The organism is Symbiobacterium ostreiconchae (assembly GCF_055396975.1).
Genome location: NZ_AP042454.1, coordinates 624438 through 735711, shown reverse-complemented (window position 1 = coordinate 735711; position 111274 = coordinate 624438). Strand labels below are relative to the sequence as shown.

The window sequence follows — 111274 nt, the reverse complement described above, 5'->3', positions numbered from 1 at the left end:
GGACTCGACCGCCAGCTTCTGCTGGTTCAGCCCCTTGGCCATGTCGATGCCGTGGGCGATGCAGTGGCTGTAGGCGATGATGATCGACGGGCCGTCGTACGACTCGGCCTCGCGGAAGGCCCGGATCACCTGGGCGTCGTTGAAGCCCATGGCCACCTGGGCGACGTAGACGTTGCCGTACTGCATGGCGATCATGCCCAGGTCCTTCTTGCCCACCGGCTTGCCGCCGGCCGCGAACTTGGCCACCGCACCCAGCGGCGTGGACTTGGAGGCCTGACCGCCGGTGTTGGAGTAGACCTCGGTGTCGAGCACGAGGATGTTGACGTTCCGGCCGGAGGCAAGGACGTGGTCCAGGCCGCCGAAGCCGATGTCGTAGGCCCAGCCGTCGCCGCCGACGATCCAGACCGACTTCTTCACCAGGTAGTCGGCGATGGCCAGCAGCTGCTCGGCCCGCGGGTCGACGATGCCCGGAAGCCGCTTCTTCAGCTCGGCCACCCGCTCCCGCTGCGCCTCGATGCCGGCGTAGTCGGACTGGTCGGCGCTGAGCAGGGCGTCGGCCAGGTCGGCTCCGATCTGGTCGCGCAGGGCGCTGACCAGCTCCGCGGCCATGGTGGCCTGCTTGTCGACGGCGAGCCGCATGCCCAGGCCGAACTCGGCGTTGTCCTCGAACAGCGAGTTGGACCAGGCGGGACCGCGGCCCTCGCTGTTCTTGGCCCACGGGGTGGTGGGCAGGTTGCCGCCGTAGATGGAGGAGCAGCCGGTGGCGTTGGCGATCAGCGCACGGTCGCCGAACAGCTGCGAGATCAGCTTCAGGTACGGCGTCTCGCCGCAGCCCGCGCAGGCGCCGGAGAACTCGAACAGCGGCCGGGCCAGCTGCACGTTGCGGACGTTGCTGAACGGCAGCTGCTTCTCGGTGATGTCAGGCAGCGAGAGGAAGAAGTCCCAGTGCCCCTGGGTCTGCTCCCGGGCCGCCTGGATGTCGGCCATGTTGATGGCCTTGTGGTTCGGATCCTGCTTGCTCTTGGCCGGGCAGGCCTCGACGCACAGCGCGCAGCCCGTGCAGTCTTCGGTGGACACCTGAATGGTGTACCGCTTGCCCGGCAGCTCCCGGAACCGGGCCGGCATGTGCTTGAAGCCGGCAGGGGCCGCCGCGAGGTCCGCCTCGTCGAGGACCTTCGCCCGGATGACCGCGTGCGGGCAGACCAGGACGCACTTGCCGCACTGGATGCAGATGTCCGGATCCCAGACGGGCACCTCAAGGCCGATGGACCGCTTCTCCCACTGCGTCGTGCCGGTCGGGTAGGTGCCGTCGGCGGGCAGCAGCGAGGTGGGCAGGTTGTCGCCGCGGTTGGCGATCATCTCGGCCGTCACCTTCTGCACGAACTCCGGGGCCCCGGCCGGCACCGGCGGGCGCAGGTCGAAGGTGCTGGTGACCTCGCCAATCTTGACCGGGTGCAGGTGGGCGATCGCGGCGTCGACCGCTGCGAAGTTCTTCTGCACCACGGCTTCGCCCTTGGCGGCGTAGGTCTTCTCGATGGCCTTCTTGATCTTGGCGATCGCCTCATCCCTGGGCAGCACGCCGGAGATCGCGAAGAAGCAGGTCTGCATGATGGTGTTGATGCGCCGCCCCATGCCCGTCGCGCGGGCGACGTGGTCGGCGTCGATGACCCAGAGCTTCAGGCCCTTGTCAACGACCTGCTGCTGGAAGGACCGCGGCAGGTGGTCCCAGACCTCCTCCGCCGGATACGGCGAGTTCAGCAGCACGGTCGCACCGGGCATCGCGGCATCCAGCACCGGGTACTTTTCGACGAACACGAACTGGTGGATCGCGACGAAGTTCGCCTTCTGGATCTGGTAGGTGGACTGGATCGGCCGCGGGCCGAAGCGCAGGTGGGATACGGTGATGCCGCCCGACTTCTTCGAGTCGTACACGAAGTAGCCCTGGGCGTAGAAGTCCGTCTCCTCGCCGATGATCTTGATGGAGTTCTTGTTTGCGCCCACCGTGCCGTCGGAGCCCAGGCCCCAGAACATGGCCCGGAACACGTCGTCGGCCTCGGTGGAGAACTCGGGATCGTACTCGATGTGGGTATTGGTCAGGTCGTCGATGATGCCGACGGTGAAGCGGTTCTTGGGCCGCTCCTTCTTCAGCTCGTCGAAGACGCCCTTGATCATCGCCGGCGTGAACTCCTTCGAGCCCAGGCCGTAGCGGCCGCCGACCACGATGGGCAGGCTGGCGCGCTCGCCGTTCATCACCGCGGTGGAGAGCGCGGTCAGCACGTCCTGGTAGAGAGGCTCACCGGCCGAACCGGGCTCCTTGGTCCGGTCGAGGACGGCGATCGCCCTGACGCTCTCGGGGATGGCCTTGAGGAAGGCTTCGGCGGCAAACGGCCGGAACAGCCGGACCTTGATGAGGCCGACCTTCTCGCCGCGGGCGTTGAGGTAGTGGACGGTCTCCTCCACCGCCTCGGCGCCGGAGCCCATGAGTACGATGATCCGGTCGGCGTCGGGCGCGCCGACGTAGTCGAACAGGTGGTACCGGCGGCCGGTCAGCTCGGCCAGCTGGTCCATGCACGCCTGCACGATGCCGGGCGTGGCCAGGTAGTACGGGTTCGAGACCTCCCGGGCCTGGAAGTAGACGTCCGGGTTCTGGGCGGTGCCGCGCATGACCGGACGGTCCGGCGTCAAAGCGCGCGCCCGGTGGGCCTTGACCAGTTCCTCGTCGATCATCGCCCGGATGGTCTCCTCGGGCAGCAGCTCGATCTTCTGGACCTCGTGGGAGGTGCGGAAGCCGTCGAAGGCGTGCACGAAGGGCACCCGGGCCTTCAGCGTGGCAGCCTGCGCGATCAGCGCGAAGTCCATGACCTCCTGGACGTTGTTGCTGAACAGCATGGCCCAGCCGGTCTGGCGGGCCGCCATCACGTCGGAGTGGTCGCCGAAAATCGAGAGGCCCTGCGTGGCGATGGCCCGTGCCGCGATGTGGAAGACCGTGGGGGTCAGTTCACCGGCGATCTTGTACATGTTCGGGATCATGAGGAGCAGGCCCTGAGACGCGGTGAAGGTGGTCGCCAGGGCGCCCGCCTGCAGCGCACCGTGAATCGCGCCGGCCGCGCCGCCTTCGGACTGCATCTCCTGAACCTGCGGCACCGTGCCCCACAGATTCTTAACGCCCGCCGCAGCCCATGCGTCGGCGAACTCGCCCATCGGGGAGGACGGCGTGATGGGATAGATGGCGATGACTTCGTTGGTGCGGTACGCAACGTAAGCTGCAGCCTCATTGCCGTCGATGGTCACTTTCCTGGGCATCGTCTCACACTCCTATCTGCAGGCTGCAACGCTTGCAGCCGTCATGCTGCCTAACCTTAGATTATTGTAACGTGAGCGGACTTTGGTCTAACAGGGCAACAAAGTCTCCATTTCGGGCAGGGGGCATGGGCCAAAGTACGGAGGCATTGCCGGCAGGGCACTAGGGCAATCGCTGTAGGACCCCCTACCAGGCCGCCACCTGACCATCGGTGCGGGGCTCGGTCGCACCGACCAGGACGCCGTCCGGCATCCGCCAGATGATCTGGCCGCGTCCGAATCCGCCGGCGTCCAGGGCCCAGCGCACGTCGTGCCCCCGGCGCGCCAGTGCGTCTGCGATATGCGCGGGGACCGCATGCTCCAGCTCCACCGTGCGCCCTTCGGTCCACCGCCAGCGCGGGGCATCCAGCGCGGCCTGGGGGTTCATCGCGAAGTCGATCGCGTTGGTGACCACCTGCACGTGGCCCTGCGGCTGCATGAACCCGCCCATGACGCCAAACGGGCCCACAGCCTGGCCGTCCCGGGTCAGGAAGCCGGGGATGATGGTGTTGTACGGCCGCTTGCCGGGTTCGAGGCGATTGGGATGATCGCGGTCGAGCCGGAAGGTGTGGCCCCGGTTGTTCAGGGCGATGCCGGTGCCGGGAATGACGATGCCGCAGCCGAAGCCCATGTAGTTGGACTGGATGTAGGAGACCATGTTGCCCTCCCCGTCCGCGGCGGCAAGGTACACCGTGCCGCCGCGCGGCGGCCGGCCGGGGGCGGGTTCCAGCGCGGTGCGGCCGATCAGGCGGCGCCGCTCCTCGGCGTACGCATCGGAAAGCAGCGCCTCGGCGGTGATGTCCATCGACCGCGGATCGGCGATGTACCGCAGGCCGTCTGCAAAGGCGAGCTTGATGGCCTCGATCTGCAGGTGGTACGTCTCCACCTCCTCGCGGGCGCCGAATGAGAATCCTTTCAGGATGTTCAGGGCGAGCAGGGCCACCAGTCCCTGCCCGTTGGGCGGCAGCTCCCACACGTCGTAGCCACGGTAATGGACGTGCAGGGGCTCGACCCATTCGGGGCGGAACGAGGCGAGATCCTCAAGCGTGATGTAGCCGCCGTGGCGGCTGACGAAGGCGGCGATGCGCTCGGCCAGCTCGCCCCGGTAGAAGGCCTCACCGGCCGTCTCGCCGATCAGGCGCAGGGTACGCGCGTGGTCAGGCGAGCGCCAGATCTCGCCGATCGCAGGCGCCCGGCCCTCCGGGGCGAAGGTGTCGAACCAGGGACGGAACACCTCACCGGTCAGCTGTCTCCGGTAGCTCTCGAAAGCGGCCTGCCAGTACCGGCCCAGCGTGGGAGAGACGGGGTAGCCGCGCTCCGCGTACTCCGCCGCCGGTGCGAGCACCTGCGACAGAGGCAGCCGGCCGAAACGGCGGTTCAGCTCCACCCACGCGGCCGGCGCGCCCGGAACCATGGCCGGCGCGAGCCCGTGGCGGGGCATTTCGTCCAGCCCGGCGCGCTTCAGCGCTTCGATGCTCAGGGATCGGGGGGCGGGGCCGCTGCTGTTGAGGCCGTGGAGCTTTCCCTGGGTCCAGATGAGCGCGAACGCATCGGAACCGAGGCCGTTGGAGGTGGGCTCGAGCACGGTGAGCGCCGCGGCGGTGGCGATCGCCGCGTCGATGGCGTTTCCGCCCTGCTGGAGGATGGAAAGCCCCGCCTGCGCGGCCAGCGGTTGCGAGGTCGCCACCATGCCGCGCGCCGCGTACACGCAGTTGCGCCGGGAAGGATACGGATACGCGAGCGGATCGAAGCGCATACCCCATCACCTACATACCTGAGGATGTCAAGTATCAGCGTATCAACCGGGTCCGCCGCCTGTCAAAGGCAAGGCAGACCATTGGATCCAGCCTGCTGTCCGGCCGCGCCGCCCGGCCCTTCAGCCGCGCGGCGGCGCCGCCTGCGCGGCCACGACGTGGGCGTAGGCCCGCAGGGCGTCCTCGCCCTCCGGGGAAAGCCGGTACACGCCGCGGGCGACGCGCGCAAACCAGCCGTAATAGTTGCGCTGCAGGACGGGGCCGGCCGCCTGCAGGCCGGTCGCCGCGCGGATCGCCCGGACGGGGGACGGTCCGTGCGCCTGCAGATAGGCGGCGATGCGGAGGGCGTCTTCCCGGTAGGCGGTGATCAGCGGGGCGCGGGTGGTTCCGCCGACGTTGAAGTCCCCGGAGCGGCGCTGAAACTCACGCAGAAGCGCCGCCCGCTGACCGGCTTTCGGGCGGGGGCGCCAGGGCTCAGGGTCAAACTGCACGGCGGCGGTGGGCCCGCCGCCGGTGAAGTGCACGGTGATCAGGCCGAGACCCAGCCGGCGGCAGAGGTGGCGCACCTGCGTCCAGCGGCGGCTGCCGCGTGCGCGCCGCGGGGCTTCCACCGCCAGGTACACGGCATCGGTGAGGCGGAGGCGGTCGACTGCCTGGAGCAAGAGTTCCAGGTTGACCGCCCGCTTCAGCTCGACGATGACCAGGTCGTCGCCGCGCACCGCCACGACGTCGCATCCGTTCACCTCGCCCCGCACGGTGAAGCCCAGGGACTCCAGCAGGGCCTTCACAGGCGGGTACAGATCGCGTTCGGTGCGGCGGGTCATCGGCAAAGCGCCTCCTTCGGGGCCATGGTCTTCCTGCCAGGATTCCTTCCGGGATGGCGCAAATCCTGCAGCGATCCGCCAGGCGCTGTCCGCCCGGCGGCCGGGGGACCGGACGCGGCGGCGGGGCATACCATAAAGGGAGTTACGTCATCAGCCGTGTCACCGTGCAGGAGGTATGCTCGTGTTCTTCGGAGGCTTTCCGATTCCCGGGATCACCTGCCCCTCGCCGCCGGTGCTGACCAAGACCTGGAGCCCGGTCGGCAAGGGCATTCCCCTCCCTGCCCCGGCCACCTTCGGCAAGCCGCTGGGAACGCCGGTGGCGAAGCCGTTCACGGCGCCCGTCCCGGTGCCGCTCCCCACCCCGACCGCGCCCACCGTCTTCCCCGGTACGTACCCGTTCGGCGTACCCGCCATCGGCGCGGTCTTCCCCTTCCCGGCCGCCCCGGTGGTGAGCCCCTTCGGCAAGCCCTTCGTGACGGGAGTTCCCGGGATCTTCGGCGTTCCGTTCTGTCTGTAGCGCGCCGAGGCGCGGCGGGGGCAGGTCGGCCCGGCCGACCTGCCCCCATTGCCGCGGGGGCGGCCCGCACAGGACGGTCCGCCCCCGTTGGAAAGGGATGTGTTACCTACTGTTCGCTCGCCAGACGGCGCAGCACCGTCTGCAGGACCCCGCCGTTCTTGTAGTACTCGATCTCGACGGCCGTGTCGAGGCGGGAGGTGACGGTGAAGCGGATCTCCCGGCCGTCGGCCTTGCGGGCGACGACCTCGAAGGTCTGCCGCGGGGTCAGCTCGCCGCTGATGCCCGAGATCGTGATCTCCTCCGTGCCGTCGAGGCCCAGGGAGGCGGCGTTCTGGCCCTCCTGGAACTGGAGCGGCAGCACGCCCATGCCGATCAGGTTCGAGCGGTGGATGCGCTCGAAGCTCTCGGCGATGACGGCCTTCACGCCCTGGAGCATGACGCCCTTCGCGGCCCAGTCGCGGGAGGAGCCCATGCCGTAATCCTTGCCGGCCAGCACGACCAGCGGGGTGCCCGCCTCCATGTACTTGACGGCGGCGTCCCAGATGGGCATGATCTCGCCGGTGGGCAGGTACTTGGTGTAGCCGCCCTCCTTGCCGTCGGCCAGGGCGTTGCGCAGCCGGATGTTGGCGAAGGTGCCCCGCTGCATGACCTCGTGGTTGCCCCGGCGGGAGCCGTAAGAGTTGAAGTCCACCGGGTCGACACCCCGCTCCATCAGGTACCTGGCAGCCGGGCTGTCGATGGCGATGGCGCCGGCCGGCGAGATGTGGTCGGTGGTGATGGAGTCGCCCAGCAGGGCCAGCACCCGGGCGCCCACGATGTCCTTCACCGGCGGCGGGGTGAGCTCCATGTCCTTGAAGTACGGCGGCTGCTGGATGTAGGTGGAGTCGGGATCCCACGCAAACAGCTCGCCGCTGGGCGCCTCCAGCTGCTGCCAGTTCTCGTCGCCGTCGAAGACCTTGGCATACTGTGCCTTGAACATCTCGGGCGTGATGGCCCTGGCGATGGCGGACTGGATCTCCTTGTTGGTCGGCCAGATGTCCTTCAGGTAGACCGGGTTGCCCTCCGGGTCGTGGCCGATGGGCTCGGTCTTCAGGTCGATGTCCACGGTGCCGGCCAGGGCGTAGGCGACGACCAGCATGGGCGAGGCCAGGAAGTTGGCCTTGACCAGCGGGTTGACGCGGCCCTCGAAGTTGCGGTTGCCCGAGATGACGGCCGAGACGACGAGGTCATTGGCCGTGATGTCGGCCGCCACGTCCTCCGGCAGGCTGCCCGAGTTGCCGATGCAGGTGGTGCAGCCGTAGCCGACCACGTGGAAGCCCAGCGCCTCCAGGGGCTCCAGGAGGCCGGCCGCCTTCAGGTAGTCGGTGACCACGCGGGAGCCCGGAGCCAGCGAGGTCTTCACCCAGGGCTTGCGGGTGAGGCCGCGGGCGGCGGCCTTCTGGGCGACCAGGCCCGCGCCGATCATCACCGCGGGGTTGGAGGTGTTGGTGCAGGAGGTGATGGCGGCGATCGCCACCGAGCCGTGCTGGACGCCGGTCTTGGTGGCCACGGCCACGGAACCGCCCTTGTTGATCTGCTCGGCGAAGCTCTGGCGGAAGGCGTTCTTCACGCCGCTGAGCAGCACCCGGTCCTGCGGACGCCGGGGCCCGGCCAGCGAGGGCTCCACCGTGGAGAGGTCCAGCTCCAAAGTGTCGGTGAACTCGGGGTCCGGCGTGGCGTCGGTCCGGAACAGCCCCTGCTCCTGCAGGTAGCGGCGGACCATCTCGATGTGCTTCTCGTCGCGGCCGGTCTGGCGCAGGTAGTCGAGGGTGATCTCGTCCACGGGGAAGAAGCCCATGGTCGCGCCGTACTCCGGCGCCATGTTGGCGATGGTCGCGCGGTCAGCCAGCGACAGGGTGGAGAGCCCGGGGCCGTAGAACTCGACGAACTTCTCGACCACGCCCTTCTGGCGCAGCATCTGGGTCACCGTGAGCACCAGGTCGGTGGCCGTGGCGCCCTCGGGCAGGCGGCCGGTCAGCTTGAAGCCGATCACCTCGGGGACGAGCATGTAGGAGGGCTGGCCCAGCATGGCCGCCTCGGCCTCGATGCCGCCCACGCCCCAGCCCAGCACCCCCAGGCCGTTGATCATGGTGGTGTGGGAGTCGGTCCCGACGACCGTGTCGGGCAGGGCGACCTGCTCGCCGTCGATCTCCCGCAGGGCGACGCACGGCGACAGGTACTCCAGGTTCACCTGGTGCACGATGCCCATGCCGGGCGGCACGGCGCGGAAGTTGCGGAAGGCCTTCTGCGCCCACTTCAGGAAGACATACCGCTCCCGGTTCCGCTTGAACTCCAGCTCGACGTTGAACTTGTAGGCCCAGTCCACGGCGAAGGCATCGACCTGGACGGAGTGGTCGATCACCAGATCCACCGGGACCAGCGGGTTGATCTTGTCGGCGCGGCCGCCCAGCTTCACCATGGCGTCGCGCATCGCGGCGAGGTCAGCCACCACAGGCACGCCGGTGAAGTCCTGCAGCACGACCCGGGAGGGGATGAACGGGATCTCCTTCCGGGGCAGCTCGCGGGGGTTCCAGGAGGCCAGCGTCCGCACGTCTTCCTCGGTGACGAGGAAACCGTCGAGGTTGCGCAGCAGGTTCTCCAGCAGAATGCGCACCGAGAAGGGCAGCCGGTCCAGCTTCACCAGCCCGGCCTTCTCCAGCGCCGACAGCCGGTAGATGACAGCCGTCCCCGAACCGGTGTCGAAGGTCGACTTCGCCTTGAACGTATCGATGCGAGACATTTCGGCACCTCTTTTCTCTTATGACCATATTGGGGCACGGCGGATCCGCCTCCCGGCGCCGCCGTTGGTACCACGGGCGTATGGATATTCGGTCGTATGCGGGCGGAAATCGAATCGCCTTCGGTCCTATTCTAGAACAATCTTTCGGAGCAGTAAATCGACAGGCCTATGATGGATGGTTATGGGGTATGCTTGTGAAGTTATAAGGCGGCCGCGCGGGCCGTGTGCAACCGCCCAACAGGGTATACAATAGAGGCATGGAAGCTGTTCAGGGGCGAATCGTACGCGGGCTGGACCGACTGTTCCGCACCGGCTATCCGCATCCGATGAACCTGTTTGCGGCCCTCATGCTGGCCTTCCTTCCCGCCCTTTCGTGGCTCTCCGGGGAGGCGGCGGAGAGGGCGGTGTGGGCGCGGCTGGCCGGCGTCCTGCTCGGCCTCGCCTACCTCGCCGTCTGGTCCCGCATCCGCCCCCTGGCGTCCGCCTGGCGCCGGGGCGTGCGGCACGAGCTCTACCTGCTGGCGCAGGCCGTGCTCGTCGCCGCCATCTACGCGCTGGACGGCGGACTGACGCGGTTCCTCTTCGCGGTCGTCGCCGTGCAGGCGGTCTACCTGATCCCCGTCAGACGCTGGGCTCCCTTCGTGGGCACCCTGGCCGCCCTCTGGCTGGCCCTCTACCTGGCCATCACGCCCCCCGGCGAGCCGGGGGCGAACATGGTCGTCAGCATCGGCATGTACCTGCTCTACCTGGTGTTTGCCGCACTGGTCACCCTGACCATGCTGCAGCAGGAGCGGGAAGGCCGCCTGGCGCGGCAGCTCCTGGACGGCGTGAATCAGCGCCACCAGGTGCTCAGGGAGTACGACCAGACGGTGGAGCACCGGGCGGAGAGCGAGGAACGGGAACGGCTGGCCCGGACCATTCACGCGCGCCTGGTGGGCCGCCTCTCGGCCTTGGAGGCCCGCCTGCAGGAGATGGCCGGGGCCGGGCCGCCGGGGCGCGAGGCGGTCAGGGCGGCGCGCCTGGAGGCGAAGGACGTCCTGGGGGAGGTGCGGGCGGCCGTCCGCACACTGCGCCCCGGTGAGGAGGGGGCGGACCTGGACGATGCCGACGCGCCCGGACGCTTCGCCGGCCCCCCGGAGCCGCAGATCGCGCTGAAGCTCACCGACCCCATACGGGTCTACCACATCTGGAACACCGCCGTGCTGGCCGTGACGGCCGGCGTCATGCTGGCCGCGCGGCTGGTGGACGGGGATCCCCGGTGGTGGCGGGTGCTCGTGCTGACGCTGCTGCTGCTGGCGGCCTATGCCGGCGCCTCTGTGAGCCGCGTCCCGTACGCATGGCGGGCCCTGTTCGTGGTGGCGCAGGCCGTGCTGATCCTCCTGCTGGTCTGGACGACCCGGGAGCCGCTGATGAACCAGCTCTTCCTCTTGGTCTCCGCCCAGATGGTGTTCCTGATGCCGGGGGGGTCCCGGGGAGTCGTGGCGGCAGTGGCATTTCCGACGCTGCTCACCGGCGCTGCGCTCCTGCTCTTCGGCAGCGGCGGCGCCGTCTCTCCGCTTTCGCTGACCGTGGCCTTCGGCGTGACCTACTTCTTTGCCGCGGTGATGGCGTACATGACCCGGCTCCAGCTGGAGGCCCGCACCCGGGCCATCCATTACGCCCAGCAGCTCAGGGAGGTCAACCGGCAGCTGGAGGCCCGGCTGGCGGAGGCCCGGCGGATGGCCATCGCCCGGGAACGGGTGCGGATGGCCCGCGAGATCCACGACGGGCTGGGCCATCACCTCACGACGGTGATCGTGGACCTGCAGAACGCCGAGGCGCTGGCCGACGAGGAGCCCGCAGCGGCCCTGGCGCATGTGCGCGGCGCGCTGGAGGTCATCCGTGCGGCCATGCGCGCCAGCCAGGAGATGGTGGAGACGCTGGACCGCTTCGACCGCCCGCTGCCGAAGGCCATTCAGGAACTGGTGACCCGGTGGATGCAGACCACGGGCATCCCGGTGATTTTCCGGGTAGACGGCGGCGGCAGCGACCTGTCCACCGCCGCGCGCATGACGGTGTTCCGCACGGTGCAGGAGAGCCTGACCAACATCCAGAAGCACGCGCGGGCCACCCGCGTGGAAATCCTCCTCACCCAGCACCCCGACCGGGTGACGCTCCGGATCGTCAATGACGACCTCGGTCGGAGCGACCACGAGGAGTCCGTCCGGTCCGGCTTCGGCCTGGTGGGGCTCCGGGAGCGGGCCCAGTCGCTGAGCGGCGAATTTGAGGCCGGGCCGCGCAGCGAGGGCGGTTTTCAGGTATCATTGAGCCTGCCGATCGGTCTCTGAGGGGGGAGCCGCATGGACGGAGGAAAGATCCGCATCCTGATCGTGGACGACCAGTCTCTGCTCAGGCGGGGGCTTGCCGCGCTGCTGAACCGCAACCCCGACATGGAGGTGGTCGGCGAGGCATCGAACGGCGAGGAGGCCCTGCGGGTGGCCGCCGAGGTCAACCCGGACGTCATCCTGATGGACGTGCGCATGCCTGTGATGGACGGGGTCGCCGCGACCCGGGAACTCACCCGTCGGGGCAGCGGAGCCGGGGTCATCATCCTGACCACGTTCGACGACGACGAGTACATCTTCGAAGGCATTGCCGCCGGCGCGCGGGGGTACCTGCTGAAGGACGCCGAGTACGAAGAGCTTTCGCAGGCCATCCGCACCGTGGCGCAGGGAGAGTCGCTGCTGCAGCCGCAGATCACGACCCGGGTGCTGAAGGAGTTCAGCCGGCTCTCCTCGATGGCCGCCGCCCGGCCGAAGCCGCAGCCTCTGGCCGAGCCCCTCACCGAGCGGGAGACGGAAGTGCTGCGGCTGATGGCTTCGGGCGCCTCCAACCAGGACATCGCCGAGAAGCTGTTCATCGGGCAGGGCACGGTGAAGCACCACGTGCGCGCGATCTTCGCCAAACTGGGGGCGCGCGACCGTGTGCACGCGATCTTGCTGGCGCAGGAACTCAACTTGGTCTAGCTTTGCCTGGACCGTGGGCTATACCTCAGGGCAGAGGCGCCGCACAGCGCGGCGCCAAAATTATGCCCTGCGATCGGACCTGCAGGCAGATGCGCCGCCGCCTCCGCCCAGGTACGCTGGGTGGAGAGCGCGGGCACGCCGTCATCCAGGCGGCGGACGCCCGGTGAGGAGGCACCTTCATGACGAATAACCGCTCCTGCACCCTGGTGGTGGACGGGGGAGTCGATCTGCCGGAACCGCTGATCGCGCAGTACGGCCTGCATATTGTTCCGTTGACGGTCCATTTCGGGGACGAGAGCTACCAGAGCGGCGTCACCATCACCCCCGCCGCCTTCTACCAGCGGCTGCGGGAGCGGGGGGAGTTTCCGACCACCTCCCAGCCGGGCGTCGGCGACTACGTGGCCGCTTACCGGCGGGCGGCGGAGGCGGGGCTGCCCATCCTGTCGCTCCATCTCTCCAGCGGGCTCTCGGGCTCGTTCAACGCGGCGAGCGCGGCGCGGGCGCTGGTGCCCGAACTCGACATCACCCTGGTGGACACCCGCACCCTCACGGGCGAAATGGCCCTGCAGGTGGTCGTGGCCGCTGAGATGGCCGAACAGGGGCTGCCCGTCGCGGAGATCCGGGAGATGCTGCGCACCGTGAACGAGCGGTCGCACCTGTACTTCACGATCGACAAACTGGACTACCTGCGCAAGGGCGGCCGGCTCGGCCGCGTGGCCGGGGCCGTGGGCAGCTTGCTGGGCATCCGGCCCATCGTCACCGTGGACAAGTCCACCGGCACGTACATCGCCGCCGGCAAAGCCCGGTCGTTCCGGAGGGCGGTCGAGATGGTCGCCCACCGCATCATCGAGGAGGTGGGCGAGGGGGGCGAGGTCAGCGTCATGGTGCTCGAGGGTTACTGCCCCGACCAGGTCGCCCACCTGGTCTCCCTGCTCCGGAGCCGCCTTGAGGTGGTCTGGTTCCACCACGTGCACGCCAATCCCAGCCTGGGCGCCCACGTAGGCCCGGACGCCATCGGCGTGGCCTACTTCCCCGGGGAGCTGCCCTTTGTGGGGCGCGACGCCGCCGCCGCCGACTGACCCGCGGCGCCCACGGACCGCCGAATCCGACAGACAGAGGCTGGGAAGCAGACGGCCGCCCCGCACCGGGGCGGCCGTTTCTGGCACTGCAGCTTACAGGGTGTAGCTCTCGCCGGGCCGAAGGACGACAGGCTCCGACACGCCGGACTCCCGGACCCGCGCCGCGAACTCGGACGGATCCTGCAGCAGCACGGGGAAGGTGCCCCAGTGCATCGGGATGACCACCTTGGGCTGGATCCACTGCACCGCGGTGAACGCGTCTTCCGGACCCATGGTGTAGTTGTCGCCGACGGGCAGCATGGCTACGTCGATGCCGGGGGCCTCGATGACGCCGTTGAGCAGCTTCATGTCGCTGAACAGCGCGGTGTCGCCCGCGTGGTAGATGCGCTTGCCGCCCAGGTGGATGACGAAGCCGCAGGCGTGGCCGCCGTCTGCGCCAAAGCCGTGGAAGGCGAGGGTGACCCGGACCAGGCCGAAGTCAAACTGCCGCTTGCCGCCCAGGGCCATGTCGGCGGTCTTCACGCCCTCGGCGGCGAGGGCCTGTGCGGCCTCGAAGGTGGTGATGACCGTCGCACCGGTCCGCTTCGCGATCGCGACCGTGTCGCCCACGTGGTCGCCGTGCATGTGCGTGACCAGGATGTACTGCGGGTTCAGTTCCTCCGGCTTCACCGGGCACACCGGGTTGCCCGTGATGAACGGGTCGATCAGCAGGTTCCACTTCCCGTCGGTGATCTCGAACGCCGCGTGTCCCAGGTAACGGATCTGCATACGATCGCCTCCTTGGAAAGAGCATGCTCTTAAGAGTGACCTGCCTGCCGCGCGGCCGCGGCGCAAGCAGGGGATAGGCGGGGATATATGGAAGGAAGAATTACGAATATACCCTTATACTTGTGTAATGGAAATATCGCAAGCTGGGGGAGCAGATCATGACGCGCAGGGCCTGGTGGGTGGTGCTGACACTGGCCATCGTGCTCGCCGCACAGTGGATGATGGCGCGCAGTCACGCGGATCTGGCCGCGGAGGAGGTGCGGGTGGCGGGATATCCCACACTGCACGTGGCCCCGGCCGGGGCGTCCCGGGGAACGGTCCTCGTGCTGCACGGCTTCGGCGGCAGCAAGGAGCTGATGCAGCACTGGGGCTACGCGCTGGCGCGCCGCGGGTTCGACGTCTATATCCCCGATCTGCCCGGTCACGGGGCGCAGACGGCGCCGCTGGCGGACCCCGGTGCGGCCGCAGCGCGCGTGCTGGAGGAGCTGATCGCCACCGGGAAGGCCGAACCGGACCGCACGGGGCTGATCGGCCAGGTGTCCCCGGGCATGCCCTCCGCCTCAGGCTACCCCCTGCCCGCTGATCACCCGGCCAATCTGCTGGGCGCCGCCGCGGCGCAGAACCCCCTGGCCCCGCTGTACGATGAAGGGGCGGTTGACGGGGTGGCTGAACGGCTCGCCGCCGCGTTCGGTGCCGAACCGCCGGCGGCCGGCCCGCCGTCCCGGGCCCTGGTCTGGCTCCTCCTCGGGTGCACAGGCGGCCTGGGCGCAGTCCTGGCCGTGGCCGCGCTCGTGCGGCCGAACCCCCGCCAGGGCGGACGGTGGCACAGCCCCGTCGGCTTCGTTACCGGACTGGCCGCGGTGGCGGTCTCGCTGCTCAGCGCCGTGCTGGCCGCGGTCTACCTGCGGGTGCCCCGGCTGGGCGTCGCGGTCCTGGACTACATGGTACCCTATTTCCTGGTCGCGGCGGCCGTTCTCCTGCTGCTTCGGGTGCTTTGGCCGCGGGAATTCGGCGCGCTTCCCTGGGCCGGCGGCGATGGAATTCCGGCCGCCCTGCTGCGCGCCCTGGCCGTGGTCCTGGCGTTTCTCGGCGCGCTGGTGCCGGCGATTCATCAGAATGTCACCTATTTTGTACCGACGGTGCCCAGAATCCTGCCGCTGGTGGCCTCTGGTCTGGTCTTCTGGCTCTATGCCGTCCAGGAAGAGGCCCTGAAGCGGGCGGCCGCCGGCGGGCCGTCGGCGGCAGGCTTTGCGCTGGGGCTGGCGGCGAAGCTCCTGATGGCCGCCACCTGGGTGGGAGCCGGGGTACTGCCCAACGCGCCGGCGTTTCTGCCGGACGTGGTGCCCGTTGCCCTGGCGGTGCTGAGCGGGCTGGAGGTCGTGAGCGCTGCGCTGGCGGCCCTGCGCTTTCCGGCTGTCAGCTCCGCGCTGGTGCAGGCGGTGGTGTTCGGCTGGGCGGCCGCCGTGATGCTCCCCCTGGTCTGATCGCGACATGGACCAGTCAGCGTGGCGTGGGTATAATAAACCCCGCCACCGATCGTTTCCGGGGGGTGAAAGGGTTGTCTGAGCCGCTGCTGAAGCCGATCCGTCTGGGCGCGCTGACCATCGAGCGCCCGCTGGCGCTGGCGCCCATGGCCGGTGTCACGAACTGGCCCTTTCGCCGCCTCTGCAAGGAGCACGGCTGCGGCCTCGTCGTGACCGAGTTCGTCAGCGATAAGGCGCTCCTGTACGACAGCAAGCGCACCCGCGAGATGATCCAGCTCATGCCGGATGAGCGGCCGGCGGGGGTGCAGCTGTTCGGGGCGGATCCCGACACGATGGCGCGCGCCGCGGTGCGGGTGGCCGAGCTGGAGCAGCCGGATTTGATCGACATCAATATGGGCTGCCCGGCGCCGAAGGTGACGAAGGGCCGGGGCGGCTCCTCCCTGCTGAAGGAGCCGGAAGTCGCCCAGGAGATCGTGCGCGCGGTGGTGCGGGCCGTCGCGCCGCTGCCGGTGACCGTGAAGATGCGCATCGGCTGGGATGCGCGGTCGATCAACGCCGTGGAGGTGGCCAGGCGCGTCGAAGAGGCCGGCGCCCGGATGATCACGGTGCACGGCCGCACGCGGGAGCAGCACTACTCGGGCCGTGCGGACTGGGATGTGATCGCAGCGGTGGCCCGGGCCGTGTCGGTTCCGGTGCTGGGCAACGGCGACGTGGCGGACCCGGTGGATGCTGCGGAGCGGCTGCGCACGGCCGGCGTGGCCGGCCTGGCGGTCGGGCGCGGTGCGCTGGGGAACCCGTGGATTTTCAGCCGCACGCTGCACTACCTGGAGACGGGCGAACTCCTGCCGGAACCGGGGCCGCGGGAGCGGGTCGAGACCGCGCTCCGCCACCTGGACATGATGATCGCGTACAAGGGCGAGTTCCTGGCGGTGCGGGAGATGCGCAAGCACGCTGCCTGGTACCTGAAGGGGCTTCACGGTTCGGCGGGCGTCCGGGCGGCGGTCAACCAGGCGGAACGGCCGGAGGAGCTGCGCGCGCTGCTTCTGGAGTACGTCGACAGGCTGGAGGCCTGCCAGTCTGAAAACGTCAGACTGTTAAGTTGACAATTCCGTGAAAGGCACGTATAATTAGTTGTCCACTGAAGCGGAGCACGGCGAGCCGGGGGCAGGCCTCCGGCGTCGCGGTGTCTCCTGGCATCATAGGGTACAGGATGCCGGCGCATATTGCGGCCGCCCGGAGTCGTATACATCCCTACCACAACGACGGTCCCACCGCTACGGCCTCGTAGTGCAGTTGCCTGGTGAAAAGGGGAGAACCGCATGGCCGAGAAAGAGGTACTCCTTTCCCTGGACGGACTGAAGCAGCTTGAGCAGGAGCTGCTCTACCTCCGCACCGTGAAGCGCCTGGAGGTGGCGGAACGCATCAAGCAGGCCCGCGAGTACGGCGACATCACCGAGAACTCGGAGTACGAGGACGCCAAGAACGAGCAGGCCTTCATCGAAGGGCGCATCCTGGAGCTGGAGAAGATGCTGCGGAACGCCCGGGTGATCGACGAACCCGTCGGTCAGCAAGAGGTGGTTGTGATCGGCAGCACGGTTGTGCTGAAGGACCTGGAGTACGGCGACGAGCATACGTACACGATCGTGGGCACGACGGAGGCCGATCCTGCGCAGAACCGGATTTCCAACGAATCTCCGGTCGGCCAGGCGATCATGGGGCAGCGGGTGGGCACCGTGGTGGCCGTGGATGCGCCCGACGGCGTCATCCGCTACGAAATCGTCGCGATCAAATAAATTTACGGGGGGCGTACTGCCCCCCGTTCAGTCTCTGACCTCGCTGCCCAGCCCAAGCGCCGGGTTCGGCCTGCGTTTCTGCCCCGGCGGCGGGTTCAGCGGCTCGGGCGCCTCCCAGGGCCGCACCGTGGTTCTGCCCTGCGGACCGGCTTCCGGCCTGGCGCTGTTCTGCACACTGGCCGCGTAGGCCGACCGGCCGAGGTCGCCGGCGCTGGGGCCGATCTGCGGCTGTTTCAGATCATGGAGCGGTCTCGGCATCGCCATCGCCTCCCGCGCTTAGTCTGCCCCGGGTCGGAGCAGTGCGGCGGCGGTAAGATCCGCGCCGTCTGGAAGGGGATATGCGTTGACAATAGCCGAGCGGGACGGGTACAATAGCTAAGCGGCAAAACGGGGCTGTAGCTCAGCTGGGAGAGCAGCGCCTTTGCAAGGCGAAGGTCGAGGGTTCGAGTCCCTTCAGCTCCACCAAAGAAAAGGATCGAGCGCGGCGCTCGATCCTTCTTTGTTTTGCCCATGCCGGGCCCTGTTGTGGATCGGTTCCGTCAAGCATGGTGCAAGAACATGCAGAGCCCGGCGCATGGCGCGCCGGGCTCTGCTCCTGCTTGTGTTACTCCACAATCAGCTTGCCGACCATGCCGGCCTCCCGGTGCCCCGGCACGTCGCAGATGATGTCGTGCTCGCCGGACTGGGTGACCTTGACCTCCACCGTGGAGGTCTGGCCGGGCGGGATCTGGCCGGAGTTGATGTTGAAGGACGGAATCAGGAAGTTGTGGGCGACGTTGGGGTCCTTGTTGACCAGGGTGATCTTCAGCGTGTCGCCCTTCTTGGCGTGAAGGACGTCGGGCGTGAACTTCATCTCGCCGTTGATGCCCATCTCGACGGTCAACTCGACCGCGTCGCCGCTGCCGCCACCGCCGCAGCCGGCCAGAACGGCCATGGACAGCAGTGCAGCCACAAGAAGCATGGTGAGCTTACGCATAGTTGAAGTTTCACATCCTTTCCTGGCCAATATGATGCCAAAGGCGCCGACTGCGGCCAATCGGACGCGCAATGTACCAGCGCCATAAGGCGAAGAAATCAGTTAGGGTGTAGACCCTAAGCACTACCCCGCATGCGCCTTTGGTGCCAGACGTGGTACAATAACGGCCGAAAACCCTGTAGGTGCAGTGTTTTCGGACGAGTCGCACAGTCCGGTGGGAATCATAGCACGGCCGGGCCGCCGTGGCAAGGCCCTCTCATGGCCACATTCAGCACATTTGTGTTCAAATTCTGTATGTACATTAATAGAACGAGGACCGAAATATTGGGGGCGGTCTCGTGGTGAGATGGGCTCGGTCTCCGGGCACGGCCCTGCTGGCGGCGGCGCTGGCGCTGTTTCTCCTGCCAGGGCAGGCGGCGGCGTCGCACCTGAGCGGCGGGGAAAGCGACCTGATGGGCATCTACGGCGGCATCGCCCTGGTGCTGGGATTCGCCGGGCTGCTCGGCATCCTGGGGCTGGTGCCGGCGCGCTGGCGCTGGCGGGGGTACCGCTGGGGGCGGTGGCTGGTCGCGGCCGGCCTGCTGGTCCTGGTCGGCGGAGGGTTCCATGCTGCGATCGTCGGCACGGTGGAACGGGGAGCCGGCGACGAGGCGTTCGGCCGGCTGGCGACGCAGCAGCTGCTCGGCACCCTGGTGGTCTTCCTCGCGTTCTGGGGCGGCGTGTACGCGCTGGCCCGCCGGTCCGGGGTGCTGAACATGGGGGAGTCCGTCAAGTACACGGTGCTGCGCAACGGCGATCCGCCGGAGTGGACGGCCTCCCGGGTCGAGCGGCCGGGTGAGCACAGGCTGATGTGGATTCCCGTTGCGGCCATGGGCGTCTTGGCGCTTTTCTTCACCGCCGGGATCCTCATCGCCATCCTGCGGCTGCCGTCCGGCGCACGTCTGTAGGGTTTCCGTGTCCCAGTCTGCAAAGGGGAGGAGAGAGAGGATGTTCAGCAACGTAGAAGGATCCGCCAGTCGGAATTTCTTCTACACAGCCGTCATCTGGATGGCCATCGGCATGAGTTTCGGACTGTTCGCTGCTGTGCTCCTGATCTTCCCGGACCTGGTGAAGAACGTGCCCGTGCTCGAGTACTTCACCTTCGGCCGGGTGCGGCCTGTGCACACCAACCTGGTGCTGTTTGGCTGGCTCAGCGGTGCCTACTTCGCGACGCTCTTTTACATGGTTCCTCGCCTCTGTGGCACCTCGCTGTGGAGCGAGCGGCTCGGCAACTTCGCCGTGGTCTTCTACAACCTCCTGATGACCGCCTACGCCGTCACGCTGCTCATGGGGATGAACGCGGGCCGGGAGTACGCCGAGTCGACGTGGGTCCTCAAGATCCTTACGGTGGTCCTCTTCGCCCTGGTCTTCTTTAACGTGCTCATGACCTTCGCCAACCGCAAAGAGAAGGAGCTCTACGTCACCGCCTGGTACATGCTGGGCGCCGTGGTGACCGCGCCGGTGATCTACATCGTCGGCAACCAGTTCCTCCTGCCCACCAACCCCATCACCGGCGTGAACGACGCGGTGGTGAACTGGTTCTACGGCCACAACATCCTGGGCTACTGGTTCACGCCCATCGGCGTCGGTGCGGTGTACTACCTGCTGCCGAAGCTGACCGGCAACCCCATCTGGAGCCACAAGCTCTCCATGATCGGCTTCTGGATGCTCATGTTCGTCTACGGTCCCACGGGGGCCCACCACCTGGTCAACGGCCCGGTGCCGTACTGGCTGCAGACGGTCGCCATCGCCTTCTCGGTCTGCCTGATCATCCCGGTCTGGACCGTGCTCACCAACTTCTACGGCACGATGAACGGCCGCTGGGGCGCCCTGAAGGAGTCCGTGCCCCTGAAGTTCACCGTCAGCGCGATGGTCTTCTACTTCATCACCTGCTTCCAGGGGCCCATGCAGTCCCTGCGCTCGGTGAGCTCCATCGTGCACTTCACCAACTGGGTCGTGGGCCACGCGCACCTGGCCCTGGTGGGCACCTTCTCGTTCATCATGTTCGCCACCATCTATTATGCCCTGCCGCGGCTGGTGGGCCGGGAGATCTGGTCGGCCAAGCTCATGGACTGGCACTTCTGGCTCTCCCTCATCGGCTTCACCCTCTTCTTCGTCTCCCTGACCATCGGCGGGCTGGTGCAGGGGTCTGACTGGGCGGCCAACCAGTCGGCCAACTTCATCGCCTCCGTCATCAACCAGCGGCCCTTCAACATCGCACGGGCCATCGGCGGGGCCATGATCCTCGGTGCCCAGGTCCTGTTCATCTTCAACATCTTCAAGACGGCGACCGCCGGCAGGCAGTTCAGCGCCGAGTCCGCTGAGGCCGGCTCCATCGTCGCCGGTGTATAGGGAGGGGGTGCGCTGCAATGGGCAACAAGTTCGAGCGGAACGCTGCACTGCTGGGTCTCGGCGCCTTCCTTCTGCTCGCCTTCGCCGTGGTGATCACTGTCGCGGTGCCGCTCATGCAGGAGGACCTGTACGCCGCATCGCCCTCGTCGCCCCGCTATGCGGGTATGTTCCCCGACGGCAAGCCGATCAGCCCGCAGGTGGCGCGGGGGCGGGAGATCTACATCCGTGAAGGCTGCTTCTACTGCCACACGCAGCAGGTCCGTACGCTTCCCAACGACGCCGCCTTCCAGGCGCCGGCCGTCACGCTGGATGACGGCAGGACCGTCGGCGGCCGGCCGACCCGTCCCGAGGACTACGGCAACGACAATCCGGCCCTGCTGGGTTCACAGCGGACCGGTCCTGATCTGAAGTACGTCGGCCACCGGCTCCCCTCCAAGGAGTGGCACATCGCCCACCTGATCGACCCGCGTTCGACGGAGCCCAACTCGATCATGCCTTCGTACGCCCACCTGCCGCCGGATGAGCTGGACGCGCTGGCCGAGTATCTGCTGGTCCTGCGCGACTGGGCGGTGCCGATCCAGACCCTGGCCAAGTACCCCGGGCCGAACATCCTGGAGGCCACCGACGACATCCTGCCTGACGAGTACCGTGACCTGCAGAACCCGTACTCCGTCGACGACGCGGCCGTGCTGGCCCGGGCCGAGGAACTCATCGAGGCCAACGGCTGCCTGCAGTGCCACGGCGCCGACATGCGGGGCATGACCGCGGAAGACGGCTGGGGCTCCCCGCCCTACCCCACCAACTGGTTTGAGGCCGGCAAGGTCCACTCCGACCAGTTCATCTTCTGGGTCATCTCGGAAGGCACGCTGAAGGAGGACGGTTCTGGCTCCGGCATGCCCGCCTGGCGGCTGAACGGCCTCTCGGACGAGGACCGCTGGGCCCTGACCACCTACATCAAGTGGCTGGGGACCCAGGAGTAGGCGCCCTGAAAGGGGGACTCCGCCGTGGATATCGAGTGGACCCGATTCAGCGATCTGAACGTTTCCAGCGGGTTCCTGCTGATCATCGTGCTGGCGCTGTGGGCCGTGGTCGCCGTGGTGATGTACTGGGCGTTCCTGTCGGGCAGCACCAGCATGGACGAGGACGTGAAGTACAAGTACGTCGAGGACGATAAGCCCGTCACGCGCTGAGGGAGGTAGGAGCATGTCTGAGGAGACTCGGCCGCAGATGGAGCCGGAACAGGGCCACGCCTCGCCCCCGGTGCCCAAGTTCCTGCTGCTCGTCTACGCCGTGATCGCGATCTTCTTCGTGTACTACCTGGCCGCCAACCTGCGCTTCGGGCCCAGCAGTCCCACGGGCTTCTAGCGCAGCGACGCCACCCCCTCGCCGCGTGGCGGGGGGGTCTGGCTCACCTTCGGAGGGGGATGGAGATGAAGAGCCGCCTCGGCAAGGTGCAGACGGTCATCCGCCGCTACCGGCGCGCGTCTCAGCTGACCGTGCTGGCTTTGCTGATCCTCTCACCTTTCGTGAACCTCTTCCGGTTTGACGTGCCCAGCATGTCGCTTTACCTGTTCGGCACCCGACTGTGGGTGAAGCACACCTTTGTCTTCTTCATGCTGCTGGTGACGGTGATCTACACCATCATCGCCGCCAGCCTGCTGTTCGGCCGGGTGTTCTGCGGGTGGGTCTGTCCCCAGAACCTGTTCAACGAGCTCACCCGGACCTGGGACCGGCGCCTGGGGCGCGCGGGCAGCACCCTGCTTTCCCTGGGCATCAGCCTGTTCGGGGCTTTCGTGGTCTGGAGCTACTTCAGCGACGGGCGGGCGCTGCTGGCCCGGTACCTGGCCGGACAGGTGCCCGCAGGTCCCACCCTGTTCATCCTCGGGTTCGGCCTCTTCTTCACGCTGGCGATGGCCTGGTGGCGCACCGCCGTCTGCCGTGTCGTCTGCCCGTACGGCCACCTGCAGTCCATCATCTCCAACGCCGACACGATGCACCTGCAGGTGATCAACCTGCCCGGCAACCGGGACATCTGCGCCACCTGCGGCCTCTGCGCGGAGATCTGCCATATGGGGGTGGACCCGCGCACCGCAGAGCAGAAGCACTGCGTGGTCTGCGGCGACTGCCTGGACGCCTGTGCGCTGGTCTCCCGGGCCCGGAAGGTGCCTCGGGTGCTCAACTTCGTGATCGGATCGGGGGAGCGGGCGGTGGCCCTCAGCGACCGGAGCCGGCTGTGGCAGAACATCCGGCTGCTGGCCCCGCGCCTGGTGCTGCCGCTGACGCTGACCGTGGTTCTTGGGGGGCTCTCGGCCTATATGCTGGCCAACCGGCCGCTGGTCGACCTGATCGTCGCGAAGAACCACAGTCAGGTGCTGGCTGCCGGGGGACCGGTCAGCAGCGGCAGCGTGATGTCCGTTTCGGTGATCAACCTGGGCGACAAGGGCGACCTGTTCCACCTGTACGTGGACGGGTTGCCGGAGAACTGGGCTGCCCTTGAGCGGTCTGACATTCACCTGGCCCCCGGCGAGCGGGCCTCAGTGCGTCTCACGGTGCACCCCACCGAGCGGGTTGTCGGCACGCACCGCTTCACCGTGCGCGTCGTTGGCGAGCAGAGCGGGGCGGAGGCCAGCTTCGACACGGTCCATGTGGTCTATTGATCCTTTTGTGCCGTAAAGACGCGAACGTAGTCCTTCGGACTAGACAAAAAGGACAGTCACTTTGCCCGAGCCGGCACCGGGGGGGTATATACAGCACATGTTTTCTGACACTCAATAACAGCACTTACGATGGTTTTATGTTGCCTGTAAAGCCGAATTGCGGCTATAATGTATGCTGTTGCGCAGTGTGGCTGGCTGGATTCCGGGTCGCTGGCTTCCGATAATGGGGAGGTGCTGGTTCGGTGAGTCTGTGGGCCAGATTCAAGAACACGACGCTCTACAAGTCGATCTACCGGAATGAATACCCGGACACCCCGCGCAATCAGGTCCTGGTCATCCTCAACAGCGTTGTGCTGCACCTGCACCCGGTCAAGGTGCCGCGGCGCGCCGTGCGAATGAGCTACACCTGGGGCCTGGGCGGGCTGTCGTTGCTCATGTTCCTGATGCTGACGGTGACGGGCGTCTGGCTGATGTTCTACTACGTTCCGGCCGTGCCCGGCGCCTACGAGTCGATGAAGGCGCTGGACACCGAGGTCATCTTCGGTCCGTTCGCCCGCAATCTGCACCGGTGGGCGGCCCACGGCATGGTGATCGCCGTCTGGCTGCACATGACGCGGGTGTTCTACACCGGTTCGTACAAGCCGCCCCGGGAGTTCAACTGGGTGATCGGCGTCGTCCTCTTCCTCATCACCGTGCTGCTTTCGTTCACGGGCTACCTGCTGCCCTGGGACCAGCTGGCGTACTGGGCCATTCAGGTCGGATCCAACATGGCCAAGGTGACGCCGGTCATCGGCACGTACGTCCAGCGGGCGCTGCTGGACGGCTTCGACATCGGCCCGTCCACGCTGGTGCGCTGGTACACACTGCACGTGATCCTGCTGCCGCTCGCCTGTATCTCGCTGATGGCGGTGCACTTCTGGCGCATCCGCAAGGACGGCGGCATCTCCACCCCCATCCCGTACGACGAGGATGAGGAGGAGCAGGAGGAGCTGGCGCTGGCCGCCGGCGAGACGAATGAGTAGGGAGGGAGCTCGGATGGCTGAGGCGCCGGAGAAATATCAGCAGACGGGCCCCAAGGTGAAGCCCGGTCAGAAGGAAGAGATGGTCTACACCTGGCCCTTCCTCGTCTCGATCGAGGCGATCATGGCCATCACCGCGATCCTCGCGTTTGCGCTCATGGCCACCTTCATCGACGCGCCGCTGATGGACATGGCCAATCCCGACCATACCCCCAACCCGGCCAAGGCGCCGTGGTACTTCCTGGGGCTGCAGGAGCTGCTCCTGCACATGGACCCCGCGCTGGCAGGTGTGATCGTGCCGGGGGCCGCGCTGGTGCTGCTGGCCATGATCCCGTACATCGACCGGGACCGGCGGGGCAGCGGCATCTGGTTCTCCACGAAGAAGGGGGTGCCCATCACCATCTTCGCCGCCATCTACACCGCGGTCATCGAGATCGCGCTGGTGCTGGTGGACGAGGTGGTGCGCGTGCCGGGCATGCCCGAGGGATCCTACCGGATCTCCGCCACCGTCACCTATCTGCTGGAGCAGACGGGGCTGCCGACCGAGGCGGTCTCGTGGGTCGGGTCGATCTTCATCCCGCTGGTGCTGATGATCGGCATCCCCTGGGTGCTGGCGGTCATCGTCAAGCGGCGCTGGCAGGCCAACACCCGCGAGGTGATGATCGCGCTGTACACCTTCTTCTTCACTTCGTTTATCGTACTGTCTGCGATCGGCACCTTCTTCCGGGGCGAGTCCATGCACCTGGTCTGGCCGTGGGAGCTGCAGCCCCCGCACTAGGCCGGTCTCGCCGCCGAACGACAAACCTCTGGGAAAGGGTGATCTTCCATGGCCGCTGAGAATCAGGTCCGTGCGGCTGCGGCGGCTCCGCCCGCCCCGGGTCCTTCGGCAGACGGCATGACCCGCCGCCAGCTTCTGCGCAGCACCATGTTCGCCACCATCGGTGCGATGTTCGGCCTGGCGGCTGCCGGCGCCGGCGGCATGTTCTGGCCGATCAAGCTGACCGGTTTTGGCGGCATCGTGCCCGCCCCGGTGAAGGCCCACGAGATGGAGGTCGGCGACGTGGTGGTGGTGCGGGACGGCAAGTACTACCTGACCCGCACCGAGGACGGCCTGATGGCCCTGTACTGGAAGTGCGTCCACCTGGGCTGCACCGTTCCCTGGAACGCCACCCAGAAGAAGTTCATGTGCCCGTGCCACGCCTCGGTGTACGAGATCACCGGGCAGAACATCGCCGGCCCGGCTCCCCGCCCGCTGGACATGATGGAGATCATCGTGCAGCCCGATGGCACGGTGCTCGTCAACACGGGCAACATCATGGAACGGCAGCGGCACGAGCCCGAGCACGCCGTCAAGATCTAGGGTGAGGAGGGCAGTCCGATGTTCAACTTCACCAGCCTCCTGGGCTACGCCTCGCCGATCCCGACCCCGTGGTACCACGGGGTGAAGGTCTCGGAAGCGACTGAACTCCTGATCGTCCTGACCCTGTTCCTCGGCGTACTGGCTGCTGTCTACTTCATCCAGCGCTGGATCGGCGATTACTAGAACGGTGACCGGAAAGGAGCTCACCGCTTGTGCGTAACGAGAGGAAGTATAAGGTCATCACGCTGCTCTCTCTGGCTCTTGCGATCCTGCTGCTGGGCACGGGCATCCGGGAGCCTTTCCGGATGGCAACCGCGGAGTACCGGCAGCATGAGGAGTACGTGCTGAAGGGCGCCAAGCTGTACGCCGAGAACTGCGTGCAGTGCCACGGCCCCTACGGCGAGGGCGTCGTGGGCATGCCGCTCAACCGCGCCGAGTTCCGGGTGGATGCCAATTCTCCGGCCGGCAAGGAGATCTACAACTACCTCTACGACACGATCGCCAGGGGCCGCCCCGGGAACGCGGACCACTACCAGTGGGTCCGGGTGAAGACGCCTGAGGGCAAGGACGCCTGGATGTCCTACACGGAGATGCCCCCCTGGCTCAAGCAGCACGGCGGCCCGATGGATGAGGAGGCCGTCAAGGCGCTGACGCTGTTCATCATGTACGATGATCCGACGGGGTCCCAGTGGTACATGGTCGGCGACTCCACCAAGGCGCCGATTCCGGAGGCGGACCTGACCCCCGATGAGACCGGCGTCATCCCGCTGCCCGACGCCGACGTCGCCGAGGAGGTCAACGTCGCCGCCAAGGCGCTGCTCCGGGACCTCGCCAAGACCCAGTGCCTCACCTGCCACATCATTGGCACCAAGGGCGCCTACATCGGCCCTGACCTGAGCCGCCTGGGCGCCTGGGGTATCGATCAGGAGTTCCTGGAGGAGTGGATCAAGCGGGCCAGCGGGCCCAACGCCATGCCCCACGATGAGCGGATGCCCATCTACTGGAGCCAGAACCGGGCCATCACGAGCACCGAGATCGACCTGAGCGAGCGGGTCGTCTCCGAGGGGCCGTACTACATGCCTGCCTTTGAGGGGCGGCTGACCGACGAGGAGATCTCCATCATCGCGCAGTACCTGCTGGGACTGAAGTAGTGCCGCAGAAGCGCGCCGGGAGAGGGGGGGTGGTCCCGTGCGGGGGTACCTGATCACGCTGCTGCTCATCGCCTTCCTGGTCGGGAGCCTCTTCCGGGCCTCCGAGGTGACGGGCATGCGGATCTGGAACATGTTCGCCACCTTCGGCATCTTCCTGTTCGGCGTCGTGGGCTCCCTGGCCCTCACCCGGCTGCAGCAGCGCTCGGGGCAGCGGGGGATCGAGGAAGCCCTCAAGGCCCTGGAGCCCGATTGGATCATCACCGACTGGTCATCCGCCCCCGGGGAGCGGCCGGACTACCTCCTGGTCGGGCCGGCGGGTCTGCTGGCTGTGTGCGCGGAGCACTCGCCGGGGCCGGCGCGCTCGGCCCGGGCCAGGCGGCGGATCCAGGCGGCAGCGGCCCGGGCCGTGCGGAGCGCCGGGTGGGTGCAGGCCGAACTCCGCGGCTGGCCGGACGCAGCCGAACTTCAGGTCATCCCCCTGGTGCTCCTCTCCCGGATGCGCGCCCCGGAGGACCAGCCGGACGGCGGGGTTCCCGTGCTCAACCCCGAAGCGCTGTCCGGGTTCGTCGAGACCCTGAGCCCCGGTCCTGGGGTCAGCAGGTCGCTGCGATACCGCATCACGCGCCTTCTCCGTGAAGGCCGCCTGCCCGAGACCGGCTAGTGGCCCCCAAGAGGAGGGAGAACCGTGCCGCACTATATCGACGAGAAGTGCATCGGGTGTACCGCCTGCGTCGCCGTGTGCCCGACCGAGGCCATCAGCGGCGAGCGCAAGCAGCTGCACTACATCGACCCGAAGCTCTGCATCGACTGCGACGCCTGCGTGCGCAGCTGCCCGGTGATGGCGATTGCGGACGAGTTCGGCGTGTACAAGCCGCGCATCGCGAAGCGGGCAGACTGGCCGAAGCCGGTCATCGACCCCGTTTCCTGCTCCGGGTGCGACTTCTGTGTGGACATCTGCCCGTTTGACTGCCTGGAGCTGGCAGGGGACGGCCCGTTCTTCGGCACGGCTGTGCTGGTGAGGCCCAACGCCTGCGTCGGCTGCAAGGAGTGCGAGGAGGTCTGCGCCAAGGGCGCGATCATCGTCGTTCCGCCGGGCGAACTCCATCCCATCGCAGCGGCGGAGGGAAGGGCCTAGGTTCGGGAAGGAGCCCTCGGTGTCGAGGGCTCCTTCTGCCATTGTCGAATCGCGCGCAGGTATCGCCGAGCCGCGAGTCGAACCCCGTCTCAGGGAGGGAGACCGTTTTGCTGAAGTTTGACGCCGTCCTCTTCGACCTCGATGGCACCTTGATCGACAGCAACCACCTGATTGTGACATCGTTTCAGCACGTGCTCCGGACCTGGCTGGGGCGGGAAGTGGCCCCGGAGGAGATCTACCCGCACTTCGGCGTGCCCCTGCGCGCGGCCCTGGCTTCGTTCGATCCGGAGCGGGCGGACGCCCTCCTTGAGGCCTACCGGACGTTCAACCACAGCCACCACGACCGGCTGGTGCGCCGTTTTGCCGGGGTGGACGAGGCCGTCGCGGCGCTGCACGCGGCGGGGGTCCAGCTGGGCGTGGTGACGTCCAAAGTGACCTCCCTGGCCCGCCGGGGGCTCTCCCTTTGCGGGCTGGAACCGCACTTCCCTGTGGTGGTCGGGGTGGACCAGACGCAGCGGCACAAGCCGGAGCCGGACCCCGCCCTGCTGGCCCTGGAGCGGCTGGGGGTGGCCCCGGGGCCGCGGGTCCTGATGGTGGGCGACTCCCCGCTGGACCTGCGCTGCGGGCGGGCCGCCGGATGCCGCACCGCGGCCGTGGGCTGGGCGATGGACAGGGCCGCCCTGGCGGAGGCGGAGCCGGACTTCTGGGTGGAGCATCCGTCCGACCTGGTGCCGCTGGTGCTTTCGGAAGGCGAGCCGGTCTGACCGGGCCGACACCCGAGGGCGGACGTGTATGGCTGAAAGGGTGGTGGCACAGTATCTACGGAGGAGGCTAGCGCTTTCGGATAAGATTGGGACTGCCAGAAGGAGACACCTTCGGACAGGTCGAAGTTGCAACTCTATCGGGCTTGTTTTCGAGTTCGCGAGGTCTAACAGGCGCCCAGCCATCGGGAAGCGCACCGCCCCGCGGTGCGCACTTCGCCCCTGTGTCACCGCCTGCCCATCTGTATGTTCTTGCTGGGGCCCCCCGGCTGAGCGCAGGTCCATCAACCGTTGAGGAGGAGATGGGGTTGAGAAGATTTGCTGTCGAAAAGGTGCGGAACGTTGCCCTCATTGCCCATGGCGGGGCCGGGAAGACCTCCCTGGCTGAAGCCATGCTCTTCTCGGCCGGGGCGACCGATCGGCTTGGGCGCGTCGATGAGGGAAATAGTGTAATGGATTTTGATCCCGAGGAGATCCGGCGGCAGGTCTCTATCTCCATGGGCATCGCGCCTCTGGAGTGGAAGGGCCACAAGTTTAACCTGCTGGACACCCCCGGGTATTTTGATTTTGTCGGCGAGGTCAAGGCGGCCCTTCGGGTCGTCGAGACGGCCATTCTCCTGGTGGACGCCGTGGCGGGCATCGAGGTGGGCGCAGAGCTGACCTACGAGCACGCGCTCCGTGCCGGGGTCTCCCGCTTTATCGTCGTGAACAAGATGGACCGGGAGAACGCCAACTTCCAGAGGACGCTGAGCGCCCTGGAGGAGGCCTGGGGTCGGGGCGTCGTCCCCTTCCAGTTGCCCATCGGCGCCGAGGCCAGCTTCAGCGGTGTCGTGGATGTGGTGCAGCAGAAGGCCTACATCTTCTCCGGCAAGCAGGTCAAGGAAGAGGCCGTGCCCGCCGAGTTCGAGGGGCAGGTCGCGGAGATCCGCGAGAAGCTGATGGAGCTGGCCGCGGAGGCCGATGACGAGCTGACCATGAAGTTCCTGGAGGAGGGGGAGCTCTCCCAGGAGGAGCTGGAGCGGGGCCTGCGGCTGGGCGTGGTGAAGGGCGACATCGTCCCGGTCCTGGTCGCCTCTGCCGCGAAGAACATCGGCGTCAGCACCCTGCTGGATGCCGTCGTCGCCTACGCGCCGTCGCCGGCCGACCGCGGCGAAGTGCTCGGCGAGACGCCCGACGGCGAGCCGGTGAGCCGGCCCGCGAGCGACGACCAGCCCTTCAGCGCGCTGGTCTTCAAGACCACCGCGGACCCCTTCGTCGGCCGGATGACCGTCATGCGGGTCTTCACCGGCAAGCTCACCGGCGATTCGACGGTGTACAACCACACGCGCGGCCGCAGTGAGCGCATCGGCAACATCTTCATCCCCAAGGGCAAGGGGCAGGAGCCGGTGACCGAGGCGGGCCCGGGCGACATCGTGGCCGTGGCGAAGCTGGCCGTTACCCAGACCAACGACACCCTGGGCGAAGAGGGCAAGCCCTTCATCCTGCCGCCCGTCGACTTCCCCTCGCCGGTGTACTCGGTCGCCGTGGCGCCCAAGTCCAAGGGCGATGAGGACAAGATCGGCTCCGGCCTGCAGCGCCTCGCAGAGGAGGACGCCACCTTCACGGTGCGGCGCGACCCGGTCACGAACGAGACGATCCTCTCCGGCCTGGGCGAGACCCACGTGGACGTGATGATCGAGCGGCTGAAGCGGAAGTTCGGCGTGGAAGCCGTCCTGAGCGAGCCGAAGGTGGCCTACAAGGAGACCATCCGCGGCAAGGCCGAGGGCGAGTACAAGCACAAGAAGCAGACCGGCGGCCGGGGGCAGTACGGCCACTGCAAGATCGAGATCGAGCCCCTGCCCGAGGGCGAGTACGAGTTCGTCGACAAGATCTTCGCCGGCGCCATTCCGCTCAACTTCCGTCCGGCGGTCGACAAGGGCGTCCAGGAGACCATGGCGGAGGGCGTGCTGGCCGGCTACCCGGTGACCGGCGTCCGCTGCACCCTGCTGGACGGCTCGTACCACGACGTCGACTCCTCGGAAATGGCCTTCAAGATCGCCGCCCGCAATGCGTTCCGGCAGGCCTTCATGAACGCGAAGCCGATCCTGTTGGAGCCGATCATGCGGGTTGAGGTGGTCGTGCCCGAGTCCTACATGGGCGACATCATGGGCGACCTCAACAAGAAGCGGGGCCGGATCTCGGGCATGGAGCCGACCGGCGACGGCAAGCAGGTCATCCGGGCGATGGTGCCGCTCGCGGAGATGCACCGCTATGCGATCGATCTCCGGTCGATGACCCAGGGCCGCGGCCAGTTCACCATGGAGTTCGACCACTACGAGGAGGCCCCGGCGCAGGTGGCCAAGGCCGTCATCGAGGCCGCGGCGGCCAGCCGGAAGGAGGACTCGGAGTAGGCCGGGGGCAGCCCGCTACTCCAGCGCCTCCTGCTGGACCAGGCGCAGCACCTCCCCGGTGCGGGCGTCCAGGACCAGCCGGATGCGCTGGCCGGCCGGCAGTGCGGCCTCAAGGAGCCATGCCGGCCTCACCTCGGTCCCCCCGGGCCGTTCAACGGGATATTCCGCGACGAAGCTCGCCTGCCAGTCTGGCAGGCGGCTTTGTTCTCGGGCCAGGGCGATGGCGCCGGCACGGTCCAGCAGCCGGGGCTCGCCGGCAGGGAGGTGCGCGCGCCAGCCCCCCTGAAGCCAGGCGGCCATCCACGGGTTGTGCAGCCGCAGGTGCAGGCCGTCTCCCCGGCGCAGGATCACCTCCGCAGGAGAAGGCGGGCAGACGTAGCCCCTGCCGGCCTCCCCGGGGGGCTCGGCGCAGTTCCCCGCCGGATGCACGGCCAGCACCGGGCCGGTGCGCAGGGTGATGAGGAGCACGCCGCCTCCCGCAGACGGCGTGGCGGCGCCGGCCGCGAGGCGCGAGTCCGTCAGCCGGTCGAGGATCAGGGCGATCACCGGCCGGTGGTCGAGGTGCGCGGCGTACAGCGGCAGCGGCGCGGCGCCGGGTTCGACGGGCACGCTGAGGCTGAGCCTGAGGCCGGCCACCTGGGGCAGGGGCGGGATCCAGTCCCGGGGGATGGGCAGGCCGTCCGCCGGGGGCGGTGCCGCCGCGGAAGCTGTGTGCAGAACGGCCGCGAGCGCGGCGGCGAGGGCGGAAGCTCTCAGCCGCAGCCTCCGCCCCCTTCCCGTCTTAGTGCCGGCCACCGGTCTCCGGCCTCCCGGTCGGATGGGGCCGGTCAGGCGCAGCGGTGGCGCTGCGCAGATCCCCCTTCCGGGCCCTGCCCTGCTTGGCCTGGTCCTCCTGCTCGATCCAGACCAGCCCCTCCGCCGGGACTTCTGCCCTGCGGCCTCGCTCGGCTGCCTCGTTCAGATGGTGACCCGTCGCGTGGGTGCCGGTCACCGACGTACGCACCGCTTCGGGTTCCTGTCTGCGCCCCATATCCATCGCCCCCTCGCCCGGTAGTCTGCCCGGGCGGGCCTCCTTCCATGTCGCGCCGGCCGCGCGGCCGGCCCCGCTCCGTGCTGGCGCGCCGGGAAGGCTAACGGTACCATAGTGCTGAATCTGAATACGGAGGGAGAAAAAGCCATGGCAGTGGTGCAGCTGGCCAGGGGGCGCCACCGGCGCGTGCAGGCGGGGCACCCCTGGGTGTTCCAGGGCGATGTGGAGGAGGTCCGGGGCGAGTTTGCCCCGGGGGACGTGGTGACGGTGGTGGATTTTCGCGGCCGGCTGCTCGGCAAGGGCTACATCAACCCCGCCTCGCAGATCCTGGTGCGGATGCTGACCGCGCAGGACGAGCCGGTGGACCGGGCGTTCTTCCGTCGCCGGCTGGAACGGGCGTGGGCTTACCGGCAGCGGCTGCTGCCGGACACCGGCGCCTGCCGGGTGGTCTTCGGCGAGGCCGACTTCCTGCCGGGGCTCATCGTGGACAAGTTCGGCGACATCCTGGTGGTGCAGACCCTGGCGCTCGGGATCGACAGGTGGCTGCCGGATATTGTCGACATCCTGGACGAACTGCTGCGCCCCCGCGGGATCTACGAGCGGAACGACGTGCCCGTGCGCCGGCTGGAAGGGCTGGAGGAGCGGAAGGGCTTCCTGCGGGGCGAGTTCGACCCGAGGCTCACGATTGTCGAGAACGGGTTGGAGATTGAGGTGGATGTCGCGACGGGGCAGAAGACCGGCTACTTCCTGGACCAGCGGGAGAACCGGTTCGCGGTGCGCCGCTACGCGGCCGGCGGGCGCGTGCTCGACTGCTTCTGCAACGTCGGCGGCTTTGCCCTTAACGCCGCGGCCGCCGGGGCCCGTGAGGTCATCGCCATCGACGCGTCCGCCGAGGCGATCGCTGCGGCGGAGCAGAACGCCGCCCGCAACGGCCTGCGCGACCGGATCCGCTTCCAGGTCGGCAACGCCTTCGACATCCTCCGCCAGATGGAGGCGCAGAAGGCGCGGTTCGACGTGATCGTGCTGGACCCGCCCGCCTTCGCCAAGAGCAAGGCGGCCCTGGAGGGGGCGGTGCGGGGCTACAAGGAGATCAACCTGCGGGCCCTGCGGATGCTGGAGGAAGGCGGCTTCCTCGTGACCTGCTCCTGCTCCTACCACATGACGCCGGACCTGTTCCGGGCCGTGGTGGCCGATGCGGCCCTGGACGCGCGCCGCCGCCTGCGGCTGGTGGAGGAGCGGGCCCAGGCCGTCGATCACCCCATCGTGGTCGGCTACGACGAGAGCCACTACCTGAAGTGCCACATTTACGAAGTGATCTGATCTCCGGGCCGGCCGTTCCCGCGGCGGCTTCGCGAACGTCAAACAAGGTCAGAAGAGGTCTCCGAAAGGGCATCCCTGGGAAAACTGCGTAGAGGCTCGCATTTCGTGACAAGTGGCACTTGCCCGGCCGCCGGCCATTGGGTAGAGTGGAAGGTGGAAAGGTCAAACAAGGTCAGGGGGTGTGCGCCCGATGGCCAACTTGGCCGACAAGATCGAACGCTACCTGAAGGAGCACCTGAGCAGGACGGAGATCCTGGAGGTGCGGCGGGCCATGCTGGCCGCCCTGTTTGACTGCGCGCCTTCGCAGATCAACTACGTGCTGACCACCCGGTTCACCCCGGAGCGGGGGTACCTGGTGGAGAGCCGCCGCGGAGGCGGGGGGTACATCCGTATCATCCGCCTGAACATCAAGAACCTCGAGGACCTGCAGGATCTCATTGAGCGGCAGATCGGCGATGCGGTGAGCCAGAATGAGGCCCTTCACATCATCGGGCGGCTGCAGGAGGAGGGGCTGATCGATAACCGCGAGGCGGCCATGATGGAGGCGGCCATGCGGCGGGAGGTCCTGGGGCTGGAGCTGCCGTACCGGGATGCGTTGCGGGCCAGTCTGCTGAAGGCGATGCTCACGGCAATCCTGCGCTTCTGAGGAGGTCAGGGCCCATGCGGTGCGAGCGATGCGGCCAGCGGGAGGCCACGGTCCACCAGACCGTGGTCACCAACGGCCAGAAACAGGAGTCCCACCTGTGCGTGGAGTGCGCCCGCGAAGTGGGCGCCATACCGGGGTTCTCCTTTCCGAATCTCTCCATGCAGCAGCTGCTCAGCTCCTTCCTGGGGCAGACGCTGCCCGGCGGGGGCGGCAAGCCGCAGCTGAAAGCCGAGCCGACGTGCCGGCACTGCGGCATGACGTACAGCCAGTTCGCCCAGAGCGGCCTGCTGGGCTGCCCCCGGTGCTATCAGGAGATGGAGCAGCAGCTGATGCCGCTGATCAAACGCATTCAGGGCAACGCAGCACACAGCGGCAAGGTGCCCAAGCGCACCGGCGGCCTGGCCCGGAAGCGGCGCGACCTGAAGATGCTGCGGGCGCAGCTGGCCACCGCCGTGCAGAGTGAGCGCTACGAAGAGGCCGCCCGGATCCGCGACCAGATCCGGGCCCTGGAAGCGGAGCTCGCGGCAGGGGGTGAAAGCGGTGGGGTGGAATGAGCTGGTTTCCCGCCCGTCGAGCCGGTGGATGGAAGGGACGGGACCGCATGCTGACGTGGTGCTCTCCTCCCGGATCCGGCTGGCCCGCAACCTGGACGACCTGCCCTTCCCGCAGCGGATGAGCGAGGCCGACACGGAGCGGCTGCTCCAGGCGGCGGAGGCCGGCGTCCGCGAGATCAACCTGGTGGGCTTCCCGTCCAAGGTCGAGCTGTACCGGCTGGCCGACACCACGCCGCTGGACCGGCAGATCCTGGTCGAGAAGCACCTGATCAGCCCGCAGCAGTCCAAGGAGGTCATGGCCAAGGCCGTGGCCATCTCGGACGATGAATCCATCTCCATCATGGTGAACGAGGAGGACCACCTGCGGATTCAGGTGCTCGCCCCCGGGCTGCAGCTGCAGGAGGCCTGGCGGGTGGCGTCGCAGGTGGACGACGCGCTGGAGCAGCGCCTGCAGTATGCGTTCGACGAGCAGCTGGGGTACCTGACGGCCTGCCCGACCAACGTGGGCACGGGCCTCCGGGCCTCGGTGATGATGCACCTGCCGGCGCTGGTGCTGACGCAGCAGGCCGGGCGGCTGTTCCACAACCTCTCGCAGCTGGGGCTGGTGGTCCGGGGCCTCTACGGCGAGGGGACCGAGGCGGCCGGGCAGATCTTCCAGATCTCGAACCAGACCTCGCTCGGCAAGGCCGAGGAGGAGATCATCGCCAACCTGGAAGCCATCGCGCGGACGGTCATCAGCACGGAGGAGCAGGCCCGGCGGCATCTCTTCGGTGAGATGCGGCTGCAGATCGAGGACCGGGTCTCCCGGGCGTACGGCATCCTCACCAACGCCCGCATGATCACCTCGGAGGAGGCGATGCGGCTGCTGTCGGACGTGCGCCTGGGCATCGCCCTGGGGGTCGTCCCGCCGATCGACTACCGCATCCTGAACGAACTGCTGGTGGCGATGCAGCCGGCCTTCCTGCAGCGTCAGGCCGGCCGGGAGCTGAACCCGCTGGAGCGCGACGTGAAGCGGGCGGCGCTCATCCGGGCCCGGCTGGCGCGCTGACCACGTTCAGATTCCGGCGAGGCCGACGCCTCGCCTGTGGCTCCGGAATACACAGAGGATAGGGGGTAAGTCGAGCATGTTCAGCCGCTATACGGAACGGGCGCAGCGGGTGATTGTGCTGGCCCAGGACGAGGCTCGGCGTTTGAACTACGATTATGTCGGCACGGAACATCTGCTGCTCGGATTGATCCGCGAGGGCGAGGGCATCGCCGCGAAGGCGCTCCAGTCGCTGGGGATTCAGCTGGAGCAGGTGCGGGCCGAGGTCGAGAAGATGATCGGCAAGGGCTCCGCCTCCTCCCGGGGCGAGATCGGCTTCACGCCCCGGGCCAAGAAGGTGATGGTGGAGCTGGCCATTGAGGAGGCGCGGCTGCTGGGGCACAACTACGTGGGCACGGAGCACATCCTGCTCGGCCTCATCCGGGAGGGCGAGGGCGTCGCCGCCCAGGTGCTCCAGAACCTGGGCGCGGACCTGGAGCGGGTGCGCAACCAGGTGATCCACCTGCTCGGCGGGGTGCCCCATCCGCCCTCGGGTTCGGCCGCGCCCGGATCGGCGAAGGTGAAGGGGCCCAAGACCAACACCTCGACGCTGGACCAGTTCGGCCGCGACCTGAACCAGATGGCGCGCGACGGCAAATTGGATCCGGTGATCGGCCGGGAGAAGGAGATCGAGCGGGTCATCCAGATCCTCTCCCGCCGCACCAAGAACAACCCGGTGCTGATCGGCGAGCCCGGCGTGGGCAAGACCGCCATCGCCGAGGGCCTGGCCCAGCGCATCGCGGACGGCCGGGTGCCCGAGATCCTGAAGGACAAGCGGGTCGTGGCGCTGGACCTTGCGTCCCTGGTCGCCGGTTCCAAGTACCGGGGTGAGTTTGAGGAGCGGCTGAAGAAGGTGATGGAGGAGATCCGCAACGCCGGCAACGTCATCCTCTTCATCGACGAGCTGCACACCATCATCGGCGCCGGCGCCGCGGAGGGCGCGATCGACGCATCCAACATCCTGAAGCCGGCCCTGGCGCGCGGCGAGCTGCAGGCCATCGGCGCGACGACCATCGACGAGTACCGCAAGCACGTGGAGAAGGACGCGGCCCTGGAGCGCCGGTTCCAGCCGGTCATGGTCGAGGAGCCCAGCCCGGAGGACGCCATCCTGATCCTCAAGGGGCTGCGGGACCGGTACGAGGCCCATCACCGGGTCGAGATCACCGACGCCGCGATCGAGGCCGCGGTGCGGCTCTCCGACCGGTACGTCACCGACCGCTATCTGCCGGACAAGGCCGTCGACCTGATCGACGAGGCCGCCTCCCGGGTGCGGCTCTCTACCTTCGTGGCGCCGCCGGACCTGAAGGAGCTGGAGGATAAGCTGGAGGAGGTCCGCAAGGAGAAGGAGGCCGCCGTCCAGGGGCAGGAGTTCGAGAAGGCGGCCCGCCTGCGGGACAAGGAGACCAAGCTGAAGGAAGAGCTGGAGCGGCAGAAGAACGAGTGGCAGCAGAAGAAGGTCACCGCCAAGTCGGTCGTGACGGAGGACGACATCGCCCACATCGTCTCCCAGTGGACGGGCATCCCCGCCACGAAGCTGACCATGGACGAGTCGCAGCGGCTGCTCAACCTGGAGAAGCTGCTGCACGAGAAGGTGGTGGGCCAGGACGAGGCGGTCGCGGCCGTGGCCCGGGCCATCCGCCGTGCCCGTTCCGGCCTGAAGGATCCCAAGCGGCCCATCGGCTCCTTTATCTTCCTGGGTCCCACCGGCACCGGCAAGACCCACCTGGCCAGGGCCCTGGCCGAGGCGCTGTTCGGCGACGAGGACGCGATGATCCGCATCGACATGTCGGAGTATATGGAGCGGCACACCACCTCCCGACTGGTGGGCGCCCCGCCCGGATACGTGGGGTACGAGGAGGGCGGCCAGCTGACCGAGGCCGTGCGGCGCCGGCCCTACTCCGTGGTGCTGCTGGATGAGATCGAGAAGGCCCACCCCGAGGTCTTCAACATCCTGCTGCAGGTGCTGGAGGACGGCCGGCTGACCGAGGCCAAGGGCCGCACCGTGGACTTCCGCAACACGGTGATCATCATGACCTCCAACGCCGGCGCACAGGTCATCCGCGGCGACAAGCAGCTGGGCTTCACCGTCCAGGAGGACGAGAAGGAGCAGTACGAGCGGATGAAGAGCCGGGTGATGGACGAGGTGAAGCGGCTCTTTCGGCCGGAGTTCCTCAACCGGCTGGACGAGATCATCATCTTCCACAGCCTGAACAAGGATCACCTGAAGCAGATCGTCCACCTGGAGGTCAGGAAGGTCGCCGACCGGCTGAAGGAGCAGGGCGTCGACCTGACGATCTCGGATGCCGCCCTGCAGGTGCTGGTCACCGAGGGATACGACGAGAAGTACGGCGCCCGTCCGCTCCGCCGGGCCATCCAGCGGCTGCTGGAGGATCCGCTCTCCGAGGAGATGCTCCGCAAGCCTTTCAAGTACGGCGAGCAGGTACACGTGGACACGGACGAAAACGGCAAGATCGTCTTCCGGCGCACCGAGCCCTCCGCCGAGTCGGTGGGCGCGGGCAGCGGCCAGGCGACGCAGGGATAGCACAGGCGCAGGCCCGTCACAGGGACCGGCCACCCCGCAGCGGGCGGCCGATCCCTGAATTTTCTCACGAAGGGGATCTGGCGCTCAATGGCCAAGTAACTAGCAACTATCCTTAAAGGAGGCGTATCCGTTGTGTCGTTGAATCGTCTTCTGGCAGGGAGGTGGGGCGTGATCCTCACCGGCATCGTGGTCGGAATCCTTGCGCCCGTCTTGGTGAAGCTGGGCAACCCCGGCAACATGGGGGTCTGCGTCGCCTGCTTCACCCGCGACATCGCGGGGGCTCTGGGGCTGCACCGGGCTGCGGCCGTGCAGTACATCCGGCCGGAGATCATCGGCATGGTGCTGGGTGCGACCATCGCCGCGCTGAGCGGCGGCGAGTGGCGCGCCCGGGGCGGTTCCTCGCCGCTGGTGCGGTACATCATGGGCATCATCGCCGCCATCGGCGCCCTGGTCTTCCTGGGCTGTCCGTGGCGGGCCTTCCTGCGCATCGGCGGCGGCGACTGGAACGCCATCGTGGGCGTTCTCGGCTTCGCCGCGGGCATCTGGGCGGCCACCTTCTTCCTGCGCCGGGGCTACAGCCTGGGCAAGAGCAGGCCCATGGCGCCGGTGGTCGGCTGGATCATGCCGGCGGCCATGGTTGGGCTGCTGGTGCTCCTGCTGGCGGCGCCGCTGTTCGGGCGGGACGCAGAGGGCAACCCGGTCGGTCCGATCTTCTTCAGCGCCAGCGGCCCGGGTTCGCAGCACGCCGCCTGGTGGATCTCCCTCCTGGCCGCGCTGGTCATCGGCTTCCTGGGCCAGCGGAGCCGCTTCTGCTCGGTGGGGGCATTTCGAAATCTGTTCATGATCCGTGACACGAAGCTGTTCATGGGCGTCGTCGCCCTGATCGTTACCGCCGCCGTGACCAACCTGGCGCTCGGGCAGTTCAACCCCGGGTTTGCGGGCCAGCCCATCGCGCACACCGACGGGCTCTGGAACTTCATGGGCATGCTGCTCTCCGGCCTGGCCTTCGCGCTGGGCGGCGGCTGCCCGGGCCGGCAGCTCTTCCTCTCGGGCGAGGGTGACACGGACGCGGCGGTCTTCACCTTCGGCCTGCTGACCGGCGCCGCCATGGCGCACAACTTCAACCTGGCCAGCTCAGCCTCGGGTCCTTCGCCGTACGGGCCGGCGGCCGTGATCATCGGGCTGGTGGTCGTGGTCATCCTGGGCTTCACCATGCGGGACGTCGCGGCGGGTGAAGACCAGTCCCGGTCGGCGGCATGATGGCCGACCTGATCTACCTGGACAACGCCGCCACCTCGTGGCCGAAGCCGGAGGCGGTGGCCCGGGCGATGGCCGCGTGCCTGGAGGAGGAGGCCGGCAACCCCGGCCGCTCCGGGCACCGGCTCTCGCTCGCCGCCGGCCGGCGGGTCTTTGCGGTGCGGGAAGCGGTGGCGGAGCTCTTCGGGGCGCCCGATCCCCTGCGGGTGATCTTCACCCACAACGGCACCATGGCCGTCAACCTGGCCCTGGGCGGTCTGCTCTCCCCCGGCGACCGGGTGGTCTGCACGGGCATGGAGCACAACGCGGTCATGCGTCCGCTGCGGGACCTGGAAGAGCTGGGAATCGAGGTGGTGGTCGCCCCGTGCGATCCGGAGGGCCTGCTGGACCTGGAGGCCTTCTCCCGGCTGGTGGAAGCCGCCCCGACCCGGATGGTGGCCCTGAACCACGCCAGCAACGTGACCGGCACGCTCTGCCCGGTGGTCGAGGCCGCTGAGATCGCGCACCGTGCCGGCGCGCTGGTGCTGGTGGACGCGGCCCAGAGCGCGGGCAGCGTGCCCATCGACATGGCGGCCCTGGGCATCGACCTGCTGGCCTTCACTGGCCACAAGGGGCTCCTGGGCCCCACCGGAACCGGCGGCCTCATCCTCGGCGAACGGGTGAACGCGGCGGAGATGAAGCCCCTGGTGCGCGGCGGCACGGGCTCCCGCTCGGCCTCGGAACGGCAGCCGCCGGATCTGCCCGACCGGTTCGAGGCCGGCACCGTCAACTTCGTCGGGATCGCCGGGCTGGGGGCCGGGCTGGAGGCCCTGGCGGCGATGGGCGGCCCCGCCGGGGTCGGCCGGCACGAGCGGGACCTGGCCCGGCGGCTGTGGGAAGGGCTGTCAGAGATACCGGGGGTGCGGCTCTACGGCCCGGCTGACTTCACCCAGCGGGTCGGGGTGGTCTCGTTCACCATCGAAGGGCGGACGGTGTCGGAGGTGGGCGGACGGCTGGACGACGAGTTCGGCATTCTCGCCCGCGTCGGCCTGCACTGCGCCCCAACGGCCCACCGGACCATCGGCACGTTCCCCGGGGGAACGGTGCGGCTGTCGCCCGGCCCGTTCAACACGCCGGAGCAGATCGACCGCACGATCGCCGCCGTCCGGCGGATCGCCGAAGGGGCGTGACGGGCGTGGAATATGGCGTGGTGCTTTTCCACACGACCTCGATGGCCCTGAAGGCCGAAAAGCAGCTGAAGGCGGTGGGGATGGCCGTGAGGCTCATCCCCACCCCTCGCCAGTTCTCCAGCGACTGCGGCTTCGCCCTGCGTTTTCCGTGGACGGAGCGCGAGCGGGTGGAGGCGCTGCTCCGGGAGGGCGGCGTGGAGACGGCCGGGCTGCATCCGCTTTGAGCGCTTCCGGTCAGCGGTGGCCGGTAACCGGACAAGCGTGAAGTTTCCTCTTGACGAGCGCGCCGGGAGCGGCTAGAATGAGCTTCAATCAGAAACAGCGATGAAAGAGTAAAGTAGGCGGATGGAAGGCCATGCAGGGAGGCGGCGCCGCAGACTGGAAGCGCCGCTATGGCGGTCCCCGCTGAAGTTCACTCTGGAGCTGCCAGCTGAACGGCCGCAGCGCCCTGCGGCCCAGTAGGCCCGGCCGGTTCTCCCCCCGTTACGAGGGAGCGGTGTCGAAGAGGCGTGCTCTTCCGCACCTGGCAACGAGCGGGCCGCCGCCTGGCGGCTCAGAAGGGTGGTACCACGGGAGCGGTGCTCTCGTCCCTTACCGGGGCGGGAGCCTTTTTCATTACGGTGAAGGAGGCGGATGAGCGTGGTCGAAGGTCTGACTGCTGAGACGAAGCGGGAGGTGGCCGGTCGGTTTGCAGGCCTGCGGCTGGGCTCAGGCCGCCCGGTGATCATCGCGGGGCCGTGCAGCGTGGAGAGCGAGGAACAGATTGTGGCCGCCGCCAGGGCGGTGAAGGCCGCGGGCGCCACGGCCCTCCGGGGAGGCGCGTTCAAGCCCCGCACATCCCCGCGCTCGTTCCAGGGGCTGGGGGAGGAAGGGCTGCGGCTGCTGGCCGTCGCCCGCGCGGAGACCGGGCTTCCGGTGGTGACTGAGGTCATGGACACCGCCCACATCGACCTGGTGGCCGAGTACGCCGACGTGCTGCAGGTCGGCTCGCGCAATATGCAGAACTTCGCTCTGCTGAAGCAGGTGGGGCGCGCAGGCAAGCCCGTGATGCTGAAGCGGGGGCTCAGCGCCACGCTGGAGGAGTGGCTGTCCGCGGCGGAATACATCCTGGAATCGGGCAACGACCAGGTGATCCTCTGCGAGCGGGGCATCCGGACGTTTGAGACGTCCACCCGCAACACCCTGGACCTGAGCACGGCGATTCTGGCCAAGCAGCGTTCGGGGCTGCCGGTGATCGTCGACCCCAGCCACGCGGCGGGCCGGCGGGACCTGATCCCCGCGCTTTCCCGCGCCGCCCTCGCAGCCGGGGCGGACGGGCTGATGATCGAGGTGCACCCGGATCCCGACCGGGCGCTGTCGGACGCCCAGCAGCAGCTGACCTTCGAGGCGTTCCGCAGGCTGATGGCGGAACTGGAGCTGCTCCCGCCCGCGGCCCTGGAGGACATCGGAGACTGCCGGGCGGAGATCGACCGGCTGGACCGGCGCATCCTGGAGCTCCTGCTGCGCCGCATGGCGATGGTGCGGCAGGTGGGCCGGCTGAAGCGGGCCGCGGGGCTGCCCGTCCTGCAGGAGGACCGGGAGCAGGCGCTCATCGACCGGCTGGTCGGCCTGGCCGGGGGCGAGCTGTCCGGCGCCGACGTCGAGGAGATCTGGCAGGCGATCCTCGCCGTCTCCCGGCGGGAGCAGCAGGCCCTGCAGGCCTGAGCTGCGCAGGGCGGGGGCGGCGGGCCCCATGCAGGAGGGCGCGGCCTCCTTCCAGAAAGAAGACCGGACTGAGGAAGACGAGGAGGACCCGTACAGTGGCCAAGTCCAGGAGCGCCTTCTTCTGCCAGGAGTGCGGCTATGAGGCGCCGCGGTGGATGGGGCGGTGCCCCGGTTGCGGCACGTGGAACAGCATGGTGGAGGAGCCGGCCGCCCGTTCGGGCGGCCGCGGCCTGCTCTCCCCCGAGGCCGGGGCCGGAGGGCCGCCCGTGGCGATCGGCGACGTGGAGACGGCGGACGCGCCCCGGCTGGCGACGGGGATCGACGAGCTGGACCGGGTGCTCGGCGGCGGCATCGTGCCCGGTTCCTTTGTCCTGGTGGGCGGCGACCCGGGCATCGGAAAGTCGACGATCCTGCTGCAGCTGGCCGCCCGGGTGGCCGGGCAGCACGGCCCCGTGCTCTACGTCTCGGGCGAGGAGTCCGCCCGGCAGATCCGCCTGCGGGCCGACCGTCTGGGCACGCTGCACCCGCGCCTTCTGGTCCTGGCCGAGACCAACCTGGAGGCCATCGCGCACCACGCCGCGCAGCTGGCCCCCCGGCTGCTCATCGTCGACTCCATCCAGACGGTCTTCCGGCCCGACCTGCCTTCCGCGCCGGGTTCCGTCAGCCAGGTGCGGGAATGCGCCGCCCAGCTGCTCCGGGTGGCGAAGGGGCAGAACATCGCGGTCTTCACCGTCGGCCACGTCACGAAGGAGGGGGCCCTGGCCGGCCCGCGGGTGCTGGAGCACATCGTCGACACCGTCCTCTACTTCGAGGGGGACCGGCACGCCAGCTTCCGCATCCTGAGGGCGGTGAAGAACCGCTTCGGGTCGACCAACGAGATCGGCATCTTCGAGATGCGGGACACGGGGCTGGCGCCCGTGGACAACGCCTCGCAGCTCTTCCTCTCGGAGCGGCCGCTGGGGGTGGCGGGCTCGGTGGTGCTCCCGGCGATGGAAGGAACCCGGCCGCTCCTGGTGGAGGTGCAGGCCCTGGTCAGTTCGTCCACTTTCGTGACGCCGCGCCGGACCGCGGAGGGCATCGACCTGAACCGGCTGCAGCTGATCATCGCCGTCCTGGAGAAGCGGGTGGGCCTGCTCCTGGGCAGCCATGACGCTTACGTCAAGGTGGCCGGCGGGGTGCGGCTGGCGGAGCCGGCCATCGACCTGGCGCTGGCCGTGGCCCTGGCCTCCAGCTTCCGCGACCAGCCCCCCGACCCGCGCACGGTCGTCGTGGGCGAGGTGGGGCTGGCCGGGGAGGTGCGCGCCGTGTCCCGCATCGATCAGCGGATCCGGGAGGCCGAGAAGATGGGTTTCGACCGCATGGTATTACCGCAGGCCAACCTCCGTAGCCTAAGCATGAAGACCGATCTGGAACTGGTTGGGGTGGAGACGGTCATGGAAGGGCTTGAGGCGGCGCTGAGCCGCTGATCCGGGCCCGGAGGAGGGTGCGGGTCATGGAGGACAGAAGCGGCTTCTGCCACGTGCTGCAGCAGCTCGCACCCGGCACCGCGCTGCGGGAGGGGCTGGAGTCCATCCTGCTGGCCCGGACCGGATCGCTGATCGTCGTAGGCGACTCCCCGGAGGTTCTGGCGCTGGTGGACGGCGGGTTCCGGCTGGAATGCGAGTTCACGCCCACACGGCTGTACGAGCTGGCCAAGATGGACGGGGCGATCATCCTCACCCGGGACGCGCGGCGCATCCTCTACGCCAACGCCATGCTGGTGCCCGACCCGTCCATTCCCACCAGCGAAACCGGTACCCGCCACCGCACGGCGGAGCGGGTGGCCCGGCAGACCGGCGAGCTGGTGATCTCCATCTCCCAGCGGCGGGATCTGATCACGCTCTACAAGGGGCCGGTGAAGTACATCCTGCGGGACTTCCCGGTGATTCTGGCCAAGGCGAACCAGGCCCTTCAAACCCTCGAAAAGTACAAGCTGGTCCGTGACCAGGCCGTGGCCCGGCTCTCCGCCCTGGAGCTGGATGACATGGTCAGCGTGCTGGACGTGGCGCTGGTGGTGCAGCGCACGGAGATGCTGCTGCGGATCGGGGCGGAGATCGAGCGCTACATCGTCGAACTGGGCACCGAGGGCCGGCTGGTGGCGATGCAGCTGGAGGAGCTGCTCGCCGGGGTCGAGGCGGAGGGGATCCTCATCCTCCGCGACTACGCCAGCACCGACGATGCGGGCCACGCGGCGGCGCTGCACCAGCAGATGGCCGCCTGGTCCTTTGACGAACTGCAGGATCTGACGGCCATCGCCCGCCTCCTGGGGATCGGTGCCCTGGACGGCCCGGTCGCGGCCCGGGGCTACCGGATGCTCCGGCGCATTCCCCGACTGCCGGCGGCCGTCATCGAGAACCTGGTCGCCCGGTTCGGGAAGCTGCAGCGGGTGCTCAGCGCCTCACTGGAGGAGCTGGACGACGTGGAGGGCATCGGCGAGGTGCGGGCGCGCGCGATTCAGGAAGGGCTGCGCCGGCTGCGGGCGCAGTATGCCCTGGAGCGGCAGCCCTGAGGACGAAAAAAGCCCGAGCCGCTTCGGCTCGGGTCTCTTTTCCTCATCCCGGGTTCCTGCCGGATCAGTCGGCGAAGTGGTAAAGCCCCAGGGCGGTGAGCTTCTTGTGCTCTTTCAGCAGGACGTCGTACAGGTTCAGGTCGAGCACGTTGCACAGTGCGGCGAGGTAGAAGAGGTTGTTGCCGATCTCCGCTTCGATGACCTCGCGGCAGTGGTCGCAGAGCTTGCCGGTCAGATGCTCCATGGCATGATCCCGCATCTGTTCCAGCGTCGCATCGGCGGGGTACCGCTGCTTGGTCCCGTGAATCTCCACACAGCCGCAGGACGTCACCGACTTCGTGAGCGCCCGGTTCACCCGGGCGTTGGACTCCTGGTATTTGGCCATGATGTCCAGCACGCTGCGGTGGCGGATAAGGGACTCGCTCACCGTTTCCTGAAACTGATCGCACAGCAGGTCTTTCATCCAAGACTCACCTCTCAGTCCCGTCGCGGGTCAGGGGTGCGCAGAAAGAGCGAAGCCGGTGGATGGTTCCTGACTTGGTTCTATTGTAGCAGAGGGGCACGACAGGGACAAACGGCACCATCTGGAAAACTGTGGAATACCCGGTGGGCAACAATGCATGAGGGCGGAGGGGCTGGCCTCCGCCCTCGCTTTGGTGGAGCTAAGGGGACTCGAACCCCCGACCTCGTGAGTGCGATTCACGCGCTCTCCCAACTGAGCTATAGCCCCGTTGCACACTTCTCATTGTAGGTTCGATGCACGGGGGCGTCAAGCCACATCCGCACATCTCCGCGCCGGAGATCGCTGTCTGACAATTCCTGTGTGTGTCGACATATGCAAACTACTTATCATATAATTAAACTTTTCTTGACAAAGGTTGTGCGCGTCTGGTAAGCTCAGCACAGGCGGAGGTTTCCCTCACGTGCGGGGTGCGGGAGCTGGCGGGGGTGATGCGGTGTTTCGGGTGGGCGACAAGGTGGTCTACCCCATGCACGGCGCCGGCATTATCGAGGCGATTGAGGAGCGCGAAGTGCTGGGGGAGCGCAAGCGCTATTATGTCGTGCGCCTGCCGGTTTCCGACATGCAGGTGCTGGTGCCCTGCGACAGCCCGCAGAGCACAGGGCTGCGCCAGGTCATGTCCGAGCAGGTCTTCCAGCAGGTGCTGGAGGTGCTGAGGTCCCGCACCACTCAGACGGTGAAAAACTGGAACCACCGCTACCGCATGAACCTGGAGAAGATCCGCAGCGGCGACATCTTCGCCCTGGCCGAGGTCGTTCGCACGCTCACGCAGAGGGACCGGGAGAAGGGTCTCTCCACCGGGGAGCGCAAGATGCTGGACAACGCCCGGCAGATCCTGCTGTCCGAGATCGTGTTGATCAGAGGTCTTGAGCTGGAACAGGCCAGCTCGCTCCTGGATCGCGTTCTCGCCCAGTGAGGTGGCGCCGGACGTCCGGCGCCCCTTTCTTGACGTGCGCAGGGCAGCCGGCGAACCTGCGCCCTTTCTCGTTCGTCACATAATCAGGGGGGCGGCGCTGTCGGGACTCACGCCCTCCCAATCTGCAGAAGGGGGTGAATGGTGTTGAGAAAGAACCTGCGGATCGTGCTGACCGTTGCAGGCGTCCTGAGCGGTTTCGGTTCCACGTTTCTCTGGAGAGAGAGCGTCGCCCTGCTGCTCTCGGTTCCGGAGCACTGGGGGTTCACGCTGCTCTTCTTCGCCGTCGGCAGTGTGGTTGGCGGTCTGGTGGGCTTCGGACTCTATCCATTCGTGACCTGGCTCGAAGGACGGTTGGCCCGTACTGCATTCATAGACATCATTCTTGGTTTTGTTGGACTCATAAGCGGGCTGTTGATTGCGGCCCTCCTCAGCGTCTTCACGGGCAAGATTCCGCTGTTCGGCGGCGTGATCTCGGTTCTGAGCGCGGTGATCTTCGGCTACCTGGGGATGACGGTGACCACGCGCAAGCGGGATGAGGTCGGCGAGGCCCTGGCCTCGGTCTTCACCCGCTCCGGAAAAAAGGAGCAGGCGGCCTCCGCCCAGGCGGGCAAGACCCAGGAGTACCGGGGGATCAGCCGGCCCAAGATCCTCGACACCTCGGTCATCATCGACGGCCGCATTGCGGACATCGTCGCGGCCGGCTTCCTGGAGGGGCCGCTCATCGTCCCCGCCGTCGTGCTGGAGGAGCTGCGCCACATCGCGGACTCGCCGGACATGCTCAAGCGCAACCGCGGCCGCCGCGGCCTCGACATCCTGAACGAGATCCAGAAGCAGCCGGGCTCCGACGTGCGCATCTACGAGGGCGAGATCGACGCGGCCGAGGTGGACATCAAGCTGCTGAAGCTGGCCAAGATGCTGGGCGGCGTGGTGGTCACCAACGACTTCAACCTGAACAAGGTCGCGGGGCTGCAGGGCGTCCGGGTGCTCAACATCAACGAGCTGGCCAATGCGCTGAAGCCGATCGTCCTGCCGGGGGAGGACATGACCGTGTCCGTGGTGAAGGACGGCAAGGAGCCGGGCCAGGGCGTGGGCTACCTGGACGACGGCACGATGATCGTGGTGGACGGCGGCAAGCGCTACATCGGGGAGACGATCGACGTCCTGGTGACGTCCGTCATCCAGACCGCGGCCGGCCGCATGATCTTCGCCAAGCCCAAGATGAGCGTGGAGAAGGTGGCGCCGTGAGCATTCAGTCAGGCGGGCTGCAGGTCCCCGTCAGCGTCATCATCCCTGCAGCCGGCTCGGGCAGGCGGATGGGGGGAGGAACTGCCAAGCAGTTCCTCCCCCTGCGCGGCGAGCCGGTGCTGGTGCGCACCGTCGGGCTGTTCAGCCGGTGCCCGCTGGTGGATGAGATCATCATCGCCGCCCGGGACGTCGACGGGACCCGGGAGCTGGTGGGCCGCATGCCCAAGGTGACCCGCATCGTACAGGGCGGCGCGGAGCGGCAGGACTCGGTGTGGGCCGCGCTTCAGGCGGTGCACTCCCGCCCCCGCATCGTGGCGGTGCACGACGCCGCCCGCCCCCTGCTCAGCCCGGATGTGCTGGAGGGCGTCCTGCAGGCCGCCGCCGTCCATCCGGCGCAGGTGGTGGCGGTTCCCGTCCAGGACACCATCAAGCAGGTGGGGCCGGACGGCGTGGTGGCGGCCACCCCCGACCGGTCGACGCTCTGGGCGGTGCAGACCCCGCAGGTCTTCTGGGCCGACGTGCTGGTGCGGGCCTTCCGCCAGGCAGCGGCGGACGGCTTCGTCGGCACGGACGACGCGTCCCTGGTGGAGCGCATCGGCGTGCCCGTCCGGGTCCACCGGGGTGACCCGACCAACATCAAGCTGACCACACCCGCAGACTTCCGGGTGGCGGAGGCGCTCCTGGAGGGGGAGGGCTGAACATGCTGATCGGTTTTGGCTACGACGTGCACCGGCTGGTTCCCGGCAGGCCGCTGATCCTGGGCGGCGTGGAGATCCCCAGCAAGCGGGGGCTGGAGGGCCACTCCGATGCAGACGTGGTGCTGCACGCGCTGATGGACGCGCTGCTGGGCGCCGCGGGCCTGGGCGACATCGGCCAGCACTTCCCCCCGACCGACCCCCGCTACGAGGGCGCGGATTCCCTGGAGCTGCTCCGCCGGGTCGTGGAGCTGCTGGCCGGGGAGGGGTACCGGCCTGTGAACTGCGACATCACGGTGGTGGCCGAGCGGCCGAAGATCGGTCCATACGTGGACGGGATGCGGGCGCGCATCAGCGCGGTGCTCGGGGTGGCACCGCGCCGGGTCAGCATCAAGGCCACCACCAACGAGCAGATGGGGTTCGTCGGCCGGGAGGAGGGGATCGCCGCCTACGCGGTGGCCCTCATCGCCGAACGGTGATGTGCGCGCCCGGCTTGACATCCGGGACGCTCGCCCGTAAAATCAGAGAAAATGTAAAGGCAGCGAACGGGAGAAGTACCTGCGGGAGCCTGTACAGAGAGCCACCGCCCAGGCTGCAAGCGGAGGTCAGGTGAACGCAGCGAAAATGCGCCCGGGAGCCGGGGTCCGAACGGGCGCGGCCTGGTGCCGCGACCGCTAGGCGCCCACGGAAGGCCACCGTTATCCGGCACAGGGTGTGCTGGCACCCGATCGAGCGGGGCGCGCGTTCTTCTGGCGCCCAATCAGAGTGGAACCGCGGGTCATGCCCGCCTCTGGCCGACAGAGGCGGGCATTTCCGTTGCGGAGGGGGAGGGAGCGAGATGTTCAGGCGGCTTCGTCGGGATATCCAGGTAGTCTTCGAGCGGGATCCGGCTGCGCGTTCGGTGCTGGAGGTCCTGCTCTGCTATCCGGGTCTGAAGGCGATCTGGGCCCACCGGGTGGCGCACTGGCTGTGGCAGCGGAACTTCAAGCTCCTGGCCCGTGTGATCTCCCAGATTGCCCGGTTCTTCACCCAGATCGAGATTCACCCCGGCGCCAAGATCGGGGAGGGGGTCTTCATCGACCACGGCTGCGGCGTCGTGATCGGCGAGACCGCGGAGGTCGGCAACAACGTGACCATCTACCAGGGCGTCACCCTGGGCGGCACCGGGAAGGAGAAGGGGAAGCGGCACCCGACCATCGAAGACAACGTGGTGATCGGCACCGGCGCCCGGATCCTGGGTTCGTTCCGGGTGGGGGCGAACAGCCGCATCGGCGCCGGCGCCGTGGTGCTGCGGGAGGTTCCCCCCAACTCCACCGTGGTCGGCAACCCGGGCCGGGTCGTGGTCCAGAACGGCGTGCGCACCGACCAGCTGGACATGATCCACATGCCCGACCCGGTGGCGAACATGTTCGACCAGCTGCAGCGGCAGATCGACAAGCTGAGCCAGCGCATCGAGCGGCTGGAGGAAGAGAACCGTGCGCTGCGCAGACTACAGGAGGGTTTGGCCCATGGGCATCCGCATCTACAATGACCTGACCAGGAGGAAGGAGGACTTCGTCCCCCTCGAACCGGGCAAGGTCCGCTTCTACAACTGCGGCCCGACCGTCTACGACTACTTCCACATCGGCAACGCCCGTAACTTCGTCGTGTTCGACACCGTCCGGCGGTATCTGGAATACCGGGGGTATGAGGTCACCTTTGTCCAGAACTTCACCGACATCGACGACCGCATGATCAAGCGGGCCCGGGAACGGGGCATCAGCGTGGCGGAGCTGGCCGAGGAGATGATCCAGGCCTATTTTGCGGATGCGGGGGCCTTGGGTGTGCGTCGGGCGGACGTCCACCCCCGGGCCACCGAGCTCATCGAGGACCAGATCGCCATGATTCAGCAACTGATCGACAAGGGCCACGCCTACGTGGTCGACGGCGGCGACGTGTATTTTCGGGTTACGTCAAAATCCGACTATGGCAAGCTGTCGCACAAGAATCTGGAGGAACTTGTCGCGGGGGCGTCGGAGCGGGTCGATCCGGACGACCGCAAGGAGCACCCCTTCGACTTTGCGCTCTGGAAGGGCCAGAAGCCCGGGGAACCCGCCTGGCCGGCTCCGTGGGGCGCAGGCCGCCCCGGCTGGCACATCGAGTGCTCGGCGATGGCCCGGAAGTACCTGGGCGACACGATCGACATCCACGCCGGCGGGGAGGACCTGACCTTTCCGCACCACGAGAACGAGATCGCCCAGTCGGAGTCGGTCACGGGCAAGCCGTTTGCGCGGTACTGGATGCACAACGCCCACCTGATGATCGACGGCGCCAAGATGTCCAAGTCGCTGGGCAACTTCTTCACCGTGCGGGACATCCTGAAGCGCTACGACGGCGAGGTCATCCGCATGTTCCTGCTGTCGGCCCACTACCGGACCCAGCTCTCCTTCAGCGACCAGCTGGTGGAGGAGACCAAGCGCGCCCTGGAGCGGCTCTACAACACGGTCACGAACCTGGAGCACCTGGCCCGCACCGCGCCCCGCGCGACGTTGACCCCGGAGGAGGAGGCGCTGCTGGGCGAGCTCTCCCAGGCACGAGACCGCTTCATCGAGGCCATGGATGACGACTTCAACACGGCGGAGGGGCTGGCCGTCATCTTTGAGCTGAGCCGGGAGCTCAACAGCAAGGTCCGGCCGGGCGCTTCTGCGGCCCTGGCCGAGGGCGGTCTGGCCTTGCTCCGGGAACTGGCCGGGGTGCTGGGGCTCCTGCAGCGGCAGGCCGCGCCGGATGAGCTGGATGCCGAGATCGAGGCCCTGATTGCCGCCCGGCAGGAGGCCCGCAAGGCGCGCAACTTCGCCGAGGCCGACCGGATCCGCGACCAGCTCAAGGCCATGGGCATCATCCTCGAGGACACCCCGCAGGGCGTGCGGTGGCGGCGCGCATGAGGCTGGCCAACCCGCTCACCCTTCCGCCGCTGACCCTGGCCTATCTCGGCGACGCCCTGTACGAGGCCTTCGTGCGGGAGCGGCTGCTGGAGCTGGGGTACGTGAAGGTCAACGACCTGCACCGGCACGCCCTGCGCTACGTGCAGGCGACCGCCCAGGCAGCCATCCTGAACCACCTGATGCCGGCGCTCAGCGAGCAGGAGCAGGACGTGGTGCGCCGGGGGCGCAACGCCAAGGGGCACGCGGCCCCCAAGTCCGCGGATCCGGCGGCGTACGCCGCCTCCACCGGCTTCGAGGCGCTGCTGGGCTACCTGCACCTGGCCGGGCACGAGCAGCGGCTGGCCGAGCTGCTCCGGGCGGCCGCCGCCTTCGTGGAGAGCGGCCTGTAATCCCGAACCGCGCCGGAGAGGAACCGGGCGCCCCGGGGCGGAACTACTAGGGAAGACTTTTCGACCGCAGGGGGGTTCGGGGCTTGAACATCGAGGTCCAGTACCTGAATCTCTGCCGGGAGATCCTGGCGGAGAACGAGCAGCAGATCGCCGAGGGGCGCTGGACGCCCAACCGGACCGGCATGGGCACGGTGGGCGTCTTCGGCCGCATGCTGAAGCACGACCTCTCGGAGGGATTTCCGGCCCTGACCACCAAGAAGCTGTTCTTCAACTCCGTGAAGGCGGAGCTGCTCTGGTTCCTGGCGGGCCGGACGGATCTGGAGTTCCTCCACGAGCGGGGCTGCCACATCTGGGACAAGGACGCCGCCCGCAACGGCGGAAAGCTGGGCCCGATCTACGGCAAGCAGTGGCGGGCATGGGAGGGCGCGAACGGTAAGACCTACGACCAGATCGCGTGGGTCATCGAGCAGATCCGGGAGATCGCCGCGGATCCGGAGCGGCCCCACCCCAACTCCCGCCGGCTGGTGGTGAGCCCCTGGAACGTGGCCGACCTGGAGGAGATGGCCCTGCCGCCCTGCCACGGGCCCTTCCAGTTCCACGTGAAGGACGGCCGGCTGCACCTGGCCGTGTGGCAGCGCAGCGCCGACCTGTTCCTGGGGGTTCCGTTCAACATCGCCAGCTACTCCCTGCTGCTCCACATGGTGGCGCAGGTCACGGGCCTGGAGGCCGGCACCTTCACGCACTATCTCAACGACGTACACATCTACCGGAACCTGCTGGACCAGGTGCGGCTGCAGATCGAGCGCGAGCCGTACCCGCTGCCCAAGCTCTGGCTGAACCCCGAGGTCAGGGAGATCGACCAGTTCACGATGGAGGATATCAAGCTGGTGGATTACAAGCACCACCCGCCGATCCGCGGGGAGCTGTCCACATGATCACGCTCGTCGCGGCGATGGGCCGCAACCGCGTCATTGGACGGGAAGGCCGCCTGCCCTGGCGGCTCCCGGCGGAGATGCGCCACTTCCGCCGAACCACCATGGGGAAAACCGTGGTGATGGGGCGGAAGACCTACGAGTCGATCGGCGGCCCCCTGAAGGGCCGGACCAACATCGTGCTGACCCGGGACCCGGACTTCCGGGCCCCGGGCTGCGAGGTGCGCCACAGCGTCGAGGAGCTGCTGGCGGATCCGCGCCCGCTGTACGTCATCGGCGGCGCAGAGCTGTACCGCCAGCTGCTGCCGCATGCGGATGAGATGATCCTCACCCGCGTCGACGGCGACTTCCCGGGCGACGCGTTCTTCCCGGCCTGGCCCGAGACCGAATGGGAGCTCGTCGCCCGCACGCCCTATCCGCGGGACGAGGCGAATCCGTACGACTTCGTGGTCGAACACTACAGGCGGGCGGCACATCCGCGCGGGCCGGGGCGGGCAGACTGAAGGCGGAGGAGACGGAGCCCGTGTCTGGACAGATCGAAGGAAGGAACCCCGTGCTGGAGGCGCTGCGTTCCGGACGCACCATCAACCGGATCCTGGTGGCGAAGGGCGCCCGTGAGGGCTCGATCCGGGAGATCGTCGCGCTGGCGCGACAGCAGGGGGTCATCGTGCAGGAAGTGGCCCGGGAGCGGCTGGACGCCATGGCCCGCGGCCGGAATCACCAGGGGGTCATCGCGCTGGCCGCCGCACACCGCTACTGGGACCTGGACGAGGTGCTGGAACGGGCGGCCGCCTCGGGGGAAGACGGTCTCCTGCTGGTGCTGGACGGCATCGAGGACCCGCAGAACCTGGGCTCGCTGCTGCGCACGGCGGACGCCGCGGGCGTGCACGGGGTGATCATCCCCGAACGGCGGGCCGTGGGGCTGACCGAGACGGTGGCCAAGGTATCGGCCGGCGCGGTGGAGTACGTGCCGGTGGCCCGCGTCACCAACATCGCCCGCACGCTGGATCTGCTGAAGGAGCAGGGGTACTGGGTCGTCGGCACCCACCAGCAGGCGGAACAGCTGTACTACGAAGCGGGCCTCACCGGGCCGCTGGCGGTGGTCATCGGCAGCGAGGGCCGGGGGATGAGCCGGCTGGTGGGCGAGAAGTGCGACTTCACGGTGCGCCTGCCGATGCTGGGCCATGTGACGTCGCTGAACGCCGCCGTGGCCGGCGCCATTCTGCTCTACGAGATCCGCCGGCAGCGGAGCGTACGGACCTGAGCAGAGGAGGTCAGACCATCCGACTGTGGACGACGGGCCGCCGCAACGGGGCGGCCCTGCTTTTGCTCGCGGCGCTGTGGGCCGCTGGCCCGGGGTTTTCGGGCAGGGCGGCGGCCGGAGAGGCGCCGGGCGCGCCTGCGCCCGCACAGGAGACGGAGCGCGTCATCGCGCGTTTTTCGACGCCCGTTGTGAACGTCGAACCGGGCCGCATGCGGAACGTCGCCCTGGCCGCGGCCAGGATCGACGGTCGCGTGCTGCAGCCCGGCGAGGTCTTCTCGTTCAATGCGGTGGTGGGCCCGCGGGACGCCGAGCACGGCTGGGCGCTCGCCAGCGAGATCTACCAGGGCGAGTACGTATTGGGCTACGGCGGGGGCATCTGCCAGGTGACGTCCACCCTGTACAACGCCGCCCTGCTCGGCGGACTGGAGATCGTGGAGCGGTACCACCACGACCGGCCGCTGCAGTACGTGGGCCCCGGGCGCGACGCGACCGTGGTGTGGGACCAGCTGGACTTCCGCTTCCGCAACAGCCTGGACGGCCCGGTCCGCATCCGCGCCCGGGTGGCGCCGGGCGATCCGCCGCAGGTGGAGGTGACGCTGCACGGCGCCCGTCCGCCCGTGCCGGCGCCGATCCGGCTGGAGGAGGAGTACGTGCGCTTCTTTCCGCCGGACCTGGTGGAGGTGGAAGACCCGTCCCTGCCCCGGGGCCGGCGGGTGGTGGAGGATGAGGGGTATTTCGGGGTGGAGGTGCGCATATACCGGGTGAGGGGCCTCGGCCCGGACGCCCGGAGGGAACTGGTTTCGCACGACGTGTACCCGCCGAAGCCGGGGCGGGTGCGGGTGGGCACCGGCGAACAATAAGCGGGTGGCCGCGGTGCGGCCACCCGCCTGTGAGCGGAGATGGTTAGCCGTCGCAAAGATAAAGACGTTAACAATCGATATTCGACATCGCCGGGAAAAACCCTTCTGCCGTACGTCGAAATGTGGGCCCGACAGGGCGGTTTGCCGGTCGCCTTGCCTTGACGTTATGTCGCGCCAGCGAGTATAATCCAGGATAGGAGTGCCACGGACAAGGGGTGAAAAGGGCCGCTCTTCCAATTCGGAACAAGGGTACAGCGACAGCCGCAGGTTGGGTAGTCGCCGTAACCAAACGTAGTCTTCAGTTGCGTTAGGATTGAATTGAGAGGGGGACGGCTCAGTGACGGCGACACCGCAGCGCGTGTATCACGACTATGACTCCATGATGGACGAAGACATCGTGGAGTTTGCTCGTGAGGGGTCAACGGAAGCGCTGGAGTATCTTATTAATAAGTACAAGAACTTCGTGCGGGCCAAGGCTCGCTCCTACTTTCTGATCGGTGCCGACCGGGATGACATCACGCAGGAAGGCATGATCGGCCTGTACAAGGCGATCCGGGACTTTCGGGCGGACAAGCTGTCCTCTTTCCGTGCTTTTGCAGAACTCTGCATTACCCGACAGATTATTACGGCGATCAAGACGGCGACTCGTCAGAAGCACATCCCCCTGAACTCCTACGTGTCGTTGAACAAGCCCATTTACGACGACGACTCCGACCGGACCCTGCTGGATGTGATCTCGGGATCCAAGGTCACGGACCCGGAGGAGCTGATCATCAGCCGCGAGGAGTTCGGCGACATCGAGGGGAAGATGGAGGAGATCCTCAGCGACCTCGAGTGGAAGGTGCTGATGAGCTACCTCGACGGGAAGTCGTACCACGAAATCGCCGTGGAGCTACATAGGCACGTGAAGTCGATCGACAACGCTCTGCAGCGGGTCAAGCGGAAGCTGGAGCGGTACCTGGAGAACCGGAACCAGGGGTTGGAGAGAGGTCACGACTAGGCCGCGCGGCGGCCTTTTTCTTTTTTATGTCAAGGCCGGGGAAACGGTCATACGCTGGGAAGGAGGGAAGGAGGGGAGAGGATGAGTTGGGAGGACGACCGCGACCGGCGCTCCGACCTGTGTGCCGACCTGGAGGATGACCGGGACTGCGGATGTGGCAGCCACCACGATCACCACGATCACCACGACCACCACGATCATCATCACCACCATCACCACCGCGGCCATCGCCGGCGCCGCCTGATCCCGATCGGCAACGTGACCGTGGACTGCACGCCCGTCACGTTCCGCACGCCCGGCCAGGCCGTCAACGTCGTCAGCTGTCCGGTGTCCTGGATCATCCCCGGCACGGGGTGCGTCGCCACGATCCACACGCCGCCGATCCAGACACCCGTGCTACCCATCTTCCGGCGCCGCAAGCCCTGCGGCTGCCACTAGCCAGCCAGGAGGGCTCCCGCCCTCCGTACATTGCAAGCGGGCGCGAAATGTGTTATGATAAGCGCTGCGTTATCCCGCTGGCGTAGCTCAACTGGCAGAGCACCTGATTTGTAATCAGGCGGTTGCAGGTTCGATTCCTGTCGCCAGCTCCAGACATAGTCGCAGAGAAGGCGCAACCGGGTCGACACGGTTGCGTCTTCTTCCTTTTCTCTGACCCGGCGACGGCGTAGTTAGGGCTGCCGCGCGCACCGTGCGCATGGCGAATCTGTCCTTGCCCTCGTGAACGGATGTGCGATCATTGGAGAGGGGCAGTTGCACAGGCAGGCTCGCCCGGGGTCTCCGTGACATAGCCGGTCCAAGTCGCTGCACAGGAGGAGCTGGACATCCATGGAAGTCACCCGCATGCTCGCCCGGTACGTGGTCAACGCGACCTACGAGTCCCTCCCCGCCGACGTCGTTCGTGAAGCTAGGCGCTCCCTGCTCAACTGGCTGGGCGTGGCCATCGGGGGATGCCGCCACGAAGCCGTGGAGATCGCCCTGGCGACCGTGGCCGAGTTCAGCGGTCCGGCACGGGCCTCCGTGCTGGGGCGAACCGAACGGCTGGACATGCTCCACGCCGCGCTGATCAATGGCATCAGCTCCCACGTCCTCGACTTCGACGACACCCACCTCCGGACGGTGATCCACCCCAGCGGCCCCGTTGCGCCGGCGCTGCTCGCACTGGCCGAAACCCGGCCGGTTCCGGGAAAGGACCTGCTGCTCGCCTTCGTCCTGGGGGTGGAGGTGGAGTGCCGCATCGGCAACGGCGTCTGCCCGTCGCACTACGACCAGGGCTGGCACGTCACCGCCACGGCGGGCGTATTCGGCGCAGCCGCGGCGGCGGGCAAGCTGCTGCACCTCTCCGAAACGCAGATGGTCCATGCCCTGGGGATCGCGGCCACGCAGGCGGCAGGCCTCCGGGAGATGTTCGGCACGCACTGCAAGCCGTTCCACCCCGGCCGCGCGGCCCAGAACGGGCTGTTCGCCGCCCTGCTGGCGGCCCGGGGCTTCACCAGTTCGGCCGAGGCCATCGAGGGGCGCCGGGGGTTCGCCCGCGTGATGGCGCCGGAGTACGACCTGGCGGAGATGGTCAACGGGCTTGGCGAGCGGTTCGAGATCCGGCACAACACGTACAAGCCTTTTGCCTGCGGCATCGTCATCCACCCGGCCATCGACGGGTGCATCCAGCTGCGCAATGCGTACGGCCTCTCCGCCGACCAGATCGAGCGCATCGACCTGCGGGTAAACCCCCTGGTCCTGGAGCTGACCGGCAAGCGGGCGCCCCGCACCGGGCTGGAGGGCAAGTTCTCCGTATATCACTCGGCGGCGGTGGCCATCGTCGACGGCGCGGCTGGTGAGGCCCAGTACAGCGACGCCCGGGTGACGGATCCCGCCGTCGTCGCGCTGCGGGAGCGGGTGCACGCCCTGGCCGATGCCACGGTGGCCAGGGACGAGTGCCGCGTGACCGTCACGCTGCGGGACGGCAGGGTGCTCGCGCGGCACGTGCAGCATGCCGTTGGCAGCCTTGCACGGCCGATGAGCGACGACGAACTCGACGCCAAGTTCCGGGACCTGGTGACGCCGATCCTGCCGGCTGATCAGGCGGAAGAGTTGATCCGGCTGTGCCGGAGCCTGGAGGATCTCCCCGACAGCGCGGCGCTGGCGCGCACGGCTGTGCCGCGAATCGGGAAGGAACGAATGTGAAAGCCGGGTGCGGCACCGCCGCACCCGGTCTTGCCCATGGATACGGTCTAACGGCCCACGGTGGTTACGCGAACACCCCCGCCAACACCGCCACGACGACCAGGCCCGGCAGCAGGTTGCCGATGCGGATCTCCGCCGCGCCCATGAGGTTGAACCCGATCGCCGCCACCATCAGGCCGCCGGCGGCGCTGATCTCCCGAATCATCGCCTCGGTCAGGAACCCGCTGATGGCCGAGGCGCCCAGGGTGATCAACCCCTGGTAGACCAGCACGGGGATCGCCGCGAACATCACGCCGACGCCCATCACGGAGCCGAACATGATCGAGGCCACGCCGTCGAGGATCGACTTCGCGTAGAGGATGGAGGGGTCGCCCCGCAGGCCGTCCTCCAGGGCGCCGGTGATGGCCATCGCCCCCGTGCAGAACAGCAGCGAGGCCTGCACGAAGCCCTTCGCAAAGCTGCCGCGCCGGGCAAAGGGCCAGCGCTCCAGCCGGCCTGCCCAGGCCTGGAGCCGGTCCTCGATCCGCAGCCACTCCCCCAGCATCGTGCCCAGCGCCAGCGAGACCACCAGAAGCAGGATGCTCTCGGTCTCCCACGCCATCTTCAGGCCGATGAGCACCACGGCCAGGCCCAGGGCCTTCATGGTGCTCGCGCGCATCGCTTCCGGTACCTGCGGGATCACCAGGCTCCCCAGTGCCCCGCCCACGAGAACTGCCCCCACGTTGGCAAGGGTGCCGAGACCGATCACCATCACTGCCTCCCGTTATCACTTTAGCAAAGTACAGTTTCGGCCTCAGCCTTCCGGATCCTGCTCGGACCGGCGGACGCAGCCCTCATCGGTCCGGACGCAGTTGCGCCCGGCGTTCTTCGCCTTGTACAGCGCGCAGTCGGCCCGCTGGAGCAGGTCCTCCACCGTCTGGAAGTGGGGCTGCCACTCGGCCACGCCGCAGCTCACCGTGAACCGCACAGTTCCGCTGCGGGCGGGGACTTTCAGCTGCTCGTAGGTCGACCGGAGCCGCTCGGCCACCCTGGCAGCCTGCTCCAGCGTGGTGCCGGGCAGGAGGACGGCGAACTCGTCGCCGCCGAGGCGGCCCAGCACGTCCTCCGAGCGGAGCGTCTTTCGACCGGTTTCGACAAGCTGGCGGAGCACCTCGTCGCCGGCGGTGTGGCCGAAACGGTCGTTGACGCGCTTGAAGTGATCGATGTCCATGAGCACGATGGCGATGGGCCGGAGGCGGCGTTCTGCGCGCAGGATCTCCTGGTGGCAGATCTCGACAAAGAAGCGCCGGTTATACGCGCCGGTCAGGCCGTCGGTCGTGGCCATCTGCTTCAGGTCCGACTCCAGCCGTTTTCGCTCCGAAATATCGCGGAAGACACAGACCCGGACCGCCCCGTCGCCGGCGTCCTCCGGCAGCGCCGCGGTGCTGACCTCCACCCACCGGGTGGAGCCGTCGTGACACCGGATGGTGAGTTCGACCACCGTGCCCGGGACGGGGCATCCTTCCATCGGGGTGATCTCCGACAGGGGGCGGCCGGTCAGCTGGTCCGGCGTGTACCCGAGCAGGCTGAAGACCGAGGGGCTGACGTACACGAACCGTCCCTCACGGTCCAGCGTGACGATGACGTCGGCCGCGTACTCAGCCAGCAGGCGGTAACGCGCCTCGCTCCGTTCCAGTTCTGCCTTGGTCCTGGCCAGCGCCTCGGTCATTTCGTTGAACGCCTGGGAGAACTCCCCCAGGAACTCCACGCGCTGGGAGAAGTCGCCCGCTGCGACCATCTGTACCTGCCACGTCAGGTGGCGCAGCCTCGCCTGAAGCGACTTGAGGCAGCCGGAGAGCGGTCCCCGCTCGTGGATGGGATGGCGCAGGTCGCCCCGGCAGATGTGCGTGAGGTGGGTGCGCAGGGCGCTCAGCTCCTGGTACAGGGCGGTGAAGCCCGCATGGCCGCGCAGTTCAGCCGGCGGCAGCGGGCTCGCCTGGGGATCGCGCAGCAGCTTCTGCAGGGCCTCCACGGCCTGATCGAGCGATGGCGCTCTGGTTTCCGGCCCGGCGGTCCTGGGTGTGTCGGTCATGCGCCGCTCACCGCCTCGGCGACGAACCGGCAGACGCGCGCACCCGTACACCAGCAGTCGACCTCGGCGACCCGGAACGACCGGCCCGTGGAAGACTCCAGGATGCCGGCGATGAACCCTTCGTCGAACTTGCAGATCTCCATGTCCGTCTCGGGCAGGCCGGAGCAGTCCATGTCCTCCTCGACGGTGAACACGAACCGCCCCTTCTCCAGGTCGGCCTCCTCGATGCGCAGGATGCCGATGCCGTATTCCCGGAAGGCGGCCTGCAGCCGGCGCGCGTAGTCCGGGAGCGACGTGAGGGGCCCCAGCAGCCGGCCCGCAAACGCCAGACCCGCCACCTTCCCGGCCTCCCGCAGCAGCCGGTCGGCCGCCTCCGCGCCCAGCTCCTCCTCGAGCACGTGGCGCAGGCTGAACTGCATGAGCCGGTAGATCTCCAGCCGGGCGGCGGGACCGAGATTGGGTCGTCCCATCGCGAGGTCTCCGAGCATGTCCCAGGAAAAGCTGCGTCTGCTCTGCTGCATGGTCACCCTCCTCCCTGTCTGGGGCCGGGTGAAAAGAGGTCAATGTCTTAGTTTTACAAAAGCCGCATAATCCCTGCTGTGAAGCAAGGGGCAGCGGGCCGGAAGAAAGGGACGGCCGGGCCCGGGCTCTCATGCCCGGGCCCGGTGCACTCATGCCCTTTCCCCAGCGGGCTTGTTCAGCGCCGCGTGCAGGACTTCCAGCAGCTCATCCGTCACCCCGTGCGGCATCACCCGGTCGTAGGCCTCGGAGAGAACCGCCACGAACCGCTCGAAGGCCGCAGGCCGGGCCGGATCCCCCTGGGGCGGCAGCGGCTGCAGCGGCCGCACGGCCTCCTTGACAGCCCGCGGGCGGCTGCCCCAGTGCACGACGTACTCACCGTCGCGGGTCATGAAGATGAAACACGGGATGGCCCTCGACTTGCCGTTTTCCAGGTACTGGTCCATGATGTCCAGGTTCTGGTCGCGGAAGAACCAGCGCGCCTCCATGCCCGCCTCCTCCGCGATCCGGGCCAGCAGCGGGCCCGTGCGGGCGGCATCGCCGCACCAGTACTCCTCCAGCACCAGTACCTTCAGCCCCAGGGGCCGCAGCGCCTCCAGCGCCGCTTGCTGCTCAGGCGTGAAGGTGACGGTGTCGTACACCTGCTGCCGCCGCTCCTTGTGCTCCGTCGCCCCCGCCAGGTACTCGGCCCATGTCAGTCCCGTCGCAAACCGCTCCGGTGATACGACCGGCATCAGAACCCCTCCCCGTCGATATGGCTCGGTATTACGACGTGGCCGGCGGCCGGGGTGGTGCGGGCGTATACCGCGACCGGCGGAGGCGCATAGTAAGGCCGAACCTTGTGGCGAAAGGAGCACAGTCATGGCAGAAGATCGGAAGGCGAACCAGCGCAACCAGACCGGCACCGGAACCGGGGCGAACGCCCGGAGCGCGGGCGGCGGTCCTTCCGTGGCTGAGGGAGCCGCAGGCGTGACCGGCGCCGTGGCCGGCGCGGCACTGGGTTCTGCCGCGGGGCCGCTGGGGACGGTGGTCGGCGCCGTGGCCGGCGGCCTGGGGGGCGCGGCGATGGCCGAGGGCGCCCAGAATGAGACGGGCAGCCAGTCGAACCGCAGCCGCAACCAGGACGGCGGCCTGCAGGGCGGCCGCAATCAGACCGGGCCGAACCAGAACGAGTCGTGAGGGGCGTCAAGGGAAAGACCCCGGGGCTGTGGCTTCAGCCCCGGGGTCTCGCTGCTTCCGTCACTGACCAGCCCGCGAGGACGGGCCTCCCTGCCTCAGACCGTCAGGTAGACCCAGACCAGGTAGATCAGGGAGCCCACCAGGAAGGCAGGCACAACCGCCAGGTAGATCAGGTTCAACCGGGCGAGCCAGGTGCAGCTTAGGAACGCGCTGAGGTACTCGCGGTGCGTCTGCCTGAGCATGATCCTCCCTCCGCTCTCCGATATCCGGGGTGCTGGTCATCCATTTTCAGCTTACCCGCGGACAAGGGGCGGAAGTAGTCACACTCCGGCTCAATCGCGCGTGTCTGCTGGCATCATATCCGGCCGGGACTTCCGTACTGCCGGGCCGCCGGAACCGGAGGGTCCGCGTGCTTCCCGCGCGGTAGCCGCGCGCGTAGACCCCCTGCGCGATGGCACTAGTGCCAGGCGCCCTCCGGATACGCCTGCAGCGCCCGCAGCGCAAAGCGGGCCGTGCCCGTGGGGAGCGCGCAGTTGCCCCGCCCGTAGAGCAGGACCTCCGCCCTCCGGCGGGCCTCGGCCAGATCGCCCGTCTGCAGCGCGCGGAGGAGCCCTTCATGCCCCTCCTTGCAGCCGCGGCACTGGCCGCAGGAGCCCCGGGCCAGCAGCGCCACGTTCTCCCGCACCAGGGCGGGCAGCGCCGCGTCCGCCTTGCGGAACACGATTACCGCCGAGTTCCCCATGGTGGTGCCCAGGGCCGCCAGGTCCTCGTAAGTGAGCGGCACGTCCAGCTCGTCGGGCCTGAGCGGCCCGGAGCCTAGGCCGCCGGGCAGCACGGCCAGGATCTCCTCCCGGGGCGGCGCTCCGGCCAGGGCCAGCAGTTCCGCCAGCGGCGTGCCGTGGGCCACCTCGTACACCCCCGGCCGGTCCACGGCGCCGGTGACGGTGAAGAGGGCCGTGCCGGGGCAGGTGCGGGTGCCGGCGGCGCGAATGCGGTCAGGACCCAGCCGGAAGAGCGCCGCGACCGCGGCCAGGCTCTCCACGTTCTGCACCAGGGTCGGCCGGCCCCGGAGGCCGATCTCCTCCGGCCGGGGCGGCTTGGGCTGCGGGTAGCCCTCCAGCCCCTCCAGGGCGTCGAGGATGGCGGTCTCCTCGCCGGAGACCGCTGTGGGCGCCGAGGGCTGCACCCTCACCGTCACCCCGGCCAGCAGGCCGGCTGCGCCGGCCTCTGCCACGGCTTCCTGGGCGGCGGAAAGGGCCTCCGGCGAGTCGCCCCGCACGTAGAAGTACGCTTCCCGGGCGCCGAGGGCGTGCGCGGCGAGCAGCAGCCCTTCCAGCACGCGGTGGGGGAAGCGGGCGAGCAGGTGCCGGTCCTTCTGGCTGACGGCCTGGGACTCGGCGCCGTTGGCCACCACAAACCGCTCGCGCGCGGCGGCCGCCGCCACCCGGCCCCACTTCTGGCCGATCGGCCGTCCATCGCCGCTGCCGCCGCGGCCCCGAAGGCCCGCCTGCGCCACCTGCTCCAGGATCCAGCCGCTTCCCAGCGCCCGGGCCGCGGTGAGCCCCCTGTACCCGCCGCGGGCCTGGTAGGCGGCCAGGTCCTCCCGTCCCTGCTGCGCCGGTTCGATGAGCAGGTGCGTCATTGGGCGCGCCCTCCCCGCCGGTATCCCTCCTGCTCGGCCAGCAGGTCCAGCTGCAGGGTGCGGGCGTCCTCCAGGTAGAGGTCGATGCGGGGCATGGCCAGGTGGCCGCCGTGCCGCTGGTCCAGGGTCTTGATGTAGCCGCCGCACCGGTCGCATACCTCCACCCGCCAGGGCTCCAGCTCGGCCAGGGTGAGGATGCTGACCTGGCGCACATCGTCGGTCCCGCAGACGGCGCAGGTCAGCCGGTGGTGCTCCCACTGCGTGTCGCACCGCGGGCAGTGCAGGTGGCGGATGTTGTCGGGGTCGATGCGGCAGAGGTCGGGCGCGGCGCCGCACACCGGGCACTGGATCTGCCGCCACCCGTGCAGGGGCGCGATCTCCCGCACTGCCCGGGCGAAGCGGGCCATGAACGGCTGCAGCGCGAGGCCGCCCAGGGTGAGGAGCAGGTCCTCGGAGCCCCCCAGGCGGGCGGCCCAGGCTGCGGTGTCGCCGCCGCTCAGCAGGGCCTCCGCCAGCTCCTGCCGCTCAGCCGGCGGCAGGGCCGCCAGCCGCTCGGCCAGCGGACGGGCCTCCGCACGGCTTTCGGCGTACAGGGCGGCCAGGTCGGCCAGCAGGGCCGCGAAGCGCCCGGGGTCGACGGGCGGCTCGGCGAGGGTGACCAGCGGCTCGCCGCGGCGGAGGGCCGCCGCGGCCTCCTCCGGGGCGGGAAGCCGCTCGGGTTCGGGCAGCTGCTCCTCCCAGGCGCGCGCCCGCTCGCGCCAGGCGCGCAGGAACTCCAGCGACTGCATCATCTACTCCCTCCTGATCGGGTGCAGCTCTTTCGGTGCAGGGAAAACCGCCCCCGGCAGGCGCCGGGGGCGGAATCAGGGTCAGCGGGCCGCGGCCGCCTGCCCGCCGTCCCGGATCTGGGCGGTGCCGTTCCGGATCTCCCGCTCGACCCACTCGCTGTGATCCAGCCGGGCGTACTGGAGCTCCATCCAGCCGTCCACCATGGCCGAGAGCGAGCGGCGGGTGAACGGGTGAATGGCGGTGAGGTAGAAGTGGAGGAGGAAGAGCCCCGACCCCAGCCAGAAGCTGAGCGAATGGACGAACTGGGCGGCGTGGAAGGCCTGGTCGCTCACGGCGCCCCGGCCGAACCACATCACCAGGCCGGAGCCGATGAAGCTGAAGTAGGTCAGGAAGACCACGTAGAAGTTGACCTTGTGGCCGCCGTTGAACTTGCCCTGCGGCGGCAGCTGGCCCCGGCCGGTCGTGTAGTACAGCGGCGCGATGAGCATGTACTTCAGGTCATTCTTGCCGAAGGTGAAGAGCTCCTTCAGGTCGGGCCAGACGGACCGGGGATCCCCCAGCAGCCAGATCAGCGGGGAGGTCATGAGCCCGATGGCGGCGATCCGGTGGATGAGCCGGAGCGTCTGCCCGACGCTGCCGTGCAGGAAGGGGCCCAGCCCCCCGGCCGGCGCCGCGGGGTCGCCGCGCCACAGGAAGATCGACCCCGTTACGGCGAGGACGATCCAGGAGGCGGCGTAGAGCCAGTGGAAGAGCACCTGGGTCCGGGAAAACTTCTTGATGCTTCCGCCTGCGCGCACCACGTGCCATCCCCCCCTAGTCGTGCATGGATTCGGCGGCCTCGTGCGGCGACAGGCCGTCCTTGAAGACCCGCCTGGCGGCGAGCCAGTTGACGAGGAGGCCGAACAGGCCGACGCCCAGCACCGCCTTGCCGACGGGCTGCAGGCCGTACTTCCACACCTTGAGAATCGGCGACAGTTCGGGCTTCACCGGCAGGCCGTAGGTCTCGGGCGGCTCCAGCAGCACGTAGAGGTGGTGCAGCCCGCCCATCTCGTCGGCGCCGTAGAGGTTGGCGTTCTTGTAGCCCATGGCCTGAAGCTGGGCCACCCGTTCCTTCCCCCAGGCGATGAGGGCGTCGCGGTCGCCGTACTTGATGCAGTCGGTGGGGCAGGTGGCGACGCAGGCCGGCTGCATGCCGTGGGCGATGCGGTCGTAGCAGAAGGTGCACTTGCCCGCCTTCTGCGCCCGCTGGTCCCAGGCCGTCCGGTCGACGTGGATGGCGTCGAACGGGCAGGCCGGCTCGCAGTAGCCGCAGCCGATGCAGGCCTCGCGGTTGAGCGTCACCACGCCGTAGTCACCGTACTGGAGGGCGTCGGTGGGGCAGGCGGTGACGCAGCCCGCGTCGGTGCAGTGCATGCAGCTGTGCTTCTGCATGAGCCACTTGGCCATGCCGTTTTCTTCCTCGGTCTCAAAGAACCGGATGACGGTCCAGGTCTCCGCGTCCAGGGCCGGGTGGCTCTGGTACGTGCCGGGATCCTGGTTGATGCGGACCTCGTTCTGGTTCCACTGCTTGCAGGCGACCTCGCAGCCCTTGCAGCCGATGCACTCGGAGGTGTCGACCAGCATGGCGACGTGCTGCAGGGTGTTGGTCGGATCTGGCCGCCACGCATCCCAGGTTGCTGCGCGACCCATCTGGCATTACCCCCCTACCGTCACCTTGCGCAGGTTTGCCAGGAACACCTTGGACTCCTGGATCTGGACGTTGACGTCCACGGCCTGGGGCGTGAGGGTGTTGGTGATGTCGCCCTGCACGTGGCCGGAGTTGGTGCCCCAGTGGATGGGCAGGCCGATCAGGAAGGTCTCCCGGCCGCCGATGCGGAGCGGCCGGAGCCGGTTGGTGACCATGGCCTGTACCCGCACCTTGCCGCGGGCGCTCTCCACCTCCACCCAATCGCCGTTCCGGATGCCCTCCCGCTGCGCCAGCTCCCGGGGGATCTCGCAGAAGTGGCGGGGGAAGGCCTCGGCCAGGTAGGGCAGGGTGCGGGTCATGACGCCGGAGGTCAGGTGCTCGGTGAGCCGGTAGGTGGTCGCGACGTACGGGAACCGATCGGGGTCGCCCCAGACGTCGAACTCGGAGTCGTAGATCTTCATCGTGGGGATGGTGCCCTGCTTCCGGTAGAGCAGGTTGGGCGTGGGCGACTCCCTGGGCTCGTAGTGGACCGGGACGGGGCCGTCGGGCAGCGGCCCCCAGATGGCGCCGGCGCCCCAGGGCTTCATGATGAACGGCGTGTCGCCGGGGACGCCCAGGGCATGCACCGCACCGGGCGCGACGGGCAGCATGTCGGGCACGTCCACGCCGACCCACTTCTGCTCGGCCTCGTCCCACCAGACGAGCGGCACCTTCGACCAGGGCCGGCCTTCGGGGTCCGCGGAGGCCCGGTTGTAGATGACCCGCCGGTTCGCCGGCCAGGCGAAAGCCCAGCCCAGGTGCAGGTAGTCCGCGGAACCGTCGGCCTTCGCCTCGGTCCAGCCGTCGGGCCGGTTGGGGGCCGCCCGCAGCCGGGCGTCGGCCTTGTTGACGCCCTCCTCGGGGTAGATGCCCGAGTAAATCCAGCAGCCGCAGGCCGTGGTGCCGTCGTCCTTCAGGGCCCCGAAGCCGGAGACCGGCGCGCCGGTGGTCACGTCGTAGCCGTTGATCTCCTTCAGCACCTTGATGTGGTCGAACTCGTCCGGGTTGTTGGGGTCGTCGTAGTCCCAGACCAGGTGCTGGATGGGCAGGTCCTTCGCCTCGGTGGAGCCCTCGTACAGCTTCTTCAGCCGCTTGCCGATCTGCACCATGTACCAGCCGTCGGAGTGGGCGTCGCCCATCGGCTCGATCATCTTGTGCTTCCACTGGATCAGCCGGTGGGTGTTGGTGAAGGAGCCTTCCTTCTCCAGCGGGCCGGCGGCGGGCAGCAGGATCACCTCGGTCTGGATCTCGGCCGGGTTCATGCCCTCCAGCTTCCAGAACTCCGAGGTCTCATTGAGGAAGAGGTCCGAGACCACCAGCCAGTCCAGCTTGGCCAGGGCGGCCTGCACCTTGCGGGCGTTGGCCGAGCCCACTGCCGGGTTCTGGCCCACGACGATGAGCCCCTTCACCCGGCCGTCGAGGATGGACTGGAAGATGTCGTAGTGGCTGTAGGTCTCGCCGGCGGCCATCTTCGGCAGGTAGTCGTAGCAGTAGTCGTTGGCGGCCGTCGCGTGCTGGCCCCACCAGGCCTTCAGCAGCGAGACCATGAACTTGGGCTTGTTCTCCCAGTAGCTGTTCTTCGCCGTGGTCTTGTCCAGGAACTCCTGCAGCGTCCGGTGGCTTTCAGTGGGCTGGCCGAGGTAGCCGGGCAGGTCGTGGTAGAGCACCGCCAGGTCGGTGGCGCCCTGCACGTTGGCATGGCCGCGCAGGGCCGCGATGCCGCCGCCGGCCACGCCGATGTTGCCCAGCAGCATCTGCAGGATGGTGTTGGTCCGGATGTTCTGCACGCCCTTGGTGTGCTGGGTCCAGCCCATGGCGTAGACGAACACGGCGGACTTGCCCGGGACGCCGGTGGAGCAGACGATCTCGGCGAACTTGATGAAGTCCTCCACCGGAATGCCGCTGATCTCCGAGACCTTCTCGGGCGTGTACTCGGAATAGATCCGCTTGATGTGCTGGAAGACGCACTGCGGGTGCTCCAGCGTCGGGTCCTGAAGGGGCTTGCCGTCAGGGCCCGTCTGGAAGGCCCAGGTGGACTGGTCGTACTTGCCGGTCTCGGGATCCCAGCCGGAGAAGAGGCCGTCGTCGAACCGGAAGTCGGGGTGGACCAGGAAGGACGCGTTGGTGTACTTCACCACGTATTCCCGGTGGATCTTGCCGTGGGTGATCGCGTAGTTGATCAGGCCGCCCAGCACGGCGGTGTCCGTGCCCGAGCGGAAGGGGATCCACCAGTCGGCCTTGGAGGCCGTGCGGTTGTAGCGGGGGTCGACGCAGATGACGGTCGCCCCCTTCTGCTTGGCCCGCAGGAACCACTTGAAGGCGATGGGGTGGTTCTCGGCGGCGTTGGAGCCCATGAAGACGACGACGTCAGCGTTGGCGACGTCCCACAGCGCCGTGGTCATGGCGCCGCGGCCGAATGAAGTGCCCAGACCGGGCACGGTGGAGGAGTGTCATATCCGCGCGTGGTGCTCGAGGTACACCACGCCCAGGGCCCGCATCAGCTTGGTGATGAGGTAGCACTCCTCGTTGTCGATACAGGCCGAACCGATGTGGGCGATGGACTCCGCCCGGTTGACCACCACGCCGTCGGCGTTCTTGTGGACGAAGCCCTCGTCCCGGGTCTCCTTGATGCGCTGGGCGATGCGGTCGAGGGCCTCCTCGATGCCGATCTCCTCCCAGCGGTCGGAGCCGGGGCGGCGGATCTTGGCGGTGAGCTGCCGGAGCGGGTTGGGCCGGCCCACGCCGTCGTACGCGAACTGCATGCTGGCCGCGCCCTTGGGGCAGAGGGAGCCTTCGCTGATGGGGCTGTCGGGGTTGCCCTCCAGCTGGAGCAGCTGTCCCTCCCGCACGTAGCCGATCATGCCGCACCCCACGGAGCAGTGGGGGCAGACGCTGGGAACCTCCTTGGCCCTGGCGATGCGGGACGCTTTGAGGTCCTGCGCCAGGGCGTCCCGCTCCTCGGCGAAGAGCAGCACGGCGGCGCTGGCCGCCGACACGCCGGTGAGCTTCAGGAACGCTCGGCGGTTCAGGTTCATGCCTCGATCCTCCTTGCCACGCGGTTGCCGGTTGTGTACACAATGAGACTGGCGGCTGTCCTTACGTAACCCACGAGGTCCATGCCCAGCGCGGTGGCCAGGGCCCAGGCCTGGTCGGTGGCCGCGGTGCGGGATGCGCAGACCGGTGCGCCGAAGCGGGCCGCGCGGGCGCACATCTCGGCGGAGATACGGCCCGAGGTGAGCACCACCACCTGCTCCGGCGGCCAGCCGGCCAGCCGGGCCGCGCCGAGGACCTTGTCCACGGCCTGGTGGCGGCCGATGTCCTCCCGCACGATCTGCTGGTGCGTGTCGGCCCGCACGGCCATGGCCACGTGCATGCCGCCCGTGGCCCGGTACAGCGGTGCCTGCCGGAGCATGTCCTCCATCCAGCGCACCAGCTGCGCCGCGGTGACCCGCGGGCCGGGCGCAACCGGCGTGAGCGGCGCCGGGTCCCGTGCGCACACGAGCTCGGCGTGCACGCGCGCCCCCGCCTCGTCGACGGTGAGGCGGGCGATCTCTTCCGGCCCGGCCACCAGCCCCTCGCCGCAGAGCCGGCCCACGGCCCAGTCGGCGAGGTCCTGCGGCGTGGTCTGCGCGGTGAGCCAGGCCTCCCCGTTGACGAAGAGCGTGGTCCGCCGTTCAGCGGGCGCCTGTACGGCGACAGGTGCGGAGACGGTGGCGGAGATGTCAGTTCCCCCCTTTCCGGCCGGCCTCGGGGTTGAAGCGCGTCGGACAGCAATACGATATCGGAATACATGTTATACGCATTGTACATAAAAGTGAACGAGCCGCCTGGCGGCACTTTCCTGTCTGTTCGGTCCCGTGTGAAGAACCGTTCGGCCCGCGTTCGTAAGCGGTCCGCCTCAGCGGGGGATGCGCATTTGAGCCTACAGGGGGTGGGGTGGGTGCAGATGGAGCGGCTGGCCGCGGCGGTGGAGGCCCTTCCCGCCACCGGCTCGGAGCAGGAGCTGGCCGCCGCCGCCGCCCGGGCGGCCGTGGAGGCGCTGGGGTTCAGCGGCGCGGGGGTGAAGCGGCCCGACCGGCCGGAATGGCTGGCCCGGTTTCCCGGCGGCGCCGGCCTGCGGGGCGAGGTCCGCCTGCCCCTGGCCTGCGGTCTGGAACTGGCGGCCGACGGACGCGGCGACACGGAAGGGCTGAAGGTCCTTGCCGCCGCGGCCGGCCGGCTGCTGCAGGCGGCGCAGGAGCGGGCGCGCATCGGCCAGAAGGCGGAACGGGCGGCGAGGCGGGCGCGGGAGGCCCTGGAGCGGTACCGCAGCCAGACCGAGCGGCTTGCGGCGCTGCGGAGCGAGCTGGACGAAGCGCAGGAGCGCCACCTGCTGCTCACGGAACGGAATCGGATCGCGCAGGACCTGCACGACCGCGCCGCGCAGACCAGCTACCTGCTGGCCCTGAAGCTGGACTGGCTCATCGGCGATCTGGAGCCCGCCGACCCGCTGCGGGAGGAACTGGAGCGGCTGAAGGGGCTCGCAGCGGAGGCCGCCGCGCAGACCCGGGAGGCGATCTTTGCCCTGCGCGCCCCGGAGCTCAGCGAGGGCGGGCTGCAGGGCGGCCTGCGCCGGCTGCTCGGGGATGCGGGGCGCGACGGCTTCACGACCAAGCTCACCGTCGCGGGCACCCCGCGGCCCCTGCCGGGGGAAGTGGAGGACACCCTGTTCAAGGTGGGGCAGGAGGCGCTGACCAACGCCCGCAAGCACAGCCGGGGCAGCGCCATCATCGTCGCGCTCCGGTACGAACCCGCAGGCGTGACGCTGGTGGTGCAGGATAACGGCGTGGGGATAAAGAATAGCACTGATATTGAGAAACCAGGAAGGTTCGGGATCAAGGGTATGCGCGAGCGGCTGGCCAGGCTGGGGGGCCGACTGGAACTGATGGAAGGCGACGAAGGCGGCCTGCTGGTCAGGGCCTCGATCCCGCTGGAGGGGGTGAGCACGCATGTCCATACGTGTTCTGATCGTCGATGACCATGAACTGCTGCGCGAGGGCCTGAAATCACTGCTCTCCCGCGAGGAGGACATGGAGGTGGTCGGCGAGGCGGCGCGCGGGCATGAGGCGATCGCGCTGGCCAGGGAGCTGCGCCCCGACGTGGTGGTGCTGGACGCCCGCCTGCCCGACGTGGACGGCGTCGAGGTGTGCCGGCAGCTCCAGGAGGAGATGCCCGAGGTGGCCGTGATCTTCCTGACGACGTTCAGCGAGGCGGATCTGGTGCTGTCGGCGGTGCGGGCGGGGGCGCGCGGGTACGTGGTGAAGGACGTGCTGGGCATGGACCTGAAGCGGTCGATCCGGGCCGTCGCGCGGGGCGAGGTGGCCATGGACCCGAAGGTGGTCGGCCACCTGATGCAGCAGATGCGGTCGCCCTCGCAGGCGAGGGAGGAGGACCGGATCCCGCTGAACCGGCAGCAGCTGGCCATCATCCGGCTGGTGGCGCAGGGGTACACCAACCGGGAGATCGCAGAGCGGATGTTCCTCAGCGAGAAGACCGTGAAGGGATACCTCGCGGAGGCGCTCCGGCGCATGGGCGTGAAGAACCGGGTGGAGGCGGCGATGGTCGCCTCCCGGAACGGCTGGATCTGACGGCGCGGCAGACAGCAAACAGCAAGAGCCCGGCGGAATGCCGGGCTCTTGCTGTGCGGATGGCTCCTGGCTGTGGACGGGGCCGTCACTCCGGGATCCGGCCGACGGCGTCGGCGAGCTGCCGCGCCAGCGCCTGCACGCGCTGGGCCAGCGCGTCGAGCCGCTGGTGGGCCTCGGCGGCCGCGTCCACGCGGGCCCGGGCGCGGCGGGCGAGGCTGACGCCGGAGCCGATGCCCTCGGCCACCTCTTCCACGGCGGTGATGACCTGGCGGGTGGCGTCGGTGGTCGCCCGCAGCCGCTCGGCGGTCTCCTCGGCCACTTGCGTCAGGTCGGCCATCTGCTGGCTCACCGCGCCGGCCCGGGCCCCGCTCTCGTTCATGATCGCCGCCAGCGCCCACAGCCGCTCGGTCGCCTCGTCTATGCGGGCGACGATCTCCTCCAGCGCGGCATCGCAGTCGGCCACCGCCCGCTGCGCCTGCTCCAGGTCGCCGGTCAGCCGGTCGAAGCGGGCCGCGCCGTCGGCGGACTCGGCGGGTTCGGCTTCCAGCCGCAGCAGCTCCAGGGCAGCGCCGGCGCGCAGGACGTCCTGCCGGCCCTGCTGGGCCGCCGCCATCACCGAGCGCAGCGCGTCCAGACGGCGTTGAAGGAGGAGCGGGACTCCTGCACCGCCTGGCTGACCAGGGCGACGATGCGGCCGGCGTGGCGGAGCGTGCGGGTCTGCTCGTCCGCCCCCGCGTTCACCCGCGCCAGCGTCACCTCCAGGTCCCGCATGCGGCCGCGCGCCTCGCCCGTGCGCTCGCCCGCCTGTTCCGCGGACCGGAGGACGTCCTCCGCCGCGCTCCGGGCGTCCGCCATGGCGGCTGCGGCCCTCTGGCCGTCGAGCGCGACGGATTCACCGACAGCCCGGACCTCCCCCGCCAGGCCCGCCAGCCCCTCGTCGCGCTGGCGCATGCGGTCGGCGAAGCGGTGGGCCACCAGCAGCGGCCCCGCGACCGACATGACCGCGAGCGCCAGCGCCACGCCCGTGGCGAGGGAGGTGGTGCGCGCCAGCTCAGCAAAGGCGGCCTCAGGGATGCCGACGAAGGGCGCGGCGATCACCTGGCCCGAGGGATCCCGGAGGGGCACGTAGATGGTGCGCTGCCACTGCCAGCCGCCGACCAGGGCCCGCCCCCTGTACTCCTGTCCGGCGCGAAGCCTGTCCATGACCACGTCGGAGTAGAGGGTGCCCACGGCCCGCCGGCTGCCGCCCACGGCCGGCACCGTCGTCGTGACCCGGATGCCGTCGAGGGCGATGGAGGCGTCCACCCGGAGGCCGTGGGTGGAGCGCTGATACACCTCATCGACGATGGCGTGGTCGTTGTTGAGCACATCGCTGACCAGGACGGCGCCGAGCACCCGGCCGCCCTCCCCCCGCACGGGGGCCGCCCCCACCAGGGCGAGCGCTTCCTCCAGCATCCCGCCCGTACGGGGGTCTTCGGAGCCGGGGGTCTCGATGACCGGCATGCGCACCTGCGCCTGCACCCCCACCGGTTCGCCGGCCAGCTCCTCGGCGGTGATCACCACCGCCGAATGGACCGGCGCTCCGGAGGAGAGCACCAGGTCCACCAGGCCGCCGTAGCGGATGCGCTCGCCCGCCGCCTCCGCGCCTGCGCGGGCGATTACCCGGCCGTCGGGGCCGACCACCGAGATCAGGTCCGATCCGGGGAGCGCGCGCTGGAAGTCGTCGAGGATGGGGCCGAGATCCGCCCCGGCGGTCAGGGCGTCCACGACGCCCGGGTGCGCCGCCAGGGCGACGGCCCGGTCGCGCATGCGCGCCAGGCTGGCGTCAATGAGCGCCTGCTCCAGGTTGATCGCCAGGTTCAGCGCCTCGTCGATCTCGCGCTCCATCTGCCGCTGCACCAGGCCGTTCAGGTAGAGGCTGACGCCCAGCAGGAGGGCGGCGGGCACCAGCGAGGCAGCGGTGACGAGGAGCAGTATGCGGCTGCGAAACGGGCCGGGCCAGCGCACCGGCATAATGCGCACCTCCTTCCACTTAGCGGATGCGCCCGCCTGCGGTGTAGACCACCAGCCGGTCAGGGCTCTTCGCGTATCCGGCCAGGTCGATCGCCAGCGCATCGGCCAGGCGGATCGCCTCGTCTGTGGCGGCGGAAAGCGAGGCCGCGACGCCGATGCGGGCGCGGGCGACCTTGCAGCACATCTCGTGGGAGATGCGGCCGGTCGCCAGCAGCACGACTTCCTCGGCCGGCCAGCCCGCGCGCAGCCACGCGCCCAGGACCTTGTCGACGGCGTTGTGCCGCCCGATGTCCTCCCGGACCAGCAGACCGCCCGTGGCAACGTGCACGACGGCGGCCGCGTGCATGCCGCCGGTGGCGGCGTACAGGGGCGTCGCGGCCTGCATCCGGCGCATCCAGCCGGCCAGCTGGCCGCGGGTGACGGTGAGCCGGTGCGTGACCGGGAGAAGGCGGCGGGGGCGGGCAGCGGCATCGAAGGTGGCCCCCGGACCCGGGCCGCGCGGGCGGTAGCGGGCCGCGAGCGCGGGGACGTCGGGCGCGCGCGCCGGATCGACGGCGGCGTGCACGGCGGGAACAGCCGCATCCACGCGCGCGGCCTGCAGGTCGGCGGGACCGTCGATCAGGGCCTCGCTGAACAGAAAGCCCAGCGCCCAGTCTTCGAGGTCGACCGGGGTGGTCTGAATGCGGAGCAGTTCGATTCCGTTGAGCCAGAGCGCCGTCTGGCGCTCGGCCGGCATGGGATGGGGCGGGCGCATCGCGACGCCGTTCTCCCTTCGTGTGGGGTGGAAGACCGGTTGTGCGGTCTTTAGAGATATGTTCGCATCTTGCGCGGCAGTGGACAAGTCCCGATCCCGAGGGCCGGCGATCGGGCGGGTGATCGCCGGCGGACGGGGTGGATGATAATGGCAAACGGTCGTTGGCTTGACAGTGCCGTGCGCATCAGATAGAATAACAGGTGTTACAGCCCAGCACACCGCGGGGTGGAGCAGCCAGGTAGCTCGTCGGGCTCATAACCCGGAGGTCGAGGGTTCAAATCCCTCCCCCGCAACCAGAACGCACAGGACCGGAGAGGACAGCCCTCTCCGGTCCTGTTGGTGGCTGACGAAGTGGGCCGTGCCGCACTGTTGACACAGGGTCCACTCCGTGGTAACTTATATGGGCATGGTGAGTGCCTCGCGGAATGGAGGTGGCGCAACGTGGCGAAGGCAAGCGCTCGGGTCATTATTACGATGGCCTGCACCGACTGCAAGAATCGGAACTACTCTACCTATAAGAATAAGAAGAACGACTCGGGTCGGCTGGAACTGAAGAAGTTCTGCCCGACTTGCGGGCACCACACCCTCCATCGCGAGACCCGCTAAACCCGAGCAATCGTGCCGACGCCATGCGCGGTCGGCCCTTACAGGGGCGTAGCTCAACTGGTAGAGCAACGGTCTCCAAAACCGTAGGTTGCGGGTTCGAGTCCTGCCGCCCCTGCCAAGTGAACCGCCGCACCGGTGACCGGTACGGCGGTTCCGTGCTTTTTCCAGGCCCGGGAAGGCGGGACAAACTGCGTCCGCGCGCTTTACAAGCCCCGCAAAGCCGTGATAAAATCTGATACACTGGTCGTGATGCCAGGTTTTATTTGTGTTGGGGCATTTTCTACCTGAGGGTGGTCGTGATCATGGAACGCATCAAAGCCTTCTTTGCGGGGATTCGTGCGTACCTGCGCGATGTGGTCGGCGAGCTCCGGAAGGTCGTCTGGCCCAGCCGGGAGCGCGTCGTGAAGGCCACCGGGGTCGTGGTGGCCATGGTCGCGCTGGTCGCCGGGTTTCTGTACATCTGGGACCTGGGGCTGAACGGGCTGCTGAAGCTGTTCCAAGGCTAGTCCGCAAGCTTCGCAAAGGCAGGTGTTGGGGGCGTCGCCCGCGCCCTGACTCATGGAACAAAGGAACTGGTATGTCGTCCACACATACTCCGGGTATGAGAACAAGGTGAAGACCAACCTGGAGAAGCGTGTCGAGTCCATGGAGATGCAGGAGAAGATCTTCCGCGTCCTGGTCCCCATGGAGGACGAGATCGAGATCAAGGACGGCAAACAGAAAAAGGTCAAGCGGAAGGTCTTCCCGGGGTACGTGCTCGTGGAGATGGTCATGAGCGACGACTCCTGGTACGTCGTGCGCAACACCCCGGGCGTGACGGGCTTTGTCGGGTCGGGCAACAAGCCCATCCCCCTCACAAAGGAAGAGGTCGAGGCGATCCTCGGCCGGACCGAGGAGGGGAAGCCCGCCCACGTGGTGGTCGGCTACGAGATCGACCAGCCTGTGCGGGTGATCGCCGGACCATTCAAGGATCACACCGGCGTGATCAAGGAGCTCTTCCCCGACAAGGGCAAGGCGCGCGTCGTGGTCACGATGTTCGGCCGCGAGACTCCGGTCGAAGTGGATTTCAGCCAGATCGAGGAGCTCTGAGCCGAGACCGTTCCCTTTGCCCCCGCTTTGTGCTAGGATCAAGGCGGTCGCGCATCACGCGCGACCCTTTGGTGTGCGGGCCCTTGGTCCGCAGTGGGAGGGCGCCTCAAAACGCCCGCCGTACCACATCTTCTAAGGAGGAGTCATCGTGGCGAAGAAGGTCACAGCGGTGATCAAGCTGGCGCTGCCAGCGGGCAAGGCGACCCCGGCGCCGCCCGTCGGCCCGGCCCTGGGCGCGCACGGCGTCAACATCATGGGGTTCTGCAAGGAGTACAACGAGCGGACCAAGGATCAGGCCGGTCTCGTCATCCCGGTGGAGATCACGGTCTACGAAGACCGCTCCTTCACCTTCATCCTGAAGACCCCGCCCACCGCCGTTCTCATCAAGAAGGCGCTAGGCATTGAGACCGCCTCTGGGAACCCCAAGGCGCAGAAGGTCGGCAAGCTGACCGACGCCCAGGTCGAGGAGATCGCCAAGATCAAGATGCCCGACCTGAACGCCAACGACCTGGAGGCCGCCAAGCGCATGGTGCGCGGTACCGCCCGGTCCATGGGCGTCGACTGCGAGTAGAGCACGGCCTTGGCTTGTGGGAGGCTGCTTTCTGACGCAGCCGAATCGCGCTTTAACCACAAGGAGGAAGATCGCAATGCCTAAGCATGGGAAGAAGTATCGCAGCGCGGCGGCGCTGGTGGACCGTACGAAGCTGTATGATCCGATCGAGGCCCTGGAGCTGGTGAAGAAGACCGCCACGGCCAAGTTCGACGAGACGATTGAGGTCGCCTATCGCCTGGGCGTCGATGTGCGCCACGCGGACCAGCAGATCCGCGGCGCCGTCGTGCTGCCGGGCGGCACCGGCAAGGAGGTGCGGGTGCTCGTCTTCGCCAAGGGCGAGAAGGCGAAGGAGGCCGAGGCGGCCGGCGCGGACATCGTCGGTGCCGAGGACATCGTCGCCAAGATTCAGGAGGGCTGGCTCGACTTCGACGTCGCCGTGGCCACCCCTGACATGATGAGCCTCGTGGGCCGGCTGGGCCGGATCCTCGGTCCCCGCGGCCTGATGCCCAACCCGAAGACCGGCACGGTCACTTTCGACGTGGCCAACGCCGTCAAGGAGATCAAGGCCGGTAAGGTGGAGTACCGCACCGACAAGGCCGGCATCGTCGCGGCGCCTATCGGCAAGGCGTCCTTCGACGTCGAGCGGCTGGCCGCCAACTTCCGTGCGCTCACCGAGGCCCTGCTCCGGGCCCGGCCGGCGGCGGCGAAGGGCCAGTACATGAAGTCCGTCACCATCTCCGCGACGATGGGCCCGGGCATCAAGGTCAACCCGGCGCGTCTGACCGCCGCGTCCTTCGAGAAGTAGGAAAGCGAGAAACCGACGGGGTCTGCCCACCGGGGCAGGCCCCTTCTTCTGCGCCCTGCCGGGGTCTATGTCAAATAAGGTCGGTAGTGTATTGCAAGTGCGACAGATGAGAGATACTATAGACGAAAGCTGCGGCAGCCGTATATCCAAAATTGCCTTGCAGCAACAGCGGCAGGAGGTGAATGGGCAAGATGGACGAGCGCGAGATCCGGCAGCGGCTGGAGAGCTTGGTAGACCGGTGGCTGAAGGCCTCGCCGGCTGAGCGGCGCATCCTGCTCCAGGAGAAAATCCGGCTGGAAGAGATGCTGGAGCGCGAGCGGGCGTAAGCCGCACGCCGCTGTAAATAACCCTTGACGCGCGCACACCGCGCGGGTATACTCGTCGGTGTGCATGAACTCCATATCGACCGTAGACAGCAGGTGCCGTTCAGGCCTAAGTGGCGTTCTGCCAGCCCGCCGAGGTCGGATGTCGCGTCCCCTTCGGGCGCGCGCGTCTGGGTGATACTGAACTCAGACCTCCGACTGGCTATGGTCGGGGGTCTTTCTTCATGTTCCGGTAAGGAGGTGAACCGACGTGCGCACCATCCGTCCCGAGAAGCAGGAGGCGGTGGCGGCCCTGAAGGAGGCGTTCTCCAAGGCCAAGAGCGTCGTGCTCGCCGACAACATGGGGCTGACCGTCGCCCAGGTGACCAAGCTTCGCCGGGAGCTGAGGCAGGCCGGGGTGGAGCTGAAGGTGGCCAAGAACACCCTGATCGGCATTGCCGCCAGGGAGATGGGCATCGAAGGGCTCGAGCCCTATCTGCACGGCACCACGACCCTGGCTTTCTCTTACGAGGACGAGGCTTCGGCGGCCAAGAAGATCCGTGAGTTCTTCGCGAAGGAGCGCGAGCCGAAGTTCGTCGTCAAGGCCGGCATCCTGGAGGGGAAGGTCCTGGATGCGGCCGGCGTCAAGGAACTGGCCGACCTGCCCAGCCGCGAGGCGCTGCTGTCCATGGTTCTGGGCGGCATCCAGGCGCCGCTGCAGGGGGTGGCCGGAGCTATCAACGGGCTTCTGTCCAGCTTCGCCTACGCCCTCGACGCGCGCATCCGCCAGCTGGAGGGTTCCGAGGCGTAGTCCGGAATCACATTCTGATGCAAATTTAAGGAGGTTCCCCACATGTCCAAGGCTGCTGAGGTTATCGAGATCATCAAGGGCATGACCGCCCTGGAGCTGAAGGAACTGAAGGAGCTGTTCGAGGAGACCTTTGGCGTGACCGCCGCCGCCCCGGTGGCCGTCGCCGCTGCCGCCCCCGCCGCCGGCGCCGCTGCTGCTCCGGCTGCTGAGGAGAAGACCGAGTTCGACGTCATCCTGAAGTCCGCCGGCGCCAACAAGATCGCCGTCATCAAGGTCGTGCGGGAGATCACCGGCCTCGGCCTGAAGGAGGCCAAGGACCTGGTCGATGGTGCTCCCAAGCCCGTCAAGGAAAAGGTCTCCAAGGCCGATGCCGACGCCGTTGCCGCCAAGCTCCAGGAGGCCGGCGCCGAGGTCGAGGTCAAGTAAGGGAAGTCCGCTTCCCGGAAAGGAGGGTTGGAGTCGGCGCTCCGCACGCGCGGCTCCAACCCTCGTGTCGTTTCGGTGAATGACAAGAACGGGCAGAACCTGGCGGTCCTGCCCGTAGATTGGATTTCGCTTGACAGGTGCTCCCTGTCGTGGTAACATGATAACTTGCCATCATAGTGTGGACGGGTCGGTCTGGCGAACCCCGCCCTTTGTCGAAGCGGGCGGAAAGTTCGCCTGATATGTGCATAAACCGCAGTTTCCGGGATACCAATAAGGAATGGCGTCCTGGAAAGGCCGCCCATAGCGGCTGGCGGTGTGCAAATGCCTTTTTCTTTTTCGCAGTAGGGTAGGGTTTCTCCTGCCGGAGAGTCGAAATCGGCGGGAGAGTTGACGATACATCGAGCGCTTCCGCGGTGGGCACTTCCAGACGGGGAGCTTCTTGATGGCCACCAACAGGAGTGAGGAGGCCTAGACCGCATGCCGAAGATCGTGCAAGCTGGCAGGAGAGAGCGGCTGAGCTTTGCCAGGATCGATGAGGTTCTGGAGATGCCGAACCTGATCGAGCTGCAGCGCAACTCCTATCAGTGGTTCCTGCGCGAAGGCCTGCAGGAGATGTTCCGGGACATCTCGCCCATTCAGGATTTTACGGGCAACCTGGTTCTGGAGTTCATCGACTACAGCCTGGGCGAACCGAAGTACTCGATCGAGGAGTGCAAGGAGCGGGACGTCACCTACGCCGCCCCCCTGCGCGTGCGGGTCCGTCTCATCAACAAGGAGACCGGCGAGGTGAAGGAGCAGGAGGTCTTCATGGGCGACTTCCCGCTCATGACGCCCACCGGCACGTTCATCATCAACGGCGCCGAGCGGGTCATCGTCTCCCAGCTCGTCCGCTCGCCCGGTGTCTATTTCTCGGAGCAGATCGACCCTTCGGGCAAGAAGCTGTTCTTCGCGACCATGATCCCCAACCGGGGCGCCTGGCTGGAGTTCGAGTCCGACGCCAATGACGTGCTCTACGTCCGCGTCGACCGGACCCGCAAGCTGGCCGCGACCGTGCTTCTGCGCGCCCTGGGCTACGGCACCGATCAGGAGATCATCGACGCCGTCGGCGACTCGGAGTACATCCGCCGCACCCTGGAGAAGGATGGCACGGAGTCCGAGGACGAGGCCCTGATCGAGGTGTACAAGCGGCTGCGGCCCGGCGAGCCGCCCGCGGCCGACAACGCGCGCCAGCTGCTGGAGACGCTCTTCTTCGAGCCGAAGCGGTACGACCTCATGCACGTCGGCCGGTACCGGCTGAACAAGAAGCTGGCCCTGAAGCGGCGCATCGTCGGCACGTTCACCGTCGACCGGGTGGTCCACCCCGAAACCGGCGAGGTCCTGGCCGAGGCCGGCGTGCAGATCGACAAGCGGCTCGCCGAGAAGATCGACGAGGCCGGCGTCGACGCGCTGACCGTGCGGCTGCGGGACGGTGCCGTCGTGCGGGTGGTCTCCAACGGCAAGCCGGACATCAAGGTCAAGACCATCGTGCGGCAGGACATCGTCGCCGTCATCAACTACATGGTCAGCCTCTTCAAGGGCCTGGGCAGCGTCGACGACATCGACCACCTGGGCAACCGCCGCGTACGCTCCGTCGGCGAGCTGCTGCAGAACCAGTTCCGCATCGGCCTCGCCCGGATGGAGCGGGTGGTCAAGGAGCGCATGACCATCCAGGATGTGGACATCATCACGCCGCAGGCCCTGATCAACATCCGGCCGGTGGTCGCGGCGGTCAAGGAGTTCTTCGGCTCTTCGCAGCTCAGCCAGTTCATGGACCAGACCAATCCCCTGGCGGAGCTCACCAACAAGCGGCGGCTGTCGGCCCTGGGTCCCGGCGGCCTCTCCCGGGAGCGGGCCGGCTACGAGGTGCGCGACGTGCACACGTCCCACTACGGCCGCATGTGCCCCATTGAGACGCCGGAAGGTCCGAACATCGGCCTGATCGGCGCGCTGGCGACCTTTGCCCGCATCAACGAGTACGGCTTCATCGAGACGCCGTACCGCAAGGTGGACCAGGAGACCGGCCGGGTGACCGATGAGATCGTCTACCTCACCGCCGACGAGGAGGACGAGAACATCATCGCCCAGGCCAACGAGCCGCTGAACGAGGACGGCACGTTCGTGCGCGAGCGCGTCACCTGCCGTTACCGGGACGAGATCCTGCAGGTTCCGCCGAATCAGGTGGACTACATGGACGTCTCGCCCAAGCAGGTGGTGTCCATCGCCACGGCCCTGATTCCGTTCCTGGAGAACGACGACGCGTCGCGCGCCCTGATGGGCTCCAACATGCAGCGGCAGGCGGTGCCGCTCCTGCGCACGGAAGCCCCGTACGTCGGAACAGGCATGGAGTACCGCTCGGCCTGGGACTCCGGGGTCTGCGTGATCGCGGAGAACGACGGCGTCGTGCTGCGGGCGACCGCCTCGGAGATCGTCGTGCAGTACGACGATATGCAGGTCAGGAAGTACAAGCTGACCAAGTTCACCCGGTCGAACCAGGGCACCTGCATGAACCAGCGGCCCATCGTACGCGCCGGCGACCGGGTGCGCAAGGGCGACGTGATCGCGGACGGGCCGTCCACCGACCAGGGTGAGCTGGCCCTCGGCCGCAACGTGCTGGTCGCCTACATGTGCTACGAGGGTTACAACTACGAGGACGCCATCATCATCAACGAGCGGCTCGTGCGCGAGGACGTCTTCACCTCGATCCACATCGAGGAGCACGAGTGCGAGGCGCGCGACACCAAGCTGGGGCCCGAGGAGATCACCCGCGACATTCCCAACGTGGGCGAGGACGTCCTGAAGGACCTGGACGAGCGCGGCATCATCCGCATCGGCGCCGAGGTGCGGCCCGGCGACATCCTGGTGGGCAAGGTCACGCCCAAGGGCGAGACCGAGCTGACGGCCGAGGAGCGGCTGCTCCGGGCGATCTTCGGCGAGAAGGCGCGGGAGGTGCGCGACACCTCGCTGCGCGTCCCGTACGGCGAGTCGGGCATCGTCGTCGACGTCAAGGTCTTTACCCGTGAGAACGGCGACGAGCTCTCGCCCGGCGTGAACGAGCTGGTCCGGGTCTACATCGCCCAGAAGCGGAAGATCAGCCAGGGCGACAAGATGGCGGGCCGCCACGGCAACAAGGGCGTCATCTCGATCATCGTCCCCGAGGAGGATATGCCCTTCCTGCCCGACGGCACCCCGGTGGACATCATCCTGACTCCGCTGGGCGTGCCCTCCCGCATGAACATCGGCCAGATCATGGAGATCCACCTGGGCTGGGCGGCCAAGACCCTGGGGATGTACGTGGCCAGCCCGGTGTTCGACGGCGCCAACGAGCAGGACATCCGCGAGATGCTGCTCAAGGCCCACCTGCCTCCCAACGGCAAGACGGTGCTCTACGACGGCAAGACCGGCGAGCCGCTGGACAACGAGGTGACGGTTGGCTACAAGTACATGCTGAAGCTCCACCACCTGGTGGACGACAAGATCCACGCCCGGTCGACGGGCCCCTACTCCCTGGTCACGCAGCAGCCGCTGGGCGGCAAGGCCCAGTTTGGCGGCCAGCGCTTCGGCGAGATGGAGGTGTGGGCGCTCGAGGCCTACGGCGCCGCCTACACGCTGCAGGAGCTGCTGACGGTCAAGTCCGACGACGTCGTCGGACGCGTGAAGACCTACGAGGCCATCGTGAAGGGCGAGAACGTGCCGGAGCCGGGCGTGCCCGAGTCGTTCAAGGTGCTCATCAAGGAGCTGCAGTCCCTGGCGCTGGATGTGAAGGTCCTGAACGACCAGGGCCAGGAGATCGAGCTGCGTGAGCTGGACGACGAGATGGACCTCTCCGATCGCGACCTGGATATTCCCACCCTGGGCGGCGCGGAGTTTGCCGCGAAGCCGGCGCCCGACGCCCAGGCGAACCAGGAGCAGGCCCAGGAGGAGTCCGAAAGCGAGTCCGATGAGATGGAAGACGTCGAGGACATCGACGTTCCCCTTGATCCCGAGGAGCTGGAGAAGGTGGCCGGCGCGCTGAAGAACCCCGTGCGCGCGGGCCGGAGCGACCTTGCCGGCGTCCGGGGCGGGCTGGCGGACGACGAGCAGGACCTGGATGAGGAGGACCTGTTCGGCGAGGGCGATGAGGAACTGGAGGGCGACGACGACCTCTACCGCGGCCGCGGCCGTGCCCGCCGCCTGTCCGACGACTACGACGACGATGAAGAGTAGGGGAGGGTGCTGATCGATGCTCGATGTCAACTACTTTGACTCCATCCGAATCGGCCTGGCCTCTCCTGAACGCATCCGGCAGTGGTCCCGCGGCGAGGTGAAGAAGCCCGAGACCATCAACTACCGGACGCTGCGCCCCGAGCGCGACGGGCTGTTCTGCGAGCGGATCTTCGGGCCGACCCGCGACTGGGAGTGCCACTGCGGCAAGTACAAGCGGGTCCGGTACAAGGGCATCGTCTGCGACCGCTGCGGCGTCGAGGTGACCCGGGCGAAGGTCCGCCGTGAGCGCATGGGCCACATCGAGCTCGCCGCACCCGTCTCGCACATCTGGTACTTCAAGGGCATCCCGTCCCGCATGGGGCTGATCCTGGACATCAGCCCGCGGGCGCTGGAGAAGGTCCTGTACTTCGCGGCGTACATCGTCACCGATCCCGGCGACACCCCGCTCATGGAAAAGCAGCTGCTGACCGAGAACGAGTACCGGGAGTACCGGGAGAAGTACGGCGACGCGTTCAAGGCGGGCATGGGCGCGGAGGCCGTGAAGGTCCTCCTGGAGAAGCTCGATCTGGACAAGATGGCGGAGGAGCTGCGCCACGAGGTCCGGACGGTGTCGGGCCAGCGCAAGATCCGCGCGACCCGCCGCCTGGAGGTCGTCGAGGCCTTCCGCAAGTCCGGCAACCGGCCGGAGTGGATGATCCTGGAGGTCATCCCGGTCATCCCGCCCGACCTGCGGCCGATGGTGCAGCTGGACGGCGGCCGGTTCGCCACCAGCGACCTGAACGACCTCTACCGCCGGGTGATCAACCGGAACAACCGGCTGAAGCGGCTCCTGGACCTCGGCGCGCCGGACATCATCGTCCGGAACGAAAAGCGCATGCTGCAGGAGGCCGTGGACGCCCTCATCGACAACGGCCGCCGCGGCCGTCCGGTGACGGGGCCCGGCAACCGGCCGCTGAAGTCGCTCTCCGATATGCTGAAGGGCAAGCAGGGCCGCTTCCGCCAGAACCTGCTGGGCAAGCGGGTCGACTACTCCGGCCGGTCGGTCATCGTGGTCGGTCCGCACCTGAAGCTGCACCAGTGCGGCCTGCCCAAGGAGATGGCGCTGGAGCTGTTCAAGCCCTTCGTCATGAAGAAGCTGGTCAACGACGGGCACGCGCACAACATCAAGAGCGCCAAGCGCATGGTGGAGCGCATGCGGCCCGAGGTCTGGGATGTCCTGGAAGAGGTCATCCGGGAGCACCCGGTGCTGCTCAACCGTGCGCCGACCCTGCACCGGCTGGGCATCCAGGCCTTCGAGCCGGTCCTGGTCGAGGGCCGCGCCATCCAGATCCACCCGCTGGTCTGCACGGCGTACAACGCCGACTTCGACGGCGACCAGATGGCGGTCCACGTGCCGCTGTCGGCCGAGGCGCAGGCGGAGGCCCGCATCCTGATGCTGGCCGCGCACAACATCCTCAACCCCAAGGACGGCCAGCCGGTGATCACGCCGTCCAAGGACATGCTGCTGGGCTCCTACTACCTCACGCTGCCCAAGCCCGAGAGCGAGCCCAAGATGCGGTTCGCACACCCGCACGAGGCGCTTCTGGCCTACCAGGACGGGCTCGTGGAGTTGCATGACTGGGTGGAGATCCGCTTCCCCACGCCCCCGGCGGACCTGGAGCCGTACTCGGACGAGTGGTGGGAGCACCCGGACAACTGGAACAACGTCTCGGGCAAGCGCATCAAGACGACGGTCGGCCGGATGATCTTCAACGAGGTGCTGCACCCCAAGCTCCGCTACATCAACGAGACCATCGAGAAGAAGTGGATGGGCAAGATCATCGACATGGCCTACCGCCGGCTGGGCACCGTGAAGACGGCGGAACAGACCGACAAGATCAAGGACCTCGGCTTCCGCTTCGCCACGCAGTCGGGCGCCACGATTGCCATCTCCGACATCCGCGTGCCTGCGGAGAAGGACGAGATCTTGCGCCAGGCGGAGCGTGAGGTGGAGCAGGTCGAGCGCAACTACCGGCGCGGTCTGATCACCAACGACGAGCGCTACCAGCGGGTCATCGCGATCTGGTCCGCGGCCAAGGACCAGGTCACGAAGAAGCTGGTGGACACGATGGAGGACTTCAACCCGGTCAACATGATGATGAAGTCCGGCGCCCGAGGCAACATCTCGCAGATCACGCAGCTGGCGGGCATGCGCGGCCTGATGGCCGACCCGTCGGGCAAGATCGTGGAGCTGCCGGTAAAGGCCAACTTCCGCGAGGGCCTGACCGTGCTGGAGTACTTCCTCTCCACCCACGGCACCCGCAAGGGCCTCGCCGACACGGCGCTGCGCACCGCGGACTCGGGGTACCTCACCCGCCGCCTGGTGGACGTGGCGCAGGACGTGATCGTGCGGGAGGACGACTGCGGCACGACGGCCGGCATGACGTGGACCGAGGAGGTCGACGAGCACGGCAACGTGATCGAGCCGCTCACGCCGCACATCGTGGGCCGCGTGGCGCTCAACGACATCGTCCACCCGGAGACCGGCGAGATCATCGTGTACGCCAACGAGATGATCGACGAGGACCTGGCCGAGCAGATTCTCGCCGCGGGCATCAAGGAGGTTACGATCCGCTCGGTGCTCACCTGCCGCACCCGGTACGGCGTCTGCCGGGCCTGCTACGGGCGGAACCTGGCCACCGGCCGGCTGGTGGACGTCGGCGAGGCGGTGGGCATCATCGCCGCCCAGTCCATCGGCGAACCGGGCACGCAGCTCACGATGCGCACCTTCCACACCGGCGGCGTGGCCGGCGACGACATCACCCAGGGTCTGCCGCGCGTGGAGGAGCTGTTTGAGGCCCGCAAGCCGAAGGGCCAGGCGATCATCGCCGAGCTGGACGGCGAGGTCTCCATCAGCGAGCACAAGGGCCGGCGCGAGATCACCATCACCTCGGAGGACGGCGAGTCGGTGACCTACTCCATCCCGTACGGCGCCCGCGTGAAGGTGCGTCCTGGGCAGATCGTGGAGGCGGGCGACGAGCTGACCGAGGGTTCGGTGAACCCCCACGACCTGCTGCGGGTGAAGGGCCTGCGCGGCGTACAGCGGTACCTGCTGCGCGAGGTGCAGAAGGTCTACAACCTGCAGGGCGTGGACATCAACGACAAGCACATCGAGGTCATGGTGCGGCAGATGCTGCGCAAGGTGAAGGTGGAGGATCCCGGCGATACCGAACTGCTGCCGGGCGGCTTCATCGACATCTTCGACTTCGAGGACGAGAACGAGCGGGTGATCATGGAGGGCGGCCAGCCTGCCGTCGCCCGGCCGATGCTGCTGGGCATCACCAAGGCGTCGCTGGCGACGGATTCGTTCCTCTCCGCGGCGTCCTTCCAGGAGACGACCCGCGTGCTCACCGACGCCGCCATCAAGGGCAAGCGCGACCCGCTGCTCGGTCTGAAGGAGAACGTCATCATCGGCAAGCTGATCCCCGCCGGCACCGGTATGGGCCGGTACCGCGGCATCAAGGTGTACACCGAGGACGACGTGTACGCCGAGCAGTTGGAGGGCGCCGACGATTAGCACCACAAAGGCCCGGCTGCCGTGAGGCAGCCGGGCCTTTTCCCTCGGCTCCTGCGCAGCGGAGCTCGGCCCTCAGGCAGCCCCTGGAGTGGAGTGCTCCTCGGCAGACGGGCGTGTTCACTCCGCAGTTCGCTCCGCTTCGCCCTCGCTGCAGGGTCCCCAACCGAGATCTCGATCGGAAGGCCAAGTTTTCGACTTCGACCTCGGGGCTGAAGTGAAAAAGTGGGCGTTCCCAGACCGAACACGGGCCGAGTCGGGGAGCTGTGAACGCGTGTGTTCTGGAAACGGCACAGTCGGGCACGCGTAGGGTAACATAACGTGGCTTCCAAGTTGACGTAACGCAAGTGCGGCGCGGGCGCGTGCGCAACGAAGACCCCACCTCCGGTCCGGAGGGTCAAGTTTTCGACTTGGGCCTCCGACCCGAAGTCAAAAAGTGGACGTTCCCAGTGGCAGCCCGGCGATCCAGCGGCCAGGGGCACCGCGGCCCGGGACGCCGCCAGGCATGCTGAGGGGTAGAACGGGCAACCGCGCGCCCTTGCTTTTCGCGCTACTTTTCGGTACCATTGCTCTGCATTTTCGCCGGACTGGCGCATCAACCCCTGCGACGCCGGGATGACCCGGCGCGCGGGGCGCTGCTGTCAGAGGGAGGAGGCCCCGTGAGCGAGCACTACTACACCCGCCGGCCCGGCGCGGCCCACGAGGAGACAAGCTTCGATGCCACGCTGCGGGGGATGGACTTCCGCTTCGTCACCGACGCCGGCGTCTTCTCCCGGGACCGCGTCGACTTCGGATCGCTTCTTTTAATAGAAGCGATGGAGATCGGCCCGGCGGACACGGTGCTGGACCTGGGCTGCGGTTACGGTCCCATCGGCATGGTCGCCGCGCGCCTGGCGCCGCAGGGCTTCATTTATATGGTGGATATCAACGAGCGGGCCGCCGAGCTGGCGCGGCGCAACCTGGCGGCCAACCGCATCGCCAACGCGGAGGTGCGGGTGGGCGACGGGCTGGCGCCGGTGACGGGCATCGCCTTCGACGCCGTTCTGACCAATCCGCCGATTCGCGCCGGCAAGGCCACCGTCTACCGGCTCCTGGATGAGGCCTATGCGGCCATGAAACCGGGCGGGTCGCTCTGGGTCGTCGTGCAGAACAAGCAGGGCGCCCCGAGCATGAAGCGGAAGCTTCAGGATCTGTTCGGCAACGTGGAGGACGTGGCGCGCAAGGCCGGTTACCGGGTGCTGCGGGCCAGACGGCAGGGCTGACCGAAAATGGGCGAATCAGGGAGGCTGCGCGCGAAAAAGCCCGCAGACGTCGCATCTGCGCGGGTTTTTCTTGACTCGTGTCGGCGCCCTGAGTACAATATGAAAGTGTGCCTGAGCAGGAGGTTTCTGGGACGATGAGTTTGGAGCGCTTGAAAGCCGCCAGCAAGAAGACCATCGGAACCAAACAGACTGCCAAGGCCATCGCGAAGGGTCAGGCCCGCGTGGTGTTCGTGGCCCAGGATGCCGAGGAGCACGTGCTCCGCGGGGTGCTCGAGGCCGCACGGGAAAAGGGCCTCGAGATTCATGAGGTTGAATCGATGGCGGTGCTTGGCAAGGCCTGCGGGATTGAGGTCGGCGCAGCCGCCGCCGCAATCCTGGAGGGGTAGCCGCCCGCCGTCCACACCTGACCACCATGTTGCGGAAGGAGGTGCGTTCTGTGCCGACCATCAACCAGCTTGTCCGCCAGGGCCGCAAGCGGATGACCGAGAAGTCCGACTCGCCGGCGCTTCGGGGCAATCCGTTCAAGCGGGGTGTCTGCACCGTCGTGAAGACCACCACGCCCAAGAAGCCGAACTCGGCGCTGCGGAAGATCGCCCGTGTCCGCCTTTCCAACAACATTGAGGTCACGGCGTACATCCCGGGCATCGGCCACAACCTGCAGGAGCACTCCGTGGTGCTCGTGCGCGGCGGCCGTGTGAAGGACCTGCCGGGCGTCCGGTACCACATCGTCCGTGGTGCGCTGGATGCGGCGGGCGTGGCCAACCGGATGCAGGGCCGTTCCAAGTACGGCGCCAAGCGTCCCAAGACCGCCAAGAAGTAAGTAGGCCGGGGGCGGGGAGAGTAACCGGGACCCTCCGGCGAAGCAGGTGGACGGGCTGCCCCGCGCAGCGCACCGACTCGCCGCCCAGAGTTAGTGGAAAGAAAGGGGTAATCACATGCCGCGTCGCGGTCACGTACCGAAGCGAGAGGTGCTGCCGGATCCGATTTACAATTCGACGTTGGTGACCAAGGTCATCAACAAGATCATGCTCGACGGCAAGAAGGGTCTGGCGCAGCGCATCTTCTACAACGCGATCGACCGGGCCAGCGCGAAGCTCGGCAAGGAGCCGATGGAAGTGCTGGAGGGCGCGCTGAAGAACATCATGCCCGTGGTTGAGACCCGGTCCCGCCGGGTGGGTGGCGCCACCTACCAGGTGCCGATGGAGGTCCGCCCGGAACGGCGGCAGGCGCTGGGGATCCGCTGGCTGGTGAACTTCGCACGCGCGCGTGGGGAGCGCACCATGGAAGAGCGTCTGGCCGCGGAGTTGGTGGACGCCTATAACAACACCGGCGGTGCGGTGAAGAAGAAGGAAGAGGTTCACCGGATGGCCGAGGCCAACAAGCCTTTCGCGCACTATCGCTGGTAGCGGTTTGATGCGAACTCCGACGCAAAGGGGGGTGTCTGATGTCTCGGCAGGTATCGCTGGATCGGCTCCGCAACATTGGCATCATGGCGCATATTGACGCCGGCAAGACGACGACGACGGAGCGCATCCTGTTCTACACCGGTCGGACCCACAAGCTGGGCGAGACCCACGAGGGTGCGGCCACGATGGACTTCATGGTGCAGGAGCAGGAGCGCGGCATCACCATTCAGTCCGCGGCTACGACCTGCAGCTGGAAGGACCACCGGATCAACATCATCGACACGCCCGGACACGTGGACTTCACGGTGGAGGTTGAGCGGTCGCTCCGCGTGCTGGACGGCGCAGTGGCCGTCTTCTGCGCGAAGGGCGGCGTGGAGCCGCAGTCCGAGACAGTTTGGCGGCAGGCCGACAAGTACGGGGTTCCCCGTCTGGCCTACGTCAACAAGATGGACACCATCGGCGCGGACTTCTTCCGGGTCATCCGGATGATGGAGGAACGGCTGGGCGCAAAGCCCGTGCCCATTCAGTTGCCTATCGGCGTGGAAGACACGTTCCGTGGAATTGTCGACCTGGTTCGCAACGTCGCCATCGTCTACTACGACGACCTGGGCAGGGACATCCGCGAGGAGCCGGTGCCCGAAGATATGCGGGAACTGGTGGAGCAATACCGCACCCAGATGATCGAGATGGCGACTGAGGCGGATGACGCCCTGATGGAGAAGTACCTGATGGGCGAGGAGCTGACCGTGGAGGAGATCAAGGCCGCGCTGCGCAAGCTGACCGTGAGCTGCAAGATTTCCCCGGTCACCTGTGGCTCCTCCTACAAGAACAAGGGCGTTCAGCCGCTGCTGGACGCGGTGGTGGACTACCTCCCCTCGCCGCTGGACATCCCGCCGGTCCAGGGCATCGACGCCGAGACCGGCGAGCCCATCGAGCGGAAGGCGGACGACAACGAGCCGTTCTCCGCCCTCGCGTTCAAGGTCGTCACCGACCCGTACGTCGGCAAGCTCTGCTTCTTCCGGGTGTACTCCGGCCAGCTCAAGAGCGGCAGCTACGTGCTGAACGCCACCAAGGGCAAGCGGGAGCGCATCGGCCGGCTGGTGCGGATGCACGCGAACCACCGGGAAGAGGTCGAGGTCGTCGAGACGGGCGACATCGCCGCCGCAGTGGGTCTGAAAGACACCGGCACCGGCGACACGCTCTGCACCGACGCCGCCCCGGTCATCCTGGAGTCGATGGAGTTCCCCGAGCCGGTCATCCAGCTGGCTGTGGAGCCCAAGACCAAGGCGGACCAGGATAAGCTCAGCACCGCCCTGCTGAAGCTGGCGGAGGAGGATCCGACCTTCCGGATGTACACGGATCCGGAGACCGGGCAGACCATCATCGCCGGCATGGGCGAGCTGCACCTGGAGATCATCGTCGACCGGCTGCAGCGGGAGTTCAAGGTGGGCGTGAACGTCGGCAAGCCCCAGGTCTCCTACCGGGAGACCATCCGGGCCCGGGTGGAGAACGTGGAGGGGCGGTTCGTCCGGCAGTCGGGCGGCCGCGGCCAGTACGGCCACGTCGTCATCAACATGGAGCCGGCCGAGCCCGGATCTGGCTTCATCTTCGAGAACAAGATCGTCGGCGGCGTGATTCCGAAGGAGTTCATCGGCCCGGTGGAGCAGGGCATCAAGGAGGCCATGCAAAACGGCGTCCTCGCCGGCTTCCCGGTCATCGACGTCAAGGTCGAGCTGGTCTTCGGCTCGTACCACGAGGTCGACTCCTCGGAAGCGGCCTTCAAGATCGCCGGTTCCATGGCGTTCAAGGCAGCGGCCCAGAAGGCCAATCCGGTCCTCCTGGAGCCGTACATGAAGGTCGAGGTCACCGTGCCCGAGGAGTACATGGGCGACGTGATCGGCGACCTGAATGCCCGCCGGGGCCGCATCGAAGGCATGGAGGCCCGTGCGAACGCACAGGTCATCCGGGCCCAGGTGCCCCTGGCCGAGATGTTCGGCTACGCGACCGATCTTCGTTCCCGGACCCAGGGCCGTGGCGTCTACTCGATGCAGTTTGACCACTACGAGGAAGTGCCTCCGAACGTGGCCAAGCCGATCATCGAGAAGGCCCAGGGCAAGGCATAAACCCTCAAGAGAGAACGGTTGGTAAGGAGGAGTATCCGCTCATGGCTAAGCAGAGGTTTGAGCGTACCAAGCCGCACGTGAACATCGGCACCATTGGCCACGTCGACCATGGCAAGACCACCCTGACCGCGGCGATCACCAAGGTCCTCGCCGAGAAGGGCAAGGCCCAGTTCATGGCCTACGACGCGATCGACAAGGCGCCCGAGGAGCGGGAGCGCGGCATCACCATCAACACGTCCCACGTGGAGTATGAGACCGACAAGCGGCACTACGCCCACGTCGACTGCCCGGGGCACGCCGACTACGTGAAGAACATGATCACCGGCGCGGCCCAGATGGACGGCGCGATCCTGGTCGTGTCCGCGGCGGACGGCCCCATGCCGCAGACCCGTGAGCACATCCTGCTGGCCCGTCAGGTCGGCGTGCCCGCCATCGTGGTCTTCCTGAACAAGTGCGACATGGTCGACGACGAGGAGCTGCTGGAGCTGGTCGAGCTGGAGGTCCGCGAGCTGCTGAACCAGTACGAGTTCCCCGGCGACGACATCCCCTTCATCCGCGGTTCGGCCCTGAAGGCCCTCGAGGGCGATCCCAACTACGTCAAGGCCATCGAGGAGCTCATGGACGCCGTCGACAGCTACATCCCGACCCCCGAGCGCGACGAGAACAAGCCGTTCCTGATGCCCATCGAGGACGTCTTCACCATCACGGGCCGCGGCACCGTCGTGACCGGCCGTGTCGAGCGCGGCAAGTGCAAGGTCGGCGACCAGGTGGAGATCGTCGGCCTGCGTGACGAGAGCAAGACCACCGTCGTCACCGGCCTCGAGATGTTCCGCAAGATCCTGGACGAGGTCCAGGCGGGCGACAACGTCGGCGCCCTGCTGCGCGGCATCGAGAAGCGCGAGGTCGAGCGCGGCCAGGTGCTGGCGAAGCCCGGCTCCATCAAGCCGCACACCAAGTTCTCCGGCGCCATCTACGTGCTGACCAAGGAAGAGGGCGGCCGGCACTCCCCGTTCTTCAACGGCTACCGTCCGCAGTTCTACTTCCGGACCACTGACGTCACCGGCACCATCCAGCTGCCTGAGGGCGTCGAGATGGTCATGCCTGGCGACAACGTCGAGATCGCCGTCGAGCTGATTCACCCCATCGCCATTGAGGAGGGTCTCCGGTTCGCCGTTCGTGAGGGCGGCCGCACGGTGGCTTCCGGCCGGGTGACCAAGATCAACGAGTAGCGAACGGCATAGGTGGGGCCTCGCCCGGGGGGCGGGCGCATCGCCCGTCCCCCGGTTTCGGTGTGCCCGGCATGGGCGCTGACTTGGCGGTGAAAGTCCGCTACGGGCGAGGCAGCACCAGCCCGTTAGCCAAAGGCAAGGGTGTCCGTCGTGAGGCGGAATCTGAAGGAAGCCCGAGGCAAAGCCACGACCCGAGGAACACGAACCCCATAGGAGGCTGTGCCGCTCGGGTGAGCTGGCCGAACACAGCAAAACCCGAAGCTGCCAAAGGGCGGTGCGGTAGATGGGGCGGGTGCGGGGTGAAGGTCAGCGTTCTTACCCGGGGAGATCTGCCGGGAACGCCAGCAACGCTGGTAACCTGCGTCGGGAGACGCAGCTGAACCGGCAGAAGTCAGCAGGGGCCATAGTACCGGCAGGGGGACGCCCCAACCGGGAAGGGCCGAACGTCAGGAAAGGGGTGAACCCGTTGCGTTCGAGCAGCCCGCGACAAACGCAGAAGACCCCGAACGGGACCTGCTCGCCGGAGGTAGCGGTGAAGCCGCAAGGGACGGCGAGAGGGCGGAGTGGGCATCCGGCACAAGACGGAACGTCACCCCGCGGGGAGCACAGCAACCTGATGGAGCAGGTGGTGGCCAGGGAGAACATGCTGGCCGCCCTGAAACGGGTGGAGCGGAACGGAGGCGCTCCCGGCGTGGACGGTGTCCCCACCGGACGGCTGCGGGACCAGATCCGCGCGGAGTGGGAGCGCATCCGTGAGGAACTGCTCCGGGGGACCTACAGACCGCAGCCAGTCCGCCGGATCGAAATCCCGAAACCGGGCGGCGGCAAGCGGATGTTGGGTATTCCCACCGTGATGGACCGCCTGATCCAGCAGGCACTCCTGCAAGTACTGACGCCAATCTTTGACCCGACATTCTCCGAATCCAGCTACGGCTTCCGGCCGGGGCGGCGGGGTCATGACGCGGTCAGGAAGGCACGTCAGTACGTGGAGGAAGGGTACGACTGGGTCGTGGACATGGACCTGGAGAAGTTCTTCGACCGGGTCAACCACGACGTGTTGATGGCCCGCGTGGCACGGCGGGTAACGGACAAGCGAGTGCTGCGGCTGATCCGGCGGTACTTACAGGCTGGGGTCATGCTGAACGGGGTGGTTGTGGCGACGGAGGAAGGGACGCCGCAGGGCGGTCCGCTGAGCCCGCTGCTGGCGAACATCCTGCTGAATGACCTCGACAAGGAGCTGGAGCGCCGCGGGCACCACTTCGTCCGGTACGCCGATGACTGCAACATCTACGTCCGCAGCAAACGGGCGGGAGAACGGGTCTACAGGAACGTGCGCCACTTCCTGCAGGAGCGGTTACGGCTGAAGGTCAACGAGGAGAAGAGCGCAGTAGACCGGCCGTGGAAGCGGCAGTTCCTCGGATTCAGCTTTTACAAGAACCGGGGAGTGCGCATCCGGCTGGCGCCGAAAAGCCTGAAGCGAGTGAAGGACAAGCTTCGCACACTGACGGACCGCAACCGCAGCCAGAGCATGGAAGAACGAATCCGGCGCCTGAACGCTTATTTGCGGGGCTGGATCGGGTATTACGCGCTCTCGGACGCGAAGTCAGTCTTCGAGACGCTCGAAGGATGGCTGAAGCGACGGCTGCGAGCATGCGTATGGAAGCAGTGGAAGCGTGTACGCACGCGCTTTCGGGAGTTGCGCGCCCTCGGTTTGCCCGAATGGGTAGTCTACCAACTCGCCAACAGCCGCAAAGGCCCGTGGCGAATGGCAGGTGGCCCATTAAACAACGCCCTGGGCAACGCCTACTGGCGTGCCCAGGGGTTGCTCAGCCTGACCGAATGCTACGAAGCGACTCGTCAATCCTGGCGAACCGCCGGATGCGGACCCGCATGTCCGGTGGTGTGAGAGGACGGGGGCTAGCCGCCCCCTCCTACTCGATGGCCCTGGTGATTCGGGAACAGGAATGTCCCCGAAAGAGGAGGGAAGTCATCGTGGCCAAGCAGAAGATCCGCATCCGGCTGCGGGCCTTCGACCATAAGATCCTCGACAGCTCTGCTGCGAAGATCGTGGAGACGGCGACCCGCACCGGCGCGACCGTCAGCGGCCCCATTCCGCTGCCGACGGAAAAGAGCATCTACACGATCCTGACCGCTCCCAACGGCGAGAAGGACATCCGTGAGCAGTTCGAGATGCGCACGCACAAGCGGCTGATCGATATTGTGGAGCCCGGCCCGAAGACCGTCGAGGCCCTCATGAAGCTGGAACTGCCGGCCGGCGTCGATATCGAGATCAAGCTGTAAGACGGGAGAATGGCTGCTCCCGCCAGGTCGGAAGGCAGACCTGGGGAGATCGATCATGTCGCCGGGACCGAGATGGCCTGCCAGGAGCGGTTGGGCCGTAAGGCCCCGCCGTGCGGGGTCGCTCCGACCCCGACTGCCTTCGGATCCTCGCGACCACTGATGTGGAGGTGGCTCTTGTGCAGAAGGGCATTCTGGGTAAGAAGCTGGGCATGACCCAGATCTTCGCCCCCGACGGGAAGGTCATCCCCGTCACCGTGGTTGAGGCCGGGCCCTGCGTCGTCGTGCAGAAGAAGACGGCGGCGACCGATGGCTACAACGCCGTGCAGGTCGGCTTCGACACCATTCGTGAGACGCTCGTGAACAAGCCCCTGAAGGGGCACTTCGACAAGCACCAGGTCAAGCCGACCCGCTATCTGCGGGAGCTGCGCCTGGACGACATCGAGTCGCTCAACGTGGGCGACGTCATCAAGGCCGACATCTTTGCCGAGGGCGACCTCGTCGATGTCACCGGCATCTCCCGGGGCAAGGGCTTTGCCGGCGGCATCAAGCGGTGGAATTTTGCCCGTGGTGCGATGTCCCACGGTTCGAAATATCATCGGCGTCCCGGCTCGCTGGGCCAGCGCGCCTGGGCGCGCGTGCCGAAGGGCCGCAAGCTGCCCGGCCGGCTGGGCGGGGAGCGGGTGACGGTACAGGGCCTTCGGGTCGTGAAGGTGGATGCCGAGAAGAACCTGCTCCTCATTAAGGGCGCCGTTCCCGGCGCCAAGGGTTCCCTGCTCACCATCCGCGACTCTGTGAAGGCGGCCAGGGCCAAGGCCAAGGCCCGCTAATCGCGCCGAAAGGAGGAGCCAACATGCCGAAAGTGGCCGTTTACAACAAGGAAGGCGCCACCGTCGGGGAGATCAACCTTTCGGACGCCGTGTTCGGGGCCGAGGTGAATCCTGGTCTCCTGCACGAAGTGGTGCAGATGTACCTCGCAAATCAGCGCCAGGGCACCGCCGACACCAAGACCCGGGCGGAGGTCCGGGGCGGCGGCCGGAAGCCGTGGCGTCAGAAGGGCACCGGCCGGGCCCGTCACGGTTCGATCCGGTCGCCCCTGTGGCGGAAGGGCGGCGTGGTCTTCGGTCCGCACCCGCGGGAGTTCGGGTGGACGATGCCCAAGAAGGCCCGCAGGGCTGCGCTGCGCCAGGCCCTGAGCGCCAAGGTCAAGAACGGTGAACTCATCGTCGTCGATTCGTTCGAGCTGGAGGCTCCCAAGACCCGCGAAGTGGTCACCCTGCTCAAGAACCTGAAGGTCGACGGTTCGGCCTTTATCGTGACGGCTCAGGAGGACACCAATATCTACAAGTCGGCCCGGAACATTCCCGGCGTGCGCGTCAACGCTGCCCGCAACCTGAACGCCTACGAGGTGCTCGCGGCCAGCAAGCTCGTGTTCACCCAGGACGCCGTGGCCAAGGTTGAGGAGGTGCTGGGCTGATGGAGGCTCGCGACATCATCCTCAAGCCGCTCATCACCGAGAAGAGCGTGGCCAAGATGAGCGAGGGCAAGTACGCCTTCAAGGTCCGGCTGGACGCGAACAAGACGCAGATCAAGCAGGCGATCGAGGAGATCTTCGGCGTCACGGTCGTGCGCGTCAACACCATGCGGATGCGCGGCAAGCTGCGCCGCCAGGGCAAGTACATCGGGCGCCGTTCCGACTGGAAGAAGGCGATCGTCCAGCTCAAGGAAGGCGACAGCATCAAGGTCTTCGAGGGCCTGTAAGGAGGGTACACGATGGGAATCAAGCACTATAAGCCCACTTCCCCGGGTATCCGCCAGATGACGCGTCACACCTTCGAGGAGCTGACCAGCAAGCGGCCCGAGAAGTCCCTGCTGGAGCGCCTCACCCGGAAGGCTGGGCGCAACGTCTACGGCCGCATCACGGTCCGGCACCGGGGCGGCGGCCACAAGCGGATGTACCGGATCATCGACTTCAAGCGGAACGAGTTCGACGGGATCCCCGCCAAGGTGGTCTCCATCGAATATGATCCCAACCGCACCTGCCGCATCGCGCTGGTGGTGTACGCCAACGGCGCCAAGCGGTACATTCTCCACCCGGTCGGCCTGAACGTCGGTGACACCGTCGTCTCCGGCCCCGACGCCGACATCAAGGTGGGCAACGCCCTGCCGCTGGAGAACATTCCGGTCGGCACCATCGTTCACAACGTCGAGCTGTACCCCGGCCGCGGCGGGCAGCTGGTCCGCTCCGCCGGCGCTTCCGCCCAGATCATGGCGAAGGAAGGGCGCTACGCCTTGCTCCGGCTTCCGTCCGGCGAGCAGCGCAAGGTGCTCCTGGCCTGCCGGGCGACGGTCGGCCAGGTGGGCAACCTGGAGCACGAGAACATCGTCATCGGCAAGGCCGGCCGCAAGCGCCACCTGGGCTTCCGCCCGTCCGTCCGCGGTGTCGTGATGAACCCGGTCGACCACCCGCACGGCGGTGGTGAGGGCAGGTCCCCGATCGGCATGCCGAGCCCGGTCACCCCGTGGGGCAAGCCGACCCTGGGTTACAAGACCCGCAAGCCCAATAAGAAGTCCGACCGGCTGATCGTCAGCCGCCGCAAGAAGTAGGGAAGGGGTGTAAGCTAATGGGTCGTTCACTCAAAAAGGGTCCGTATATTGACCCTTCTGTTGAGAAGAAGATCCTCGCCATGAACGAGAAGGGCGAGAAGAAGGTCTTCAAGACGTGGGCCCGTGACTGCACCATCTTCCCCGAGATGGTCGGCCACACGATCGCGGTTCACAACGGCAAGACCCACGTCCCGGTGTACATCACCGAGGAGATGGTTGGCCACAAGCTGGGTGAGTTCGCTCCGACCCGGACCTTCAGGGGTCACGGTGGGGACGAGAAGTCCAGCCGTGTGCGGTAGCACTGGGCCCTCTGAAGTCTGAGCGAAGGAGGTAAACGCACGTGGAAGTCAAGGCCAGCGCTCGCTTCGTGCGCATTGCCCCGCGGAAGGTGCGCGTGGTGGTGGATCTCATCCGGGGCAAGAGCGTGAACGAGGCGCTCGCGCTTCTGAAGTTCGTTCCCAAGCGGGCCAGCGTGCCTGTGGCGAAGGTCATCGCCAGCGCCGCGGCCAACGCCGAGCACAACTTCAACCTGAACAAGGATAACCTGATCATCTCCAAGGCGTACGTCGACCAGGGTCCCACGCTGAAGCGCTACCATCCGCGGCAGCGGGGCCAGGCGTTCCCTATCCTGAAGCGCACCTCCCACATCACGGTCGTGGTGAAGGAAAAGGAGGCTAAGTAACTGTGGGTCAGAAAGTACACCCGAAGGGCCTCCGCATTGGCATCGTGAAGGACTGGGACACCCGCTGGTATGCGGACAAGCGGAACTTCAGCGATCTGCTGGTGGAGGACGTCAAGATCCGGAACTACATCAAGAAGACCCTCTACGCCTCGGGCATTTCCCGCATCGAGATCGAGCGGGCAGGGGGCCGTATCCGCATCATCGTGCACACCGCCAAGCCGGGCATGGTGATCGGCCGCCAGGGCCAGGGCATCGCCGAGCTGCAGAACCAGCTCCAGCAGATGACCGGCAAGCAGATCTCCCTGGACGTCAAGGAGATCCGGGTCGCCGAGCTGGACGCCCAGCTCGTCGCGGAGTCCATCGCTCAGCAGCTCGAGAAGCGCATGTCTTTCCGCCGGGCCATGAAGCAGGCGATTCAGCGCGCGATGCGACTGGGCGCCCAGGGCGTGCGCATCATCATCAGCGGCCGCATCGGCGGCGCGGAGATCGCCCGCTCCGAGCGCGCCTGGGAGGGCACCGTGCCCCTGCACACCCTCCGGGCCAACATCGACTACGGTTTCGCCGAGGCCGACACCACCTTCGGCAAGATCGGCGTCAAGGTCTGGATGTACGTCGGCGAGGCCGCACAGAAGGCCGCTGCCGGCGACCGGCGTGAACGCGGCGAGCGCCGTGAGCGGGGCGGCCGGCGCGGCGGGCGCGGCCGCGGCCAGGGCGGCCAGCGGCTCAGCCGCGAGGAGCGGGCGGCCCTGGAGCGGGCAGCCATCGAGGCCGGCCCGAAGCCTGTCAATCGGGAAGGGGGGCAATAGCCAGTGCTCGCACCCAAGCGCGTGAAGTGGCGCCGCGTGCACAAGGCGGTCGCCAAGCTGAATAAGGGCCGGTCCAAGGCCGGCAACGAGGTTGTGTTCGGCGAATACGGGCTGCAGGCCCTGGAGCCCGCCTTCATCACCGACCGGCAGATTGAGGCCGCCCGTGTCGCCATGACCCGTTTCATCAAGCGCGGTGGCAAGGTCTGGATCAAGATCTTCCCCCACAAGGCGCTGACCCGCAAGCCCCTGGAGGTCCGTATGGGCTCCGGCAAGGGCGCCCCTGAGGTGTGGGTGGCCGTCGTCAAGCCGGGCCGGATCCTCTTCGAGCTGGGCGGCGTGCCGGAGGACGTCGCCCAGGAGGCGATGCGGCTCGCCGCGCACAAGCTGCCCATCAAGTGCAAGTTCGTGAAGCGGGAGAAGGCCGTCACGGCTGCCGCTGCTGAGACGGGTGGTGAAGCCAATGCCAATGAAGGTTAAGGAAATCCGCGAGATGTCCACCGAGCAGATTCGCGCCAAGGTGGCTGAGCTGAAGGAAGAACTCTTCAACCTCCGGTTCCAGTTGGCGGTCAACAATCTGGAGAACACCGCCCGCATTCGCGAGGTGCGCAGGGCCATCGCACAGTGCAAGACCATCATCCGCGAGCGGGAGCTGAAGGCCGAGGCCCAGGGGGAGGTTAGGGCATGACCACTGAGCGCAATCTCCGCAAGACCCGCGTCGGCGTGGTCACCAGCGACAAGATGGACAAGACCGTCGTGGTGTCCGTCGAGACCCTGGTCCAGCACCCGCTGTACAAGAAGCGTATCCGGCGGACCAAGAAGTTCAAGGCCCACGACGAGCACAACCAGTGCAAGGTGGGCGACAAGGTCCGCATCATGGAGACCCGGCCGCTCTCCAAGGACAAGCGCTGGCGCGTGGTCGAGATCATCGAGTCCGCGCACCCGGCGCATGTCGCTGAGGACGTGTAGTGGAGGGCCGGTTAGCCAGGTCCTCGGTTCCGGGGAAACCGGCTAGCTTACGAGAGGAGGTTCGGCCGTGATTCAGGTTCAGACCCGCCTTAACGTCGCCGACAACACCGGCGCGAAGGAGCTGATGTGCATCAAGGTCCTCGGCGGCTCCTGGCGGCGGTACGCCAACATCGGCGATGTCATCGTCTGCTCGGTGAAGGAAGCCAGCCCGGGCGGCGTGGTGAAGAAGGGCGACGTCGTGCGGGCCGTCGTGGTGCGCACCAAGAAAGGGCTGCGCCGCGAGGACGGTTCCTATATTCGCTTTGACGAAAACGCTGCCGTAATCCTGAAGGACGACAAGGAGCCCCGGGGCACCCGCATCTTCGGCCCTGTTGCGCGCGAGCTGCGCGACAAGGAGTTCATGAAGATCATCTCCCTGGCTCCTGAGGTCCTGTAGCCGGGAGGGGGTAGCAAGATGCACAACGGCAAGGTGCACGTCCGGAAAGATGAGATCGTCGTCGTCATCACCGGCAAGGACAAGGGCAAGCAGGGCAAGGTCCTGCGCGTCCTGCCCAAGGAGAACCGCGTGGTGGTCGAGGGCGTGAACGTGGTCAAGAAGCACACCAAGCCTTCCGCCAAGAATCCCAACGGCGGCATCATCGAGATGGAGGCGCCGATCCACGCCTCGAACGTGATGTCGCTGGCGAAGATCGAAGCGAAGAAGGCGAAGAAGAAGGGCTAGCCGGGCGGCGGCTCTAGAAAGGAGGCTTGTGGCACTTGGCCAACCTGAAGACGAAGTACCTGCAGGAGGTCGCTCCTGCGCTTCAAAAGCAGTTCAACTACAAGAACGTGATGATGATCCCCAAGCTGGAGAAGATCGTCGTCAACGTCGGCCTCGGCGAGGCCGTGCAGAACGCCAAGGCGCTGGACGCCGCCGTCGCCGACATCGCCGCCATCACCGGCCAGCGGCCCATCGTCACGCGGGCGAAGAAGTCCATCTCGACCTTCAAGATCCGCACGGGGATGCCCATCGGCTGCAAGGTGACCCTGCGGGGCGAGCGCATGTGGGACTTCCTGGAGAAGCTGATCTACATCGCACTCCCCCGTGTGCGCGACTTCCGCGGCGTCTCCCCCAAGTCGTTTGACGGGCGCGGGAACTACGCCCTGGGTCTGAAGGAGCAGCTGCTGTTCCCGGAGATCGACTATGACAAGGTCGACAAGATTCGCGGCATGGACGTCATCATCGTCACGACTGCGAAGACCGACGAAGAGGCGAAGGCCTTGCTGAAGGGTCTGGGCATGCCCTTCGCTGAGCGCTAAGGAGGGACGAGAGTGGCAAAGACTTCACTGAAAGTCAAGGCAGCGCGTCCGCAGAAGTTCAAGGTGCGGGCCTACAACCGCTGCAAGCTTTGCGGCCGTCCCCGGGCATACATGCGGAAGTTCGGCATCTGCCGGCACTGCTTCCGCAGGCTGGCGCACGAGGGCCAGATTCCCGGCGTTCGCAAGGCGAGCTGGTAAGTGGCGAATCGGGAAGGGGAGTTGGGCACCGGCAGCGCCGAGGGCCGCGCCCGGAGGCCCGGTGGGTTTAGCCGGCGAGCGACAGACCTCCACGCCGGCAGTGCGGGGGGTGCGCCCCCGCAGATCCGACTCCAACCGCCCGATCCTGAAAGGAGGAAATGTGCATGGTCGTCTCCGATCCGATTGCTGACCTTCTGACCCGCATCCGGAACGCCGTCACGGCCTACCACGACCGCGTGGATGTTCCCGGATCGAAGATGAAGAAGGCCATCGTGCAGATCTTGAAGGATGAAGGCTTTATCCGTGACTTCGAGTGGATCGACAACGGGCACCAGGGTGTGATCCGGATCTACCTGAAGTACGGTCCCAATAAGACGAGGGTCATCTCGGGTCTGCGGCGGATCTCCCGCCCCGGGCTCCGGGTCTACGCCAAGCGCGACCAGATCCCCCGGGTGCTCGGGGGGCTGGGTATCGCCATCCTGTCCACCTCGAAGGGCGTCATGACCGACAAGCAGGCCCGCCAGCAGGGCCTCGGCGGCGAAGTTCTCTGCTACATCTGGTAAGGAAGGAGGTGCTGCCGTGTCTCGCATTGGCAAGGCTCCCATCGAGATTCCCGCGGGGGTCGAGGTCACCGTCCAGGGCAACGTGGTCCGCGTCAAGGGGCCCAAGGGTGAGCTCTCCCGTGAGATCAACCCGGCAATGCAGGTCACGATTGAGAACGGCGCCCTCCGTGTGTCCCGTCCTTCCGATGAGCGGGAGCACAAGGCGCTGCACGGCCTGACCCGCACCCTGATCGCCAACATGGTGGAGGGTGTGACGAAGGGCTATTCCAAGGCGCTGGAGCTGGTGGGCACCGGCTACCGCGCCGCTAAGCAGGGCAACAAGCTGACGCTTTCCGTCGGCTATTCCCACCCGGTGGTGTTCGACCCGCCTGCCGGCATCGAGTTCCAGGTTCCGGCCCCCAACCAGGTGATCGTCACCGGCATCGACAAGCAGCTGGTCGGCCAGGTGGCGGCGGACATCCGGGCGACGCGTCCGCCCGAACCTTATCTGGGCAAGGGCATCAAGTACGTCGGCGAACACATCCGGCGCAAGGAAGGCAAGGCCGGCAAGTAAGGGGGTGACCGGGGATGATCAAGAAGCTGGATCGCAACAAGGCGCGGCGGAAGCGTCAATTGCGGGTGCGGAAGACCGTCCACGGCACGCCCGAGCGGCCGCGGCTTAACGTCTTCCGTTCGAACCAGAACATCTACGCGCAGATTATTGACGACACGGTCGGCAGGACCCTGGTCTCTGCTTCCACCCTCGACCCGGAGGTGAGGGGCCGGCTGCAGGGGAGCGGCGGCAATAAGGCCGCTGCCGCGATCGTAGGCGAAGTGGTCGCGAAGCGCGCACTGGCTGCCGGCGTGACGAAGGTGGTCTTTGACCGGGCCGGGTACCTCTACCACGGCCGGGTTGCCGCCCTCGCTGAGGCCGCCCGTGAAGCCGGCCTGGAGTTCTAAGTCGAGGGAGGGACACACGATCGTGGCTCGCAACGAGAGCAATCAGGGCGAACTGAGGGAGAAGATGGTGGACCTGCGGCGCGTGGCCAAGACCGTCAAGGGCGGCCGGCGCATGAGCTTCTCTGCCGTGGTCGTCGTCGGTGACGGCAACGGCCGCGTGGGCGCAGGCCTTGGCAAGGCGGCCGAGATCCCCGAGGCGGTGCGCAAGGGGACGGAGGACGCCAAGAAGAACATGATCACGATTCCGCTGAACGGCACCACCATTCCCCACGAGGTGATCGGCCGGTTCGGCGCCGGGAAGGTGCTGCTGAAGCCGGCCTCCCCGGGTACGGGCGTCATCGCCGGCGGCGCGGTGCGCGCCGTGCTGGAGGCAGCCGGTGTGCGTGACATCCTCACGAAGAGCCTGGGCTCCAACAACGCGGCCAACCAGGTGCTCGCCACGCTGGCAGGGCTGCGCCAGTTGAAGAGCGCGGAGGAAGTCGCGAAGCTGCGCGGCAAGCCCGTCGAGCAGATTCTTGGTTAGCGGAGGGATGAGACGTGGCCGGTACGCTGAAGATTACCCTGAAGAAGGGTCTGGCCGGTAGGGACAAGCGTATCGTTGACACGTGCAAGTCCCTGGGCCTGACCAAGCTGAACAGGACCGTGGAGCGGCCTGACAACCCCGCCGTGCGCGGCATGATCGCCCGCGTGGCGCACCTGGTCGAGGTGCAGGAGGGGTAGGGCCTCGCTCCGGAACGCTCTCGGGACGGCGCCGGTCCCTGCCGGCGCCCCCCCTGCAACAGCCCGGACGAATTGAGGTGACACACGCATGAAACTGCATGAGCTGGCTCCCAACCCCGGCGCCCGCCAGGAGCGCAAGCGTCTGGGCCGCGGCATCGGGTCCGGCCTCGGGAAGACCTCCGGCAGGGGCCACAAGGGTCAGAAGGCCCGCTCCGGCGGCGGCGTGCGCCCCGGCTTCGAGGGCGGCCAGATGCCCCTTCTGCGGCGGCTGCCCAAGCGGGGCTTCTCCAACGCCCCGTTCAAGGTCCGGTACGAGGTCGTCAACGTGGCCGACCTGGACCGGTTTGACGCCGGCACCGTCGTGACCCCCGAGCTCCTGGACGAGACGCGGGTCTGCAAGAACGCCACCAAGGGCGTCAAGGTCCTGGGCACCGGCGAACTCACCAAGGCGCTGACTGTGAGGGCCCACGCGGTGAGCGCGTCGGCCCGGCAGAAGATCGAGGCCGCGGGCGGAAAGGTTGAGGTCATCGGAGAAGCCACCGAAGAGGTGAAGTAACAGCCATGGCGATGCTGGAAACGCTGCGCAACTCGATGCGGGTGCCCGGCCTGAGGAAGAGGCTTGTCTTCACCCTCGGCATGCTGGTGCTCATTCGAGTCTGCGCGCATATTCCCGTCCCTGGGGTTGACCTGGATCGGCTGGCGGAGATATTCGGAGCGGGCTTCTTCCAGTTCTTCGACATCTTTGCCGGGGGCGCTTTCGCGAAGTTTGCGATCGTCGCGATGGGCGTGACGCCCTACATCAACGCGTCGATCATCATGCAGCTGCTCACGGTCGTCATCCCGCGGCTCGAGGAGCTGCAGAAGGAGGGCGAGGAGGGCCGGAAGAAGATCCAGCAGTACACCCGCTACGGCGCGGTGGTGCTGGGACTTGTCCAGGCGTTCGGCACCGGCTTCGCCCTGCGGAGCTACGGCGCCTTCTACAACGACAGCTGGACGACCCTCTTCGTGATCATGATCAGCCTGACCGCCGGTACCGCCCTGGTGATGTGGATCGGCGAGGAGATCACAGAGAAGGGCATCGGCAACGGCATCTCGCTGATCATCTTCGCGAACATCGTCTCCCGGCTGCCCTACTCCATCGCGGGTGAGTTCGAGCTGCTCCGGCTCGGTCAGCACAACATCTTCCAGCCTCTGCTGGTGGCTGTGATCGCCCTCATCATGGTGGTCTTCGTTGTCATCATCAACGAAGCCGTGCGGAAGATTCCGGTGGAGTATGCCAAGCGCGTCGTCGGTAAGCGGGTGTACGGCGGTCAGCGGACCCACCTGCCGATCCGGATCAACCAGGCCGGCGTGATTCCGCTGATCTTCGCCTCGTCGCTGATGTACTTCCCCATCACGATCGCGGGGTTCGTGCCCAACTCGAGCTTCGCCAAGTTCGTGGGCACGTACTTCGACACGCGGTCTTGGTGGTTCATGCTGATCAACGCGCTGTTGATCGTCTTCTTCACCTACTTCTACACCGCCATTACCTTCAACCCTGAGAACGTCGCCGACAACATCAAGAAGAACGGCGGGTTCATCCCGGGCTACCGGCCCGGCCGGCCCACCGCCGAGTACCTGGAGCGGATCTCCAGCCGGCTCACGCTGGTGGGCGGCCTGTTCCTGGCGGCGGTGACCATCCTGCCGATCACCTTGATGGGACTTGCCGGCGTGGACAACGCTTACATCGGCGGCTCCTCCCTGCTCATCGTGGTCAGCGTGGCGCTGGAGACGATGAAGCAGATCGAGGCGCAGCTGGTGATGCGCCACTATCAGGGATTCATGCGGAGCTAGGTGAGCCACGAGGGCGCGCAGAGGACCGGGCCGTCTCCGCTTCCCGGGGAGGTGGCCGGTCCTCGCGGCTCCCGCATGCGCGCCCGGTTCCGTGAAAGTGAGGTAAAGGGATGCACATTATTCTGATGGGTCCGCCAGGGGCCGGCAAGGGCACCCAGGCCGTCCTGCTGGCCGGGCAGGAAGGCATTCCGCACATCTCCACCGGCGACATCTTCCGGGCCAACATGAGCCAGGGGACACCCCTGGGCAAACTGGCCAAGGAGTATGTGGATGCCGGCAAGTATGTACCGGATGACGTGACCAACGCCATGGTCCGCGACCGGCTCGCCCAGCCAGACTGTAAGAAGGGCTTCATCCTCGACGGCTACCCCCGCACCCCCGACCAGGCCCGGGCCCTGGACGAGATGCTGGCGGAGCTGGGCCTGAAGCTGGATGCGGTCATCAACATCGACGTGCCCGACGAACTGCTCGTCGAGCGGGCGGTGGGCCGCCGGGTCTGCCGTTCCTGCGGCGCCACCTACCACGTGCGGTTCAACCCGCCCCGCGCGGAGGGCCGTTGCGACCGGTGCGGCGGCGAGCTGTACCAGCGCAGCGACGACCAGGAGGAGAAGGTGGCCGTGCGCCTCGACCTGTACCACTCCCAGACGGCGCCGCTCCTGCAGTTCTACCAGGAACGGGGGCTGGTGCGCACGGTCCGGGGAGACCAGCCCATGGACCAGGTCACGGCCGCGATCAAGGAGGCCGTCAGGGCGTCCCGGTAGACTTCCGGGAGGCCCGCACAGCGGCGGGAGGCCAGGCGGGCCGCGCTTGAAAACGCGGCGCTGCGGTGCTATCCTGGCAATCGGCTGGGAATGCGGCTCAGCAGGAACCGGTTTTTCTCACCAAATCGTGAGGAATAATTCTCCGGTTCTATGCTATACTTATGATATTGGCCTTTCACCGTGGAAGCCCCACGTGCGAGAGCGATGACGGAGGTGCACGAACGTGGAGCAACCGGGTCTAAGGCCCGGCGCCATCGTGCGATCTCTGGCCGGACGCGACCTGGGATCTCTGTATGTCGTGGTGCGGGTGCTGGATGAGCGGTTCGTGGCAGTGGCCAACGGCCTGCGGCGCCCGGTATCTCGTCCGAAGGTGAAGAACCGGCGGCACCTCGAGGTACTCGGCTGGGTGGACGCCTCGCTGGCGCTCCGACTGGAACGAGGCGCCAAGGTCACTGACGAACAGATTGCCAAGGCCCTGGAGACCATTCCTGCGAGCGTCTACGAGGGGGTTTAGAACTGACGTATGTCCAAGGACGACGTCATCGAGGTTGAGGGCACCGTCGTCGAGAATCTGCCCAACGCGATGTTCCGGGTGGAGCTGCCCAATGGTCATCGGGTGCTGGCGCACGTGTCAGGGAAGATCCGGATGCACTTTATCCGCATACTCCCTGGGGACCGCGTCACGGTTGAGCTGTCGCCTTACGACCTGACTCGTGGTAGAATCGTATACCGGTACAAGTAGCCGGCTGTCCGCAGCCGTTCACCCATTCCGCCAGTCCCGCACTGGCATGCATCCCTGCGCTTGACCTGGACCGTTCCGGCCAAACGAGCGCGCGAAGAGAGGAGGGGCTGCTCGTGAAGGTTCGCCCATCGGTGAAGCCGATTTGCGAAAAGTGCAAGGTCATCAAGCGGCACGGTCACGTGATGGTGATCTGCGAGAATCCGAAGCACAAGCAGAAGCAGGGTTAATCCCGCGGACACGCCCGGTGCGGTGGACAGACGCCGGAAACCGGGAACCAGACATGTCTTGCTGTCAGGGCTGGCGCACCCCCTGTGGCAACAGGGGGAGCACCGGCGTTTACGCATGGGCTCGAGGTTCGGACACTGCCGGGAGGCGTGCAAAACCCGAACTGGAACCCGGCGGCTTCTCCTCAGGGAGCGGCTGGTGGCCGAGGCGCCCTCTTCCCTCGCCACATTTCCTGCGGTGATGTCGTTTGGGACGGGTCGTGCAATATCGCCCAACACCTTGGTCTTTCGAATGAGGAGGGTTTTTCAGCAGCATGGCGCGTATTGCAGGTGTCGACCTGCCTCGTGACAAGCGCATCGAGGCTGCCCTGCCGTACATCTACGGCATCGGCTGGTCGCTTTCCCGTGAGATCCTGCAGAAGACCGGCATCGATCCGGACACTCGCGTGCGCGACCTGACCGAGGAGCAGGTGGCCAAGCTCCGCGAGGTCATCGATCATGAGTATCGCGTGGAAGGCGATCTTCAGCGCGAGGTGCAGATGAACATCAAGCGGCTGATCGAGATCGGCTGCTATCGCGGCCTGCGGCACCGCCGCGGTCTGCCTGTGCGCGGCCAGCGCACCAAGACCAACGCCCGCACCCGGAAGGGTCCGCGGCGCACGGTCGCCGGCAAGAAGAAGGCGAAGTAAGGAGGGACACGTCTGAATGGCTAAGCGCACAGCCCGCGTGAAGCGCAGGGAGCGAAAGAACGTAGACAAGGGCGTGGCCCACATCCGTTCTACCTTTAACAATACCATCGTCACCATCACCGACGTCCATGGCAACGCCCTGGCCTGGGCGACCGCCGGCGCCATGGGCTTCAAGGGCTCCAGGAAGTCCACGCCGTTCGCCGCGCAGATGGCGGCCGAGAAGGCGGCGAAGGACGCCATGGAGCACGGTGTGCGTGAGGTTGAAGTGTACGTCAAGGGGCCGGGGTCCGGCCGTGAGGCGGCGATTCGCCAGCTGCAGGCTGCCGGCCTGGAGGTCACGACGATCAAGGACGTGACCCCGATCCCCCACAACGGCTGCCGTCCGCCGAAGCGGCGCCGGGTGTAGGACGAGGAGGGGAGCAGTAACCAATGGCGCGATACACGGGTCCCGTCTGCCGGCTCTGCCGGCGTGAGGGCGTTAAGCTCTACCTGAAGGGCGAAAAGTGCTACAGCGACAAGTGCCCGGTGGTGAAGCGGGCCACCCCGCCCGGGCAGCACGGTGCTTCCCGCCGGAAGCCCACCGAGTACGCGATCCAGCTGCGGGAGAAGCAGAAGGCCCGCCGGTTCTACGGCGTGCTGGAGAAGCAGTTCGAGCGCTACTACGCCATGGCGACGCGCAAGAAGGGCGTCACCGGCGAGGTGCTGCTGCAGACGCTGGAGCGCCGGCTGGACAACGTCGTCTACCGGATGGGCTTTGCCGCCAGCCGTGCGGAAGCCCGCCAGATCGTCAAGCATTCGCACATCGAGGTCAACGGCCGCAAGGTCAATATCCCCTCTTACCTGGTGCGTGAGGGCGACGTCGTCGCCGTGCGCGAGTCCTCCCGCGAGCACAAGCGCATCAAGGAGCTCGCCGCGGCTGCCCCCCGCACGGTGCCGGCCTGGCTGTCGGTCGACCATGAGGCGCTGCGCGGCACCGTGCTCCGGCTGCCCAACCGCGACGAGATTGACACGCCGGTGCAGGAGCAGCTCATCGTTGAGTACTACTCCCGGTAACGGTCGCGCCGACTGCGGCATGTGCCGCAGCTGGTGGGCAGAGCTGGGTTCTTGGGCGGTGGCGTAGGGCGCTCACACGAGTGAGACAGGGAATTGGGGGTATCTACCAGATGATCGGAATGGAAAAGCCCAAGATTGAGACCGTGGTGCTGGCGGAGGACAACAGCTACGGTAAGTTCGTGGTGGAGCCTCTGGAGCGCGGCTACGGCATCACCCTTGGCAACTCGCTGCGGCGGATCCTGCTCTCTTCGCTGCCCGGCGCCGCAGTCACCTCTGTGAAGATCGACGGCGTGCTGCATGAGTTTTCCACGCTCCCCGGTGTGGTCGAGGATGTGACGGACATCATCCTCAACCTCAAGCAGCTTTCGCTGAGGGTGCACAGCGACGAACCGAAGGTCCTGCGCCTCCAGGCGGAAGGTGAAGGCGTCGTCAGGGCGGGGGACATTCATACGGACGCCGATGTGGAGATCCTCAACCCGGACCTGCACATCGCCACCCTGGACAAGGGCGGCCGGCTCATCGCGGAAATTACCGTCGGCAAGGGGCGGGGCTATGTGCCGGCTGACCAGAACAAGACCCCGGACATGCCGATCGGCGTGATCCCCGTGGACTCGATCTTCTCTCCCATCCGCCGGGTGAACTACACCATCGAGCACACCCGCGTCGGCAACAAGACCAACTACGACAAGCTGACCCTGGAGGTCTGGACCAACGGGGCCGTCCGGCCCGACGAGGCCTGCTCCTGGGCGGCGAAGATCCTCAAGGAGCATCTCGAGCTCTTCATCTCGCTCACCGAGGACGCCGACGAGATCGAGGTCATGCAGGAGAAGGAAGACGACGAGCGCAACAAGCTGATGGAGATGACCATCGAGGAGCTCGATCTGTCGGTGCGGTCGTACAACTGCCTGAAGCGGGCGGGCATCAACACCATCGCGGAACTGGTCTCCAAGACCGACGAAGAGATGATGAAGGTCCGCAACCTGGGCAAGAAGTCGCTGGAAGAGGTTAAGACCAAGCTGGCGGCCTTCGGCCTGTCACTGCGGCAGTCGGATGAATAGCCCCGAGGCGCTTTCGATCTGGACAGGATAGGGGTGAACAAAGGAAAATGGCCAAGTATCAGAAGCTCGGCCGGGACAGCTCGGCCCGCAAAGCCTTGTTCCGGGCTGTGGTGACGGCCCTGTTCGACAAGGAGCGGATCGAGACGACCGAGGGCAAGGCGAAGGCAGTTCAGTCCATCGCCGAAGAGATGATTACCCTGGCCAAGCGCGGCGATCTGCACGCCCGTCGGCAGGCCCTCGCCTACATCTACGACGAGTCGGTCGTGACGAAGCTCTTCACGCAGATTGCTCCCCGGTACGCCGACCGCAACGGCGGCTACACCCGGGTGATCAGGACCGGCGTTCGCAAGGGCGATGCGGCCCCCATGGCGATTCTCGAACTGGTCTGAACCAACTGGTGCGAAACGCCCGGGCGCGGCTGCGCCCGGGCGTTTCAGCAAGCCGTGAGGAGAGATGCGCCGTGGCCAACCCGTACATCGTGGCCGAGGGGGTCACGTTCGCCTACGGGCGTGAGGACGCCGAGGGCGCCGCACAGGTCAGGCTGGCCCTCGACGGGGTGGATCTGGAGGTCCGCCGGGGCGAGTTCCTGGCGATTCTGGGCATGAACGGTTCGGGCAAGTCCACGCTGGCGAGGCACCTGAACGCCCTCCTGCTCCCCCGCACGGGCAGGGTGCTGGTCGACGGGCTGGATACCCGGGAGGAGCAGAACCTGTGGCCGATCCGGGACCGGGTGGGCATGGTCTTCCAGAACCCGGACAATCAGATCGTCGCCGCCGTGGTGGAGGAGGATGTCGCCTTCGGCCCGGAGAACCAGGGGCTCCCGCCCGCCGAGATCCGCGCCCGGGTGGCCGAGGCGCTGGCTTCCGTGGGCATGAGCGAGCACCGGGAGCGGTCGCCGCACCTGCTCTCCGGCGGCCAGAAGCAGCGGGTAGCCATCGCCGGCGCCCTGGCCTTGCGGCCTGCCTGCCTGGTGCTGGACGAGCCCACGGCGATGCTCGACCCGTCGGGCCGGGCGGAGGTGCTCGCGGTGGTGCGCCGACTCAACCGCGAGCTGGGCATGGCCGTCGTCTGGATCACACACTTCATGGAGGAGGCGGCCGTCGCCGACCGGGTGGTGGTGATGGCCGGTGGCAAGGTACAGCTGTCC

At 67.4% G+C, this 111274-nt stretch carries 122 protein-coding genes, 5 tRNA genes, 2 pseudogenes and 1 other annotated feature (2 of these 130 only partly in view); of the genes and pseudogenes, 103 read left to right on the top strand and 26 right to left on the bottom strand.

Going from position 1 to position 111274, the window contains the following annotated elements:
• The 3 genes from nifJ to ACZ5UM_RS03615 form a co-directional block, all read right to left on the bottom strand.
• On the bottom strand, positions 1 to 3303 hold the 5' portion of the coding sequence (gene nifJ / locus ACZ5UM_RS03625) for a pyruvate:ferredoxin (flavodoxin) oxidoreductase (RefSeq protein ID WP_464847003.1). The gene continues 249 nt to the left of window position 1, outside the view; the window shows 3303 of its 3552 coding nt (coding positions 1–3303); its start codon is at positions 3301 to 3303; its stop codon lies off the left edge, out of view.
• Positions 3304 to 3487: 184 nt separating this feature from the next.
• A complete protein-coding gene (locus tag ACZ5UM_RS03620; RefSeq protein WP_464847002.1) occupies positions 3488 to 5095 on the bottom strand; it encodes a gamma-glutamyltransferase family protein in 1608 nt (535 codons plus the stop codon).
• A gap of 120 nt (positions 5096 to 5215) precedes the next feature.
• A complete protein-coding gene (locus tag ACZ5UM_RS03615) occupies positions 5216 to 5917 on the bottom strand; it encodes a DUF2161 domain-containing phosphodiesterase (protein ID WP_464847001.1) in 702 nt (233 codons plus the stop codon).
• 181 nt (positions 5918 to 6098) lie between these two features.
• Between ACZ5UM_RS03615 and ACZ5UM_RS03610 the strand changes: the two genes are divergently transcribed.
• Entirely contained in the window at positions 6099 to 6434 is a 336-nt protein-coding gene (locus ACZ5UM_RS03610) for a hypothetical protein (RefSeq protein ID WP_464847000.1), read from the top strand.
• Between the two features lie 106 nt (positions 6435 to 6540).
• Here the strand turns inward: ACZ5UM_RS03610 and acnA are convergent, their stop codons facing one another.
• Positions 6541 to 9213, bottom strand: a complete 2673-nt coding sequence (acnA, locus tag ACZ5UM_RS03605; protein ID WP_464846999.1) for an aconitate hydratase AcnA — start codon at positions 9211 to 9213, stop codon at positions 6541 to 6543.
• A gap of 257 nt (positions 9214 to 9470) precedes the next feature.
• Between acnA and ACZ5UM_RS03600 the strand changes: the two genes are divergently transcribed.
• The 3 genes from ACZ5UM_RS03600 to ACZ5UM_RS03590 all read left to right on the top strand — a co-directional run bounded on the left by ACZ5UM_RS03600 (position 9471) and on the right by ACZ5UM_RS03590 (position 13297).
• A complete protein-coding gene (locus tag ACZ5UM_RS03600) occupies positions 9471 to 11540 on the top strand; it encodes a sensor histidine kinase (RefSeq protein ID WP_464846998.1) in 2070 nt (689 codons plus the stop codon).
• Between the two features lie 12 nt (positions 11541 to 11552).
• The gene (locus ACZ5UM_RS03595; protein ID WP_464846997.1) at positions 11553 to 12218 is read left to right on the top strand and encodes a response regulator; all 666 of its coding nucleotides are present in this window, start codon (positions 11553 to 11555) and stop codon (positions 12216 to 12218) included.
• A 179-nt stretch (positions 12219 to 12397) separates the two neighbouring features.
• Positions 12398 to 13297 carry a DegV family protein gene (locus ACZ5UM_RS03590; RefSeq protein ID WP_464846996.1) on the top strand — a complete coding sequence of 300 codons (900 nt, stop codon included), beginning with the start codon at positions 12398 to 12400 and terminating at the stop codon, positions 13295 to 13297.
• A gap of 93 nt (positions 13298 to 13390) precedes the next feature.
• Here ACZ5UM_RS03590 and ACZ5UM_RS03585 read toward each other — a convergent pair whose 3' ends face one another.
• The gene (locus ACZ5UM_RS03585; protein ID WP_464846995.1) at positions 13391 to 14065 is read right to left on the bottom strand and encodes a metal-dependent hydrolase; all 675 of its coding nucleotides are present in this window, start codon (positions 14063 to 14065) and stop codon (positions 13391 to 13393) included.
• 158 nt (positions 14066 to 14223) lie between these two features.
• Between ACZ5UM_RS03585 and ACZ5UM_RS03580 the strand changes: the two genes are divergently transcribed.
• The 3 genes from ACZ5UM_RS03580 (at position 14224) to greA (ending at position 17342) form a co-directional block, all read left to right on the top strand.
• The gene (locus tag ACZ5UM_RS03580; RefSeq protein ID WP_464846994.1) at positions 14224 to 15549 is read left to right on the top strand and encodes an alpha/beta fold hydrolase; all 1326 of its coding nucleotides are present in this window, start codon (positions 14224 to 14226) and stop codon (positions 15547 to 15549) included.
• A 65-nt stretch (positions 15550 to 15614) separates the two neighbouring features.
• Positions 15615 to 16652 (top strand): tRNA dihydrouridine synthase DusB, encoded by a 1038-nt coding sequence (gene dusB, locus ACZ5UM_RS03575; RefSeq protein WP_464846993.1) that lies wholly within the window; start codon positions 15615 to 15617, stop codon positions 16650 to 16652.
• Between the two features lie 216 nt (positions 16653 to 16868).
• Positions 16869 to 17342 (top strand): transcription elongation factor GreA, encoded by a 474-nt coding sequence (greA, locus tag ACZ5UM_RS03570; protein ID WP_464846992.1) that lies wholly within the window; start codon positions 16869 to 16871, stop codon positions 17340 to 17342.
• A 27-nt stretch (positions 17343 to 17369) separates the two neighbouring features.
• Here the strand turns inward: greA and ACZ5UM_RS03565 are convergent, their stop codons facing one another.
• Positions 17370 to 17600 carry a hypothetical protein gene (locus ACZ5UM_RS03565; RefSeq protein WP_464846991.1) on the bottom strand — a complete coding sequence of 77 codons (231 nt, stop codon included), beginning with the start codon at positions 17598 to 17600 and terminating at the stop codon, positions 17370 to 17372.
• Positions 17601 to 17731: 131 nt separating this feature from the next.
• On the opposite strand from ACZ5UM_RS03565, the gene ACZ5UM_RS03560 reads away from it, so the two are divergent.
• Positions 17732 to 17807 (top strand) — tRNA-Ala (locus ACZ5UM_RS03560).
• Positions 17808 to 17946: 139 nt separating this feature from the next.
• Here the strand turns inward: ACZ5UM_RS03560 and ACZ5UM_RS03555 are convergent.
• A complete protein-coding gene (locus ACZ5UM_RS03555; protein ID WP_464846990.1) occupies positions 17947 to 18318 on the bottom strand; it encodes a cupredoxin domain-containing protein in 372 nt (123 codons plus the stop codon).
• A 338-nt stretch (positions 18319 to 18656) separates the two neighbouring features.
• On the opposite strand from ACZ5UM_RS03555, the gene ACZ5UM_RS03550 reads away from it, so the two are divergent.
• The 15 genes from ACZ5UM_RS03550 to fusA (ACZ5UM_RS03480) all read left to right on the top strand — a co-directional run bounded on the left by ACZ5UM_RS03550 (position 18657) and on the right by fusA (ACZ5UM_RS03480) (position 31182).
• Entirely contained in the window at positions 18657 to 19265 is a 609-nt protein-coding gene (locus ACZ5UM_RS03550; RefSeq protein WP_464846989.1) for a hypothetical protein, read from the top strand.
• Between the two features lie 40 nt (positions 19266 to 19305).
• Positions 19306 to 20709, top strand: a complete 1404-nt coding sequence (locus ACZ5UM_RS03545) for a cbb3-type cytochrome c oxidase subunit I (protein WP_464846988.1) — start codon at positions 19306 to 19308, stop codon at positions 20707 to 20709.
• A gap of 17 nt (positions 20710 to 20726) precedes the next feature.
• Positions 20727 to 21689, top strand: coding sequence for a cbb3-type cytochrome c oxidase subunit II (locus tag ACZ5UM_RS03540; RefSeq protein WP_464846987.1), 963 nt, complete (start codon positions 20727 to 20729; stop codon positions 21687 to 21689).
• 24 nt (positions 21690 to 21713) lie between these two features.
• A complete protein-coding gene (locus ACZ5UM_RS03535; protein WP_464846986.1) occupies positions 21714 to 21899 on the top strand; it encodes a hypothetical protein in 186 nt (61 codons plus the stop codon).
• A gap of 13 nt (positions 21900 to 21912) precedes the next feature.
• Positions 21913 to 22074: a hypothetical protein gene (locus ACZ5UM_RS03530; protein ID WP_464846985.1), complete on the top strand. Its 162-nt coding sequence runs from the start codon at positions 21913 to 21915 to the stop codon at positions 22072 to 22074.
• A 65-nt stretch (positions 22075 to 22139) separates the two neighbouring features.
• Positions 22140 to 23366, top strand: coding sequence for a 4Fe-4S binding protein (locus ACZ5UM_RS03525; protein ID WP_464846984.1), 1227 nt, complete (start codon positions 22140 to 22142; stop codon positions 23364 to 23366).
• Between the two features lie 242 nt (positions 23367 to 23608).
• Positions 23609 to 24388 carry a selenite/tellurite reduction operon b-type cytochrome ExtP gene (gene extP, locus ACZ5UM_RS03520; RefSeq protein ID WP_464846983.1) on the top strand — a complete coding sequence of 260 codons (780 nt, stop codon included), beginning with the start codon at positions 23609 to 23611 and terminating at the stop codon, positions 24386 to 24388.
• Between the two features lie 13 nt (positions 24389 to 24401).
• On the top strand, positions 24402 to 25163 hold the full coding sequence (locus ACZ5UM_RS03515; RefSeq protein ID WP_464846982.1) for a menaquinol-cytochrome C reductase: 762 nt from the start codon (positions 24402 to 24404) through the stop codon (positions 25161 to 25163).
• Between the two features lie 48 nt (positions 25164 to 25211).
• Positions 25212 to 25745: a Rieske 2Fe-2S domain-containing protein gene (locus ACZ5UM_RS03510; protein WP_464846981.1), complete on the top strand. Its 534-nt coding sequence runs from the start codon at positions 25212 to 25214 to the stop codon at positions 25743 to 25745.
• 18 nt (positions 25746 to 25763) lie between these two features.
• On the top strand, positions 25764 to 25928 hold the full coding sequence (locus ACZ5UM_RS03505) for a hypothetical protein (RefSeq protein WP_464846980.1): 165 nt from the start codon (positions 25764 to 25766) through the stop codon (positions 25926 to 25928).
• 29 nt (positions 25929 to 25957) lie between these two features.
• A complete protein-coding gene (locus tag ACZ5UM_RS03500; protein WP_464846979.1) occupies positions 25958 to 26896 on the top strand; it encodes a c-type cytochrome in 939 nt (312 codons plus the stop codon).
• A gap of 37 nt (positions 26897 to 26933) precedes the next feature.
• The gene (locus tag ACZ5UM_RS03495; RefSeq protein ID WP_464846978.1) at positions 26934 to 27557 is read left to right on the top strand and encodes a hypothetical protein; all 624 of its coding nucleotides are present in this window, start codon (positions 26934 to 26936) and stop codon (positions 27555 to 27557) included.
• 24 nt (positions 27558 to 27581) lie between these two features.
• Entirely contained in the window at positions 27582 to 28031 is a 450-nt protein-coding gene (locus tag ACZ5UM_RS03490; protein WP_464846977.1) for a 4Fe-4S binding protein, read from the top strand.
• Between the two features lie 107 nt (positions 28032 to 28138).
• Positions 28139 to 28795 carry a pyrophosphatase PpaX gene (gene ppaX / locus ACZ5UM_RS03485; RefSeq protein WP_464846976.1) on the top strand — a complete coding sequence of 219 codons (657 nt, stop codon included), beginning with the start codon at positions 28139 to 28141 and terminating at the stop codon, positions 28793 to 28795.
• A 299-nt stretch (positions 28796 to 29094) separates the two neighbouring features.
• Positions 29095 to 31182, top strand: a complete 2088-nt coding sequence (fusA, locus tag ACZ5UM_RS03480; protein WP_464846975.1) for an elongation factor G — start codon at positions 29095 to 29097, stop codon at positions 31180 to 31182.
• Positions 31183 to 31197: 15 nt separating this feature from the next.
• On the opposite strand, the gene ACZ5UM_RS03475 is transcribed toward fusA (ACZ5UM_RS03480), so the two are convergent.
• Together ACZ5UM_RS03475 and ACZ5UM_RS03470 are read right to left on the bottom strand one after the other, a co-directional pair.
• Positions 31198 to 31977, bottom strand: a complete 780-nt coding sequence (locus ACZ5UM_RS03475; protein ID WP_464846974.1) for a PepSY domain-containing protein — start codon at positions 31975 to 31977, stop codon at positions 31198 to 31200.
• Complete coding sequence (locus ACZ5UM_RS03470) at positions 31964 to 32212, bottom strand: hypothetical protein (RefSeq protein ID WP_464846973.1); 249 nt, start codon at positions 32210 to 32212, stop codon at positions 31964 to 31966. Before ACZ5UM_RS03470 ends, ACZ5UM_RS03475 begins: the two co-directional genes overlap by 14 nt.
• Positions 32213 to 32359: 147 nt before the next feature.
• Between ACZ5UM_RS03470 and ACZ5UM_RS03465 the strand changes: the two genes are divergently transcribed.
• The 11 genes from ACZ5UM_RS03465 to disA all read left to right on the top strand — a co-directional run bounded on the left by ACZ5UM_RS03465 (position 32360) and on the right by disA (position 45036).
• Complete coding sequence (locus tag ACZ5UM_RS03465; protein ID WP_464846972.1) at positions 32360 to 33532, top strand: class I SAM-dependent rRNA methyltransferase; 1173 nt, start codon at positions 32360 to 32362, stop codon at positions 33530 to 33532.
• 190 nt (positions 33533 to 33722) lie between these two features.
• Positions 33723 to 34178 (top strand): CtsR family transcriptional regulator, encoded by a 456-nt coding sequence (locus ACZ5UM_RS03460; protein WP_464846971.1) that lies wholly within the window; start codon positions 33723 to 33725, stop codon positions 34176 to 34178.
• Between the two features lie 14 nt (positions 34179 to 34192).
• A complete protein-coding gene (locus ACZ5UM_RS03455) occupies positions 34193 to 34732 on the top strand; it encodes a UvrB/UvrC motif-containing protein (RefSeq protein WP_464846970.1) in 540 nt (179 codons plus the stop codon).
• Positions 34719 to 35780, top strand: coding sequence for a protein arginine kinase (locus ACZ5UM_RS03450; protein WP_464846969.1), 1062 nt, complete (start codon positions 34719 to 34721; stop codon positions 35778 to 35780). The genes ACZ5UM_RS03455 and ACZ5UM_RS03450 overlap by 14 nt, the downstream gene beginning before the upstream one ends.
• Before the next feature lie 76 nt (positions 35781 to 35856).
• Positions 35857 to 38358: an ATP-dependent Clp protease ATP-binding subunit gene (locus ACZ5UM_RS03445; RefSeq protein WP_464846968.1), complete on the top strand. Its 2502-nt coding sequence runs from the start codon at positions 35857 to 35859 to the stop codon at positions 38356 to 38358.
• A 132-nt stretch (positions 38359 to 38490) separates the two neighbouring features.
• Positions 38491 to 39618, top strand: a complete 1128-nt coding sequence (gene yedE / locus ACZ5UM_RS03440) for a YedE family putative selenium transporter (protein WP_464846967.1) — start codon at positions 38491 to 38493, stop codon at positions 39616 to 39618.
• Positions 39618 to 40784: an aminotransferase class V-fold PLP-dependent enzyme gene (locus tag ACZ5UM_RS03435; protein ID WP_464846966.1), complete on the top strand. Its 1167-nt coding sequence runs from the start codon at positions 39618 to 39620 to the stop codon at positions 40782 to 40784. The genes yedE and ACZ5UM_RS03435 overlap by 1 nt, the downstream gene beginning before the upstream one ends.
• Before the next feature lie 5 nt (positions 40785 to 40789).
• Entirely contained in the window at positions 40790 to 41008 is a 219-nt protein-coding gene (locus ACZ5UM_RS03430; protein ID WP_464846965.1) for a putative Se/S carrier protein, read from the top strand.
• A 409-nt stretch (positions 41009 to 41417) separates the two neighbouring features.
• Positions 41418 to 42488 carry a bifunctional 3-deoxy-7-phosphoheptulonate synthase/chorismate mutase gene (locus ACZ5UM_RS03425; RefSeq protein ID WP_464846964.1) on the top strand — a complete coding sequence of 357 codons (1071 nt, stop codon included), beginning with the start codon at positions 41418 to 41420 and terminating at the stop codon, positions 42486 to 42488.
• A gap of 95 nt (positions 42489 to 42583) precedes the next feature.
• Positions 42584 to 43954 (top strand): DNA repair protein RadA, encoded by a 1371-nt coding sequence (gene radA, locus ACZ5UM_RS03420; RefSeq protein ID WP_464846963.1) that lies wholly within the window; start codon positions 42584 to 42586, stop codon positions 43952 to 43954.
• 26 nt (positions 43955 to 43980) lie between these two features.
• Entirely contained in the window at positions 43981 to 45036 is a 1056-nt protein-coding gene (disA, locus tag ACZ5UM_RS03415; RefSeq protein WP_464846962.1) for a DNA integrity scanning diadenylate cyclase DisA, read from the top strand.
• Between the two features lie 64 nt (positions 45037 to 45100).
• Here the strand turns inward: disA and ACZ5UM_RS03410 are convergent, their stop codons facing one another.
• Positions 45101 to 45499 (bottom strand): nucleoside triphosphate pyrophosphohydrolase family protein, encoded by a 399-nt coding sequence (locus ACZ5UM_RS03410; RefSeq protein WP_464846961.1) that lies wholly within the window; start codon positions 45497 to 45499, stop codon positions 45101 to 45103.
• A 191-nt stretch (positions 45500 to 45690) separates the two neighbouring features.
• Positions 45691 to 45766: transfer RNA gene (locus tag ACZ5UM_RS03405), tRNA-Ala, on the bottom strand.
• 226 nt (positions 45767 to 45992) lie between these two features.
• Here ACZ5UM_RS03405 and ACZ5UM_RS03400 point away from each other — a divergent pair.
• From ACZ5UM_RS03400 to ACZ5UM_RS03330, 15 genes are all read left to right on the top strand, one after another.
• Entirely contained in the window at positions 45993 to 46472 is a 480-nt protein-coding gene (locus ACZ5UM_RS03400; RefSeq protein WP_464846960.1) for a CarD family transcriptional regulator, read from the top strand.
• Between the two features lie 138 nt (positions 46473 to 46610).
• On the top strand, positions 46611 to 47717 hold the full coding sequence (locus tag ACZ5UM_RS03395; RefSeq protein ID WP_464846959.1) for a PIN/TRAM domain-containing protein: 1107 nt from the start codon (positions 46611 to 46613) through the stop codon (positions 47715 to 47717).
• Positions 47714 to 48415, top strand: coding sequence for a 2-C-methyl-D-erythritol 4-phosphate cytidylyltransferase (gene ispD / locus ACZ5UM_RS03390; protein ID WP_464846958.1), 702 nt, complete (start codon positions 47714 to 47716; stop codon positions 48413 to 48415). The genes ACZ5UM_RS03395 and ispD overlap by 4 nt, the downstream gene beginning before the upstream one ends.
• 2 nt (positions 48416 to 48417) lie before the next feature.
• On the top strand, positions 48418 to 48891 hold the full coding sequence (gene ispF / locus ACZ5UM_RS03385) for a 2-C-methyl-D-erythritol 2,4-cyclodiphosphate synthase (RefSeq protein WP_273381849.1): 474 nt from the start codon (positions 48418 to 48420) through the stop codon (positions 48889 to 48891).
• 359 nt (positions 48892 to 49250) lie between these two features.
• Entirely contained in the window at positions 49251 to 49943 is a 693-nt protein-coding gene (gene cysE / locus ACZ5UM_RS03380; RefSeq protein ID WP_464846957.1) for a serine O-acetyltransferase, read from the top strand.
• Positions 49921 to 51336, top strand: a complete 1416-nt coding sequence (cysS, locus tag ACZ5UM_RS03375) for a cysteine--tRNA ligase (protein ID WP_464846956.1) — start codon at positions 49921 to 49923, stop codon at positions 51334 to 51336. Before cysE ends, cysS begins: the two co-directional genes overlap by 23 nt.
• The gene (locus tag ACZ5UM_RS03370) at positions 51333 to 51725 is read left to right on the top strand and encodes a Mini-ribonuclease 3 (protein WP_464846955.1); all 393 of its coding nucleotides are present in this window, start codon (positions 51333 to 51335) and stop codon (positions 51723 to 51725) included. The genes cysS and ACZ5UM_RS03370 overlap by 4 nt, the downstream gene beginning before the upstream one ends.
• Positions 51726 to 51808: 83 nt before the next feature.
• On the top strand, positions 51809 to 52660 hold the full coding sequence (locus tag ACZ5UM_RS03365) for a thymidylate synthase (protein WP_464846954.1): 852 nt from the start codon (positions 51809 to 51811) through the stop codon (positions 52658 to 52660).
• Positions 52657 to 53160 (top strand): dihydrofolate reductase, encoded by a 504-nt coding sequence (locus ACZ5UM_RS03360; RefSeq protein ID WP_464846953.1) that lies wholly within the window; start codon positions 52657 to 52659, stop codon positions 53158 to 53160. The genes ACZ5UM_RS03365 and ACZ5UM_RS03360 overlap by 4 nt, the downstream gene beginning before the upstream one ends.
• A gap of 20 nt (positions 53161 to 53180) precedes the next feature.
• Positions 53181 to 53921 (top strand): 23S rRNA (guanosine(2251)-2'-O)-methyltransferase RlmB, encoded by a 741-nt coding sequence (gene rlmB, locus ACZ5UM_RS03355; RefSeq protein WP_464846952.1) that lies wholly within the window; start codon positions 53181 to 53183, stop codon positions 53919 to 53921.
• Between the two features lie 62 nt (positions 53922 to 53983).
• Complete coding sequence (locus tag ACZ5UM_RS03350; RefSeq protein WP_464846951.1) at positions 53984 to 54781, top strand: VanW family protein; 798 nt, start codon at positions 53984 to 53986, stop codon at positions 54779 to 54781.
• Between the two features lie 337 nt (positions 54782 to 55118).
• Complete coding sequence (gene sigH, locus ACZ5UM_RS03345; protein WP_464846950.1) at positions 55119 to 55781, top strand: RNA polymerase sporulation sigma factor SigH; 663 nt, start codon at positions 55119 to 55121, stop codon at positions 55779 to 55781.
• Between the two features lie 81 nt (positions 55782 to 55862).
• Positions 55863 to 56219 carry a hypothetical protein gene (locus ACZ5UM_RS03340; protein ID WP_464846949.1) on the top strand — a complete coding sequence of 119 codons (357 nt, stop codon included), beginning with the start codon at positions 55863 to 55865 and terminating at the stop codon, positions 56217 to 56219.
• A 76-nt stretch (positions 56220 to 56295) separates the two neighbouring features.
• Positions 56296 to 56371: transfer RNA gene (locus tag ACZ5UM_RS03335), tRNA-Thr, on the top strand.
• A gap of 235 nt (positions 56372 to 56606) precedes the next feature.
• On the top strand, positions 56607 to 57962 hold the full coding sequence (locus tag ACZ5UM_RS03330; RefSeq protein WP_464846948.1) for an MmgE/PrpD family protein: 1356 nt from the start codon (positions 56607 to 56609) through the stop codon (positions 57960 to 57962).
• A gap of 64 nt (positions 57963 to 58026) precedes the next feature.
• Here ACZ5UM_RS03330 and ACZ5UM_RS03325 read toward each other — a convergent pair whose 3' ends face one another.
• The 4 genes from ACZ5UM_RS03325 to ACZ5UM_RS03310 form a co-directional block, all read right to left on the bottom strand.
• Positions 58027 to 58710, bottom strand: a complete 684-nt coding sequence (locus tag ACZ5UM_RS03325) for a DUF554 domain-containing protein (RefSeq protein ID WP_464846947.1) — start codon at positions 58708 to 58710, stop codon at positions 58027 to 58029.
• Between the two features lie 45 nt (positions 58711 to 58755).
• On the bottom strand, positions 58756 to 60033 hold the full coding sequence (locus ACZ5UM_RS03320; RefSeq protein ID WP_464846946.1) for a sensor domain-containing diguanylate cyclase: 1278 nt from the start codon (positions 60031 to 60033) through the stop codon (positions 58756 to 58758).
• Positions 60030 to 60554: a V4R domain-containing protein gene (locus ACZ5UM_RS03315; protein ID WP_464846945.1), complete on the bottom strand. Its 525-nt coding sequence runs from the start codon at positions 60552 to 60554 to the stop codon at positions 60030 to 60032. The genes ACZ5UM_RS03320 and ACZ5UM_RS03315 overlap by 4 nt, the downstream gene beginning before the upstream one ends.
• A 150-nt stretch (positions 60555 to 60704) precedes the next feature.
• Positions 60705 to 61286, bottom strand: coding sequence for a thioredoxin family protein (locus tag ACZ5UM_RS03310; RefSeq protein WP_464846944.1), 582 nt, complete (start codon positions 61284 to 61286; stop codon positions 60705 to 60707).
• 127 nt (positions 61287 to 61413) lie between these two features.
• Between ACZ5UM_RS03310 and ACZ5UM_RS03305 the strand changes: the two genes are divergently transcribed.
• Positions 61414 to 61731 carry a hypothetical protein gene (locus ACZ5UM_RS03305; protein WP_464846943.1) on the top strand — a complete coding sequence of 106 codons (318 nt, stop codon included), beginning with the start codon at positions 61414 to 61416 and terminating at the stop codon, positions 61729 to 61731.
• A 95-nt stretch (positions 61732 to 61826) separates the two neighbouring features.
• Here ACZ5UM_RS03305 and ACZ5UM_RS03300 read toward each other — a convergent pair whose 3' ends face one another.
• The 8 genes from ACZ5UM_RS03300 to ACZ5UM_RS03265 all read right to left on the bottom strand — a co-directional run bounded on the left by ACZ5UM_RS03300 (position 61827) and on the right by ACZ5UM_RS03265 (position 69609).
• Positions 61827 to 61973 (bottom strand): hypothetical protein, encoded by a 147-nt coding sequence (locus ACZ5UM_RS03300; protein ID WP_464846942.1) that lies wholly within the window; start codon positions 61971 to 61973, stop codon positions 61827 to 61829.
• A 215-nt stretch (positions 61974 to 62188) separates the two neighbouring features.
• Entirely contained in the window at positions 62189 to 63373 is a 1185-nt protein-coding gene (locus ACZ5UM_RS03295; RefSeq protein ID WP_464846941.1) for an SLBB domain-containing protein, read from the bottom strand.
• Entirely contained in the window at positions 63370 to 64164 is a 795-nt protein-coding gene (locus ACZ5UM_RS03290) for a formate dehydrogenase accessory protein FdhE (protein WP_464846940.1), read from the bottom strand. Before ACZ5UM_RS03290 ends, ACZ5UM_RS03295 begins: the two co-directional genes overlap by 4 nt.
• Positions 64165 to 64242: 78 nt before the next feature.
• On the bottom strand, positions 64243 to 64959 hold the full coding sequence (locus tag ACZ5UM_RS03285) for a formate dehydrogenase subunit gamma (protein WP_464846939.1): 717 nt from the start codon (positions 64957 to 64959) through the stop codon (positions 64243 to 64245).
• A gap of 16 nt (positions 64960 to 64975) precedes the next feature.
• Positions 64976 to 65851 carry a 4Fe-4S dicluster domain-containing protein gene (locus tag ACZ5UM_RS03280; protein WP_464846938.1) on the bottom strand — a complete coding sequence of 292 codons (876 nt, stop codon included), beginning with the start codon at positions 65849 to 65851 and terminating at the stop codon, positions 64976 to 64978.
• Positions 65852 to 65857: 6 nt separating this feature from the next.
• The gene (gene fdnG, locus ACZ5UM_RS03275) at positions 65858 to 68326 is read right to left on the bottom strand and encodes a formate dehydrogenase-N subunit alpha (RefSeq protein WP_464846937.1); all 2469 of its coding nucleotides are present in this window, start codon (positions 68324 to 68326) and stop codon (positions 65858 to 65860) included.
• Positions 68327 to 68338: 12 nt separating this feature from the next.
• A complete protein-coding gene (locus tag ACZ5UM_RS03270; RefSeq protein ID WP_464846936.1) occupies positions 68339 to 68923 on the bottom strand; it encodes a twin-arginine translocation signal domain-containing protein in 585 nt (194 codons plus the stop codon).
• Positions 68920 to 69609, bottom strand: a complete 690-nt coding sequence (locus ACZ5UM_RS03265; protein ID WP_464848266.1) for a formate dehydrogenase accessory sulfurtransferase FdhD — start codon at positions 69607 to 69609, stop codon at positions 68920 to 68922. Before ACZ5UM_RS03265 ends, ACZ5UM_RS03270 begins: the two co-directional genes overlap by 4 nt.
• Before the next feature lie 225 nt (positions 69610 to 69834).
• Between ACZ5UM_RS03265 and ACZ5UM_RS03260 the strand changes: the two genes are divergently transcribed.
• Both ACZ5UM_RS03260 and ACZ5UM_RS03255 read left to right on the top strand, forming a co-directional pair.
• A complete protein-coding gene (locus ACZ5UM_RS03260; RefSeq protein ID WP_464848263.1) occupies positions 69835 to 70905 on the top strand; it encodes a sensor histidine kinase in 1071 nt (356 codons plus the stop codon).
• Complete coding sequence (locus tag ACZ5UM_RS03255; protein WP_464846935.1) at positions 70877 to 71515, top strand: response regulator; 639 nt, start codon at positions 70877 to 70879, stop codon at positions 71513 to 71515. The genes ACZ5UM_RS03260 and ACZ5UM_RS03255 overlap by 29 nt, the downstream gene beginning before the upstream one ends.
• 85 nt (positions 71516 to 71600) lie before the next feature.
• On the opposite strand, the gene ACZ5UM_RS03250 is transcribed toward ACZ5UM_RS03255, so the two are convergent.
• The 3 genes from ACZ5UM_RS03250 to ACZ5UM_RS03240 are packed head-to-tail and all read right to left on the bottom strand — an operon-like array spanning position 71601 to position 74282.
• Positions 71601 to 72131: a hypothetical protein gene (locus tag ACZ5UM_RS03250; protein WP_464846934.1), complete on the bottom strand. Its 531-nt coding sequence runs from the start codon at positions 72129 to 72131 to the stop codon at positions 71601 to 71603.
• Positions 72128 to 73528 (bottom strand): cache domain-containing protein, encoded by a 1401-nt coding sequence (locus ACZ5UM_RS03245; protein ID WP_464846933.1) that lies wholly within the window; start codon positions 73526 to 73528, stop codon positions 72128 to 72130. Before ACZ5UM_RS03245 ends, ACZ5UM_RS03250 begins: the two co-directional genes overlap by 4 nt.
• Before the next feature lie 19 nt (positions 73529 to 73547).
• The gene (locus ACZ5UM_RS03240) at positions 73548 to 74282 is read right to left on the bottom strand and encodes a formate dehydrogenase accessory sulfurtransferase FdhD (RefSeq protein WP_464846932.1); all 735 of its coding nucleotides are present in this window, start codon (positions 74280 to 74282) and stop codon (positions 73548 to 73550) included.
• Between the two features lie 219 nt (positions 74283 to 74501).
• Between ACZ5UM_RS03240 and ACZ5UM_RS03235 the strand changes: the two genes are divergently transcribed.
• The 51 genes and pseudogenes from ACZ5UM_RS03235 to ACZ5UM_RS02985 form a co-directional block, all read left to right on the top strand.
• Positions 74502 to 74578: transfer RNA gene (locus ACZ5UM_RS03235), tRNA-Met, on the top strand.
• A gap of 145 nt (positions 74579 to 74723) precedes the next feature.
• On the top strand, positions 74724 to 74888 hold the full coding sequence (rpmG, locus tag ACZ5UM_RS03230; RefSeq protein WP_464846931.1) for a 50S ribosomal protein L33: 165 nt from the start codon (positions 74724 to 74726) through the stop codon (positions 74886 to 74888).
• A 42-nt stretch (positions 74889 to 74930) separates the two neighbouring features.
• A tRNA-Trp gene (locus tag ACZ5UM_RS03225) sits at positions 74931 to 75006 on the top strand.
• A 184-nt stretch (positions 75007 to 75190) separates the two neighbouring features.
• Complete coding sequence (gene secE / locus ACZ5UM_RS03220; protein ID WP_464846930.1) at positions 75191 to 75394, top strand: preprotein translocase subunit SecE; 204 nt, start codon at positions 75191 to 75193, stop codon at positions 75392 to 75394.
• A 52-nt stretch (positions 75395 to 75446) separates the two neighbouring features.
• Positions 75447 to 75977: a transcription termination/antitermination protein NusG gene (gene nusG, locus ACZ5UM_RS03215; protein ID WP_464846929.1), complete on the top strand. Its 531-nt coding sequence runs from the start codon at positions 75447 to 75449 to the stop codon at positions 75975 to 75977.
• Between the two features lie 148 nt (positions 75978 to 76125).
• The gene (gene rplK, locus ACZ5UM_RS03210) at positions 76126 to 76548 is read left to right on the top strand and encodes a 50S ribosomal protein L11 (protein WP_464846928.1); all 423 of its coding nucleotides are present in this window, start codon (positions 76126 to 76128) and stop codon (positions 76546 to 76548) included.
• Between the two features lie 76 nt (positions 76549 to 76624).
• Positions 76625 to 77335: a 50S ribosomal protein L1 gene (gene rplA / locus ACZ5UM_RS03205; RefSeq protein WP_464846927.1), complete on the top strand. Its 711-nt coding sequence runs from the start codon at positions 76625 to 76627 to the stop codon at positions 77333 to 77335.
• Between the two features lie 191 nt (positions 77336 to 77526).
• Complete coding sequence (locus ACZ5UM_RS03200) at positions 77527 to 77661, top strand: hypothetical protein (RefSeq protein ID WP_464846926.1); 135 nt, start codon at positions 77527 to 77529, stop codon at positions 77659 to 77661.
• 62 nt (positions 77662 to 77723) lie between these two features.
• Positions 77724 to 77888: a sequence feature (ribosomal protein L10 leader region), on the top strand.
• Between the two features lie 20 nt (positions 77889 to 77908).
• Positions 77909 to 78448: a 50S ribosomal protein L10 gene (gene rplJ / locus ACZ5UM_RS03195; RefSeq protein ID WP_464846925.1), complete on the top strand. Its 540-nt coding sequence runs from the start codon at positions 77909 to 77911 to the stop codon at positions 78446 to 78448.
• Between the two features lie 42 nt (positions 78449 to 78490).
• Positions 78491 to 78874, top strand: a complete 384-nt coding sequence (gene rplL / locus ACZ5UM_RS03190) for a 50S ribosomal protein L7/L12 (protein ID WP_464846924.1) — start codon at positions 78491 to 78493, stop codon at positions 78872 to 78874.
• A gap of 477 nt (positions 78875 to 79351) precedes the next feature.
• Complete coding sequence (gene rpoB / locus ACZ5UM_RS03185) at positions 79352 to 83116, top strand: DNA-directed RNA polymerase subunit beta (protein WP_464846923.1); 3765 nt, start codon at positions 79352 to 79354, stop codon at positions 83114 to 83116.
• 16 nt (positions 83117 to 83132) lie between these two features.
• Complete coding sequence (rpoC, locus tag ACZ5UM_RS03180; RefSeq protein ID WP_464846922.1) at positions 83133 to 86672, top strand: DNA-directed RNA polymerase subunit beta'; 3540 nt, start codon at positions 83133 to 83135, stop codon at positions 86670 to 86672.
• 656 nt (positions 86673 to 87328) lie between these two features.
• Positions 87329 to 87931 (top strand): class I SAM-dependent methyltransferase, encoded by a 603-nt coding sequence (locus ACZ5UM_RS03175; protein WP_464846921.1) that lies wholly within the window; start codon positions 87329 to 87331, stop codon positions 87929 to 87931.
• Between the two features lie 134 nt (positions 87932 to 88065).
• A complete protein-coding gene (locus ACZ5UM_RS03170; RefSeq protein ID WP_464846920.1) occupies positions 88066 to 88317 on the top strand; it encodes a ribosomal L7Ae/L30e/S12e/Gadd45 family protein in 252 nt (83 codons plus the stop codon).
• A gap of 50 nt (positions 88318 to 88367) precedes the next feature.
• A complete protein-coding gene (gene rpsL / locus ACZ5UM_RS03165; RefSeq protein ID WP_464846919.1) occupies positions 88368 to 88751 on the top strand; it encodes a 30S ribosomal protein S12 in 384 nt (127 codons plus the stop codon).
• A gap of 115 nt (positions 88752 to 88866) precedes the next feature.
• Positions 88867 to 89337 carry a 30S ribosomal protein S7 gene (rpsG, locus tag ACZ5UM_RS03160; RefSeq protein WP_464846918.1) on the top strand — a complete coding sequence of 157 codons (471 nt, stop codon included), beginning with the start codon at positions 88867 to 88869 and terminating at the stop codon, positions 89335 to 89337.
• Positions 89338 to 89375: 38 nt separating this feature from the next.
• A complete protein-coding gene (gene fusA, locus ACZ5UM_RS03155; RefSeq protein WP_464846917.1) occupies positions 89376 to 91460 on the top strand; it encodes an elongation factor G in 2085 nt (694 codons plus the stop codon).
• A 41-nt stretch (positions 91461 to 91501) separates the two neighbouring features.
• Positions 91502 to 92689, top strand: a complete 1188-nt coding sequence (gene tuf, locus ACZ5UM_RS03150; protein WP_464846916.1) for an elongation factor Tu — start codon at positions 91502 to 91504, stop codon at positions 92687 to 92689.
• Positions 92690 to 93305: 616 nt separating this feature from the next.
• Positions 93306 to 94595 (top strand): group II intron reverse transcriptase/maturase, encoded by a 1290-nt coding sequence (gene ltrA, locus ACZ5UM_RS03145; RefSeq protein WP_464844121.1) that lies wholly within the window; start codon positions 93306 to 93308, stop codon positions 94593 to 94595.
• 86 nt (positions 94596 to 94681) lie between these two features.
• Entirely contained in the window at positions 94682 to 94990 is a 309-nt protein-coding gene (gene rpsJ, locus ACZ5UM_RS03140; protein ID WP_464846915.1) for a 30S ribosomal protein S10, read from the top strand.
• Positions 94991 to 95166: 176 nt separating this feature from the next.
• Positions 95167 to 95817, top strand: coding sequence for a 50S ribosomal protein L3 (rplC, locus tag ACZ5UM_RS03135; RefSeq protein ID WP_464846914.1), 651 nt, complete (start codon positions 95167 to 95169; stop codon positions 95815 to 95817).
• Positions 95818 to 95840: 23 nt separating this feature from the next.
• Positions 95841 to 96464: a 50S ribosomal protein L4 gene (gene rplD / locus ACZ5UM_RS03130; RefSeq protein WP_464846913.1), complete on the top strand. Its 624-nt coding sequence runs from the start codon at positions 95841 to 95843 to the stop codon at positions 96462 to 96464.
• The gene (gene rplW, locus ACZ5UM_RS03125) at positions 96461 to 96748 is read left to right on the top strand and encodes a 50S ribosomal protein L23 (protein WP_464848262.1); all 288 of its coding nucleotides are present in this window, start codon (positions 96461 to 96463) and stop codon (positions 96746 to 96748) included. The genes rplD and rplW overlap by 4 nt, the downstream gene beginning before the upstream one ends.
• A 12-nt stretch (positions 96749 to 96760) precedes the next feature.
• Positions 96761 to 97594, top strand: coding sequence for a 50S ribosomal protein L2 (gene rplB, locus ACZ5UM_RS03120; RefSeq protein ID WP_464846912.1), 834 nt, complete (start codon positions 96761 to 96763; stop codon positions 97592 to 97594).
• Positions 97595 to 97611: 17 nt separating this feature from the next.
• Positions 97612 to 97893: a 30S ribosomal protein S19 gene (gene rpsS / locus ACZ5UM_RS03115; protein ID WP_464846911.1), complete on the top strand. Its 282-nt coding sequence runs from the start codon at positions 97612 to 97614 to the stop codon at positions 97891 to 97893.
• 41 nt (positions 97894 to 97934) lie between these two features.
• Positions 97935 to 98276: a 50S ribosomal protein L22 gene (rplV, locus tag ACZ5UM_RS03110; RefSeq protein ID WP_464846910.1), complete on the top strand. Its 342-nt coding sequence runs from the start codon at positions 97935 to 97937 to the stop codon at positions 98274 to 98276.
• Positions 98277 to 98278: 2 nt separating this feature from the next.
• Positions 98279 to 98932 (top strand): annotated as a pseudogene (gene rpsC / locus ACZ5UM_RS03105) (30S ribosomal protein S3); the annotation flags it as partial.
• A 153-nt stretch (positions 98933 to 99085) separates the two neighbouring features.
• Positions 99086 to 99559 (top strand): 50S ribosomal protein L16, encoded by a 474-nt coding sequence (rplP, locus tag ACZ5UM_RS03100; RefSeq protein ID WP_464846909.1) that lies wholly within the window; start codon positions 99086 to 99088, stop codon positions 99557 to 99559.
• Entirely contained in the window at positions 99549 to 99767 is a 219-nt protein-coding gene (gene rpmC, locus ACZ5UM_RS03095; RefSeq protein WP_464848261.1) for a 50S ribosomal protein L29, read from the top strand. Before rplP ends, rpmC begins: the two co-directional genes overlap by 11 nt.
• Entirely contained in the window at positions 99764 to 100048 is a 285-nt protein-coding gene (rpsQ, locus tag ACZ5UM_RS03090; RefSeq protein ID WP_464846908.1) for a 30S ribosomal protein S17, read from the top strand. Before rpmC ends, rpsQ begins: the two co-directional genes overlap by 4 nt.
• A 67-nt stretch (positions 100049 to 100115) precedes the next feature.
• On the top strand, positions 100116 to 100484 hold the full coding sequence (rplN, locus tag ACZ5UM_RS03085; protein WP_464846907.1) for a 50S ribosomal protein L14: 369 nt from the start codon (positions 100116 to 100118) through the stop codon (positions 100482 to 100484).
• An 18-nt stretch (positions 100485 to 100502) separates the two neighbouring features.
• Positions 100503 to 100760, top strand: a pseudogene (rplX, locus tag ACZ5UM_RS03080) (50S ribosomal protein L24); the annotation flags it as partial.
• A gap of 44 nt (positions 100761 to 100804) precedes the next feature.
• Positions 100805 to 101347, top strand: a complete 543-nt coding sequence (gene rplE, locus ACZ5UM_RS03075) for a 50S ribosomal protein L5 (RefSeq protein ID WP_464846906.1) — start codon at positions 100805 to 100807, stop codon at positions 101345 to 101347.
• Between the two features lie 12 nt (positions 101348 to 101359).
• Complete coding sequence (locus ACZ5UM_RS03070; protein ID WP_464846905.1) at positions 101360 to 101545, top strand: type Z 30S ribosomal protein S14; 186 nt, start codon at positions 101360 to 101362, stop codon at positions 101543 to 101545.
• Positions 101546 to 101709: 164 nt separating this feature from the next.
• Positions 101710 to 102108 carry a 30S ribosomal protein S8 gene (rpsH, locus tag ACZ5UM_RS03065; protein ID WP_464846904.1) on the top strand — a complete coding sequence of 133 codons (399 nt, stop codon included), beginning with the start codon at positions 101710 to 101712 and terminating at the stop codon, positions 102106 to 102108.
• A 16-nt stretch (positions 102109 to 102124) separates the two neighbouring features.
• Positions 102125 to 102661, top strand: a complete 537-nt coding sequence (gene rplF / locus ACZ5UM_RS03060; protein ID WP_464846903.1) for a 50S ribosomal protein L6 — start codon at positions 102125 to 102127, stop codon at positions 102659 to 102661.
• A gap of 14 nt (positions 102662 to 102675) precedes the next feature.
• Positions 102676 to 103047, top strand: a complete 372-nt coding sequence (gene rplR / locus ACZ5UM_RS03055) for a 50S ribosomal protein L18 (protein ID WP_464846902.1) — start codon at positions 102676 to 102678, stop codon at positions 103045 to 103047.
• Positions 103048 to 103069: 22 nt separating this feature from the next.
• Positions 103070 to 103570, top strand: a complete 501-nt coding sequence (gene rpsE, locus ACZ5UM_RS03050; RefSeq protein ID WP_464846901.1) for a 30S ribosomal protein S5 — start codon at positions 103070 to 103072, stop codon at positions 103568 to 103570.
• Positions 103571 to 103584: 14 nt separating this feature from the next.
• Positions 103585 to 103767, top strand: a complete 183-nt coding sequence (rpmD, locus tag ACZ5UM_RS03045; protein WP_464846900.1) for a 50S ribosomal protein L30 — start codon at positions 103585 to 103587, stop codon at positions 103765 to 103767.
• 88 nt (positions 103768 to 103855) lie between these two features.
• A complete protein-coding gene (rplO, locus tag ACZ5UM_RS03040) occupies positions 103856 to 104323 on the top strand; it encodes a 50S ribosomal protein L15 (RefSeq protein ID WP_464846899.1) in 468 nt (155 codons plus the stop codon).
• A gap of 11 nt (positions 104324 to 104334) precedes the next feature.
• Positions 104335 to 105600, top strand: coding sequence for a preprotein translocase subunit SecY (gene secY / locus ACZ5UM_RS03035; protein ID WP_464848260.1), 1266 nt, complete (start codon positions 104335 to 104337; stop codon positions 105598 to 105600).
• Positions 105601 to 105710: 110 nt separating this feature from the next.
• Positions 105711 to 106361: an adenylate kinase gene (locus ACZ5UM_RS03030; protein WP_464846898.1), complete on the top strand. Its 651-nt coding sequence runs from the start codon at positions 105711 to 105713 to the stop codon at positions 106359 to 106361.
• Positions 106362 to 106584: 223 nt separating this feature from the next.
• Positions 106585 to 106875, top strand: coding sequence for a KOW domain-containing RNA-binding protein (locus ACZ5UM_RS03025; RefSeq protein ID WP_464846897.1), 291 nt, complete (start codon positions 106585 to 106587; stop codon positions 106873 to 106875).
• 9 nt (positions 106876 to 106884) lie between these two features.
• On the top strand, positions 106885 to 107103 hold the full coding sequence (infA, locus tag ACZ5UM_RS03020; protein WP_011197167.1) for a translation initiation factor IF-1: 219 nt from the start codon (positions 106885 to 106887) through the stop codon (positions 107101 to 107103).
• A 113-nt stretch (positions 107104 to 107216) separates the two neighbouring features.
• Entirely contained in the window at positions 107217 to 107330 is a 114-nt protein-coding gene (gene rpmJ, locus ACZ5UM_RS03015; RefSeq protein WP_011197166.1) for a 50S ribosomal protein L36, read from the top strand.
• 311 nt (positions 107331 to 107641) lie between these two features.
• A complete protein-coding gene (rpsM, locus tag ACZ5UM_RS03010; protein ID WP_464846896.1) occupies positions 107642 to 108016 on the top strand; it encodes a 30S ribosomal protein S13 in 375 nt (124 codons plus the stop codon).
• Positions 108017 to 108032: 16 nt separating this feature from the next.
• Positions 108033 to 108422: a 30S ribosomal protein S11 gene (gene rpsK / locus ACZ5UM_RS03005; RefSeq protein WP_464846895.1), complete on the top strand. Its 390-nt coding sequence runs from the start codon at positions 108033 to 108035 to the stop codon at positions 108420 to 108422.
• 23 nt (positions 108423 to 108445) lie between these two features.
• Positions 108446 to 109069, top strand: a complete 624-nt coding sequence (gene rpsD, locus ACZ5UM_RS03000) for a 30S ribosomal protein S4 (RefSeq protein WP_464846894.1) — start codon at positions 108446 to 108448, stop codon at positions 109067 to 109069.
• A 110-nt stretch (positions 109070 to 109179) separates the two neighbouring features.
• The gene (locus ACZ5UM_RS02995; protein ID WP_464846893.1) at positions 109180 to 110127 is read left to right on the top strand and encodes a DNA-directed RNA polymerase subunit alpha; all 948 of its coding nucleotides are present in this window, start codon (positions 109180 to 109182) and stop codon (positions 110125 to 110127) included.
• A gap of 47 nt (positions 110128 to 110174) precedes the next feature.
• A complete protein-coding gene (gene rplQ / locus ACZ5UM_RS02990; protein WP_464846892.1) occupies positions 110175 to 110516 on the top strand; it encodes a 50S ribosomal protein L17 in 342 nt (113 codons plus the stop codon).
• 71 nt (positions 110517 to 110587) lie between these two features.
• A protein-coding gene (locus ACZ5UM_RS02985; protein WP_464846891.1) for an energy-coupling factor transporter ATPase crosses the window boundary here: on the top strand, positions 110588 to 111274 show its 5' portion. Its footprint extends 177 nt past the window's final position; only the first 687 of its 864 coding nucleotides appear in the window; it begins with the start codon at positions 110588 to 110590; its stop codon lies off the right edge, out of view.

Coding starts and splice junctions, on each gene's coding strand:
- rpmC (WP_464848261.1), top strand. CDS start 99,549: ATGAAGGTTAAGGAAATCCGCGAGATGTCCACCGAGCAGATTCGCGCC.
- ACZ5UM_RS03300 (WP_464846942.1), bottom strand. CDS start 61,973: ATGCTCAGGCAGACGCACCGCGAGTACCTCAGCGCGTTCCTAAGCTGC.
- secE (WP_464846930.1), top strand. CDS start 75,191: ATGGAACGCATCAAAGCCTTCTTTGCGGGGATTCGTGCGTACCTGCGC.
- ACZ5UM_RS02995 (WP_464846893.1), top strand. CDS start 109,180: ATGATCGGAATGGAAAAGCCCAAGATTGAGACCGTGGTGCTGGCGGAG.
- rpoC (WP_464846922.1), top strand. CDS start 83,133: ATGCTCGATGTCAACTACTTTGACTCCATCCGAATCGGCCTGGCCTCT.
- ACZ5UM_RS03395 (WP_464846959.1), top strand. CDS start 46,611: ATGGTGTTGAGAAAGAACCTGCGGATCGTGCTGACCGTTGCAGGCGTC.
- greA (WP_464846992.1), top strand. CDS start 16,869: ATGGCCGAGAAAGAGGTACTCCTTTCCCTGGACGGACTGAAGCAGCTT.
- ACZ5UM_RS03330 (WP_464846948.1), top strand. CDS start 56,607: ATGGAAGTCACCCGCATGCTCGCCCGGTACGTGGTCAACGCGACCTAC.
- ACZ5UM_RS03370 (WP_464846955.1), top strand. CDS start 51,333: ATGAGGCTGGCCAACCCGCTCACCCTTCCGCCGCTGACCCTGGCCTAT.
- ACZ5UM_RS03565 (WP_464846991.1), bottom strand. CDS start 17,600: ATGCCGAGACCGCTCCATGATCTGAAACAGCCGCAGATCGGCCCCAGC.
- rpoB (WP_464846923.1), top strand. CDS start 79,352: ATGCCGAAGATCGTGCAAGCTGGCAGGAGAGAGCGGCTGAGCTTTGCC.
- rpsQ (WP_464846908.1), top strand. CDS start 99,764: ATGACCACTGAGCGCAATCTCCGCAAGACCCGCGTCGGCGTGGTCACC.
- fusA (WP_464846975.1), top strand. CDS start 29,095: ATGGGGTTGAGAAGATTTGCTGTCGAAAAGGTGCGGAACGTTGCCCTC.
- ACZ5UM_RS03510 (WP_464846981.1), top strand. CDS start 25,212: ATGGCCGCTGAGAATCAGGTCCGTGCGGCTGCGGCGGCTCCGCCCGCC.
- ACZ5UM_RS03470 (WP_464846973.1), bottom strand. CDS start 32,212: ATGGGGCGCAGACAGGAACCCGAAGCGGTGCGTACGTCGGTGACCGGC.
- ACZ5UM_RS03455 (WP_464846970.1), top strand. CDS start 34,193: ATGCGGTGCGAGCGATGCGGCCAGCGGGAGGCCACGGTCCACCAGACC.
- disA (WP_464846962.1), top strand. CDS start 43,981: ATGGAGGACAGAAGCGGCTTCTGCCACGTGCTGCAGCAGCTCGCACCC.
- ACZ5UM_RS03320 (WP_464846946.1), bottom strand. CDS start 60,033: ATGACCGACACACCCAGGACCGCCGGGCCGGAAACCAGAGCGCCATCG.
- ACZ5UM_RS03280 (WP_464846938.1), bottom strand. CDS start 65,851: ATGGGTCGCGCAGCAACCTGGGATGCGTGGCGGCCAGATCCGACCAAC.
- ACZ5UM_RS03410 (WP_464846961.1), bottom strand. CDS start 45,499: ATGAAAGACCTGCTGTGCGATCAGTTTCAGGAAACGGTGAGCGAGTCC.
- secY (WP_464848260.1), top strand. CDS start 104,335: ATGCTGGAAACGCTGCGCAACTCGATGCGGGTGCCCGGCCTGAGGAAG.
- ACZ5UM_RS03465 (WP_464846972.1), top strand. CDS start 32,360: ATGGCAGTGGTGCAGCTGGCCAGGGGGCGCCACCGGCGCGTGCAGGCG.
- rplQ (WP_464846892.1), top strand. CDS start 110,175: ATGGCCAAGTATCAGAAGCTCGGCCGGGACAGCTCGGCCCGCAAAGCC.
- ACZ5UM_RS03515 (WP_464846982.1), top strand. CDS start 24,402: ATGGCTGAGGCGCCGGAGAAATATCAGCAGACGGGCCCCAAGGTGAAG.
- rpsM (WP_464846896.1), top strand. CDS start 107,642: ATGGCGCGTATTGCAGGTGTCGACCTGCCTCGTGACAAGCGCATCGAG.
- ACZ5UM_RS03555 (WP_464846990.1), bottom strand. CDS start 18,318: ATGCGTAAGCTCACCATGCTTCTTGTGGCTGCACTGCTGTCCATGGCC.
- ACZ5UM_RS03460 (WP_464846971.1), top strand. CDS start 33,723: ATGGCCAACTTGGCCGACAAGATCGAACGCTACCTGAAGGAGCACCTG.
- ACZ5UM_RS03530 (WP_464846985.1), top strand. CDS start 21,913: ATGTCTGAGGAGACTCGGCCGCAGATGGAGCCGGAACAGGGCCACGCC.
- rpsD (WP_464846894.1), top strand. CDS start 108,446: ATGGCGCGATACACGGGTCCCGTCTGCCGGCTCTGCCGGCGTGAGGGC.
- ACZ5UM_RS03340 (WP_464846949.1), top strand. CDS start 55,863: ATGAGTTGGGAGGACGACCGCGACCGGCGCTCCGACCTGTGTGCCGAC.
- rplO (WP_464846899.1), top strand. CDS start 103,856: ATGAAACTGCATGAGCTGGCTCCCAACCCCGGCGCCCGCCAGGAGCGC.
- cysE (WP_464846957.1), top strand. CDS start 49,251: ATGTTCAGGCGGCTTCGTCGGGATATCCAGGTAGTCTTCGAGCGGGAT.
- rplA (WP_464846927.1), top strand. CDS start 76,625: ATGCCTAAGCATGGGAAGAAGTATCGCAGCGCGGCGGCGCTGGTGGAC.
- ACZ5UM_RS03030 (WP_464846898.1), top strand. CDS start 105,711: ATGCACATTATTCTGATGGGTCCGCCAGGGGCCGGCAAGGGCACCCAG.
- ACZ5UM_RS03255 (WP_464846935.1), top strand. CDS start 70,877: ATGTCCATACGTGTTCTGATCGTCGATGACCATGAACTGCTGCGCGAG.
- ACZ5UM_RS03590 (WP_464846996.1), top strand. CDS start 12,398: ATGACGAATAACCGCTCCTGCACCCTGGTGGTGGACGGGGGAGTCGAT.
- ACZ5UM_RS03435 (WP_464846966.1), top strand. CDS start 39,618: ATGGCCGACCTGATCTACCTGGACAACGCCGCCACCTCGTGGCCGAAG.
- ispF (WP_273381849.1), top strand. CDS start 48,418: ATGCTGATCGGTTTTGGCTACGACGTGCACCGGCTGGTTCCCGGCAGG.
- rplD (WP_464846913.1), top strand. CDS start 95,841: ATGCCGAAAGTGGCCGTTTACAACAAGGAAGGCGCCACCGTCGGGGAG.
- ACZ5UM_RS03615 (WP_464847001.1), bottom strand. CDS start 5,917: ATGACCCGCCGCACCGAACGCGATCTGTACCCGCCTGTGAAGGCCCTG.
- ACZ5UM_RS03445 (WP_464846968.1), top strand. CDS start 35,857: ATGTTCAGCCGCTATACGGAACGGGCGCAGCGGGTGATTGTGCTGGCC.
- tuf (WP_464846916.1), top strand. CDS start 91,502: ATGGCTAAGCAGAGGTTTGAGCGTACCAAGCCGCACGTGAACATCGGC.
- ACZ5UM_RS03585 (WP_464846995.1), bottom strand. CDS start 14,065: ATGCAGATCCGTTACCTGGGACACGCGGCGTTCGAGATCACCGACGGG.
- rplR (WP_464846902.1), top strand. CDS start 102,676: ATGATCAAGAAGCTGGATCGCAACAAGGCGCGGCGGAAGCGTCAATTG.
- ACZ5UM_RS03525 (WP_464846984.1), top strand. CDS start 22,140: ATGAAGAGCCGCCTCGGCAAGGTGCAGACGGTCATCCGCCGCTACCGG.
- rplB (WP_464846912.1), top strand. CDS start 96,761: ATGGGAATCAAGCACTATAAGCCCACTTCCCCGGGTATCCGCCAGATG.
- ACZ5UM_RS03305 (WP_464846943.1), top strand. CDS start 61,414: ATGGCAGAAGATCGGAAGGCGAACCAGCGCAACCAGACCGGCACCGGA.
- rpsS (WP_464846911.1), top strand. CDS start 97,612: ATGGGTCGTTCACTCAAAAAGGGTCCGTATATTGACCCTTCTGTTGAG.
- ACZ5UM_RS03200 (WP_464846926.1), top strand. CDS start 77,527: ATGGACGAGCGCGAGATCCGGCAGCGGCTGGAGAGCTTGGTAGACCGG.
- infA (WP_011197167.1), top strand. CDS start 106,885: ATGTCCAAGGACGACGTCATCGAGGTTGAGGGCACCGTCGTCGAGAAT.
- ACZ5UM_RS03580 (WP_464846994.1), top strand. CDS start 14,224: ATGACGCGCAGGGCCTGGTGGGTGGTGCTGACACTGGCCATCGTGCTC.
- ACZ5UM_RS03600 (WP_464846998.1), top strand. CDS start 9,471: ATGGAAGCTGTTCAGGGGCGAATCGTACGCGGGCTGGACCGACTGTTC.
- rplL (WP_464846924.1), top strand. CDS start 78,491: ATGTCCAAGGCTGCTGAGGTTATCGAGATCATCAAGGGCATGACCGCC.
- ACZ5UM_RS03540 (WP_464846987.1), top strand. CDS start 20,727: ATGGGCAACAAGTTCGAGCGGAACGCTGCACTGCTGGGTCTCGGCGCC.
- ACZ5UM_RS03505 (WP_464846980.1), top strand. CDS start 25,764: ATGTTCAACTTCACCAGCCTCCTGGGCTACGCCTCGCCGATCCCGACC.
- ACZ5UM_RS03545 (WP_464846988.1), top strand. CDS start 19,306: ATGTTCAGCAACGTAGAAGGATCCGCCAGTCGGAATTTCTTCTACACA.
- rpsK (WP_464846895.1), top strand. CDS start 108,033: ATGGCTAAGCGCACAGCCCGCGTGAAGCGCAGGGAGCGAAAGAACGTA.
- ACZ5UM_RS03260 (WP_464848263.1), top strand. CDS start 69,835: ATGGAGCGGCTGGCCGCGGCGGTGGAGGCCCTTCCCGCCACCGGCTCG.
- ACZ5UM_RS03310 (WP_464846944.1), bottom strand. CDS start 61,286: ATGCCGGTCGTATCACCGGAGCGGTTTGCGACGGGACTGACATGGGCC.
- acnA (WP_464846999.1), bottom strand. CDS start 9,213: ATGTCTCGCATCGATACGTTCAAGGCGAAGTCGACCTTCGACACCGGT.
- ACZ5UM_RS03245 (WP_464846933.1), bottom strand. CDS start 73,528: ATGCCGGTGCGCTGGCCCGGCCCGTTTCGCAGCCGCATACTGCTCCTC.
- rpsG (WP_464846918.1), top strand. CDS start 88,867: ATGCCGCGTCGCGGTCACGTACCGAAGCGAGAGGTGCTGCCGGATCCG.
- ACZ5UM_RS03360 (WP_464846953.1), top strand. CDS start 52,657: ATGATCACGCTCGTCGCGGCGATGGGCCGCAACCGCGTCATTGGACGG.
- nusG (WP_464846929.1), top strand. CDS start 75,447: ATGGAACAAAGGAACTGGTATGTCGTCCACACATACTCCGGGTATGAG.
- ACZ5UM_RS03290 (WP_464846940.1), bottom strand. CDS start 64,164: ATGATGCAGTCGCTGGAGTTCCTGCGCGCCTGGCGCGAGCGGGCGCGC.
- fusA (WP_464846917.1), top strand. CDS start 89,376: ATGTCTCGGCAGGTATCGCTGGATCGGCTCCGCAACATTGGCATCATG.
- ACZ5UM_RS03270 (WP_464846936.1), bottom strand. CDS start 68,923: ATGAACCTGAACCGCCGAGCGTTCCTGAAGCTCACCGGCGTGTCGGCG.
- ACZ5UM_RS03240 (WP_464846932.1), bottom strand. CDS start 74,282: ATGCGCCCGCCCCATCCCATGCCGGCCGAGCGCCAGACGGCGCTCTGG.
- ACZ5UM_RS03315 (WP_464846945.1), bottom strand. CDS start 60,554: ATGCAGCAGAGCAGACGCAGCTTTTCCTGGGACATGCTCGGAGACCTC.
- rpsH (WP_464846904.1), top strand. CDS start 101,710: ATGGTCGTCTCCGATCCGATTGCTGACCTTCTGACCCGCATCCGGAAC.
- ACZ5UM_RS03295 (WP_464846941.1), bottom strand. CDS start 63,373: ATGACGCACCTGCTCATCGAACCGGCGCAGCAGGGACGGGAGGACCTG.
- ACZ5UM_RS03425 (WP_464846964.1), top strand. CDS start 41,418: ATGAGCGTGGTCGAAGGTCTGACTGCTGAGACGAAGCGGGAGGTGGCC.
- ACZ5UM_RS03170 (WP_464846920.1), top strand. CDS start 88,066: ATGAGTTTGGAGCGCTTGAAAGCCGCCAGCAAGAAGACCATCGGAACC.
- ACZ5UM_RS03595 (WP_464846997.1), top strand. CDS start 11,553: ATGGACGGAGGAAAGATCCGCATCCTGATCGTGGACGACCAGTCTCTG.
- ACZ5UM_RS03620 (WP_464847002.1), bottom strand. CDS start 5,095: ATGCGCTTCGATCCGCTCGCGTATCCGTATCCTTCCCGGCGCAACTGC.
- cysS (WP_464846956.1), top strand. CDS start 49,921: ATGGGCATCCGCATCTACAATGACCTGACCAGGAGGAAGGAGGACTTC.
- ltrA (WP_464844121.1), top strand. CDS start 93,306: ATGGAGCAGGTGGTGGCCAGGGAGAACATGCTGGCCGCCCTGAAACGG.